The organism is Kitasatospora sp. SC0581 (assembly GCF_048159585.1).
In the GTDB taxonomy this organism is placed as follows: domain Bacteria; phylum Actinomycetota; class Actinomycetes; order Streptomycetales; family Streptomycetaceae; genus Kitasatospora.
The window spans coordinates 1-96,420 of the sequence record NZ_JBLRWA010000030.1 but is presented as its reverse complement, the minus strand read 5'-3'; the positions used below and the strand labels follow the sequence as shown (position 1 = coordinate 96,420).

General features: G+C 73.9%; 97 protein-coding genes, 1 tRNA gene, 1 pseudogene and 1 riboswitch. Of the genes and pseudogenes, 67 read left to right on the top strand and 32 right to left on the bottom strand.

Annotated elements, in window-relative coordinates:
• Window positions 1-442: 442 nt before the first annotated feature.
• The 34 genes from ACLWS4_RS31305 to ACLWS4_RS31140 all read left to right on the top strand — a co-directional run bounded on the left by ACLWS4_RS31305 (window position 443) and on the right by ACLWS4_RS31140 (window position 30,325).
• Entirely contained in the window at window positions 443-2,068 is a 1,626-nt protein-coding gene (locus tag ACLWS4_RS31305) for a protein kinase domain-containing protein (protein ID WP_416875911.1), read from the top strand.
• A gap of 351 nt (window positions 2,069-2,419) precedes the next feature.
• Window positions 2,420-3,013, top strand: a complete 594-nt coding sequence (locus ACLWS4_RS31300) for a hypothetical protein (RefSeq protein WP_416875910.1) — start codon at window positions 2,420-2,422, stop codon at window positions 3,011-3,013.
• A gap of 5 nt (window positions 3,014-3,018) precedes the next feature.
• Window positions 3,019-3,282 (top strand): hypothetical protein, encoded by a 264-nt coding sequence (locus ACLWS4_RS31295; RefSeq protein ID WP_375875641.1) that lies wholly within the window; start codon window positions 3,019-3,021, stop codon window positions 3,280-3,282.
• Complete coding sequence (locus ACLWS4_RS31290; protein WP_416875909.1) at window positions 3,275-7,069, top strand: hypothetical protein; 3,795 nt, start codon at window positions 3,275-3,277, stop codon at window positions 7,067-7,069. Before ACLWS4_RS31295 ends, ACLWS4_RS31290 begins: the two co-directional genes overlap by 8 nt.
• On the top strand, window positions 7,069-7,893 hold the full coding sequence (locus ACLWS4_RS31285; RefSeq protein WP_416875908.1) for a hypothetical protein: 825 nt from the start codon (window positions 7,069-7,071) through the stop codon (window positions 7,891-7,893). The genes ACLWS4_RS31290 and ACLWS4_RS31285 overlap by 1 nt, the downstream gene beginning before the upstream one ends.
• A 12-nt stretch (window positions 7,894-7,905) precedes the next feature.
• Entirely contained in the window at window positions 7,906-10,734 is a 2,829-nt protein-coding gene (locus ACLWS4_RS31280; RefSeq protein ID WP_416875907.1) for a hypothetical protein, read from the top strand.
• A gap of 17 nt (window positions 10,735-10,751) precedes the next feature.
• A complete protein-coding gene (locus ACLWS4_RS31275) occupies window positions 10,752-11,441 on the top strand; it encodes a hypothetical protein (RefSeq protein WP_416875906.1) in 690 nt (229 codons plus the stop codon).
• Window positions 11,438-11,614, top strand: a complete 177-nt coding sequence (locus ACLWS4_RS31270; RefSeq protein ID WP_416875905.1) for a hypothetical protein — start codon at window positions 11,438-11,440, stop codon at window positions 11,612-11,614. Before ACLWS4_RS31275 ends, ACLWS4_RS31270 begins: the two co-directional genes overlap by 4 nt.
• A gap of 17 nt (window positions 11,615-11,631) precedes the next feature.
• Window positions 11,632-11,853 (top strand): hypothetical protein, encoded by a 222-nt coding sequence (locus ACLWS4_RS31265; RefSeq protein WP_416875904.1) that lies wholly within the window; start codon window positions 11,632-11,634, stop codon window positions 11,851-11,853.
• 403 nt (window positions 11,854-12,256) lie between these two features.
• A complete protein-coding gene (locus tag ACLWS4_RS31260; RefSeq protein ID WP_416875903.1) occupies window positions 12,257-12,565 on the top strand; it encodes a hypothetical protein in 309 nt (102 codons plus the stop codon).
• A 304-nt stretch (window positions 12,566-12,869) separates the two neighbouring features.
• Window positions 12,870-14,093, top strand: a complete 1,224-nt coding sequence (locus ACLWS4_RS31255) for a recombinase RecT (protein ID WP_416875902.1) — start codon at window positions 12,870-12,872, stop codon at window positions 14,091-14,093.
• A gap of 79 nt (window positions 14,094-14,172) precedes the next feature.
• Complete coding sequence (locus ACLWS4_RS31250; protein WP_416875901.1) at window positions 14,173-15,447, top strand: hypothetical protein; 1,275 nt, start codon at window positions 14,173-14,175, stop codon at window positions 15,445-15,447.
• A gap of 145 nt (window positions 15,448-15,592) precedes the next feature.
• Window positions 15,593-15,814, top strand: a complete 222-nt coding sequence (locus tag ACLWS4_RS31245; protein ID WP_416875900.1) for a hypothetical protein — start codon at window positions 15,593-15,595, stop codon at window positions 15,812-15,814.
• A 69-nt stretch (window positions 15,815-15,883) separates the two neighbouring features.
• Complete coding sequence (locus ACLWS4_RS31240; protein WP_416875899.1) at window positions 15,884-16,729, top strand: hypothetical protein; 846 nt, start codon at window positions 15,884-15,886, stop codon at window positions 16,727-16,729.
• Complete coding sequence (locus ACLWS4_RS31235; protein WP_416875898.1) at window positions 16,726-17,625, top strand: hypothetical protein; 900 nt, start codon at window positions 16,726-16,728, stop codon at window positions 17,623-17,625. The genes ACLWS4_RS31240 and ACLWS4_RS31235 overlap by 4 nt, the downstream gene beginning before the upstream one ends.
• On the top strand, window positions 17,622-18,560 hold the full coding sequence (locus ACLWS4_RS31230) for a hypothetical protein (protein ID WP_416875897.1): 939 nt from the start codon (window positions 17,622-17,624) through the stop codon (window positions 18,558-18,560). The genes ACLWS4_RS31235 and ACLWS4_RS31230 overlap by 4 nt, the downstream gene beginning before the upstream one ends.
• A complete protein-coding gene (locus ACLWS4_RS31225) occupies window positions 18,557-18,916 on the top strand; it encodes a hypothetical protein (RefSeq protein WP_416875896.1) in 360 nt (119 codons plus the stop codon). Before ACLWS4_RS31230 ends, ACLWS4_RS31225 begins: the two co-directional genes overlap by 4 nt.
• Window positions 18,913-19,389 carry a 6-pyruvoyl trahydropterin synthase family protein gene (locus tag ACLWS4_RS31220; protein WP_416875895.1) on the top strand — a complete coding sequence of 159 codons (477 nt, stop codon included), beginning with the start codon at window positions 18,913-18,915 and terminating at the stop codon, window positions 19,387-19,389. Before ACLWS4_RS31225 ends, ACLWS4_RS31220 begins: the two co-directional genes overlap by 4 nt.
• Window positions 19,386-20,120 (top strand): 7-carboxy-7-deazaguanine synthase QueE, encoded by a 735-nt coding sequence (locus ACLWS4_RS31215; protein WP_416875894.1) that lies wholly within the window; start codon window positions 19,386-19,388, stop codon window positions 20,118-20,120. The genes ACLWS4_RS31220 and ACLWS4_RS31215 overlap by 4 nt, the downstream gene beginning before the upstream one ends.
• Entirely contained in the window at window positions 20,117-20,710 is a 594-nt protein-coding gene (folE, locus tag ACLWS4_RS31210) for a GTP cyclohydrolase I (protein ID WP_416875893.1), read from the top strand. The genes ACLWS4_RS31215 and folE overlap by 4 nt, the downstream gene beginning before the upstream one ends.
• Before the next feature lie 102 nt (window positions 20,711-20,812).
• Window positions 20,813-21,283 (top strand): hypothetical protein, encoded by a 471-nt coding sequence (locus tag ACLWS4_RS31205; RefSeq protein WP_416875892.1) that lies wholly within the window; start codon window positions 20,813-20,815, stop codon window positions 21,281-21,283.
• 963 nt (window positions 21,284-22,246) lie between these two features.
• Window positions 22,247-22,834, top strand: coding sequence for a hypothetical protein (locus tag ACLWS4_RS31200; protein WP_416875891.1), 588 nt, complete (start codon window positions 22,247-22,249; stop codon window positions 22,832-22,834).
• A 180-nt stretch (window positions 22,835-23,014) separates the two neighbouring features.
• On the top strand, window positions 23,015-24,103 hold the full coding sequence (locus tag ACLWS4_RS31195; protein WP_416875890.1) for a hypothetical protein: 1,089 nt from the start codon (window positions 23,015-23,017) through the stop codon (window positions 24,101-24,103).
• Between the two features lie 243 nt (window positions 24,104-24,346).
• Window positions 24,347-24,889: a hypothetical protein gene (locus tag ACLWS4_RS31190; protein WP_416875889.1), complete on the top strand. Its 543-nt coding sequence runs from the start codon at window positions 24,347-24,349 to the stop codon at window positions 24,887-24,889.
• A 115-nt stretch (window positions 24,890-25,004) separates the two neighbouring features.
• Window positions 25,005-25,982, top strand: a complete 978-nt coding sequence (locus tag ACLWS4_RS31185) for a LysM peptidoglycan-binding domain-containing protein (RefSeq protein ID WP_416875888.1) — start codon at window positions 25,005-25,007, stop codon at window positions 25,980-25,982.
• Between the two features lie 152 nt (window positions 25,983-26,134).
• Window positions 26,135-26,737 (top strand): hypothetical protein, encoded by a 603-nt coding sequence (locus ACLWS4_RS31180; protein ID WP_416875887.1) that lies wholly within the window; start codon window positions 26,135-26,137, stop codon window positions 26,735-26,737.
• Between the two features lie 61 nt (window positions 26,738-26,798).
• Complete coding sequence (locus tag ACLWS4_RS31175; RefSeq protein ID WP_117490279.1) at window positions 26,799-27,023, top strand: hypothetical protein; 225 nt, start codon at window positions 26,799-26,801, stop codon at window positions 27,021-27,023.
• A gap of 88 nt (window positions 27,024-27,111) precedes the next feature.
• Window positions 27,112-27,468 (top strand): HU family DNA-binding protein, encoded by a 357-nt coding sequence (locus ACLWS4_RS31170; protein ID WP_416875886.1) that lies wholly within the window; start codon window positions 27,112-27,114, stop codon window positions 27,466-27,468.
• Entirely contained in the window at window positions 27,465-27,908 is a 444-nt protein-coding gene (locus ACLWS4_RS31165) for a hypothetical protein (RefSeq protein ID WP_416875885.1), read from the top strand. The genes ACLWS4_RS31170 and ACLWS4_RS31165 overlap by 4 nt, the downstream gene beginning before the upstream one ends.
• A gap of 99 nt (window positions 27,909-28,007) precedes the next feature.
• On the top strand, window positions 28,008-28,292 hold the full coding sequence (locus ACLWS4_RS31160; RefSeq protein ID WP_416875884.1) for a hypothetical protein: 285 nt from the start codon (window positions 28,008-28,010) through the stop codon (window positions 28,290-28,292).
• 78 nt (window positions 28,293-28,370) lie between these two features.
• Window positions 28,371-28,943, top strand: coding sequence for a hypothetical protein (locus ACLWS4_RS31155; RefSeq protein WP_416875883.1), 573 nt, complete (start codon window positions 28,371-28,373; stop codon window positions 28,941-28,943).
• Window positions 28,944-28,952: 9 nt separating this feature from the next.
• Window positions 28,953-29,504, top strand: coding sequence for a hypothetical protein (locus tag ACLWS4_RS31150; protein WP_416875882.1), 552 nt, complete (start codon window positions 28,953-28,955; stop codon window positions 29,502-29,504).
• The gene (locus tag ACLWS4_RS31145; RefSeq protein WP_416875881.1) at window positions 29,501-29,833 is read left to right on the top strand and encodes a single-stranded DNA-binding protein; all 333 of its coding nucleotides are present in this window, start codon (window positions 29,501-29,503) and stop codon (window positions 29,831-29,833) included. Before ACLWS4_RS31150 ends, ACLWS4_RS31145 begins: the two co-directional genes overlap by 4 nt.
• Window positions 29,834-29,965: 132 nt before the next feature.
• Window positions 29,966-30,325, top strand: a complete 360-nt coding sequence (locus tag ACLWS4_RS31140) for a hypothetical protein (protein WP_416875880.1) — start codon at window positions 29,966-29,968, stop codon at window positions 30,323-30,325.
• Here the strand turns inward: ACLWS4_RS31140 and ACLWS4_RS31135 are convergent.
• The 7 genes from ACLWS4_RS31135 to ACLWS4_RS31105 form a co-directional block, all read right to left on the bottom strand.
• The gene (locus ACLWS4_RS31135) at window positions 30,322-31,026 is read right to left on the bottom strand and encodes a helicase associated domain-containing protein (protein WP_416875879.1); all 705 of its coding nucleotides are present in this window, start codon (window positions 31,024-31,026) and stop codon (window positions 30,322-30,324) included. The two genes, ACLWS4_RS31140 and ACLWS4_RS31135, sit on opposite strands and share 4 nt — an antisense overlap.
• 89 nt (window positions 31,027-31,115) lie before the next feature.
• Window positions 31,116-31,280 (bottom strand): hypothetical protein, encoded by a 165-nt coding sequence (locus ACLWS4_RS31130; RefSeq protein WP_416875878.1) that lies wholly within the window; start codon window positions 31,278-31,280, stop codon window positions 31,116-31,118.
• 20 nt (window positions 31,281-31,300) lie between these two features.
• Window positions 31,301-31,504, bottom strand: coding sequence for a CsbD family protein (locus ACLWS4_RS31125; RefSeq protein WP_416875877.1), 204 nt, complete (start codon window positions 31,502-31,504; stop codon window positions 31,301-31,303).
• A 116-nt stretch (window positions 31,505-31,620) separates the two neighbouring features.
• Window positions 31,621-32,022: a DUF2267 domain-containing protein gene (locus ACLWS4_RS31120; protein WP_416875876.1), complete on the bottom strand. Its 402-nt coding sequence runs from the start codon at window positions 32,020-32,022 to the stop codon at window positions 31,621-31,623.
• A 64-nt stretch (window positions 32,023-32,086) separates the two neighbouring features.
• On the bottom strand, window positions 32,087-32,491 hold the full coding sequence (locus ACLWS4_RS31115) for a DUF2267 domain-containing protein (RefSeq protein ID WP_416875875.1): 405 nt from the start codon (window positions 32,489-32,491) through the stop codon (window positions 32,087-32,089).
• A gap of 44 nt (window positions 32,492-32,535) precedes the next feature.
• Complete coding sequence (locus tag ACLWS4_RS31110; RefSeq protein WP_416875874.1) at window positions 32,536-32,832, bottom strand: STAS domain-containing protein; 297 nt, start codon at window positions 32,830-32,832, stop codon at window positions 32,536-32,538.
• Window positions 32,833-32,948: 116 nt separating this feature from the next.
• Entirely contained in the window at window positions 32,949-33,383 is a 435-nt protein-coding gene (locus ACLWS4_RS31105; RefSeq protein ID WP_416875873.1) for an Hsp20/alpha crystallin family protein, read from the bottom strand.
• A gap of 109 nt (window positions 33,384-33,492) precedes the next feature.
• Between ACLWS4_RS31105 and ACLWS4_RS31100 the strand changes: the two genes are divergently transcribed.
• The 19 genes from ACLWS4_RS31100 to ACLWS4_RS31010 all read left to right on the top strand — a co-directional run bounded on the left by ACLWS4_RS31100 (window position 33,493) and on the right by ACLWS4_RS31010 (window position 53,777).
• Window positions 33,493-34,179: a type III effector protein gene (locus ACLWS4_RS31100; RefSeq protein WP_416875872.1), complete on the top strand. Its 687-nt coding sequence runs from the start codon at window positions 33,493-33,495 to the stop codon at window positions 34,177-34,179.
• The gene (locus tag ACLWS4_RS31095; RefSeq protein ID WP_416875871.1) at window positions 34,154-34,402 is read left to right on the top strand and encodes a hypothetical protein; all 249 of its coding nucleotides are present in this window, start codon (window positions 34,154-34,156) and stop codon (window positions 34,400-34,402) included. The genes ACLWS4_RS31100 and ACLWS4_RS31095 overlap by 26 nt, the downstream gene beginning before the upstream one ends.
• 591 nt (window positions 34,403-34,993) lie before the next feature.
• Window positions 34,994-36,031, top strand: a complete 1,038-nt coding sequence (locus ACLWS4_RS31090) for a DUF932 domain-containing protein (RefSeq protein ID WP_416875870.1) — start codon at window positions 34,994-34,996, stop codon at window positions 36,029-36,031.
• 112 nt (window positions 36,032-36,143) lie between these two features.
• Window positions 36,144-37,136, top strand: a complete 993-nt coding sequence (locus ACLWS4_RS31085; protein WP_416875869.1) for a DUF4192 family protein — start codon at window positions 36,144-36,146, stop codon at window positions 37,134-37,136.
• A gap of 200 nt (window positions 37,137-37,336) precedes the next feature.
• Complete coding sequence (locus ACLWS4_RS31080) at window positions 37,337-38,383, top strand: DUF4192 domain-containing protein (protein ID WP_416875868.1); 1,047 nt, start codon at window positions 37,337-37,339, stop codon at window positions 38,381-38,383.
• A 76-nt stretch (window positions 38,384-38,459) separates the two neighbouring features.
• The gene (locus ACLWS4_RS31075; RefSeq protein WP_416875867.1) at window positions 38,460-39,560 is read left to right on the top strand and encodes a DUF4192 domain-containing protein; all 1,101 of its coding nucleotides are present in this window, start codon (window positions 38,460-38,462) and stop codon (window positions 39,558-39,560) included.
• Between the two features lie 64 nt (window positions 39,561-39,624).
• Window positions 39,625-39,981, top strand: a complete 357-nt coding sequence (locus tag ACLWS4_RS31070; protein WP_416875866.1) for a hypothetical protein — start codon at window positions 39,625-39,627, stop codon at window positions 39,979-39,981.
• Window positions 39,982-40,283: 302 nt separating this feature from the next.
• A complete protein-coding gene (locus tag ACLWS4_RS31065) occupies window positions 40,284-40,850 on the top strand; it encodes a hypothetical protein (RefSeq protein ID WP_416875865.1) in 567 nt (188 codons plus the stop codon).
• Window positions 40,851-40,901: 51 nt separating this feature from the next.
• Entirely contained in the window at window positions 40,902-41,684 is a 783-nt protein-coding gene (locus ACLWS4_RS31060) for a hypothetical protein (RefSeq protein WP_416875864.1), read from the top strand.
• A 69-nt stretch (window positions 41,685-41,753) separates the two neighbouring features.
• Entirely contained in the window at window positions 41,754-42,410 is a 657-nt protein-coding gene (locus tag ACLWS4_RS31055) for a tyrosine-type recombinase/integrase (protein WP_416875863.1), read from the top strand.
• Between the two features lie 58 nt (window positions 42,411-42,468).
• The gene (locus tag ACLWS4_RS31050; protein ID WP_416875862.1) at window positions 42,469-43,086 is read left to right on the top strand and encodes a hypothetical protein; all 618 of its coding nucleotides are present in this window, start codon (window positions 42,469-42,471) and stop codon (window positions 43,084-43,086) included.
• A gap of 1,150 nt (window positions 43,087-44,236) precedes the next feature.
• Window positions 44,237-45,955 (top strand): LCP family protein, encoded by a 1,719-nt coding sequence (locus tag ACLWS4_RS31045; RefSeq protein ID WP_416875861.1) that lies wholly within the window; start codon window positions 44,237-44,239, stop codon window positions 45,953-45,955.
• A 132-nt stretch (window positions 45,956-46,087) separates the two neighbouring features.
• Window positions 46,088-46,579, top strand: coding sequence for an SRPBCC family protein (locus ACLWS4_RS31040; RefSeq protein WP_380739972.1), 492 nt, complete (start codon window positions 46,088-46,090; stop codon window positions 46,577-46,579).
• A gap of 263 nt (window positions 46,580-46,842) precedes the next feature.
• A complete protein-coding gene (locus tag ACLWS4_RS31035; RefSeq protein WP_049651767.1) occupies window positions 46,843-47,643 on the top strand; it encodes a VOC family protein in 801 nt (266 codons plus the stop codon).
• A 132-nt stretch (window positions 47,644-47,775) separates the two neighbouring features.
• A complete protein-coding gene (locus ACLWS4_RS31030; protein WP_416875860.1) occupies window positions 47,776-48,525 on the top strand; it encodes an HAD family hydrolase in 750 nt (249 codons plus the stop codon).
• Entirely contained in the window at window positions 48,522-50,930 is a 2,409-nt protein-coding gene (locus tag ACLWS4_RS31025; protein WP_074002068.1) for a glycoside hydrolase family 65 protein, read from the top strand. The genes ACLWS4_RS31030 and ACLWS4_RS31025 overlap by 4 nt, the downstream gene beginning before the upstream one ends.
• A 156-nt stretch (window positions 50,931-51,086) precedes the next feature.
• Entirely contained in the window at window positions 51,087-52,799 is a 1,713-nt protein-coding gene (locus ACLWS4_RS31020) for a pyruvate dehydrogenase (RefSeq protein ID WP_049651777.1), read from the top strand.
• Window positions 52,800-52,899: 100 nt separating this feature from the next.
• The gene (locus tag ACLWS4_RS31015) at window positions 52,900-53,535 is read left to right on the top strand and encodes a helix-turn-helix domain-containing protein (RefSeq protein ID WP_049651770.1); all 636 of its coding nucleotides are present in this window, start codon (window positions 52,900-52,902) and stop codon (window positions 53,533-53,535) included.
• A gap of 32 nt (window positions 53,536-53,567) precedes the next feature.
• Window positions 53,568-53,777 carry a DUF6126 family protein gene (locus ACLWS4_RS31010; RefSeq protein WP_049651771.1) on the top strand — a complete coding sequence of 70 codons (210 nt, stop codon included), beginning with the start codon at window positions 53,568-53,570 and terminating at the stop codon, window positions 53,775-53,777.
• A gap of 98 nt (window positions 53,778-53,875) precedes the next feature.
• Here ACLWS4_RS31010 and ACLWS4_RS31005 read toward each other — a convergent pair whose 3' ends face one another.
• Window positions 53,876-55,318, bottom strand: coding sequence for a PLP-dependent aminotransferase family protein (locus ACLWS4_RS31005; protein ID WP_416875859.1), 1,443 nt, complete (start codon window positions 55,316-55,318; stop codon window positions 53,876-53,878).
• Between the two features lie 192 nt (window positions 55,319-55,510).
• On the opposite strand from ACLWS4_RS31005, the gene ACLWS4_RS31000 reads away from it, so the two are divergent.
• Both ACLWS4_RS31000 and ACLWS4_RS30995 read left to right on the top strand, forming a co-directional pair.
• Complete coding sequence (locus tag ACLWS4_RS31000; RefSeq protein WP_416875912.1) at window positions 55,511-56,389, top strand: sigma-70 family RNA polymerase sigma factor; 879 nt, start codon at window positions 55,511-55,513, stop codon at window positions 56,387-56,389.
• Between the two features lie 114 nt (window positions 56,390-56,503).
• Window positions 56,504-57,256 (top strand): alpha/beta fold hydrolase, encoded by a 753-nt coding sequence (locus ACLWS4_RS30995; RefSeq protein WP_380739966.1) that lies wholly within the window; start codon window positions 56,504-56,506, stop codon window positions 57,254-57,256.
• Here the strand turns inward: ACLWS4_RS30995 and ACLWS4_RS30990 are convergent.
• The 3 genes from ACLWS4_RS30990 to ACLWS4_RS30980 all read right to left on the bottom strand — a co-directional run bounded on the left by ACLWS4_RS30990 (window position 57,241) and on the right by ACLWS4_RS30980 (window position 59,367).
• Window positions 57,241-58,164 carry an undecaprenyl-diphosphate phosphatase gene (locus ACLWS4_RS30990; protein ID WP_117488963.1) on the bottom strand — a complete coding sequence of 308 codons (924 nt, stop codon included), beginning with the start codon at window positions 58,162-58,164 and terminating at the stop codon, window positions 57,241-57,243. The genes ACLWS4_RS30995 and ACLWS4_RS30990 overlap by 16 nt on opposite strands.
• Before the next feature lie 98 nt (window positions 58,165-58,262).
• A complete protein-coding gene (locus tag ACLWS4_RS30985) occupies window positions 58,263-58,478 on the bottom strand; it encodes a hypothetical protein (RefSeq protein WP_074002072.1) in 216 nt (71 codons plus the stop codon).
• Window positions 58,479-58,584: 106 nt separating this feature from the next.
• Entirely contained in the window at window positions 58,585-59,367 is a 783-nt protein-coding gene (locus ACLWS4_RS30980) for an NRDE family protein (protein ID WP_416875858.1), read from the bottom strand.
• Window positions 59,368-59,522: 155 nt separating this feature from the next.
• On the opposite strand from ACLWS4_RS30980, the gene ACLWS4_RS30975 reads away from it, so the two are divergent.
• Together ACLWS4_RS30975 and ACLWS4_RS30970 are read left to right on the top strand one after the other, a co-directional pair.
• Window positions 59,523-60,035 (top strand): carboxymuconolactone decarboxylase family protein, encoded by a 513-nt coding sequence (locus ACLWS4_RS30975; RefSeq protein WP_082346289.1) that lies wholly within the window; start codon window positions 59,523-59,525, stop codon window positions 60,033-60,035.
• A complete protein-coding gene (locus tag ACLWS4_RS30970; RefSeq protein WP_375876779.1) occupies window positions 60,032-60,856 on the top strand; it encodes an isocitrate lyase/PEP mutase family protein in 825 nt (274 codons plus the stop codon). The genes ACLWS4_RS30975 and ACLWS4_RS30970 overlap by 4 nt, the downstream gene beginning before the upstream one ends.
• 112 nt (window positions 60,857-60,968) lie before the next feature.
• On the opposite strand, the gene ACLWS4_RS30965 is transcribed toward ACLWS4_RS30970, so the two are convergent.
• From ACLWS4_RS30965 to ACLWS4_RS30915, 11 genes are all read right to left on the bottom strand, one after another.
• Window positions 60,969-61,229, bottom strand: a complete 261-nt coding sequence (locus tag ACLWS4_RS30965) for a hypothetical protein (RefSeq protein ID WP_049653159.1) — start codon at window positions 61,227-61,229, stop codon at window positions 60,969-60,971.
• Window positions 61,230-61,272: 43 nt separating this feature from the next.
• Window positions 61,273-62,358, bottom strand: coding sequence for a cytochrome P450 family protein (locus ACLWS4_RS30960; RefSeq protein ID WP_234348443.1), 1,086 nt, complete (start codon window positions 62,356-62,358; stop codon window positions 61,273-61,275).
• A complete protein-coding gene (locus ACLWS4_RS30955; RefSeq protein ID WP_241852825.1) occupies window positions 62,343-63,806 on the bottom strand; it encodes a cytochrome P450 in 1,464 nt (487 codons plus the stop codon). The genes ACLWS4_RS30960 and ACLWS4_RS30955 overlap by 16 nt, the downstream gene beginning before the upstream one ends.
• Window positions 63,803-64,372, bottom strand: coding sequence for a GTP-binding protein (locus tag ACLWS4_RS30950; protein WP_049653188.1), 570 nt, complete (start codon window positions 64,370-64,372; stop codon window positions 63,803-63,805). Before ACLWS4_RS30950 ends, ACLWS4_RS30955 begins: the two co-directional genes overlap by 4 nt.
• Window positions 64,373-64,442: 70 nt before the next feature.
• Window positions 64,443-64,808 (bottom strand): DUF742 domain-containing protein, encoded by a 366-nt coding sequence (locus ACLWS4_RS30945; protein WP_049653167.1) that lies wholly within the window; start codon window positions 64,806-64,808, stop codon window positions 64,443-64,445.
• A complete protein-coding gene (locus ACLWS4_RS30940; protein WP_049653168.1) occupies window positions 64,805-65,218 on the bottom strand; it encodes a roadblock/LC7 domain-containing protein in 414 nt (137 codons plus the stop codon). Before ACLWS4_RS30940 ends, ACLWS4_RS30945 begins: the two co-directional genes overlap by 4 nt.
• Window positions 65,202-66,461 (bottom strand): sensor histidine kinase, encoded by a 1,260-nt coding sequence (locus ACLWS4_RS30935; protein WP_074002076.1) that lies wholly within the window; start codon window positions 66,459-66,461, stop codon window positions 65,202-65,204. The genes ACLWS4_RS30940 and ACLWS4_RS30935 overlap by 17 nt, the downstream gene beginning before the upstream one ends.
• 232 nt (window positions 66,462-66,693) lie before the next feature.
• The gene (locus tag ACLWS4_RS30930; protein WP_074002077.1) at window positions 66,694-68,913 is read right to left on the bottom strand and encodes a SpoIIE family protein phosphatase; all 2,220 of its coding nucleotides are present in this window, start codon (window positions 68,911-68,913) and stop codon (window positions 66,694-66,696) included.
• Window positions 68,914-69,040: 127 nt separating this feature from the next.
• Window positions 69,041-69,607, bottom strand: coding sequence for a TetR/AcrR family transcriptional regulator (locus ACLWS4_RS30925; RefSeq protein ID WP_049653172.1), 567 nt, complete (start codon window positions 69,605-69,607; stop codon window positions 69,041-69,043).
• A gap of 59 nt (window positions 69,608-69,666) precedes the next feature.
• Complete coding sequence (locus tag ACLWS4_RS30920) at window positions 69,667-70,548, bottom strand: alpha/beta fold hydrolase (RefSeq protein WP_198959332.1); 882 nt, start codon at window positions 70,546-70,548, stop codon at window positions 69,667-69,669.
• A 92-nt stretch (window positions 70,549-70,640) separates the two neighbouring features.
• Window positions 70,641-70,931 (bottom strand): YiaA/YiaB family inner membrane protein, encoded by a 291-nt coding sequence (locus tag ACLWS4_RS30915; RefSeq protein WP_074002080.1) that lies wholly within the window; start codon window positions 70,929-70,931, stop codon window positions 70,641-70,643.
• A 195-nt stretch (window positions 70,932-71,126) separates the two neighbouring features.
• Window positions 71,127-71,285, top strand: a riboswitch (cyclic di-AMP (ydaO/yuaA leader).
• Between the two features lie 12 nt (window positions 71,286-71,297).
• On the opposite strand from ACLWS4_RS30915, the gene ACLWS4_RS30910 reads away from it, so the two are divergent.
• Window positions 71,298-72,146 carry a M23 family metallopeptidase gene (locus tag ACLWS4_RS30910; RefSeq protein WP_053112130.1) on the top strand — a complete coding sequence of 283 codons (849 nt, stop codon included), beginning with the start codon at window positions 71,298-71,300 and terminating at the stop codon, window positions 72,144-72,146.
• Between the two features lie 93 nt (window positions 72,147-72,239).
• On the opposite strand, the gene ACLWS4_RS30905 is transcribed toward ACLWS4_RS30910, so the two are convergent.
• Complete coding sequence (locus tag ACLWS4_RS30905) at window positions 72,240-73,115, bottom strand: hypothetical protein (RefSeq protein ID WP_049653179.1); 876 nt, start codon at window positions 73,113-73,115, stop codon at window positions 72,240-72,242.
• 42 nt (window positions 73,116-73,157) lie between these two features.
• On the opposite strand from ACLWS4_RS30905, the gene ACLWS4_RS30900 reads away from it, so the two are divergent.
• The 4 genes from ACLWS4_RS30900 (at window position 73,158) to ACLWS4_RS30885 (ending at window position 75,952) form a co-directional block, all read left to right on the top strand.
• The gene (locus ACLWS4_RS30900) at window positions 73,158-73,895 is read left to right on the top strand and encodes a GNAT family N-acetyltransferase (protein ID WP_416875857.1); all 738 of its coding nucleotides are present in this window, start codon (window positions 73,158-73,160) and stop codon (window positions 73,893-73,895) included.
• A complete protein-coding gene (locus ACLWS4_RS30895; RefSeq protein ID WP_053112132.1) occupies window positions 73,892-74,632 on the top strand; it encodes a sensor domain-containing protein in 741 nt (246 codons plus the stop codon). Before ACLWS4_RS30900 ends, ACLWS4_RS30895 begins: the two co-directional genes overlap by 4 nt.
• Window positions 74,633-74,722: 90 nt before the next feature.
• Window positions 74,723-75,466 carry a hypothetical protein gene (locus tag ACLWS4_RS30890; protein ID WP_416875856.1) on the top strand — a complete coding sequence of 248 codons (744 nt, stop codon included), beginning with the start codon at window positions 74,723-74,725 and terminating at the stop codon, window positions 75,464-75,466.
• Window positions 75,467-75,502: 36 nt separating this feature from the next.
• Window positions 75,503-75,952, top strand: a complete 450-nt coding sequence (locus tag ACLWS4_RS30885; RefSeq protein ID WP_375876786.1) for a GNAT family N-acetyltransferase — start codon at window positions 75,503-75,505, stop codon at window positions 75,950-75,952.
• Between the two features lie 9 nt (window positions 75,953-75,961).
• On the opposite strand, the gene ACLWS4_RS30880 is transcribed toward ACLWS4_RS30885, so the two are convergent.
• The 7 genes from ACLWS4_RS30880 to ACLWS4_RS30850 form a co-directional block, all read right to left on the bottom strand.
• A complete protein-coding gene (locus ACLWS4_RS30880; protein ID WP_416875855.1) occupies window positions 75,962-77,101 on the bottom strand; it encodes a hypothetical protein in 1,140 nt (379 codons plus the stop codon).
• A gap of 425 nt (window positions 77,102-77,526) precedes the next feature.
• A complete protein-coding gene (locus tag ACLWS4_RS30875) occupies window positions 77,527-78,300 on the bottom strand; it encodes a hypothetical protein (protein WP_375876788.1) in 774 nt (257 codons plus the stop codon).
• Between the two features lie 193 nt (window positions 78,301-78,493).
• A tRNA-Met gene (locus tag ACLWS4_RS30870) sits at window positions 78,494-78,567 on the bottom strand.
• A 98-nt stretch (window positions 78,568-78,665) separates the two neighbouring features.
• Window positions 78,666-80,015, bottom strand: a complete 1,350-nt coding sequence (locus ACLWS4_RS30865; protein ID WP_416875854.1) for a PrsW family intramembrane metalloprotease — start codon at window positions 80,013-80,015, stop codon at window positions 78,666-78,668.
• A 115-nt stretch (window positions 80,016-80,130) separates the two neighbouring features.
• Window positions 80,131-80,961 carry a tRNA (guanosine(46)-N7)-methyltransferase TrmB gene (gene trmB / locus ACLWS4_RS30860; protein WP_049658578.1) on the bottom strand — a complete coding sequence of 277 codons (831 nt, stop codon included), beginning with the start codon at window positions 80,959-80,961 and terminating at the stop codon, window positions 80,131-80,133.
• A gap of 123 nt (window positions 80,962-81,084) precedes the next feature.
• Complete coding sequence (locus ACLWS4_RS30855; protein WP_416875853.1) at window positions 81,085-82,662, bottom strand: TROVE domain-containing protein; 1,578 nt, start codon at window positions 82,660-82,662, stop codon at window positions 81,085-81,087.
• Window positions 82,663-83,150: 488 nt separating this feature from the next.
• Window positions 83,151-84,578 carry a hypothetical protein gene (locus ACLWS4_RS30850; protein WP_049658584.1) on the bottom strand — a complete coding sequence of 476 codons (1,428 nt, stop codon included), beginning with the start codon at window positions 84,576-84,578 and terminating at the stop codon, window positions 83,151-83,153.
• Window positions 84,579-85,399: 821 nt separating this feature from the next.
• On the opposite strand from ACLWS4_RS30850, the gene ACLWS4_RS30845 reads away from it, so the two are divergent.
• The 3 genes from ACLWS4_RS30845 (at window position 85,400) to ACLWS4_RS30835 (ending at window position 89,010) form a co-directional block, all read left to right on the top strand.
• Complete coding sequence (locus ACLWS4_RS30845; RefSeq protein WP_416875852.1) at window positions 85,400-87,559, top strand: asparagine synthase-related protein; 2,160 nt, start codon at window positions 85,400-85,402, stop codon at window positions 87,557-87,559.
• 115 nt (window positions 87,560-87,674) lie between these two features.
• Window positions 87,675-88,196 carry a universal stress protein gene (locus ACLWS4_RS30840; protein ID WP_074002090.1) on the top strand — a complete coding sequence of 174 codons (522 nt, stop codon included), beginning with the start codon at window positions 87,675-87,677 and terminating at the stop codon, window positions 88,194-88,196.
• 109 nt (window positions 88,197-88,305) lie between these two features.
• Window positions 88,306-89,010, top strand: a complete 705-nt coding sequence (locus tag ACLWS4_RS30835) for a DsbA family oxidoreductase (protein ID WP_049660456.1) — start codon at window positions 88,306-88,308, stop codon at window positions 89,008-89,010.
• Between the two features lie 122 nt (window positions 89,011-89,132).
• On the opposite strand, the gene ACLWS4_RS30830 is transcribed toward ACLWS4_RS30835, so the two are convergent.
• The gene (locus ACLWS4_RS30830; RefSeq protein WP_416875851.1) at window positions 89,133-91,385 is read right to left on the bottom strand and encodes a sigma-70 family RNA polymerase sigma factor; all 2,253 of its coding nucleotides are present in this window, start codon (window positions 91,383-91,385) and stop codon (window positions 89,133-89,135) included.
• Window positions 91,386-91,724: 339 nt separating this feature from the next.
• The gene (locus ACLWS4_RS30825) at window positions 91,725-92,612 is read right to left on the bottom strand and encodes a TetR/AcrR family transcriptional regulator (protein WP_241852827.1); all 888 of its coding nucleotides are present in this window, start codon (window positions 92,610-92,612) and stop codon (window positions 91,725-91,727) included.
• Window positions 92,613-93,088: 476 nt separating this feature from the next.
• Here ACLWS4_RS30825 and ACLWS4_RS30820 point away from each other — a divergent pair, with 476 nt between their 5' ends.
• The gene (locus ACLWS4_RS30820) at window positions 93,089-94,537 is read left to right on the top strand and encodes an NAD(P)/FAD-dependent oxidoreductase (protein ID WP_079272033.1); all 1,449 of its coding nucleotides are present in this window, start codon (window positions 93,089-93,091) and stop codon (window positions 94,535-94,537) included.
• 206 nt (window positions 94,538-94,743) lie between these two features.
• Window positions 94,744-96,030 (top strand): annotated as a pseudogene (locus tag ACLWS4_RS30815) (PP2C family protein-serine/threonine phosphatase); the annotation flags it as partial.
• Window positions 96,031-96,420: the final 390 nt, after the last annotated feature.

The following is a 96,420-nucleotide window of genomic DNA, read 5'->3' as shown; positions in this document are numbered from 1 at the left end:
GTCGGTGGCCCAGAAGTACCCGAACGACGCCGAGTCCACCCTGCCCCTCGAGCTGAAGGTGATCGGCGGGGAGGGAGCGGACCCGTGGTACGACCTGACCGACGACCCGGGATTCGCCCCGGCTGCGGCGTGAACTTCCCTGGTCAGTAGCCGCATTGGGGCTGTGCCCATTCGCAGCCCGTGCGCCTACTGTGGATCACGTCGGGCGGCCCTCTCCCCCCTGGGGTCGCCCGACCCCGCGATGCCCCGGCCCACCCCCCCGGCCGGGGCATCGCCGCATTCGCGCCGGAGGCGGCGGGGCCACTGGAGGCGAGTCGGCGGGCCCCCGGATGCAGCTGAGCGGTCAAGGCGCCGTGATTTATCAAGCCGCTGTCCGGAAAGGTGACTTGGTGGAATCATGACTCTTCCGACAGTGACATGCACAATGCCGACGGGACTGCCGATGAAACCGCTGTCCGCCACCGATCCGCAGAAGGTCGGACCTTACCGCCTGGTGGCCCGCCTGGGCAGCGGCGGGATGGGCCAGGTGTTCCTGGGCCGCTCGCCTGGCGGGCTGTCCGTCGCGGTGAAACTGGTCCGGCCGGAGCTCGCTGAGAACGCACAGTTCCGACAGCGCTTCGCCCATGAGATCGAGGCGGCCCGCCGCGTCGGCGGCTTCTACACCGCTCAGGTGGTGGATGCCGATCCCGAGGCCGATCAGCCGTGGTTGGTCACCGCTTACATCCCGGGTCCCTCGCTAAGAGAGGCGGTGGACCGGTACGGCCCGATGCCTGCCGAGACGGTGACCATGCTCGGAGCGGGCCTCGCTGAGGGCCTGGCTGCGATCCACGCTTGTTCGGTGGTGCACCGGGACTTAAAGCCCGGCAACGTCATCCTCGCCGCAGACGGCCCACGCGTGATCGACTTCGGTATTGCCCGTGCCCTGGACACCGCCTCTGGCCTTACCCGCACTGCTGTGATCGGCACCCCGTCCTTCATGTCCCCCGAGCAGTTCCGTGGAAGCCTGGCCACGCCAGAGAGCGACGTCTTCAGCCTGGCCGCCGTGCTCATGTACGCCGCCGCTGGCCGTGGCCCGTTCGGCGACGGCCCCACCCCCGAAGCTGTTGGCTATCGCGTCGTTCACCACGAGCCCGACCTCACCGGCCTCCCGCCCGTGCTCGCGCAGCTGATCGCGTCCTGTCTCGACAAGGACCCGAAGCAGCGTCCCAGCGTCGCCCAAGTCTTGGATCACTGCGCTGGGCAGACCCACCTTGCCACCGCGTGGCTGCCGCCGAACGTGACCGCGATGATCACCGAACAGGCCGCCGAGACATCCAAGTTGACCACCGTCGTTTCCTTCCACCCACCGACGGAGGCGGATCGCCAGGCACTCACCGAGGAACGCACCGCTCGCGCACCCGGCATCCCTCCCCTTGTGGCCAAGGCCCGGACTGGCCGGGCTGGATATTCCACGGTAACGCTGCCCTGGATCCCCGGAGTGAACGGCGGGGCGAAGCGTACGACCGTTGTCCGCTGGCTCAGGCAGGTCGGGGACACGATCAGCAAGGGCGATCCACTGCTCGAAGTCACCTCAGGCCGTGGAGACGTCCTGATCACCGCCCCGGAGAGCGGTATCCTCTACGCCATCCACCGACAGGCCGGGGCTTCCGCCCGCATCGGCACCGCGATCGCCGGCATCGGCACGCGGACGGCCCGCATTCCAGCCTCCCGTCGGGTGCGGTACACCTGGGGCGGGGTCGCGACGTTCCTCGTGCTGGCCCTGATCGCGGGCGCAGTCTGTGTGCTCAGTCCTCTGTTCGAAGAGGAAGACATCAGCAACGTTCAGGTCGGCGACTGTATAGCCTGGGAGTCGCCGTCTTCTGGGTGGTACACAATGCCGTGCGGGCTCATGGAGGTCCGCAACTCCTTCAAGGAGGCGGGCCCGTACGTTGGCTCGGGCTACTACAAGGTGTTCGCCCGACTCCCACCGTCGAGCGACAAGTGCCCGACGATCGTCGTCAACGGGTCCAACGTCCAGTACAACACGGATAAGTTCGATTCTATGGCCCTGTGCACGAAGAGGCTCTGACAGCCGGACACCCCGTTTGCTGCGACGTAGCGTCACAGAGTCATCCCCGGGCGTGATGTCATGTGTATCGTGCCGCGCTGCCAGGCCAGACCCTACTCGTCCTCGAGAGCCCTATTCGTGGCGGACTGCCGCACCTTCTGGTGCTTGCCCCCAACCCTGGCCTTCTCCCGGATCGGGCGGACCTGCAGCGCCTTGGCTGCGTCCAGGTAGGTTTCGCGCTCAGCGTCCACGTAGCCGCCTTCCGGGGCCGCGGTCATGCTCCTGGCCGCGCTTGGCGGCCCGGCGCGACGTTAACTGTCTTCCCCTCCTACGGTCTGCGGCGTTCCGTTGCCGACAGACCGAGGAGCCGACATGGTCGGGATCGACCTCGACGCCGCCCGTGAGCGCCGTCTGGCTGCCGCTGCCGAGAAGGCGCGCGCCGCCAAGGCCGAGTACACCGTCGGTGAGGAGCCGTTGATCTTCGGCGGCGCCACCGTGGCGATGCTGCCGGCCGAGCTGCCGCTGGAGGTGTGGCAGCCGCTGATCGGCATCCCGTACCTGCCCCTGCTGCTGCGCTCGCTGGTGGAGGCCGCCCAGGCCCAGGGGGAGCAGCAGACGCAGGCGGCCAGCCTGATCGTGGACGTGCTCGGCTCGGAGCCTAGCCTGCCGTCCGATCTTCTGGCCGCCGCTGCCGAGATGGGCCGCCGCCTGCTGGGCGAGGACGGCTACGAGCAGCTGATGGCCCAGCGTCCCAGCCACGCCGACCTCCTGGAGCTGGTGCGCTACGCCTGGACCAAGTACTTCTCGGGTGGTGGGGGCCTGGGGGAACTCATCGGGCCGTCCGCGACTGCTTCGAGCGGTGGGACGACCTCGAAGCCGACTTCCAGCGGTACTACCAGCTCGACGCCCGCGGCGTCTGGCGGCGGCCCGGTGACCCCGGATTCCTCGGCACTCGACGTCTCCTGACCTTGATGCGGGGGCTGCCTGCCGAGGCCCTGCTGCGCCGGGACGAGGCGGAGGTCGGCGCGGACCGCTGGGGCCTGACGCAGGAGCTGCTGGCGCAGTTGGTGGAGCTGGTGTCGGTGTTGGCGGCGGAGCACCGACTGCGCCGGCCGGTTGAGCTGCCGCGCCCGGCCTACCTGAGCACTGGTCGCGCGCGCGGGCGGGGCGGGCAGGGCATGGCCCGGGCGGTCGCCGTGCTGCGCCGTAGCGGGAAGGCGGCCGACCGTGGGTGAGGAGATCGACTCCGGCCGCCTCGTGGTGGAGGTCGTCGCCGACTCGACTGGGTTCGCGACGGATGCCCGGGCGCGCGTTGATGCGGCGGTGCGCAACCTGCGGGCCAAGATCCGGCTCGACCCGGACGCCTCCGGGCTGCGCGAGCGCGTCGAAGCCGCCGCGCAGGCCACCCGCGCCCGCATCAAGGTCACGGTCGACGTCGACGTTGCCGGGCTGCGCCAGCGTGTCCAGGCGGCCACGCAGTCCTCCCGCGCCCGCATCAAGGTCGCCGTCGACCCGGACACCTCCGGGCTGGCGGAGAAGGTACGGGCGGCGACCGCCCGCGCCGCGTACGTGCGCGTCGGTGTCGGCCTCGACACCGGGAACCTGCGCCAGCGCGTGCGGGCCGCCGCCGAGGCGGCCGCGGCCACCGTCAAGCTCGACCTGGACGTCGAGACGGCCGGTCTGCGTGCCCGCGTCAGGGAGGCGCTGGCCGGCCTGTCGGTGCGGGTGCGGGTCGACGTCGACACCGCCGCCGCGACCACCCGCCTCGCGGCGTTCCGCACGCTCGCGTCCCGGCCGGTCGACGTCCCCCTCAACGCCCGGGGCTCCGCCGGCGGCGGCGAATCCGGCGGGTTCCTTCAGGCCGCCGAGGGCTTCGGCTCCACCGTCGCCGGGCTGGCCCGCCTGCCCGCGATGGCCTCCGGGGCGCTCGCGCTCGGCCAGGCCCTCACCCAGGTCGCCGCCGGGCTCTTCGCGATGGGCGCGGCAGCCGCGCCCGCGGTCGGCCTGCTCGGTGCCCTTCCCGGAGCGGCGGGCGCCGCCGTCCAGGGCCTGGGCACCCTGCTGGCCGCGTTCTCCGGCATCGGCGCCGCCGTCAAGGCCCTCGGCCAGGCGGACAAGCAGTCCGCCGGAGCGGCGGGCGCCTCCGCGCAGGCCCGGCAGGCCGCCGCCGACCGGGTGGCGGACGCGCAGCGCCGACTCGGCACCGCCCAGCGCGACAGCGACGAGCAGGCCCTGCGCGGGGCCGAGCAGGTCGCGCAGTCCCGGCGCCGGCTGGCCGACGTCCAGGAACGGGCGGCGGCGCAGGTCGCCGCCGCCGACCGGCAGCTGGCGGCGGCGGAGCTCACGGTCACCCGGGCGCACCAGGCCGCCGCGCAGGCGCAGCAGGCGCTGAACGACGCCCGGCAGGCCGCGCAGCGCACCCTGGAGGACCTGAACCGGGACGCGGCCCGGGGGCCGCTGGAGGAGCAGAAGGCGCTGCTGTCCCTGGAGCAGGCCCGCTCCCGGCTCAACCAGGTCAACGTCTCCCCGTTCTCGTCGGAGACGGACCGGCGCGAAGCCCAGATCTCCTACCAGGAGGCGGTCAACCAGCTCGAGGACGTCCGCACCCGCAACAAGCGGCTCGCCGAGGACGTCAGGAAGGCCAACCAGCAGGGCGTCGAGGGCAGTGACCAGGTCACCTCCGCGAAGGAGCAGCTGGCCCGCGCCCAGGAGGCCGAGCAGGACGCGGTCCGGGGCGTCCAGGAGGCCGAGCAGCAGGCCGCCCGCGCCCGCGTCGAGGCGGTGCGCGAGGTCCAGGACGCGCACAACGACCTCGACAAGTCCGTCCGCGAAGCGGAGCGCCAGCAGAAACGTTCCGCCGAGCAAGTAGCGGACGCCCAGCGGGACGTCGCCCGCGCGCTGCGGGACCAGTCCCAGGCGCTCAACAGCACCAGCAGCGCCGCCAACGCCGCCGAGGAGGTACTCAAAGCGCTCTCCCCGGCCGGGCAGCGCTTCGCCCGGTTCATCTCCGGCACGGTGCAGCCCGCCCTGCGCGGGCTGCGGGACACCGCGCAGGAGGCGCTGCTGCCTCCGTTGGAGAGGGGGATCGGCCGGGCTCTGAGCCTGCTGCCGATCTTCAACCGTGCGATCGGCGACACCGGGCAGGTACTCGGCCAGGCCGCCGAGCGCGGCGCGGAGATGGCCACGTCCGGGCCGTGGCGGGCGGACCTGGCGCAGGTCGCCTCGACCAACACCAGGGTGATCGGCTCGCTGGCGAACGCCGGCCTGAGCGCGGCCGACGGCCTGCGCAACATCACGGTCGCCGCCGCGCCGCTGCTGGAGCGCCTGGCCAGTGCCACGGAGCGCGGCTTCGCCCTGGCCGCCGCGTTCATCCAGGCCCGCCGCGACGGCGGCCAGCTCGAAGGGTTCTTCCAGCGCGCCGGTGACACCGGCGCACAGCTGTGGGGCATCCTGCGGGACATCGGCGCCGGTGTCCTCAACATCGGGCGCGCCGCCGCCCCGGCCGGACAGCAACTCCTCAACTCGCTCGCTCTGGCAGCGAGTTCCTTCCGCACGCTCACCGGCGAAGGCGAGACGCAGGCCAAGCTCGCCGGATACTTCGCCAACACCGTCCCCGTCCTCCAGGAAGTCGGGCGGCTGGTCGGCGCCCTGGGCGTCGCCTGGTTCAACTTCACCAACAACCCGGCACTCGCGCCGCTGATCGCCCGGCTGCGCACCGAAGTGCTGCCCACGGTCATGCAGTTGGCCGGATCGCTCGGCAACGGCCAGCTGTGGGACCAGCTCCTCGGACTGCTCTCCTCGATCGTCGGTATCGCCGCCCAGCTCGGCGGCCTCGGCAACACCTTGTCCGGGTTCCTGTTCGTCATCCAGGCCGTCGCCACAGCCGTGCAGGTGCTGCTGTCGATCCCAGGCATGGGCGCCTTCGTCTCGGCGCTGCTGACGATGGCCGGCGTCGCGGGCGGGATCATGTTCGTCGCCAACGCGATCGGCGCCGTGCGCGGCGCCCTGACCCTGCTGTCCGCCAACCCGATCATGCTGATCGTCGCCGCTGCCGCCGCCCTGGTGCTCGGGTTCGTCACGGCCTACCAGAAGGTCGACTGGTTCCGTAACGCCGTCAACGGGGCGATCAGCGGGCTTGCCGACGGTGTGCGTTCCGCGCTCGACGGCATGGTGTCCTTCGCGGCCTGGTCGTGGGGCAAGTTGTCGGGGATCTTCGCCCCGCCGATCCGCTTCCTGGTCAACACCGTGTACGACGGCGGGATCCGCAAGGCCTGGAACTGGATCGCCGACGCCTTCGGCCTCGGCAAACTGCCCAGCTTCACCGTCGGGTTCGCCCGAGGCGGCGTCGTGCCCGGCTACGCTCCCGGCCGCGACACCGTGCCCGCCATGCTCTCCCCCGGCGAAGGCGTACTCGTGCCGCAGGCCGTGCGCCAGCTCGGCGGAGAAGGCGGCATCACCGCCCTCAACGACGCCGCCCGCGCCGGACGGCTCGCCGAGGCCGGCGCGCCCGTGCAGGGCTTCTTCCTCGGCGGCCTCGTCGACGGCGCGATCGACAAGATGCGCGGCTGGGCCACCGGCGCCCTGGCCAAGGCCCTCAACCCGGTGAGGGGCTGGTTCAACTGGATGCCCGACACCGCGTGGGGCGGCATGCTGCGCGGCATGGTCAACCGGGCCGTGGACGGCGTGCTGGCCTTCGTACGCGGCTACGCCACCGGGGGAGTGGTGCCCGGCTACGCGCCCGGCCAGGACAGCGCCCTGGCCCGCCTCAGCCCCGGCGAAGGCGTCCTCACGCCGCAGGCCGTACGGGGCCTCGGAGGTGGCGGCGCCGTCAGCGCCATCAACGCCGCCCGCGGGCAGCTCGCCGACGGCGGCGGCCAAGGCGAGCGCATCGGCACCGTCATCTCGCCCGGCGCGATCGTGCAGTACATCACCAACCCGCTGCCCGAGACGCCCGGCGAGACCGTCAACAACCGGCTGCGGGCCCTCGCCAGCTTCGGCCTGTTCGACAAGGAGAGCGCCTGATGGCCCGCGAACGCTGGCTGGTGGACGGCTACGACCTCACCGACGGCCTGGTGCGCGACGTCGAGTACCGGGCTGGCCTGACCGGCACCCCGGCCGTCATCGGCGCGAACGCCGCCGTGCCCAACAAGATCGGGGAGTTGTGGCGCCCCAAGCACCACGGCCCCGGCAAGTTCACCCTCGCCCTGTGGCTGGCCCCCACCACCGGCGGCTGGCAGGACGTCGAAGCGGCGTGGGAGGACCTGCTGCGCGTCGTCGCCCGCCCGCACCGGCTGCTCACCTTCGAGCGGCACACCGCCGCCGGCCAGATCCGCCGCTGCGAAGGCGAGGTCCTGTCCGCGCTCACCCCGACCCCGCTGGGCCACAGCGGCATGCGCATCAGCCTGGAGGTCAACGTGCCCGCCGGGTACTGGGTGTCCGCCGACACCAGCACCCAGGCGACCGCTCCCGGCCAAACCGTCCCGCAGGACCTGGCGTTGACCGAGTTCGCCGATGCCACCGCGCCCATGGAGCAACTCGCCTACCTGCTCTCCGGCCCGATCACCGCCCCGACCGTCACCGACACCACCGACGGAACCGGCGACTCCTTCACCTACACCGGGCAGATCGGTGCCGGGCAGACCCTCACCGTGGACGCCGCCACCTGGCAGCTGACCGGCACCGGCGGCCTCGTCCCCGACCCGGGCCGCCTGACCCTCACCGGGCCCGCCTTCCTGCGCCTGGCCCCCGGCAGGCCCGGCAAGCCGCCGAGCGTGCGCCTGACCGGCACCAACACCGGGCCCACCACCCGGCTCGCCGTCACCGGCCGCCGCGCCTACCTGACCTGACCGGAGAACACCGTGGCCGTGCACCTGCGTATCTCCAGCCCGAGCGGCAGCCTGCTCGGGCTGCTGCCCTACCCCGCCGACCTCAAGACGCAGGCCGAACACAACGGCGCCGGCGCGCTGACCTTCACCTACCCGCGCAACGCCCCGGGCGCCGGCCTGCTGTCCGGAGACGACCCGCGGCTCTCCCTCGTCATCGACGGCGTCGAGCAGCCCGAGCGGTACCTGCTGGAGGACGACGGCGACGACCCGGCCGACGACGCGGGCGAGGCCCGGCCGGTCCAGGTCGGCTGCCGGGGCGCTCTCGCCCTGCTGGAGCGCGCCGTGATCTACCCGGTCGGCCACACCCCCGGGCAGGCCGTGCAGGGCCTCGACGCGCACTTCCCGTTCGTCAACGCCACTCCCGGAGCGATCCTCGCCACCCTGCTTCAACGCGCCCAGGCCCGCGGTGCCCTGCCCGAGGTCAGCTGGGACTTCACCTCCGCCGCCGACAGCGCCGGACGCCCCTGGCCCACCACGTACACGGTTCAGTACGACGCCGGCGGCGACTTGCTCAAGACCGTCGCGGCGATCACCGGCGCGGGATGGGCGGATGTGCGGATGGAGAGCTACCGGCTGCGCGCCTACGTGCCCGACACCGCGTGCGCCACCGACCACCCCGGCATCGTGCTGTACCTGGGCCGGGACGTCCTCAAGGGCCCCCGGCAGCGCTCCCGCCGTTCGGTGCGCTCCCACCTGCTGGCGGCCGGCGACTCCGGCAACCTCGCCGAAGTCGTCAACCCGACGGCGGCCGCCCGCTACGGACGCCGCGAGGCCTTCGACGGCCGGGGCGGCATCACCGACGGCGCCACCCTCGCCGAACTCGCCCGCGTCACCCTCGGCGGTATGGGCGCCGCCTCCGAGGGCTTCACGATCGAGCTGGACCCGGCCGCCACCCGGCACTGGCCCGGCACCGACTACCGGCCCGGGGACTACATCCGCTACGACCAGCGGCGCACCGACCCGGCCACCCTGGAGCCGCTGAGGGTACGCACCATCGCCACCACGTACGACGAGGCCGGCCAGCCCACCAGCAGCCTGGAACTGAACGACCTGTTCGTGGAGCAGCGCATCCGGGTCCAGCGACAGCTGGACGCCCTCACCAACGGCTCCGCGACCGCCTCCCGTACCCCGCTGCCGCCGCTCGGCGACCGCAACGACACCGTCGCCCCCACGGCCCCGGACGCGGTGCTGCTCGGCTCCTGGGCCTACCTGGACCGCAACGGGCAGCAGCACGCCGCGCTCGCGGTGTCCTGGCCGGCGGTGACGCGGAACGCCGACGGCACCGTGTACGACGACGCCGGCAACTACTACGTCTCCTACCTGCTGCCTGGCCTGCGGATCGCGGGGCGGGACCCGCAGTGGTCCCCCGAGCAGGCCGTCAACGGAACCATCGCGCACTACGATCAGCTGCCCGCCGGGCAGCGTGTCCAGGCCCGGGTGCGCACCGTGGACGCCTCCGGGAACTCCTCCACCTGGCGGCTGTCGGAGGAGACCATCCTCGCCAGCGACACCACCCCGCCCCCGGTGCCGTCGAAGCCCGTGGTGTCCTCGCTGATCGGCGCGGTGCGGGCCGTGTGGGACGGACTCGGCGCGCAGGGCGAGGAAATGCCAGCGGACTTCGCCGAGTTGGAGGTGCACGCCTCCACGGCGGCCGGGTTCGCTCCCAGCGCGGCGACGATCGTCGACCGGCTCGCCGGAGCGGCGGCCGCCCCGATCACCGGCCTGTCCTACGGCACCACCTACTACGTCAAGTTCGTCGCCCGGGACCGGGCGGGAAACGCCTCGCAGCCGTCCGCCGAGGCCTCCGCCGTCCCGACCGTCGTCATCAGGTCCGACCTCGCCGACCAGATCATCGGGACGGCCCAGCTCGCGGACGCCACGATCATCGGCGCGAAGATCGCGTTGGCGACCATCCAGGACGCCAACATCGGCACGGTGTCCGCCAGCAAGCTCACGGTCGGCAAGCTCAACGCGGACATCACGGTCTCCGCGCGCATCAAGACCTCCGACACCGGTGCGAGGGTCGAGCTGAACTCCGGCGGCATCGAGGCGTGGAACGCCAACGGGGTGAAGACCATCGCCGTCTCCGCGACCACCGGCGACGTGCGGATCGTCGGCGGCCTGTCCAGCGGAACCACCGGACAGCGCATCGAGATCAACCCCGGCGGGGGACTCCCGGAGATCCGCTTCTTCCCCACCAACGGCAACAACTACGCCTTCATCAACGCGGTCGGAGGGGGCAACGGCGCGGCGTACATCGGGCTGAACAGCGGCACCTTCCCGCACAACGGGCAGTCGACGGCCTACCGGCTCTACCTGACCGAGTACGTCTCCGCCCTGGAGACCATCCGCACCGATACCCAGAAGCCCTGGGGCGGCACCGTCCGGATGAACGCCAGTGAGGGCGCCGCCCTCACCTACATGGTCGAGGACAAGGTCCACGGCTACGTGATCGCATCGCAGGGAGGCGCCCAGTTCGGCCGGCGCAACGACGACGGCAGCGACAGCGAACTGTGGCTCGACAACTCGGCGCTGCAGTACAAGGGCACCTTCCCGAACTACTGGTACACCGAGCCGGACCGCGGGCTGTTCACCGGCACCGCCGGGATGACCAACTGGACGGCCATGTCGCTCTCCTACGGGCCGACGATGAAGTCCCCGATGGTGCCGATCGTCACCCTGCGGGACTGGCAGGCGGTCCGGGCCTGGCAGGTCACCGCGTCCAGCCTCACCGGCTTCACCACCACCCTCGCCTCCGCCAGCACCGACGGCTCTGTCGGCTTCTGGTGCTACCGCATCTGACAGGAACGGGGATCACCATGCCCGAGCAGTACCGGGTGCTCGACACCACCCGGATCAACGTCGGATCCACGCCGTGCTGGGCCGTGCGCCAGCAACGGCCCGACGGAGAGCACCACATCACCATCTTCCCGACCTCCTCACTGGAGTGGCGGGCCGCCGAGTACGACATCGACCACACCACTCCGGCCGGCATCGACATGATCCTCGACATGCTGCTCCACGAGCCGTTCGTCCCGGACCCGCTGGAGAACGGCCACACCGACCCGGCCGCCGCGAAGGGACTCGCCGCCCCCGCCGTCCAGGCGGTGAACGGCCTCGCCGCTGGGGACACCGAGCCTGTCACCCTGCACAACGCGCCCGACCGCGCCACCGCCCGCCAGGCCCACCTCGACCGGATCGCCCACGCCAAGCGGACCCGTGCCGCCGTCACGGCCGGCCCCGCCGCAGGCGCGCTCCGAGCGGCGGCAGCACGGCCCGCGCAGGACCCCCTCGACGTGATCCGCCGCAACCACGGCATCACCCCCGAGGGCGTGGCGGCCAAGGCTGAACTCGTGGAGCAGGCCCGGCAACAACTCGCCCGACCCCAGCCGTCCCCCGACGGCACTACCGCCCGCTCCGACCCGAAGGCCTTCACCACACCGGTGTGGGACGCCGCCCTGCCCCGACGCGACGAAGCCCACCAGGGCAACGGAGACGAGACGGCATGACCAACCACCCGACCCCGGAACAGCTCGACCACCTGCTCGGCACCGCCGACCGCCGCCGGCTCACTCCCGCCGAAGCCGCCCTGCTGAGGGCAGGCGTCCAGCATCTGCGGAAGTCGGCCGCCTGCGCATGCACCCGGCCGACCACCGGCGACACCCCCAGCCCGGCCAAGTGAACGGAGCCCCCACCACCATGGCGCACACCGCAGAACCCATCACCGTGGACGCCGAGCCGTACATCGCCCGGCTGCGCACCCAGATGGCCGAAGCCTGGAGCCAGGCACAGGCAGAACTCGCTCTCGCCCGCGAGGAGAACGCCGTACGCGTCGCGCGGGAAGCCGACCTGGCCCGCCGGATCGCCGAACTCGAAGCCACCGTCGCCGAACTGCGATCCGCCGCCTCGACGCGACCGTAGGCACCGCCGCGCCATACCGTCCCCCGCTGTGAACCGGGACCCGGACGACCAGCAGCCTCCCGCTGGCCGACGACACCGACGGAGGGCCAGATGGAGCGAGATCACCGGCTGGAAGACGGTCCGGGACCTGGTCCTGTTCCTGATCGGAGCGGTCGTGATCGTGAGGGAGGCGTGGACGCCGCCGGTCGACCCGAGCGTGATCATCACGGGCCTGACCCTTGCGGGGCTGCCGGCCGCGCTGTCAAGGGACGAGCGGCCGCCACGGGAGTAGCCCCGCGCACCGGCCCTCTGCTGACCCGCTACCGGTTCACCGCCGGCTACCTGGCCGCCGCCGGCACCGCGATCGCCGCGACCTGGCCGCTGTGAACCACCCGCCCCGCCCCACAGACCACCGGAGACCACCGTGAACATCCTCACCGACACCGAGGCATGGGGCCTGCTGCTCGGCGCCCTCACCCCCTGGGCGACCTCGCTCATCCAGCAACCCGACTGGAGCAAGGGGGTACGGACCCTCATCGGCACCGTGACGTCCGCGACCGTCGGCATCGTCACCGTCCTCGCCCGCGGGGACATAGCCCACGCGCAGACCGCCCTGACCACCGTCGCCCTCGCCGTCGTGGCGTCCAAGACGTTCTACGACGGCCTGTGGCAGTACGCCGGTGCCGGAGCGCTGGAACGCGCGACAGCCCCGGACCGCCGGTCCGGATGGTGACCGGCCCTGTGTCGGCGGCCGGCGCTACCCTAGAGTGATGATGTGGCCGCCGGGCCGACCGACCGCGTGCTCTGGCAACAAGCCCCTCGGGGCTGTCTCCTATCAAGGGGAGCACGCGGACCCGGGCGGATTCGCAACCCGCGGGCCCGGCGGCCACACTTCCTAATCTCCCTTCTCCGCAGCCGATTTGGCCACGTGGTGGGTGTTCCCACGTGCACGCCGGTAGCGGGAGGGTGGAGGCAGGCAGCCACACCGGGACCTGCGAACCCCGGTGCCGCCACGGAGACAAGGAAGGCACCATTCGGTGACAACACCCACAGAGCAGACCCAGCCCGTGTCCGAGCAGGTCACTCCGCTGACGGACAACCGCGCGGAGATGACCATCGAGACAGCCGACCAGGTCCTTGAGATCACCAGCGAACAGCGGTTCTGGACGAAGGCCCAGCGCGCGGCGATGGCCACCATCGGCCTCAAGGACGCCCCGATGGCTGAGCAGGTCGCGTTCTTCCACATCTGCAAGAGCACCGGTCTGGACCCCTTCCGCCGCGAGATCTACTACATCCCGCGCAAGCGCAAGGTGTTCGACCAGGAGGAGATCTACTACACCACGCAGACCGGGATCGACGGCTTCCGGCACATCGGGCAACGGAGCGGCCGCTTCATCCGCCGCATCGGCCCGTTCTGGACCGGTCCCGAGACCGACCCCGCATGGTGGATCCAGGGCGAAGACGGGATCACCCGCCGCCGATGGGTCGAGGTGTGGCTCGCTCCCGGACCGCCCGCCGCCGCGATGTGCCGCATCGAGCACTACAGCATCGCCGGTGACCCGACAGTCAGTCAGGCCGTCGCCCTGTTCAGCGAGTTCGCGGTGACCAAGGACGAGTGGGTGCGCGGTGAACGGACCGGGCAGAAGGTACTCTCGGGGCTGTGGCCGACCATGGGCGTCCACATGATCGGCAAGGTGGCCGAGGCCCAAGCTTGGCGGGTGGCCTTCCCCCGCGAGTTCGTCAACATCTACGAGCACGCCGAGATGGCGCAGGCCGACGCCGCCCAGACCAACCAGGTTCGCGAGGACTCGGCACAGCGTCGCAAGGCGGCCCGCGCCCAAGCGCAGCCGGGCACGGTGATCCCCGGCACTGTCGTCACCGCCTCCACCCGCACCGCCCCCGAGGAGAGCACGGGGCAGGACACGCCGGTGACTGGCGCGGAGGCAGACGAGCCAACCGCCGGACCGGAAGACGAGCCGCCCACCGCAGACGAGCTGCTCCGCGAGCTGCACGCCTACGCCTCCGTGATGGGCAGCACCGTCGACAAGATCACCCACCGGTGGCGGGAGGCGACGGGGGCCAGCCTCGACGAGGTAACTGGCGGGCAGCTTGCCGTCCTGCTCGCCGAGCTGCGCCCCTACGTTCTGGCCGCGCTGGGGTCCCACCCCGAGGCGGCCGAGCACGTCGAGGCCGGCGGCCTGCTGATCCGGCTCGACCCCGACACCACCGTGTGGGGCAGAGAGGACGCCCACCAGGGCTAGCCCGATTCTCCCCGGTCACCCCGCCCGCAGGGCCGTGCCCCGACCGCGCGGTCCTGCGGGCCTGCCACACGGACACCTCATGACGCTCCCCATCGAGCGAGCCCGTACGCTCGCCGACGCCCGCCTCATCGGGCCCAGCCCCCTTCCGTGCCGGTGCGGCGCGCCCCGGCACGAGCACCGGGGACAGAAGCGCTCCGGCGGCCACCCCGCCACCAGCTGTGGCCGCTACCGCCGCGACCCCGCCGACGTGCTCCTGGAGCGCGCCCAGGTGGCGGCCCACAACCGGCTCGGCGACGACCTCGCGGCATCCGAGCGCACCGGCCGCCGCCGACGCTCCCGCCGTCCCAAGAAGCCCGGCCAGTGGTCGATCGGCGCGTCTGACACCAGTTCCTGCCGCCGCGCGATCTGGTACCGGGAGAATCCGCCGCCCGGCTACACCCCGGCCCCCGTGGACCGGCGCGCGGCCCGGGCCGGAACCCTGATCCACGACTCGGTGTCCCGCCGCCGGCGCGCCCTCTACCCCTGGCGGCTGTTCGAGCAGTCCGTCACCTTGCCGGGTCTGGACCGGCCGAGCCGCTACGACGAGTACGACCCGGTCACCGGCGTCCTCTACGACTACAAGACCGCCGGGGACTGGAAGTGGGCGCTGGTCGGCGACGACGGCCCGCCCGAGACCGAATGGGACCAGACGCAGCTGTACGCCCTCGCCCTGCACCTTGCTGGCGAGCGGGTGACCGAGGTGAGGATCATCTACTTCGAGCGCAAGAGCGGCGTGGACGAGGAGTTCGTCCGGCCCTTCGACGAGCAGGCCGCCCGTCGCGCACTCGGGCGGTTGACCGCGATCGCCACGGCCCTCGACCTGGGCACCGCACTGCCCCGGGACAGGTCCGGGCCGAGCACCGACGTGATCTGCAAACGGTTCTGCCCGGCCCGCACCGACTGCTGGAACATGGCAGAGGCCCAGGCCGCTGGCCGTTCCCCGGAGTCGTACACCCTCGTCACCGACAGGTCCGACATCGAATGGGCCCTCGGCGAGTACGACCGGCTCCGCGCCGCGAAGTCCGCCGCCGAGAAGGCGCAGAACGTCGCCAAGGCACTGCTCGACGGGGTGCCGGCCGACACCTACGGCGAGTACGAGTACGTGCGCACCTCTGGACGGCTCAAGGACCCCGAACCGGACCATCAAGGACGCGTCCGGCAGCTCGAAGCGTTCTGGGACAACCCGCCCAACGAGCGCCCCGCACTGCACGAACTCGACTACCCCACCAAGCGCACCCGCACGAGCGGCAGCACCCACGTCCGCCGGGTCCGCGCGGCCAAGCGCGGCGACCCGCCGGAACGTGGACGCCGGTAAGGCCGCCAAACCCTGCGCGCATCAGTCTCCCTGGCCAGGCGCTCCACGCCCGCGCCTGGCCAGGCCCACCCCGGACGCTGAAGCGACCCACTGTCCGTCGCCTGATCTAACGTCCGCCCATCACAGGCCAGTTGAGAGGACCGCCGTGACCAGCCCGCACGATTCCGCACCCCGCTCGCCCTGGTTCGCCCGGCGGCCACCCGCCCTTCAGCCCGCCGCGTACCTCGTGCCGGTGCGGCCCTCCGGAGACCCCGGCGCACCGATCTACGAGCAGATGGTCGCCGAGTTCGGTGATCCGTTCAGCCCGCTCGGCCCGATCCGAGCCCGGTACCTGCACCGGCCCCTCGGCCGTCCGGCCGGAGGCTGAACCCCGACCCCAGTACCGGAAGTTGCTCGACGCGACCTAACCCCGGGCGGCCGCCTAGGTTCACCGCTCATGGCAGCCCCCCGCTACATCGACTACGTGCCGCTGGACGAGATCCGGCCCGCCGCCCGCAACCCGAAAGGGCACGACGACGACGGGCTGGATCGCTCCGTGGAGCAGTTCGACTTCACCGAGCCCGGCCTGCTGGACGAACGCACGGACCGGCTGGTGGCCGGACACGGCCGCTACGAGACCCTCGCGCGCCGCCGCGACGCGGGGAAGCCGGCCCCGGACGGGGTGGTCGTCACCGCCGACGGCACGTGGACCGTCCCCGTGGTGCGCGGCTGGGCATCCCGCGACGACGCCCACGCCGAGGCCTACCTGATCGCCTCCAACCAGCTGACCACCGTCGGCGGCTGGGACGGCGAGGGCCTCGCGGCGATGCTCTCCGACCTGGAGCAGGTCGACCCGGCGCTGTTCGCCGCCACCGGATTCGACCACGCCCAGATCGACGCCATGCTCGAAGACGTCGCCGCGGGCGGCCAAGCCGACGACACGAGCGATGCGGACGACGACGGCGCCGCCGAGCCCGAGCAGATCAACCGCGGCGACCTCCTGGCCCTGGCCGGCGTCACCGTTGGCGAGCCCGAGCACCAGGTCGAGACCGGCCAGGTGTGGGAACTCGGCGACCACCGCCTCGTCGTCGCGGAGGTCTTCGATGGCTGGCCGCAGTGGGCCCCGCTGCTCATCGAGGGCAGCCTCTTCCTGCCCTACCCCACCCCGCTCGCCCCGTTCGCGGACCGGGCCGTCGGCCGGCGCCTGGTGATGGTGCAGCCCGAGCGCTACCTGGCCGGCCACCTCCTGGACAAGTGGGAGCGGATCAGCGGGCAGTCGCCCACGCTCCGGGACGAGTCGTGACGACCGCCCTGCCGACCGCCGGTGGCACCTTCGACCGGTCGGAGCGGCCCATCTACTTCACCGCAGGCGGTGGCGAGTTCAACGCGGGCCCGCACGTGCTGACGGCCGTCAACGAGGTGATGGGCGACGCCGAGGAACGGCGGCTGCGCGACCTGCTGGACGCCGGATGCAAGGTGCTGCTCGACTCCGGGATCTTCTGGCTCACCAACCGGCACAGCCGCGCCCACGGCGTCTCAATGGACGAGGCCCTGGCGCTCCCCCCGGAGCAGATCGACGGGTTCGCGGAACTGCGCGAGCGGTACGTCTACCTGGCCCGTACGTACGGCGACTGGCTATGGGGCTACATCGAGCTGGACCAAGGCGGCCTGCTGCACAAGCGGGCGCAGCGCCAGGTCCTGCACGACCTCGGCCTGTCGCCGATCCCGGTCTACCACCCTCTGGTGGACGGCTGGGACTACTTCGATGAGCTGGCCGAGCAGTACGACCGGATCTGCGTCGGCAACATCGTGCAAGCCCCTGCCCCGGTGCGGCTGCGCCTGCTCCACACGATCTGGGAGCGCCGCCAGAAGCACCCGCACCTGTGGATCCACGCGCTCGGCCTGACCGCCAACGAGTGGTGCCTGCCGCTGGCCCCGGACTCCTGCGACTCCTCGTCCTGGCTGGCCCCGCTGCGCTGGAACCACCAGCGGATCGAGACCGCCCTGCTGCGGCGCGTCGGCAACCTGCCCGCCGGCTTCCGCTACGCCCCCGGCGACAGCGACTCCTACCAGGCCGCCGCCCGGCTGTGCGCGGACGCCGCAACGGCGCTGGGCACCTGCTGGAGGCACGCCGCCCACCGCGTCCAGGAGTTGACCGGCGCCCCTGGCGGCACCGCACTGGAAGGGGCGCAGCAGTGAGCCCGAGCCACCAGCCCGCCGCGGTGAAGCGCACCGGCGGCGGCGCGTTCGACCCGGCCGACCGGCACCTGTACTTCGCCGCAGGAGACTCGGAGCACTACCCGCACCACGTGCTGCTGGCCACCAACGACCTGCTCACCGCCGGCCACGAACGACGGCTGGTCGAGCTGCTGGACGCCGGGCACCGCGTGCTGCTCGACTCGGGGATCTTCTGGCTGACCAACCAGTACAAGCGGGCCCACCCCGGCGTCTCCATGGACGAGGCCCTGCGCCTCGCCCCGGAGGAGATCGACGGGTTCGATGACCTGTACTCCCGGTACGTCGAGCTGGTGCAGCGCCACGGCGACCGGCTGTGGGGCTACATCGAGCTGGACCAAGGTGGCCGGGACAACAAGATCCGCACCCGCGCCCGCCTCGAAGGCGAAGGCCTCACGCCGATCCCCGTCTACCACCCGCTCGTGGACGGCTGGGACTACTTCGACGAGCTCGCCCAGCAGTACGACCGGATCTGCTTCGGCAATGTCGTCCAGGCGCCGGCGCCGGTGCGGCTGCGCCTGCTGCACACCCTGTGGGAGCGCCACCGCCAGTACCCCGACCTGTGGGTCCACGTCCTCGGCCTGACGGTCAACGAATGGTGCCTTGCCGTCCCGCCGGACTCCTGCGACTCCTCCACCTGGCTCGGCCCGCTGCGCTGGCCCGACGTCCGCGTCGACTCCGCGCTGCTGCGCAAGGTCGGCGTGATCAACCGCGGCTTCGCGTACGACCTCGACCAGCCGGCACACCCCACCCGCGGCCGCACCGCCTGCTGCCTGATGTGCGCGCAGACCGTCTCGGCGACCACCGCTGTGTGGCGACTCGCCCGCACCACCCGCGACGAGCTGCTGGGGCAGTCGTCCTACCCGCCCGTCACTGAACCGGAGGCACGATCCTCGTGAAGTCAACTACGACCGTCTGGGCCAAAGTCGAGCTGCCCGGATTCCACTACTGGCCTGCCGCGCCGGACCACCGTTCCTACCTGCGGGCCCGGCACCGGCACCTGTTCCACATCACGGTCGGCGTCGCCGTCGCCCACGACGAGCGCGACACCGAGTTCCACGACCTCGGCGACCTGATCCGCGGCTGGTGGGGCCCGGGCGCCCGCGAGTGTGGGCCCGCCTCGTGCGAGACCCTGGCGCGCACCCTCGCCGACCATGTCAGGAGCGCCGGCCTGAGGGTGACGATGGTCGCCGTGTCCGAGGACGGAGAGGCCGGCGCGGTTCTCCACCTCGGGATCGAGGAGAAGCAGCTGTGAGCCACGCCGTCACCGTCCGCCACAACTTCGAGACCGCGCACCGGTTGCCGCACCTCGCCGGGAAGTGCGAGAACCTGCACGGGCACTCCTGGGTGGTCGAGATCACCGTGACCGCCCCGGCGCTCGCCGCCGGCACCGTCGTGGAGTTCGGCGCGCTCAAAAGGGCCCTGCGCACGTGGATCGACACCTTCCTCGACCACGGCACCATGCTCGGGGCCGGCGACCCGCTCGCCCCCGTCCTCGCCGCACAAGGCAGCAAGCTGTACCGCTTCGGTGCCGAGGACCCGACCGAGCAGGAGCAGCACGCCGCCGGCCTCGGCTGGCCGAGCGTGGAGGCCGTCGCCGAACTGCTCGGCCGCGTCGCCACGGAGGCCCTGCACACCCTGCCCCGGGCCGCAGGGGCGTACGTCTCCCACGTCGGCGTGTCCGAGACCGCCGTCAACGCCGCCTCCTGGACGGCGGTGGCCCCGTGAGCGCCCTCGTCCTGCCGGACGCAGGCCTGCCCGTCGCCGAGACCTTCGGGCCCACCATCCAGGGAGAAGGGCCGACCGCCGGCCAGCGGGCCCTGTTCCTGCGCCTGGGCGGCTGCAACCTGGCCTGCGGCTGGTGCGACACCCCGTACACGTGGGACGGCAAGCGGTACGACCTGCGCAAGGAGATCGGCCGCGTCCCGGTGGTCGAGCTCGCCGAGTGGGCAGCCGGGCACCCGCACGCGATCATCGTCATCACCGGCGGCGAGCCGTTGCTCCACCAGCGCACCGACGCCTGGCGCTCGTTCATGGCCGTGCTGCGCTACACCACCCGCCGCGTCGAGATCGAGACCAACGGCACCATCCCGCCCCGGCCCGTCAGCCTCGGTGTGCCGCGGCTGACCTTCAACGTCAGCCCCAAGCTGGCGAACTCCGGCATGCCGGAAGAACGGCGGATCAAGCCGGACGCCCTAGAGGTCTTCGCCGACCTCGCCCACCGCGGCCGTGCCCGCTTCAAGTTCGTCGCCGCCGGCCCGGACGACCTGGAGGAGATCGCCGACCTGGTGGACCGTTTCCGCCTTCCCCCGCACGCGACTTGGGTGATGCCCGAAGGGACCACCGCCGAGCGCACCATCGAGGTCGCCCGGGCCCTGGCCGACGACGTGATCGCGCGTGACTGGAACCTGACGATGCGGCAGCACGTGCTGCTGTGGCCTGGAGAACGCAACCGATGACCACCCCTGCCAACACCGCCGACCTGGCGCGCGCGGCCGAGCACGCCGCCGGCCTGCTTGCCGCTCTCGGCATCCCGTGCGACACCGAGTCCACCGCGGCCACCCCGCGCCGCATGGCGAAGGCCCTTGCCGAGCTGACCGCCGGCGTGCGTCTGGACCCGGCCCGGTACCTCGCCGTCACCTTCCCCCCGGAAGGCGAGCGGGCAGGGCTGATCGCTGCCGTCGACGTGCCGTTCACCGCCCTCTGCGAGCACCACGTGCTGCCGTTCACGGGCCGGGCCACCGTCGCCTACCTGCCGACCCCGGGAGCCCGCATCGTCGGCCTGTCCAAGCTCGCCCGACTCGTGCAGGAGTTCGCGGCCCGCCCGCAGGTGCAGGAGCGACTGGGCCAGCAGGTCGTGGACGCCCTCGGCGCGCACCTCGACATCCAGGGCGCGGCCTGCCTGATCCGTTCCCAGCACGCCTGCATGACCCTGCGCGGCGCCCGCGCGCACGGGGCCGCGATGGTCACCACCCACTTGACCGGGGCGCTCCACGCCGACCTGGCCCGTCGCGCCGAAGTGCTCGCCCTCGTGCCGCCACCAGCCTGACACCGCAGGGGAGTTGTGCCCAAGCGGGCTATCCCACGGGAGGATGGCAGGGCCAGGCCGGGACCGCGAATCCCGGCCACCCACACCAAGGAGACGACAACGATGCTGCTTAGAGTTCCTGTTGAACTGCCTGCCACCGCGCTGAGGGTCGGCGACCTCCGCGGGTTCCTGGGGGTGCTGCCCGGTGACCTGCTGGTCGTCGCCGACTGCCCCGGGCAGGGCGGCCCGGTCCGTGTCCCGCTGGGTTGGCCGGTGAAGGCTGCGGTGCGCGACGAGACCGGTCAGCGCGTGCCCGTGATCGGTCTCCCGCAGGTCGGCGCGGACGACGAGTACGCCATGACGGCCTCGCACCTGTACGGGCTCCTCGCGGACCTGCCCGTGGACGCGCTCGTGGTGGCGGTCTGGGAGGCCGAGGACAGCCCCCGCCAGACAACGGTCGGCACTCCCGAGTTCGGCGACCTCATCAACGAGGACTCCGGACTCACCGTCCGCGCGGTCGTCCTGCCTGCCGTGCTCAGCGGCGCGACCGGCACGGCCTACGACGAGATCGCCTACAACCTCGGCTGGGAGTAGTCCAGCAGCCCAACAAGCGAGGCCGCACCGTGGAACCGTTCCACGGTGCCTTACAGGCAAGCCGGCAGGCTAGGAACGTCCCTAGGTGCCCGCCTGTGAACTGGCGCCCTGAGCGCCGCGCGTGTCACGTGACACGCGCGGCGCACCCGGCAGCTCGTGGGCGTTGACGCCCCTCTAGCACGTACTTCCGTGAGTAGGTGCAGCCTACTTGTCTAGTAGGCTGCACCGCCCACTGGCCGTGTCAGCCCGCGTATGCCTTGGGGCGGTCACCGATGGCGGAGCAGCGATACAAGGTACCCACCCTGCCGCTTGTCGGCATTGTGATTTCTCCTTACACACGGCCGCGGCCGTGTGTCAACGAAATCCAGAAAGACCTGTCAAGCGCAGCCTCTGTCCACGGCACTGGGTCTACAAGCTCTGGCGCGCTGCTACGTTTGGCCCTGCTCGATGTAGCGTCCGCTACCGGCTTGGTAGCGGACGCTACATCCGGCGAAGGTCGCTGTGCCTGGAAGCAAGAGGCGACCTCCGCAAGGTGGTCCCGGCCCTCAGCGGTCTAGGTGGTCCCAGATCCGGGTCGCTATATCGGCGATCCGGAAGAGGAGCCTCCACCACTGGGGGTCGGGGCCGGAGCGGCGTGGCTTGCTGTGCTTCGCCATCGACTGCTGCTCCCTTCTCCTCGACGCGGCACAACCGCTGTGCCTGCGGCGAAGGGTGGGAAGCAGCGGACTGGCCGCTGAGGCGATCCTACGGACAGTGATCTCGGCGTGCCGACGGTGAGTGAACTTGCCCGGGGATATTGCTCGTTCGCGGGTATTGATCTTCACCTCGTGATAGGAAGGCCTGTTTGAGCAGGTGGAGGGGCTTCCTCGGCGGGCCCTAACACCCCCTGCGCCCGTACGGTGCCTCGCTGTGGATGTTCCTCGTTCTGGCCGCCGTGGTCGCCGTCCCGCCCTCGATCCGGAGGTGGAGAAGCGGCTCTTGGACGCCGTGCGCGCGGGCGTTCCGGTCAGCGACGCGGCGCCGATGGCCGGCGTCCACCCGAGCACCGTGTACCGGTGGCTGGAGCGCGGGGAGCAGGAGCAGCAGCGGCGGGAGGCCGGCCTGCGTGCCCGGTCCGGGGAGCAGGCGTTCTGCGAGTTCCGCGACAGGTTCACGCGCGCGCGCAGCGAGGGCAAGGCGCAGCTGGTGCTGCTCGTGCGGAAGGCGGCGAGCGGGGGCCACGTGGTTCGGGAGCGTACCCGGACGGTGCGCGACCCGGAGACCGGCGAGCGGGTCGTGCAGGTCGAACGGGACTTCGCCCAGCCGGACTGGCGCGCGGCGCAGTTCCTCCTCGCGTGCCTGGCGCCGGAGACGTTCGGCCGGGCGGCGCAGGCCCGGATCGAGGTCGCGCCGGCGGGTGGAGGCGAGCTGTCGGCGGCCGCGGTGGACCAGGGGTCCGGTGTCGAGCGGCTGGCGGTCAGGCTGGCCAAGATCCGGCAGGACTTCGCGGCGGAGCTGGAGGAGGACGCCGCGGTGGTCGACGCGGAGCTGGTGGACGGCCCGGAGGGCTGAGGCGAGGGCCTGTCGGTCCCAGGGGAGCGGGCCGACTCTGGGTGTGATCGGCTCGGATGTCCGGATGGGTCATTCAGTCCAACTCCGTTGCCATTTAAGGCTGTTGTTCCCATTGCCCTCCCTTGGCGAGTGTGGGCGGAGTCGGGTCAAAGAGACCCAAAGGGGGACAGGGGAGCCCGCATGGTGAGCAAGGACGTCGAACTCGGCCGGGCCACGGCCGTGGTAGCCGAGCGGGTCGTCGGTGAGCTGACGGCGGCCGATCGTGTGTTGCACAAGGCCGGCCTCGGGCATCTGCCGGACTACGCGATCAACGGGGGCGTCGTGCTCAGCGGCATCCCGCAGGACGTGCTGAATCTGTACGAGGTGCGGCAGTCGGCCACCCTGGCCGCGCTGTGGCGGCTGTGGGCGAGGGGGAAGAACGTCGCCGCGATGCACCCGGACATGGCTGCTGAGCTGACGACGTACCGGCTCGGCACACTGCCGGGCGAGCTGTTCCGCAACCTCGGGCGAATCCCGAACGTCATGGTCGCCTTCGCCGAGCCGCCCGCGATGGAGGTCAGCGTCGGCGGGACCGGTCCGGGGCGGCTGTTGGCGATCCTCTTCTGCGGGCGAACCGACCCGGACAAGCTGCTGTGCCTGACCAGCGACCATCGCATGGACGAGGTCGCCGTGACCGTGATCTGCGAGCCGCTGGCCGAGGACGGCGCTCCGCTGCCGCCGCCTCCTGGCGGGACGACACCGGTTCTGGAGTACTGCCACCTGTCGATCCCGGCCAGGACGGGCGACAGGTTCACCGCCGAGGACCTGGCGATGAGGCTCGCGCGCAAGGCCGGTCGGACGGAACCGACTGCGGCAGAGCAGGCGCTGGCGACGCGGGCGCTTCAGGTCGCCGTCTACCTGTGCTCCTCGAAGGCGGACATCGTTCAGCCGGTGCCGCGAGGCAAGGCCGCCAAACCCGGCAAGCAGCGGCGATGGAACAAGCCGGACACCTTCCTGCGTCTCGGCTGGCGGCTCGGCCCGCGTCTGAAGGCCGCCCGGGTACGAGTCCAGGAGATGCGGCGCAGCGCTGCCCAGAGCACCGGAGGGGGCGGCGCAGCAGGAGGGTGGCGGCAGTACACGCACCTTCGGAGCGGGCACCTGAAGACCGTCTGGTACGGGCCGGGGAAGACGCTCTCCGACTCGCGGTTGATCGAGCCGTACTGGGTGTCGGAGGACCTGCTCGATGAGGACGGGCATGCCCCCGAAGGCATCATCCGGCCTCTGCGGTAAGGGTGTTGTCCGCTTCCGGAGGGGGTGGGGAGGGTGGTGGGGTCCGCCAGCACCGGGCCCCGCTCCTCGTCCCCGCCGGGGAAGGCCGGGAGCGGGCCGGTGCCTGTTGCAGCAGGCCGCCCTCCTTTCCCCTTCGGGGAGGGCACGGTGCCGGAGTTGCGTCGCTCCGGCACCGCCGGCCCCGGCGCTGGCGGACTTCCTGTTGCCGAGCCCCGCCGCGAACGGGGCGTCCCGGAGGATGAGATGACCAACAAGGACCTGCCCGACCTGCCCCCCGCTCTGGCGGCCCGGCCGCGTGACGAGAAGCGAGGACTGCCGATCCCCGTCGTCAACATGCACGACGGTGGCGTTGTCGACTTCGTGACCCTCAACGGCACGGCCGCCCTGCGGCTGGCCCTCGCGAAGCAGTGTTCGCTGTGCGACGAGCCGCTGGCGGGACCGGTCGCGTTCCTCGGCGGCCCGAAGTCGGCGCAGGCGGGCCACTACTCGGACCCGCCGATGCACGAGGCCTGCGCGCAGGCCGCGCTCACACTGTGCCCGCACATCGCCCGGCCGCACGCCCGCCGCGCCAGCGGGCGGCGCGTCGCGGAAGACGCCTCCATGCCGGTCGGGTTCACCGAGGAGAAGCCCGAGGAATGGGTGATGGTCATCGCGTCCGGCTACCTCGCGGGCGCCGCGCCTGCCGAGGGCGGAGGCCTGGTCCCGCTGTTCCTGGTGCGCGACCGGGTGCGGGAGCGCCGATTCGGCTACCAGGACGGCGTGTTGACCGAGACGCCCGCCGCCTGACGGCGCGACCTTAACGACCGGCCCGGCCTAGCGTCCCGGCACACCAACCAACCCGACCAGGGGAGGAAACCGTGCCGACCACCAACCAGGCCGACCGAGGGCGGGAGGCGAGCCGATGAAGCTCGTCTCCCGCTCCGAGTGGGGCGCCGCCGCGCCCACCGGCTCCTACACCCGCATCGGCTCCACACGAGGCGTCAAGATCCACTACGAGGGCTCGGCGGTCCCCGGCGGCCTGCTGGGCGACCACGGCCGGTGCGCCGGCCACATGCGCGACATCCAGCGCTCCCACATCAACGATCCGAAGGAAGACTGGATCGACATCGCGTACTCGTTCATGGTGTGCCCGCACGGGTACGTGTTCGAGGGGCGCGGCCTCGGTCGCAGGAACGGGGCGAACGGCAACCCGGCGCTGAACGGGGCGCACTACGCGGTGTGCGCGATGGTCGGCACCTCGGGGATCACCTCGCCGACCGACGCGATGCTCGACGGCCTGGTGGACGCCATCGAGTACTGCCGGGCGCAGGGCGGCGCCGGCGGCGAGGTGCGCGGCCACAGGGACGGCTATCCGACGTCGTGCCCCGGCGACGAGCTGTACGCCTGGGTGCAGCGCGGCACGCCCCGGCCCGGCGGCGGGGGCGGCGGCGGGGGCGGCGGCGGGACGCCCGACCCCCAGCCGTCGGGCGACGGCGCCGGGGGCTACACCGTGCAGTCCGGCGACACCCTCAGCGGGATCGCCGGGCGGTTCGAGACCGGCGTGGCGCAGCTGGTCGCGCTCAACGGCATCGCCGACCCGGACCGGATCCAGGTGGGCCAGCAGCTCCAGATCCCGGCCCCGCCGTTCCCGGGGCGCGAGCACTTCGTGCTGGGCGCGCACAGCCCCTACGCGAAGCAGTTGCAGGCCTGGCTCCAGGCGGGCGGCTGGGGCCCGCCCTACCGGGTCGGGCCGAGCGAGGACATGGAGCAGCTGGACCTGCGCAAGGTGCAGGCGCTCCAGGAGTACTACGTGGGCGACCTCGGGCCGGCGGACGGGCTGACAGGGCCGCTGACGTGGCTGTACGCCTTCCAGGCGGCTCACGGCCTGCGGGGCCGGTAGGGGTCAACTCGGTTGCGGGGCGGGCGCGTTGAGTGTCCGCCCCGAACCTAAAGTTACTGTGGTCATCTTATTTGACTCAGGTCTGTTTTGTGCGAGGCTGGTCCTGCCAGCCGGGGACCGCGAACCCCCGGCCCAACCAAGGAGATAGCCCGATGACGAACGAGACCACCCCCGCTGAGGCCCCCGCCGAGGACGGAGCCCGCCGCCCCCGCCGGGCGGTGACCCTGCGCCTGGACCTGCGGACCCTGGCGGCCATCGGCCTGGCCGGGGCCGGGTTCATCACCGGCACGCTGGTGATGAGCCGCCCGGCGGCCACCCCGGTCCCCGGCGCCCAGTCGGCCCAGACCCCGGTCGTGCCGAGCCTGACGGCAGCCCCGGCGCAGCTGGGCACCGAGGCCCCGACCACCCCCGCGCTCCCGACCCCGGCCCCCGTGCTCCCGACCCTGACCCCGGCCCTGGAGGCCGCCCCGGCCGCGCTGGCCGCCCCGGTGGCCTCCGAGCTGAGCCCGGCCCCGGCCCTGCCGTCGCAGCCCGGCGAACAGGGCGCCCCGGCCCCCGTCCCGACCGTGACCGTCACGGTCACCCACGTGCAGACCGCCCCGTCGGTCGGGGCCCCGTCCCCGACCGGCGGCCCGAGCGCCTGCGTCCCCAGCCCGTCCCCGTCCCCGACCGGTGAGGTCAGCCCGGCCCCCGGACCGAACCCGACCCCGACCAGCGCGCCGGTCACCCCCGGACGCCCGACCCCCAGTCACTGACCCCTGACCGGCCCCGCCCCCGGCGGGGCCGGTCAGCCTCCCGCCCGAAAGGACACCGCCCATGCGCGGCACCGCCCTGCTCGTCGGCTCCCTCCTCGCCGGACTGGTGCTCGGAAGCATCAGCGGCGCCGCCGTGGCCCGCAACGCCGACGGCCCCGCCCCGGCCCCGGCCGTCACCATCTCCCAGCCCGCCGACCCGCCCTGCCCTGCCCCGGCCAAGCCCGCCACGGGCTCGCCGCAGCCCTCCCCGGGCCCGACCCCGGTGCCCGCGCCCCGATCCGCGTAGGCGCACCCCGTAGACCCCCCGGGCCGGGCGACGTGACCACGCACCGTCCCCGGCCCGGGGCCCAACACCGAATCCAGGAGCCAGGCCCATGACCGTCAACAAGCGCGTCCTCATCGACCGCATCGCCCCCACGCTCGGAGGCCGGCGACCCGCCGCCCTCGCCGTCGAAGCGGTCCTCGACGTCATCGTGCGCGCCGTCGTCGACGGCGAGCCGGTGTCCGTCACCGGCTTCGGCACCTTCGAGGCCGTCGAGCTCGCGAGCCGGACCGCCCGCAACCCCAAGACCGGCGACACGATGGTCGTGCCGGCCCGTCGAGTCCCCCGCTTCCGCCCCCACTCGCGGTTCCGCGACTTCGCCGACGGCCGCCGGGGCATGCCGCAGGACGGTAGCGCGATCCGCAAGGACCCCAAGGGCACCCACACCTCGACCGGAGGTGCGGCATGAGCGGCCTCGCGGCGCGGCTGGCGGCACTGCTCGCCCAGTTCCAGCCCGAGCCGCCGACCCCGTACATCCTGCAGCGCGACATCGACGTCTCCGGCGTTTCCGGCACGGGGGTGGTTGCGGAGGGGTGCATCTTCTCGTCCGCCGCCGGGTCCACGGGCGTCACCCGCTGGCGCGGGGAGCGCGGCTCCACCGTCGCCTGGGATCACGCCGTCGACGTCGAGCCGATCCACGGCGACGACGGGGCGACCCGCGTCATCCTCTTGCCCGTGTCGGCCATGTTCGCCGCGCTCGTCTCCATCGCCGAACTCGGGCAGCAGCGAGGGGGCGATGAGCGGGCGCAGGGCTGGAACGAGGCGGTGTGCGCGGTCCAAGGCCTGGTCGAACGGGCCCTGGCGCCGCACCTGGCCGCCGTCGAGGAACGCGCGGCCCCAACCGAATGAACTGAAGTCTTCTTTATTGACTCAAGTCTGTTTGTGCGGGAGGCTGGTCTTGCCAGCCGGGGCCCGCGAATCCCCGGCCCAACCAAGGAGAGACCGACGATGGCCTTCAGCAACGGAACCCACCCGCCCCTGGCGGACGGCACGACCGTGTCGTACCTCGGGCGGGTGGAGTCCCTGCACCGCCGGATGCTCACCGCCCGGCGCGGTACGAGCACCTGCGACACGTACACCGACGAGACCGGCGCGCAGCAGCACCTGTACGACCTGCTCGACGGTGACGAACTGGTGCTGAGCCACGTGCACCCGGACGACCTCATGGACTGGACCTCGCCGACGGACGAGAACGGGCATCTGCTCGACCCCTTCGCCCCGGAGCACGGCTAGCCCGAGGGGCCCGGCGGCAGGAGCCACCTCGCCGCCGGGCCCGCGCCGCCCGCCCGTCACCAGACCAGGGAGCACACCGTGGAACCGACCAGGGCCATCTACCACGGCAGCAAGACCGGACTGCACGGCCGCATCTTCACCGTCACCACCGACGAGCGCTGCGCCGGCCACATCAAGGAGCCCTTCGGCGATGTCGAGGAATGCATCGTCCTCCTCGCCCCCGACGGCAGCCGCCTGCGGCACGTCCACCCGCGCAGCTTCACCGTCCTCGCCCCCGACGGCGACCCACTCCACCGCGACGCCCAGGACGGCGACTGGACCTGGATACCCGGCCGCGGCGACGTCCGCTTCGCCTACGCCGAACCCGGCACCAGCCCCTGGACCGTGTGGGTCCACTACTACGCCTTCACCGGCCGCTGGACCATCCTGTCCGCGCGTGTACGCCGAGACGAACGCACCGCCAAGCGCTCCCGCTACAGCTCCCCGCGCGACGTCCTCACCTGGCGCATCCGCGCGGCCCTGGAGGACCTCGCCGCCGACCGCAACCACGCCGTCACCGACGCCTACGAGCGCTGCGCCGACGGCCTGGAACGGCACATGCAGCAACTCGAACTCGCCTCGCCCGCCGGCGACCCTGCCGCAAGTCACTGAGAGGACCCCATGCGCGTCTTCACCGCCACCACCTACCAGGACGACGGCCAGGCCGTCACCCCGGTGAGCATCGCCCTCCTGCGCGAGGACGGCGCTTCCTACTACGCCATCGACGCCTCGATCGGGCGCGCCGGCCTCGACCCCACCCAGACGGTCGGACCCGGCCTCGCCCACCTGCCGTGGTGCGACGGCCGCCTCGACCGCCGCGACCCGGCCGTTCGCAACCGCGACCGGCTCGCCTGCGAGCTCGGGTGGTTCCTCAAGGACACCGCCAGCCCCGAACTGTGGTCGTGGCGCGGGGACTCCGACCACCTCGTCCTCGGACGCATGTGTCACCGCCTCGGCGCGCTGCCCCTCGGAGTGCCGGACTGGGTGGGCAGCCTCCGACAGGAGGCACACCGCCTTGCCCTGCCCCTCTCGGACCTGCCCCGATGGCCAAATCCCAAGGACCATCCGATGGAGACCGCCCGCCACTTCCAGCGCATCGCCCGCTGCCTGGACGCCGCAGCCGCCGCCGACCCGCGCGACCTGGACACCGCACACCGGGGAGGCCGCTGGTGAACGTCCCCAACGTCACCCTGATCGGCAGCCTGCTGCGCGACCCGGAGCTCTACGAGGCGCCCGGCGCGTTCGCCCGGGCCAAGTTCACCCTGCTGCAGCGCCCGCGGCTCGCCGACCCCGGCCAGCCGCGCGACCCGCAGGCCAAGCAGCTGACCGTGCGCTGCGTCGTCTGGCGGGACCTCGCGTACAAGACGGCGCAGACCCTGCGGGCCAACGACCGCGTCATCGTGGTCGGGCACCTGACCCAGCGCGTGCACCAGCCGCCCGGCGAGAGCGCCGCCCGCATGCTGATCGAGCTGACCGTCGAGGCGATTGGCACCCTGCTGTAGAGGCCCGTGCCCGTGCCCGTGTCCTGCCCCGCAGGGCGCGGGCACGCCGCGCTGTTCGCCAGCCCCCACAGCCCCTGGTAGACATAGACGACCCCCGGCCCCGGCTGGACCACAGCACGAAGGAGAGCACCGATGAGCGGCAAGGAGCCGGCCGCGACGCCGAAGCGCAGCAAGACGCGCCGCACCGCCACGAGCCCCGGCGAACAACTCGCCGCCGCCGTCCAGGACCTCCAAGCCGCGCTGGAGGTCGTCAAGGACGCAGGCCTGGAGCCGATGGCGCTCCTGGAGCAGCTGCGAGACCCGCTCACGGTGATCGACGACACCGCCACCGCCATGCGCGAGATGCGCCTCGAGGGGGTCCTCGCCGCCTACCCCGACCGGACCGTACCGGTCTACCGCATCTCCGACGCCTCCGGGCTGTCCCCCGCCCTCGTCACCCGGTACGCCAAGCAGGCCGGGTTGGAGTTGCGCAACCGCCGCGCGGGCAGCTAGTGCCGTGACCGAGAAGGTTCACCGGGTTGGCGGCAGGAGCGCCTGAACCGATTGGATGTGAGCGGACATCCGATCTGGTGGGGGAGGCAGGGGGCCGGGTCGAGCAGGTGCTGGCCGTGGAGGTGGCGCTGGCGGGTGAGCCAGGAGACCAGCTCGGCGTGCCTGGTCTTGTCGGTGGGGTCGGGGTGGCCGTGCTCGATGTGGAACCGGGCGGCGACGGCGTGCATGCGCTGCCACTCGACCGCGCGCGGGTTGGACGCCCGCAGCTTCACGGTCTGGAGGATCCGGGACGCGTGCTGCATCGGCGACTCGACCAGCGCCGCCGGCTGCTCGCCTTCCCCTGCCCCGGCGGCCCCGCCCTCGGCCGACTCGGTCGTGGTGGTGTGCGCGGCGCCCTGGGAGCGGGAGGCGCGCAGCTCGGTGATCCGGCCGACCACCCGGGCGTCGTGCGCGGCCAGGGCGCGCAGGACCCGCCAGATCGTGCGGAACGAGCTGGCCTCGATCTCGGCGTCGGCCTCCGCCTTCACGGCCTCGTCGGCGTCGTGGACCTCGGACGGGTCGGCGGTGGCGGTGTTCCGTCGACGCGGCTGCGCGTGGTGTGGTCCGCATGGGTCGGCTCCGGGTCTGCAGGCGGCTGTCGCCGAGCCCGCTGCGGGGACGGACGGGACGAGGTTCTTGTCCGGGAGCCGTCGGGCGGGCATGCGACTGGCCGTGGCCCGGCCCTCCAGGTCAACGCGGAGGGCCGGGCCACGGCCGGCGGTGAACCCGCGGGGGTTGCTGTGGGGCTGTGCTATCGGCGGGAACCGCGTGCTCGTCCCAGGCGTACGCCGCCGAGGACGAGGGCGGCGACGAAGAGCACGGCGCCGATGACGAGCAACCACAACAGGCCCTTCACCAGGGCGCCGACGAAGCCGAACACCACGGCGATGAGCAGGATGAACAGAAACAGGGCCATGCCAGTGCTCCCTTCGCTGGTCAGTCGTGGCGCTTCAGTGCGCCCTTGACCCGGTCGGCCGCGGCCTGTGCCGCGTCCTTGACGTCGTCCGCGACCTGCTTGACCTTCGACTCCGCCTGGTCGGCCTGGCCCTCGCCCTTGAGCTTCTCGTCACCGGTCAGGTCGCCGGCCTTCTCCTTCGCCTTGCCGGCCAGTTCCTGGGCCTTGTTCGACAGGTCACCCATTGGTTCCTCCAGTCGTCCGGTGGGCGGTCCAGCGGAACCGCCCGTTTTCTTCCCTTTAACCGATATTCGGATATTTATGCATGTGGTGTGGCTCGTGTCCCGTCCCGGCCGGTGGGTCACACGGTGGCGGCGGTGAGGTCGGCGCGGCCGAACAGCAGCGCGTAGCCGCGGGGTAGGTGGGTGAGGAGGCGGTCGGTGAGGTTGTCGTCGGTGAGGGTGGTGAGGGCGGCCAGGATGGAGGAGGCGTCCCAGCGGGCGGCGGTGAGGCTGGTGCCGAGGGTGTGGGCGAGGCTTTCGACGAAGGCGGGGGCGGTGACGGGCGAGGGGAGGGGGATCTGGGCGGCGAGGACGGCGCGGGCCCGTTCGGGCAGGGCTGCGGCGAGGTCGCAGCGTTCGTCGCCGGTGAGCTGGGTGCCGAGGAGGGTCAGGACGGCGTCGAGGGCGCGTTCGGCTTCCTCGTCGGTGGGGTAGCGGCCGAGGTTGCGGACCTGCTGGAGGAGGTGGCGGTAGCGGGTCATGACGGTGGGGCCTTCCAGGGGCTGGCCGCCGGGCGGGCCGGCGGCGTGTGAGGGGTGGTCGGGGTCAGGGTCGTGTCCTTGCGGTCGGGCGGCCGAACAGCAGGTCGTAGCCGGGCGGCAGCTGGAGCAGGACCTGGTCCATGAGGTCGTCGCCGGCGGCGTCGGCCACCGTGGACAGGACGGCGCCGATGTCCCACGGGGCCGTGGCCTCGGTGGCGCCCTCGATCCAGGCCGCGGTCGCGCGGACGAACCGCTCGGTGTTGAGCGGCTCGGCGGCCTGCAGCGGGTTGAGCAGGATCAGGGCCATGGTCTCGGGCAGTCGGGCGGCCAGTTCGGCGCGCACGTCGCCGACCAGGTGGGCGCCGAGCAGGGCAAGGACCACCCGGGCGGCCCGCTCGGCCTCCTGCGGGCTGTCGTACTCACCGCGCTCCCGGACCTCCTCCAGGAACGCCTCCCATCGAAGCGTCATCGCGGTTCTCCCTCCGTCCCGAGGCCCGGCACGCCCGGGTGGCCTCAGGGCTCGACGGCCAAACGCCGGTGCAGACCGGTCAGCTTGAGCAGCCGCACGACGCGGCGGCCGGCCCCGCGAAGGACCAGGCGGGCACCGCACCGGTCGGCCTGGGCGCGGGCCCGGACCAGGGCGCCCAGGCCCGCGCAGTCCATGAACGTCACCTCCGACAGATCCAGCACCATCTCCCGGTGCGACTCGAGCGCGGTGGTCAGAGCACGGTGCAGCGAGGGTGCGGCGTCGAGGTCGATCTCGCCGTGGGCTCGCACGATGAAGGGCTGGTTGCTGCTCTGGCCGTTCATGGCGTTTCCGCGTCGCTGCGGGTAGGCCGGCCTGACGGTCGGGGGGTGTTCCGGCCGCCCCTCTCGATCGAGGGGGAGAGATCGGGGGGCGGCCGGAACGGGCATCGGGGATCGGGTCAGGCCTGGATCTGCTTGCGGCTTCCGCTGTGGCTGATCTCGATCTTGCGGGGCTTGGCCTTCTCGGCGACCGGGATCTTCAGGGTCAGCACGCCGGCGTCGTAGTCGGCGGTGATCCCGGCGGGGTCGAGGGTGTCGGAGAGCATGACCTGGCGGGAGAACACGCCGAGCGGGCGCTCGGACAGCTCCCACTTGATGCCCTCGCCGTCCTGGCGCGGGCGGCGCTCGGCCTTGACGGTCACCATGTTCCGTTCGACGTCGATGTCGATCGCCTCCGGGTCGACCCCCGGCAGGTCGAAGCAGATCACGTACTCGTCGCCCACCCGGTAGGCGTCCAACGGCATCGGCGTGGGACGCGACCAGGTGCCGGTCGTGTTGAGGAACTGCTGGGTCAGCCGGTCCAGCTCGCGGAACGGGTCAGTGCGCAGCAGCATTGCGAAACACCTCCATGGGTCGAATGGGTGCCAGTGCGCTTCACCTGACTCCTTTCTAGCGCGTCATCCATCCGATGACAAGTTGCCGCGTCGCCTATAGAGTGACGGCATGAGCGAGAAGTCCCGCAGCGCCGTCCCCGATGCCTCCCCGCCGGTCGAGCCCGTCTCGTTCCTGGCGGCCGCGGCGGCGCTGGCCGCCATCGACGACGCGGTCCGCGCCGCCCAGAATCCCGCGTCCCGGCCCCCGACCACCCCTGACGAGCACGGTGGCCCCGAGCAGGCCCTGGCCGCACTCGTCCTGCTGCGCGAGCTGCGCGGCCAGCTCGCCGGCTGGGAGGCGGGCCTGGTGGAGAGTGCCCGGGAGGCCGGCGCCACCTGGGCCGACCTCGCCCACCCGATGGGCGTGGCCAGCCGCCAGGCCGCCGAGAACCGCTACCTACGCCTTAAGCCCGCCACCGACGCTTCGCGGTCCGGTACCGGCGCGGAACGGGTCAAGGCCGTCCGCGACCGGCGGGCCGCCGACCGATCGGTCACCGTCTGGGCCCGCGACCACGCCGCCGAGCTGCGGGTCCTCGCCGCCCAGATCACCACGGCCGCACTCGCTCCCGGCGCCCGTCCCGCCCAGGCCGCCCTCACCGCCGCCCTCGGCGCCGCCGACCCCGCCGACCTCATAGAGCCCCTCGCCGCCATCCGCCCCCACCTCGGCGCCGGCCACCGCGACCTCGCCACCCGCCTCGACACCCTCACCCACCACACCACCCAGCTCCGCGATGACAGCGACCGACGCCGCTCCTGACCCTGTCGCCGCCGCCGAAAGGCGCTGGCAGGACCTCCTGGACCGGATCCACGACCTCGAAGCACGAGTGGCCGCCACCACGAGCACCGTCAACGCCGCCCTCGACCACCACCTCGCCCGCCTCGACGCCCTGCGCCACCACCTCGCCCACCCCAACTGGCCACTGCCCGCCCCCGATCCGGACGGTCACCCAACCGCGCCGACGGACCACCGGCCGGCCTGACGAGGCCGGGAACCACCGCAACCACCCCGGCCGTCAGAACCGGCTCCCGTGTTCCACCGGCACGCCCAGGGGGCCCGTCAGCGCTGGGGGTCTCCGGCGACTGGTCGGCACGACGGCCGCCGGGGTGCGCGGCGCGGTGGCAGACCTGCGGCTGGCCGCAGAGGAGAACCCGGTCGTCGCCGAGCTGCTCGCCGCGATGCCGACCATGCCGGGCCCGCCGCAGGCGGGCCTTCGGGTCGAGGGTCATTCTCCAAGATTCGGGGGAGTTGGCGGTCCGCGGGCGCGGGCGCGGGCGCCGCGAGAGTCTTCCGCGCGGGGCCCGGGGTCAGCCCGCGCGGTGCGCGTCCCGGCGACCGGCGCCCCAGGGCGAGTCCGCGGTGGGCCCGGCTCACATCGGGGGGTCGGTTCCGGGCCCGGGTGGGGGCTCGTCTCGCGGCCGGCAGGCCGGGGCGAATCCGGCTCGTCGGGCTGCGAATTGGGTGTGCCCAAGGGCGCCTGCCTCGCAATAGACTGAGGTCAAGAAAGCAGACGGAAGTCAGCTTGGTTGCCAGTCCGGACCGCGAATCCGGGCAGACCTCACAGGAGAACCCCATGCGCGACAGCGACGTCATCACCGGCCGGGCCGACCTCGGCGCCATCGACAACACCACCGGCGAGGCCGCCTTCTACTCCCACCGTCAGCCCGCCTGGCACGGCCTCGGCACCGTCACCGAGGACGCCAAGACCAGCGACGAGGTGCTGCACCTTGCCAAGCTGGACTGGGAGGTCGAGAAGCTGCCGATCCTGCCGATGAACAAGGGCAAGCTCGGCAAGAAGATCCCCAACCGCTTCGCCACCGTCCGTACCGACACCGGCGACTGGGTCGGCGGCCTCGTCGGCAGCACCTGGACCCCCATCCAGAACCGCGACGCCTTCACCTTCCTGGATGAGCTGGTCGGCGGCGGTCACGTCACCTACGAGACCGCCGGTGCGCTCGACGGCGGCCGGGTCGTCTTCATGTCCGTCAAGTCCCCGAGCATCACCCTCGACCCCGAGGGCGCGGCCGACCGCATCGACCTCTACACGCTCTTCGCCAACAGCCACGACGGCCGCTCCGCCGCCGTCGCCGTCGAGACCCCAGTGCGGGCGGTGTGCACCAACACCCTCGACATGGCCGTCAACGAGGCCCATCGCGTCTGGAAGGTCCGCCACACCATCGACGCCCTTGACCGGCTGGAGGAGGCCCGGCGCACCCTCGGCTTCACCGAGCACTACGCCGCAGCCCTGGAGACCGAGGCCACCGCCCTGTACCAGCAGGCGATGACCAACCAGGAGTTCGACAAGCTGATCACCCGGCTCTGGGGGGCCCCGAGCAAGGACGCGCGCAAGCACATCGTCGCCGCCTACGAGGAGCGCCGGGACCGGCTGCACCACCTGTTCGCCGAGGCCCACACCCAGGACAACATCCGGGGCACCCGCTGGGCCGCCCTCCAGGCCGTCGTGGAGTTCGAGGACTACTTCCGCACCGTCAAGACCCCCGAGTCCCTGACCGAGCGGGAGCACCGCGCCAACCTGGCGATGACCACCCTGCTGCACGACCAGAAGAGCCCGCTCAAGGACGCGGCGAAGGCCCTGCTCCTCGCGGCCTAACCCCCGGCGGCCGGGGGCCTGCGGGCCCCGGCCGACCGCCAGCCGCTGCACGTCACCTCGGCCGCGCCGCCCGCCGGCGCGGCCCCACTCTCCCCTGGAACGAGGAACCGTCATGTCCGACAGCAGCAACGCGCCCGTCGCCATCGAGGCGGCCGACCTGGCCGACTTCGTTGCCGGTGCGCTCGGGCGCGAACCGGCCGGTCAGATCGCCGTCGTCGAGTTCGGCGACCCCCTGAGGGTGTACTTCGCGGACATCCCGGAGGGCCGGTACGGGTCGGTCCGCTCGTCGGCCTTCGCCCGCGCGTTCATCGGCGACATCGCCGGGATGCCCGCCACTGGCCGCGGGCAGCGCGACGTCGCGCTGCTCATCTACGCCCGCGACGGCCACGGCCTCAAGGACGTCCGCCCCTACAACGCTTTGTGGCTCAACCTCCTGGTCGCGTGCGAGGAACGCGGACTGAACGTCGTCGCGAGCCAGTTCATCATTCCCACCCAGTGGTGGGGTCTTCCGTCCATCGGCGAAACCGGTCCGGGAACGCCCCGCGCTGCCGCGCGGAAGACGGCCGACGGCGGCCCCGCGGCCGGGGCGGAGGGTGCCGCAGACGTGGTGGCCGACGCCGTGCGCGCCTTCGCGCGCGAGCTGGAAGCCGGCCACGAGGCCGTCAAGCGGAGCCTCAAGCCGCTGCTCGCCGCCGTGCTGACCGGTCGTCGCACCGTCGAGGACCTGACCGATCAGGAGGCGGTGCGCCTGCTCCTCGCGGTCCAGAACGGGGACATCCTGCACACGGCCTCGACGTACTGCGAACCCGAGGAGGTGAAGAGGGCGGCGCCGCTGTGGTCGCGCGTCGCCCGCCTGTGCGTCGACCCCTACCGCCGCATGGCTGCCGCGCCGCTCACCCTGCTGGGCATCGCGCTGCTGCTCGACGGCGAGGTGCCGGCGGCCGCAGACGCGGCATTCCTCGCGCTGGAGGTTAAGCCGGGGGACGAGGAGGCGCAGGTGCTGCTGGGGCTGGTCTCCCGGGCCGAGCTTGAGCAGATCGTCCGCGCGCCGGTCAGCGTGGCGGAGGCGCTGAGGGTCGCCCTTCGCGAGGACCGCGAGGAGTAGTCGGGGCTGTGCGTGGAGCCGGGTGCCCGTCCCTGCGGGGGCGGGCACCCGGGCCGGGCTCCGACTGCGCCCCAAGCCGGGGTAGTTGGGGTGTGCCCAACGGGCGCGCCCTCAAATAGACTTAAGTCAAGAAAGAAGGCGGAAGTCTTCTTCTGTTGCCGCTCCGGACCGCGAATCCGGACCAACCCTGATAGGGACCCATGACCCACCAGCCGCACCAGCCCTACAGCACCGAAGACCGCCTGGTCCACCTGCTGCCGCACCTCTTCGGCTTCCACCCCGAGGCCAGCGTGGTCATCGCCGGCATCACCCCGGACGGTGAACCGCTCGGAATCCTCCGCACAGACCTGCCCGCCGACCCCGCACGCTGGCGGCCCGTCGCGCGCGGACTCGTGGACCACTACCAGGACAGGTCCTCGGCCGCCGTACCGACCCACAAGCTCGTCGCCTACATCTGCCCCGACCCGGCCGACGCGGACTACGGGCCCCAGTCCCGCCTCGTCCACCAGCCCATCGCCGAGTACCTCCGGGACGCGTGCCACGACCAGGGCCTCGACCTCGGCGACACGCTGTACGTCACCCGCACCCACTACTGGCCGATGCTGACGACCGGACCCAGCGAAGGACGCCCAATCCCCCAACCGCCCACAGAACTCGACGCCACCGGCCTTCCCCGCAGCGCCGACGTCCTGACGTCCCTGAAGCCCGCCACCGGCGCCCGGGCCGCCACCACCACGGCCGCCCTCAACGCCGCCGTACGCGCCATGCACGCCGAGATCCGCTCCGACGGTCACCAAAGCGTCGTGGACAGCGGGATCGCCCTGCTGGTCGACACCATCGCCGACCTCATCCCGGACACCGAGAAGGCCAAGGCCATCCCCGACGCCCTCGCCGCCCGGCTGCTCCTCGTCCTCCAGTACACCGACGTCGTCAACGCCGGACTCCTGCACTGCGAGGACAACGAGCTGACGGCCGCGCGAAGCCTGTGGCTGACCCTCGCCCGCCGCTGCCCCGCCTCCTACACCGACCATGCCGCCGCGCCGCTCGGGCTCTACGCCTTCACGACATGGGCACTCGACAACGACGCCCCGGCCCGCCTCGCGTTGCAGGCCGCCGAACGCTGCCTGCCCGAGGCCGACCTGACGACGTTCCTGCTGCACATCCTGAACACCGGCTTCACCTTCGACCACATGCGGGAACACCTCCGCGAACTCCGCGCCACCCGGTCCGGCCCCGTCACGGGCTGAGCCGCCCCCAGCAGGGGCCGCGCCGAACGGCCCCTGCCCCACCCCCCAGACCAACCGCGAGCGGAGAGAACCCCCCTTGACCATCAACACGGTGCCCGTCTTCGACGTCCGCAGCCCCGCCCAGGCCGTCGAGGCGCTGCCCTACCTCCTGAGCTACCGGCCCGACGGCCCCGACGGCATGGTGTTCGTCCTCGCCCACGACACCCTGCACGATCGCCCGCTGTTCAGCCAGAAGTTCGATCTGCCCAGCGGCGAGGACGACCCGAACAAGGCCGCGCACCGCATGATGCACAGCACGCTGCACCGCCTGGAGGAGTTCGCCACTGGTCCGGCCGCCATCCTCGTGTACCTGTGCGCGCGCCAGCAGGACGCGGGCGACGGCCACGCCGCGATGACCCGGCACCGGACGGTGGCGAACGCGCTCCTGCTGTCCGCCGAGACCCACGGCATCGACACCCTCGCCGCCATGTTCGTCACCCCCACCCACTGGTGGGTGTACCACCACGACAACCCCAACTACCGGCACGAGGGAATGCCCGTGGACGGCCCCGACAACCCGGGCGTGGTCACCATGAACGCCCGCGCCGTCGGCATCCCCACACCGCCCAGCCAAGCCGCGATCGCCGCCGCCCTCGAACCCGTCACCGGAAAGGAAGCGGCAGCCCAGCGCGCCGCGATCCTGCACGCCGTCGGCGAGCGCGCCGCCCGCGTACAGGCCACCAGCTTCGACGCCGAGACCGAACGGCTCACCGCGATCCTCGACCGGCTGCTGCTCGGCGGAGGAGACTGCACCCCCCTGGAGGACCTCACCCCGAACCAGACGGCAGAACTGATCGTCGCGCTGAGCCACCGGCCCCTGCGGGACGTCGCGCTCGAATACATCGAACCGGACGAGCTCGCTCGCGCCCGGGACCTGTGGGCACTGCTCGCCCGCCGCTGCGCCAGCGCCACCACGACCCTCGTCGCCGCACCCCTGACCCTCGCGGCGTTCACCGCCGCCGTCGCCGGAGAAGTCCCGGCCGCTCTCATCGCCCTCGAACGGGCAAGGACCGCCGACCCGCGCTACCTTCTGGCCGGGCTCCTGATGGAAGAACTCGTGATGACGGGATCCGTGGACAAGATCGCCGACGAGTTCCGGGAGGAGCGCGAAGCCCGCCTTCGCGGCCGAGACAACTGACCGCCCGGTCCGGGGCGGGCACCGCACGCCCGCCCCGGAGCTCCGCGACGACCAGGAGGACACCGTGAACGACGGCGAAGCGCAGCCCGAGCCCGACGACGACCCGGCGCCGGCCGTCGCCGACCCCGCCACCAGGGAGGTGCGGGTCCTCGCCCGCCTGTGCGACACCTGCATCTACCGCCCGGGCAACCTGATGAACCTCGCCCCCGGCCGCGTGCGGCAACTCGCCGCCGAGGCCCTCGCCACCGACGGGCACATCGTCTGCCACTCGACCCTGCCCGCCCTCGCCCCACCCGGCACGAAGGGCGCCATCTGCCGTGGCTTCGCCAACGCCCACGGCAACGCGATCTACGCGCTGCGCATCGGCGCCGCCTTCGGCCGCATCGTAGAGGTGCCGCCGCCGGCCAAGGCGAGCGGCTGACCGGCATTCGCCAAACGAGCGCCACGCACCTCTCCGCGTCACCGAGGCCACGGAAGGCTGAGCGGCGTGACGGGCTCGGGGCAGGCCCCTCACCGGGATAGGAGCCTCGCCCCCGGAGGCCGTGGCGCGCGGATGGGAACCGCGACCACCCAGGTCCGGGCTGAGATGATCAAATCACCTTCCACGCACACGAGTTGGTGTGCCCAAGACGGCCGACGGCCGGGAGGCTGGGGGTGTTGAGCCGATCATCGGCCCGCCACCCCCAGCCCGTCGCAGGAATGCCTGCCCGACCGAAGGCCGTCATGCCGACACCACCGCCGAAACCCACCACCGCCGAGACCGTCGAGGCCGCCCGCGACCGGCACCGCCGAGCCGCCGCCGACACCAACCTCGGCCCCACCGCGCGCCGCTACCACCAGCACGCCGCCTGCGGCTACGACTGGGCACTCCAAGCCCACGGCACCCCGAAGGCCGCCCGCCACCTCGGCTACGCCCACGCCTACGCCGAGCAGGCCGCCAACCACGCCCCCGCTACCAGCCGGTGGACGCTCACCCTGCCCGGCCCGTTCTGCGACTGGCTGACCGAAAACGGGCAGCTGCCCGACGACTTCACCGGGGACGAATCCACCGACCGGGTGCTGCTCGCCTACCGCGCCGGCGTCCCGCACCGCATCGACGCCTCCAGCTGGAGCCTGACGATCCCGGCCCACGACCCCGTGGCGATGATCGAACTCACCGAGATCGCAAGGCGCTTCGCCCAGCACTGCTCGCGCGAAAACCCCCACACGCCCGCTCAGGCCCGTGCCGCGGTCGCGCTCACCGACCGCATCGCAGACCTCTCCAAGCGCATGCTGCACGCGACCAACTGACGCCAGGCCGGGCCGCGAACCGGACCGGACCCGACCCCTCCCAGGACCGCCATGCCGAACTCCCGACCGATCCTCGCGCCGACCGGGCCCACCCCCTACCGGCGCACCGACCCCAGCCGAAGCTTCCAAGACGCGCTGCTCCGCGAGGCCGAAGCCCAGCAAGGCGTCGCCGCCACCGCCTACGAACTCCTCGCCGCCCACGCCCGGACCCACGCCCCCGAGGCCGCCGCCATCGAGTTCGAGGAAACCCCCGCCTCCCTCCGCATCCACGCCCTGTGGGCCAACCCCCGCGATCACCGGTACCCGACCCCGCTGCTGCTGTGGCGTCGAGCCCCCGCGCTGTCCTGCGAACCGCCCTGGCTGAGGAAAGCGGACCGCCTGCTGCCCGCAGTGCTGCTCGGGGTGGACCTGCCGGTCATCGAACTCGCAGGCCACCGCCCGGGCCGCCATCTCCTCAACCTTCCGGCCCCGGACGTGGCCGCCGCCCTCGCCTCCCGCATCCGCCGGACCTTCCCGCAGGCGACCGCACTCCTGCTCAGCCTTGACGTACGTCCGCGCGCCATCACCGTCCAGGTGGCGAACATCGTCGGCCCCGACGGCACCTCCCTGCATGCGATCCCCAACGAACACGACTGGGCGGCGCCACCCGCCCAGACGTGGTGGCGGCTCAACAAGGGCCACGTCGTCCGAGCGGTCCGTCACCTGTGGGCGCACCCCGAGCACCGGGCCCGCGTCTTCCAGGCCCAGGGCCACCACTCCCTGCTGTGGAACCAGGGCCTTCAGGCGCTCGTTCTACCCCCCATCCCGGCCCTGACCGCATCCACGATCTCCTGACGCGCCGACGGGCCCGTAGAGGGCTTCTACGGGCCCGCGCGCCGGCACCCAACCGCAAGGGGAAGAAGCGTGCTTGAACTCGTCACCCTGACCGACAACGAGGCAGCGGCTATCCTCTCCGCCGCGCGCACCCTCGGACCCGCCGACGACGCCCTCGCCCAGCTCGCCATCACCGCCGGCCTGCGGCTCCACGAAATCGCCGACCTCGACACCAACGACATCACGTCGCAGCACGAAACCGGCCGCCTCGACGGCCAGGACGTCGACCCGGACCGCGGCCCCACCGACCTGCATGACGAGACCGGCCCGAACTACTTCGTCCGAATCGGCTTCGGCAAAGGCCCGCGCACGATCCCCGTCGCCCAACCCGCCAGCCGCGCCCTCCACGCGTGGCAAGCCGGCCGTCCCAGCAACACCCCGCTGTTCCCCGACGCATCGACCAAGGAACAGGTCACCGCCCGCTGGAAGCACCTGCTCCGAGAAGCTGGAGTACACCGTGCCGCGGGCGAAGCAGGCGCCCTCGAAGGCGGCCGTAACCGCCTCCTCAGGTACCTGCTCGCCTTGGAGGCGCAGGGCGTGCTGCCCTACGGCCACGCAGCGGCCTACCTCGGTCTGCCCGGCACCGATCCTCGTGAGCTGCCACCGCGGTGGCACGACGGTGTGGTGCAGGCCATCGCGGATCGGCCCGTCGGGCAGGACGTGGGCGCACCGACCGAGGAGGAGTAGACAAGGGCCGGGAGAACGGGACCTCTGCCAGCCGAACCAGGACGGGAGCGCCACCGGGATGGGGCCCTACATCGAGGTAGCTTCTGCGGAGGGCGCCTGGACGCAGCCGCTACACCTGCCAACCACCCTGTCTCTTCAGCTGGTTCGGCACCTGCTCACCGACCTGGCTCGTACGTGGCCGGTCGCGGCCTTCCTGCCGGGGACCGCTGACGAGCCAGTGGACGAAGTGCTGCTGTACCGGGACCCGAGCCGTACGTACGGCACACCCGACACCTCGGCGTGCGACGCCGCCGTGCACCGGCTTGTCGCGTCCACCGGATGGACCCGAGGTGCTGCACTGGAGCACGGAGGTGCGATCGTCGGACTCGGCCTGCGCGAGGGGTACAACGCGGGCGCACGAGAGCACTCGCCCGGAGAGGTCACCGGCCACCTCCTCGCCACCAGCGCCACAGGGTGGAAGTGCCATGCGGCTCGGCTCGTCTCCGCACGCCTTGTTGATCACGCTGTCCGCTGGTACGAGGAGGACGGCGTCGTCATCCACGCGGAGAGCCGACTGCTGCCCACCGTAGGTGCCGCCGCCCGCACCTGTGCCCAGCACCGGTACGTCGTGACCGACCTGGCCGAGCAGCGGACGTACGCGCTACAGCAGAGGCTGGGCGGTAGTTCGCCAAGTTGACCCGGTCCTTTGCTGCCTTCACCCGGGCCGGACGGCAGGGGCTACTGGGGCCCTTCGACCGCCAGCGGCTGTGGCTCGCACCGCTGCCGGCTGTCGTGGAGCCGGGGTGTGAGAGGGCGGGGCGGTCAACGCCGTCCAGGGGGAGGGCAAGCCGGGTGGCGCGCACCAAGCAGCCGGGCCAGTGTGGGCCAGGATCAGGTAGCTTGGTTCCCGGTTCGCGAAGGGGGTGGAATCCTCGCCCCTCGTGTTGGAAGATCCGAAGCCGTCAAGTTTCCGGTCCGACATAGTCCCTGGTCACCGCCAGTGGTAGCGGCTCCTCCGCCCAGCGGGTGGCCAGCGCGGGGACGGTGCGGGGATGGAGCGGGGATGAAGCGGGGACGGAACCGCCTGATCCGGGGGCGGACCGGAGTAGACTGGTCTGGACGGCAGGTTGGCCGTAACAGCGTGTGACCTGCGGAAACGTGGACGGACGTGGACGCAGATGTAACTAGGCCCGCTAGCTCAATTGGCAGAGCTGCGGACTTTTAATCCGTAGGTTCAGGGTTCGAGCCCCTGGCGCCCCACCGCACCGAGGCCGGATCGGGATGTTCTCCGATCCGGCCTCCGTCGTTCCCGGGCGCGGGCGTTCCGCCGCCCGGGTCCGCGCGCCGTCGCGGGCCGCGGCCGGTCCTGGCGGAAGCCGCCCGGGTGTGCCCCGCGTGCCCAACTCCGGTGCGTGCGAGGGTGTTGGGGTGCCTGGTCCGGGGGTGGGCCGATCCGCTGCCGTCCGTGGCCGGTGCGCGCCCCGCGGCCGGTGCCGATCGCGTGGCGCCCCCACCTGCCGTGCCGGTGGCTGGAATTCGGTGTGGACGGGGACCGGTGGAGTGGCATGGGTCACGTCGGAATCGGGCGTTTTCGACTGTTCTGCGGTGGTGTTGCCCGTCGGTCGGCGGGGTTGTCCGAGGGCCGAGGGTCGGTGATCGTGTCGGGCCTAAATATGATCGGAAGCCACGATCGTCGGTTAGTGGTGACGGTCGTATGTGCAACCTGGGAACGGTTCGGGCCGTCTCTCTGTGTGCGGTGCGCCGGATCGTCAGGGGCGTCGCTTCCGTCGGTGAAAGGTACGCGCATGTCAGGTCGGAGGGGCGAGAGCCCGGCTCGGGGCGAGGACATGCCCACGACGGAAGGTGCGGAGAGTTCAGTGCCCGGTCCGCGCAGCGGTGGCCGGGCGGAGGCCCGCCGTGCCGCGCAGGGCAAGGGTGGCGGTTCGGCCACCGCGGGTGCCGCGGCCGCCGCGGGTGGCGGCCGGGCCGCGGCGCGCAAGAGCGCCAAGCCCAAGAAGAACGTGAAGAAGATCGTCGCCTGGTCGACGGCGGGCGTGCTGGTGGTCATCGCCGGTGTCGGCGGCGCGATCTACCTCAAGCTGAACGCCAACATCAAGTCCTTCGACGCCGACGCCATAGCCCGCAACCGCCCCCCGGAGGCGAAGGCCGACGCGGACGGCAACAGGCCGGTCAACGTGCTGCTGATCGGCTCGGACAGCCGCGGCAAGAACAACTCCGACCTCGGCGGCGGCGAGGACGGCGGCGCCCGCTCGGACACCACGATCCTGCTGCACGTCTACGCCGACCACAAGCACGCCGTCGGCATCTCGATACCGCGCAACGCCAAGGTCGAGCTGCCGTCCTGCAAGCTGCCCAACGGCAAGTGGACCAAGGGCGGCAACACCGACCTGTTCAACGCCGCGTTCTCGATGGGCGGCAGCGACGACGGCAACCCGGCCTGCACCCAGAACACGGTGGAGAAGCTCACCGGAATCCGCGTCGACCACACCCTCGTCGTCGACTTCAACGGCTTCGCCGCGATGACCAAGGCCGTGAACGGCGTGGACATCTGCCTGCCGAAGCCGATCTACGAGGGGGACATCAACCCCAACCTGAAGAGGAAGGGCGACCTCGTCCTCCCGCAGGGCAAGCAGACCGTCGAGGGCCAGCAGGCGCTCGACTACGTCCGGCTGCGGCACGGCATCGGCGACGGCTCGGACATCGGCCGGATGAAGCGCCAGCAGGCCTTCCTCGGCTCGCTCGCCACCAAGATCAAGAAGGAGGGGATGAACCCCACCACCCTCCTGCCGCTGGCCGACGCCGCGACCAAGTCCCTGGTCGTCGACCCGGGCCTGGACTCGGCCGACAAGCTGGCCTCCTTCGGCCTGTCGCTGAAGAACATCGACATGCACGACCTGAAGTTCGTGACGGCACCCTGGCGCTTCCGCACCCAGGACAAGGACCTCGACCTGGTCCAGCCGGACGCCAACAAGCTCTGGGAGACCCTCAAGGCCGACCAGACCATCGACGGCCAGAACGCCACCGGCCAGCAGCCGGACGCCCCGGCGGACGGCACCGGCCCGGCTCCGCAGCAGCCCGCCGCGCCCACCACCCCGGCCGCCCCGGCCGCGGACACGTCCAACTCGGCGATCAGGGTGGCGGTCTACAACGGGACGATGACCAACGGCCTGGCCGGCAAGGCGACCGAACTGCTGAAGGGCGCCAAGTTCACCGCCAGCACGGCGGGCCAGGCGGCGAGCACCAAGTACAAGACCACCACGATCGAGTACGGCTCCGGGCAGAAGGCGAACGCCGAGAAGGTCGCCGCGCTGTTCCCCGGCGCCAGCCTGGAGTCCAGCACCGCCCGGGGCATCTCGGTGATCACCGGCCAGGACTTCGCGGCCGCGATGGGGATGTCGACCGGTGCCCCCGCCGGCGGCGGCGCGACGGCCGCCACCCCGGGCGTCCCGGCGCCCCCGCAGCCGCTGCCGACCACCATCACCAACGACGCCCGCTCGGCGGACGACGACATCTGCGCGAACACCAGTTACGGCAGCGGCGGCTGACCGCACCGGAACGACCGCACCCACCGGAACGACGGGGACGACCCCCGGGCCGGCGCCCTCCGGGGCGCGCGGGCCCGGGGGTCGTGCCATGGTGGGCGTAAGGGAATCCGGCGGCCACCGAAAGGCGGACCCATGCCCGAGATCGCCCTCCAGCTCGACATCGCCGCGCCCCGGGACGTGGTGCTCGCCGCACTCACCACGCACGACGGGCTGACCGCCTGGTGGACCACCGGCGTGGACCGGGACGGCGACGTCCTGCTGTTCGACTTCCCCGACGTCCCCGAGCCGTTCCGGCTGCGGGTGGAGCGGGCCGACCGGGACCGGGTGGTGTGGACCAACGCCGGGTCCTTCCCGCCGCACTGGGCCGGCACCTGGATCAGCTGGGAGCTGTCCGACCAGCCCGGCGCCCCCGACGAGCCCACCGCCTCCGAGCCCGACCGGCCCGCCGCGCCCGGGCGCACCCGGCTGCTGTTCCGGCACGGCGGCTGGCAGCCGGGCAGCGAGGACGGCGTCCCGGCGGTGGCCGGCACCTGGGCCGAACTGCTGGTCCGGCTCAAGGACTACGCGCAGAGCGGCAAGGTGCAGCCGTACTTCGTCACCGGGCACCACCACGACGCCCCGTGAGCAGCCCGGGGAAGAGTTCGGTGAACAGCCCCGGTGAACAGCCCGTGAGCACCCCGCCCGAGCCCCGTGACGGTCCGGCCGCCGGTCGCCCGCCAGGGCGCCGTCCGGTGGCGGGATCGCGGCGGCGGGCCGAAGGTGGCGGTGTACCGCCGTCGTCCCGGCCGGGCCGTACCCCCAACCGGGCCCGGCCGGGACGAGGGCCCGACCGCTCCGACCGTCCCGACCACCACAGCCGGCCACCACCGCCTCCGGGAGGCCCAGCAATGCCCGTAGTCACCGATCCGTACAAGCCCGGCACCCCGTGCTGGGTCGACCTGATGGCGAGCGACCAGCAGGCCGCGCTCGACTTCTACCGCGACCTGTTCGGCTGGCAGGGCGAGGTCGGCCCGGCCGAGTTCGGCGGCTACGCCGTGTGCATGCTCAACGGCCGGCCGGTCGCCGGGATCATGGCGCAGGCGGCGCCCGAGGGGCAGCCGACGCCGCCCGTCGCCTGGACCACCTACCTCGCCTCGGACGACGCCGACGCGGCCCGGGCGTCCATCACCGAGGCCGGCGGCACGGTCCTGTACGACCCGATGGACGTCGGCACGATCGGCCGGATGCTGGTCGCCGCCGACCCGACCGGTGCGGTGTTCGGGGTCTGGCAGGCGATGGACTTCATCGGCGCGGGCGTGGTCAACGAGCCCGGCGCACTGGTCTGGAACGAGCTCAACACCGCCGACACCGGCGCGGCCGGCCGCTTCTACCAGCCGGCCCTCGGGCTGCGCCCGGCCACCATCCAGGGCATGGACGGCTACTTCTCGCTCAACGTCGCCGACCGCACGGTGGGCGGCATGCAGGCGATCCCCGGCTACCTGGCGGCCGGCACGCCCTCGCACTGGATGACTTACTTCTCGGTGGACGGCGCCGACTCCACGGTGGACGCCCTGGTCAAGGCGGGCGGCTCGGTGATCCAGCCGGCCTTCGACATGCAGTCCGGCCGGATGGCGGTGGTCCAGGACCCGCAGGGCGCGGTCTTCGCGGTCATCGAGGCGCCCGAGGCGCAGATGCCCGACTCGCCGTAACGCCGCCCCGGCGCCGTGACGCCGCCCGGTCCGGCCCCGGCCGGCCCCGCCCGGCAACCGGAAGCCGCCCTTCCCGCGACGCGCCGCCGGGAAATGGGCGGCTTCCCCCCGTTCCCGGGTAAGACTGCACCCATGCTGGGGCTACCGGACGACATCCGTGCTTTCCTCTTCGACCTCGACGGGGTGCTCACCCAGACCGCGAAGGTGCACGCCGCGGCCTGGAAGGACACCTTCGACGCCTTCCTGCGCGCCGAAGCCGCCCGCACCGGCGGCCAGTTCGTCCCCTTCGACGCCGTCACCGAATACGACACCTACGTGGACGGCCGCCCGCGCCTGGACGGCACCCGCGCGTTCCTGCGCAGCCGGGGCGTCGACCTGCCCGAGGGCACCCCGGACGATCCGCCCAACTCCCCCACGGTGCAAGGGATCAGCCGGGCCAAGAACGACACCGTGCTGAGGCTGATCCGGGAGCAGGGCGTCCAGGCGTACCAGGGCTCGGTCGACTACGTGCACCGGCTGCGCGCGGCCGGGCTGCCCAGCGCCGTGGTCTCCTCCAGCGCCAACTGCCGGGACGTGCTGCGGGCGGCCGGCATCGAGGAACTGTTCGAGGTGATCGTGGACGGCAACACCGCCAAGGCCGAGGGACTGCCCGGCAAGCCCGCCCCCGACACCTACCTGTACGCCGCCCGCGCCCTCGGCGTCGAACCCGCCCACGCCGCGGTCTTCGAGGACGCGCTCGCCGGGGTCGCCTCCGGCCGGGCCGGCGGCTTCGGCGCGGTGGTCGGGGTGGACCGCACCGGCCAGGCCGCCGAACTGCGCCGGGACGGCGCCACCGTGGTCGTCCAGGACCTCTCCGAGCTCCTGGGGGAGGGGAAGGCATGACTCCCGGGGACAAGAACTTCGCGATCGACCCCTGGCAGATCACCGAACAGGGCCTGGACCTGGCCTCGATGGCCCGCGCCGAGTCGGTCTTCGCGCTCTCCAACGGCCACATCGGCCTGCGCGCCAACCTGGACGAGGGCGAGCCGCACGGCCTGCCCGGCACCTACCTCAACGGCGTCTTCGAACTGCGCCCGCTGCCGTATGGCGAGGGCGGCTACGGCTACCCGGAGTCCAGCCAGAGCGTCATCAACGTGACCAACGGCAAGATCATCCGACTGCTGGTGGACGACGAGCCCTTCGACCTGCGCTACGGCGAACTCGTCAGCCACAAGCGCTGGTTGGACGTCCGCGAGGGCCTGCTGCACCGCGAGGCGGAGTGGACCTCCCCGGCCGGGCGGACGATCAGGGTGCGCTCCTCCCGACTGGTCTCGCTCACCCAGCGCGCCGTCGCCGCCGTCGAGTACAGCGTCGAGGCGGTGGACGGCCCGGTGCGGATCGTGCTCCAGTCCGAGCTGGTCGCCAACGAGCAGCTGCCCGGCGGCCCCGAGGGCGACCCGCGGGCCGCCGCCGTGCTGGAGGCGCCGCTGCAGCCCGAGGCGCACCACGCCAGCGGGACCAAGGCCATCCTGGTGCACCGCACCCGGTACAGCGGCATCCGGGTCGCGGCCGGGATGGACCACATCATCGAGGGGCCGGAGAAGTCCGACACCGTCGCCGAGGCCGACGCCGACCAGTGCCGGATCAGCGTCACCACCGTGCTCAAGGCCGGACAGCGGCTGCGGCTGACCAAGTTCATGGCCTACGGCTGGTCCGGCACCCGCTCGCTGCCCGCCGTCCGGGACCAGGTGGAGGCCGCGCTGACCGCCGCCCGGTACACCGGCTGGGACGGGCTGATCGCCGAACAGGCCGAATTCCTCCAGGAGTTCTGGGAGACCAGCGACATCGAGATCGAGGGCGACGTCGAACTCCAGCAGGCCGTCCGGTTCGCCGTCTTCCACGTCCTGCAGGCCGGCGCCCGCAGCGAGGAGCGGGCCATCCCCGCCAAGGGGCTGACCGGGCCCGGCTACGACGGGCACAGCTTCTGGGACACCGAGACCTTCGTCCTGCCGGTGCTCACCTACTGCCTGCCCGCCGCCGTCAACCAGGCCCTGCGCTGGCGGCACACCACCCTGCCGCTGGCCCGCGAGCGGGCGGTCCAACTCGGCCTGTCCGGCGCGGTGTTCCCGTGGCGGACGATCCGCGGCGAGGAGTGCTCCGGGTACTGGCCGGCCGGCACCGCGGCCTTCCACATCGGCGCCGACATCGCCGCCGCCGTCGCCCGCTACGTCCGGGCCACCGGCGACGCGGAGTTCGAGCGCGAGTACGGGCTCGAACTGCTCGTCGAGACCGCCCGGATGTGGCGCTCGCTCGGCCACCACGACGTGGCCGGGAGGTTCCGCATCGAGGGCGTCACCGGCCCCGACGAGTACAGCGCCGTCGCGGACAACAACGTCTTCACCAACCTGATGGCGCAGACCAACCTGCGCGCCGCCGCCGAGGCCGCCGTCCGCAACCCGCACGAGGCCGCGCTGCTCGGCGTGGATACCGAGGAGACCGCCGCCTGGCGCGACGCGGCCGCCGCGATGTACATCCCGTACGACGAGGACCTCGGCGTGCACCCGCAGGCCGACGGCTTCACCCACCACCAGGTCTGGGACTTCGAGCACACCCCGCCGGAGAACTACCCGCTGCTGCTGCACTACCCGTACTTCGACCTGTACCGGAAGCAGGTGGTCAAGCAGGCCGACCTGGTGCTCGCCATGCAGGTCCGCGGCGACGCCTTCACCGACGAGCAGAAGGCCCGCAACTTCGCCTACTACGAGCGGCTGACCGTCCGGGACTCCTCGCTCTCCGCCTGCACCCAGGCGGTGATCGCCGCCGAGGTCGGCCAGCTCGACCTCGCCTACGACTACACGGCCGAGGCCGCGCTGATGGACCTGCACGACCTCGGCGGCAACACCCGCGACGGCCTGCACATGGCCTCGCTCGCCGGGGCCTGCATCGCCCTGGTGGCCGGCTTCGGCGGGCTGCGCGACCACGGCGAGGCGCTCTCGTTCCGGCCCCGGCTGCCGTCCGGGCTGATGCGGCTGAGCTTCTCGCTGCTGGTGCGCGGGCACCTGCTCGGCGTCGAGATCACCCACGAGCGGACGACGTACACGCTGCGCCGCGGCGAGGTCCTCCACGTGCGGCACGACGGCGAGGCGGTGCAGGTCAAGTCCGGTGCCCCGGTCACCCTGCCGACCACCGCCCCGCCCGCCCAGGAACGGGTCGCCCAGCCCCCGGGCCGCGAACCCGGCCGCCGCAAGCCCCAGGCCGGCCTCGCGGCGGGCAAGCTCGGCCAGCAGGACCACCTGGCGGCCGAGTAGCCCGGACCCCGCTCCCGCTCCCGCGCTCCCGGGTCCGCCGCCTCACCCGTTCGCCCCGCCCCGGCTGCGCCGCCCCCGGCCGCCCCGGAGAGTGCTGGTGTCCCGTGGAGCCGCCCCAGCGAAGGAGTCGCCGCCGTGCCGAGCGTGGCCGAACAGATGGTGGAGGTGCTCCGGCAGGCCGGGGTGGAGCGGGTCTACGGCGTGGTCGGGGACAGCCTCAACCCCGTCGTGGACGCCATCCGGCGGGCCGACGGCATCAGCTGGGTGCACGTGCGCAACGAGGAGGCCGGCGCCTTCGCGGCCGCCGCCGAGGCCGAACTCTCCGGCCGGCTCGCGGTCTGCGCCGGCTCCTGCGGCCCCGGCAACACCCACCTCGTCCAGGGGCTGTACGACGCCCAGCGCAGCGGCCTGCCCGTGCTCGCGCTCGCCTCGCACATCCCGTCCGGGCAGATCGGCACCGGCTTCTTCCAGGAGACCCACCCCGAGCGGGTGTTCACCGACTGCAGCACCTGGTGCGAGATGCTCTCGACCCCCGCCCAGCTGCCCCGCCTGCTGCGGGTCGCCGTCCAGCACGCGCTCGGCTCGCACGGCGTCTCGGTGCTCGCCTTCCCCGGGGACGTCGCCGCGCTCTCCGCCGCCGCCCCCACCGGCACCAGCCACTTCCTCACCGAGCAGGCCGTCGCCGCCCCGCCCTGGTCCCAGGTGCAGGAACTGGCCCGGCTGCTCAACGCCGCCCGCAAGGTGGTGCTGTTCTGCGGCGCCGGGGTGCGTGGGGCGCACGCCGAGGTGATGGCCGCCGCGCAGGCCCTGAACGCGCCGATCGGCCACTCCCTGCGCGGCAAGGAGTGGATCCAGTTCGACAACCCGTACGACGTGGGCATGAGCGGCCTGCTCGGCTACGGGGCCTGCCACGAGGCGCTGCACTCCGCCGACCTGGTGGTGCTGCTCGGCACCGACTTCCCGTACGACTCCTTCCTGCCGCAGGCGCACACCGTCCAGGTCGACCACGACGCCACCCGGCTCGGCCGCCGCACCGCCCTCGAACTCGCCGTCCACGGCGACGTGGCCGCCACCCTGCGGGCCGTGCTGCCGCTGCTCGACGCCAAGCGCGACCGCGCCTTCCTGGACGGGATGCTGCGCAAGCACTGCCGGTCGCTGGAGGACGTGATCGGCGCGTACACCCGGGACATCGAGAAGCACCTGCCGATCCACCCCGAGTACGTCGCCTCGGTGCTCGACGAGGTGGCCGCCGAGGACGCCGTGTTCACCGTGGACACCGGCATGAACAACGTCTGGGCCGCCCGCTACCTCCAGCCCAACGGCCGCCGCCGGGTGATCGGCTCCTTCCTGCACGGCTCGATGGCCAACGCCCTCCCGCACGCGATCGGCGCCCAACTCGCCTGCCCCGGGCGGCAGGTTGTCGCGATGGCGGGCGACGGCGGGATCGGCATGCTGCTCGGCGAGCTGCTCACGGTGGCCAAGCACCGGCTGCCGGTGAAGACGGTGGTCTTCAACAACGGCGCGCTCGGCATGATCAAGCTGGAGATGCTGGTCTCCGGCTACCCGGAGTTCGAGATCGACAACGGGGACGTGGACTACGCCGGGATCGCCCGGGCGATGGGCATCCAGGCCAAGCGGGTGACCGAGCCGGCCCGGGTCCGGGAGGTGCTGGTCGAGGCGCTGGAGCGGCCGGGCCCGGCCCTCGTGGACGTGGTCACCGACCCCAACGCGCTCTCCATCCCGCCGCACATCACCGCCGCCCAGCTGAAGGGCTTCGCGCTGGCGGCGGGCCGGACGGTGCTCTCGGGCGGCGTCGGACGCATGGTCGACCTGGCCCGGAGCAACCTGCGGAACATCCCGCGGCCGTGAGCGGGGGCCGGTCGGGGCGCCTGTCAGGAGGCCTGCCGAAGGGTCTTGCCTCTGAGGCAAAATTCTTGCCCGTGCGGCACGGCGGGTGTCCACTGGACACATGACCAGCAGCTCCACCGGCGCCGCCGCAGCAGGCGAACAGCTCGACGACCAGGAGGTCGCCGGCCTCGCCGCCCGTCTCCGTGAGCACCGGCTCAGCAGCCGTCTCACGCTGGAGGTGGCCGCCGGGCGGGTCGGGCTCTCCCCAGCCTATCTGTCCCGACTGGAAACCGGCCGCCGGCAGCCCTCGCTGCCCGTCCTGCTCGGCCTCGCCCGCGCGTACGGGACCTCGGTCTCCGGCCTGCTCGGCGAGACCCTCGCCGAGCCGGACCCGATCGTCCGCGGCGGCGCCATCGAACCCGGCCGGGCCGGTGGCTGGGGCTACCGCCGGGCCGGCGCCCCCGGCCGCGCGATGCAGGCCCTGCGGGTGCACGTCCCGCCGGGCGTGCAGGACACGGTGGTCCGGGTCCACCCGGGCGAGGAGTGGCTGTACGTCCTCAAGGGCGCGCTCCGCGTCACCCTCGGCGACCGCGTCCACCACCTCGCGGTGGGCGACTCCGCCCACTACGACTCGCTCACCCCGCACTGCATCGCCGCAGAGTCGGACAGCGGCGTCGAACTGCTCTTCGTCCACACCCTGCTGCAGAGCCCCGGCGGCGAACTCTGCCTCGGCGGCGGCCCCGCCGCCGTTCACTGACCTGCCGTCAGAACACCCCGGAGGAGATCACCATGGCCGATCCCACCACCACCGTCACCCCGGCCGCCGACGCCGAGAACCCGGCCGCCGGTGCCGACACTCCGGCCGGCCCGAAGACCATGGACGCCGGCAAGTGGGCCAACAAGCGGGTCTACCACCGCCTGGTGCTCTACACCGTCGGCTGCCACCTCTTCGCCGGGTTCATCATCCTCCTGTTCCAACTCGGCAGCCGGAACAAGTAGTTCACACCCCGAACCGTCCGCCCGCCCCCACCCCCGAGGGGGCGGGCGGACCGCCGTTCCCGCACCGGCCCGGCCCACCTGCCTTCTCCCCTTCCCGCTCAGGCCCCGCGCAGCAGTTCGCAGAGGGCCTGGACCGCCGCCGGGAAGGCGTGGTCCGGTGAGGTGGCGTAGCCGATGACCAGGGCGGTCGGGGCGTCGGCGGGGGACGGGGCGGTGCGGTGCCAGGCGAGGCCGTGGAGGGCGAGGCCGGCCTGCTGGGCGCGGGCGAGGAGTTCGGGTTCGGGGGTGGAGCCGGGCGGCAGCCGGATGACGACGTGCAGGCCGGCCGCGATGCCGGTGACCCGGACCTGCGGGGCGTGTTCGGCGAGCGCCGCGACCAGGTGGTCGCGCCGGCGCCGGTAGTGCAGCCGGCAGCGCCGTACGTGGCGGTCGTACGTGCCGGAGGTGATCAGTTCGGCGAGCGTCAGCTGGTCCAGCACCGGGGACATCGTGTCGGCCAGCGCCTTCAGTCGGGCGACCGGCTCGACCAGCGCGTCCGGCAGGGCCAGCCAGGCCAGCCGCAGGCCCGGCGCGAGGCTCTTGGCGGCCGTCCCGGCGTACACCACCCGTTCCGGGTCCAGCGCCTGCATCGCGCCGAGCGGCTGCCGGTCGTAGCGGAACTCGCCGTCGTAGTCGTCCTCGATGACGTACCGGGCCTGCTCCCGCGCCCACCGCACCGCCTCGGCCCGCCGGTCGGCGGAGAGTGCCGCGCCGGTGGGGAACTGGTGGGCGGGGGTGAGGAGGACGGCGCCGGCCCGGGGGTCGAGCCGGTCGACCAGGGCGCCGTCCGCGTCCAGCGGCACCGGGGCGGTGGCGAGTCCGGCGGCCCGGGCGACCGCGTGCTGCGGCGGCAGCCCGTACTCCTCGACGGCCAGCGTGCGGGCGCCGCGTTCCCGCAGGGCGGCGCAGAGCAGGCCGAGGCCCTGGGTGACGCCGGTGCAGACGAGCAGGTGGTCGGGGTCGGTGCGCACCCCGCGGACCCGGGCCAGGTAGTGGGTGAGCGCCTGCCGCAGTTCGATCCGGCCGAGCGGGCTGCCGTAGTCGAGGGCCTCGTGCGGCGCGGTGGCGAGGGCGCGGCGGGCGGCGGCCAGCCAGGCGGTGCGGGGGAAGAGCGAGAGGTCGGGCCGTCCGGACATCAGGTCGTACCGGGCGGTCTGCCGCGCCCGTACCGCCCGGGGGGCCGGCCGCCGGCCCTGGACCGGTTCCGGGACCGTCCGCCGGGCGACGGTGGTGCCGGAGCCCTGCCGGGAGCTGAGCCAGCCCTCGGCGGTGAGCTGGCCGTACGCCTCGACCACGGTGTTGCGGGCGATCCCGAGGTCCTCGCCGAGCGCCCGGGAGGACGGCAGCCGGGTGCCGGGGGTGAGCCGCCCGTCCTGGACGGCCTCGCGCAGCGCGTCCTCCAGGGCGGCCCGCAGTCCGGCGCCGGCGGCCCGGCGCTCGGTGAGGTCCAGGTGCAGGTCGCCGCCGAAGGTGGTCCAGGAGGTGGTCCGGGAGGTGCTCACGGCCTCCATTCTCGCCTGTCGCCAGGGGGCGCGGGCGGGGTCGCCGGGTGGCGCCGGCGGGCTCCTCCCCATCGTGTCCTCCCGGTCGGTTAGCGTCCGTCACTGGACCGACGGATCCCGACCCGAGGATGTGACAGGGTGAGCGAGGAGAACCTCCCGGCCGAACCGGCTGAAGCAGTCGAACCGGCTGAACTGGCCGAACTGGCCCGGCGTTTCGAGGCGGAGCGCCCCCGGCTGCGGGCGGTGGCCTACCGGATGCTCGGGTCGCTCGCCGAGGCCGAGGACGCCGTGCAGGAGGCCTGGCTGAAGCTGGGCCGCAGCGATGTGGGCGGGGTGCGCAACCTCGGGGCGTGGCTCACCACCGTGGTCGGCCGGGTCTGCCTGGACCAGTTGCGTTCCCGCGCCTCCCGCCGGGAGGATCCGCTGCCCGAGCAGGAGGGCCGGGTGCGGCTGCCGGACCCGGTGGTCGGCGGGCTGTCGGCGCTGGACCCGGTGCACGAGGTGCTGGTCGCGGACTCGGTCGGGATCGCGCTGATGGTGGTCCTCGAGACGCTCTCCCCGGCGGAGCGGGTGGCCTTCGTGCTGCACGACATGTTCGAGGTGCCCTTCGACGGGATCGCCGAGGTGCTCGGCCGGACCTCCGCCTCCACCCGGCAGTTGGCCAGCCGCGCCCGCCGCCGGGTCCAGGGCGCGACCCCGGCGGCGGACTCCGACGACGCCCGCAAGCGCGAGGTGGTGGAGGCCTTCCTGCGGGCCGCCCGGGGCGGGGACTTCGACGCTCTGCTGACGGTGCTCGACCCGGACGTGGTGGCCCGGTCGGACGGCGGCACGCTGGTGCCGAGCGTGCTGCGCCGCGGTGCGGCGGACGTCGCCTCGCAGGCGATCGCCTTCGCCCGCTTCGCCGCCGACGGGCGGCTGGTGCCGGTCAACGGCTCGCCCGGGGTGGTGTCCTTCGCCGGGGGCCGTCCGCTGTCGGTCATGTCGTTCACCGTCCACGAGGGCCGGATCACCGGGCTGGACATCCTCACCGACCCGACCCGGCTGGCCGCCCTGGGCCTCACCACCGGCTGACCCGGAACCGCCGGGGGCGCCCGGGCGCGGGCGGGGCGCCCCCACCGTTCCTCCACGTGGTGTTTCCCGTCGCTTTCCGGGCCGCCGTCACACTCGCGCGCTACGGTGCCGCCCATGGCGAACTTTGTGCTGGTGGCGGGCGCCTGGCTCGGCGCCTGGGCGTGGGACGAGGTCGTGGCGGAGCTGCGCGCGGCCGGGCACGGGGCGTACCCGCTGACGCTCTCCGGGCTCGCGGAGAAGCGCGGCGCGCCCGCCGGGCAGCAGGCGCACGTGGCGGACGTCGTCGCGGAGGTGGAGCGGCTGGACCTGCGCGAGGTGGTGCTGGTCGGGCACAGCTACTCGGGCATCCCGGTGGGCCAGGCCGCCGAGCGGATCGGCGGGCGGCTGGCCGGGCTGGTCCTGGTGGACGCCAACGTGCCGGTGGCGGGGGAGTCCTTCGCCGACCAGCTGCCGGAGCCGGCCGCGCTGCGGGCCGACCTGGCCGCGCACGGGGGCTGGTGGCCGCCGCTGCCGCCGGCCGAGTTCGCCGAGCAGGGGCTGACGGTCGGGCAGATCGCCCGGATCGCCGCGGGGGCGACCCCGCACCCGGGCCCCTCGCTGACCGAACCGGCCTTCCTGGAGGGCCCGTTGAGCGGGCTCCCGGCGGTGTACGTGAAGTGCCTGATGGACTGGCCGGAGCCGCCGCCGGTGGTCGCCGGGCTGGTCGCGGACGGCCACTGGCGGCTGGTGGAGCTGGACACCGGGCACTGGCCGATGTTCTCCCGGCCGGCCGACCTCGCCGGGATCCTGGGCGAGGCGGCCCGTACGGCGAAGAGCGGCGGCCGGACGGCCCGGAGCGGCGGCCGGACGGCTCAGAGCGACAGGTAGACCGCGCTGCCGACGCCGGCCAGGAAGCAGTACAGCGCGAACGGCGTCAGGCTGCGGGTCTCGAAGTACCGGGTGAGGAACCGCACCGAGACGTAGCCGGCCACGAAGGCGGCGAGGCTGCCCGCGAGGACGGGGCCGAGCACGCCGGAGTTCTCCGGCCTGAACAGCTCGGGCACCTTGAGCACCGAGGCGGCCAGGATGACCGGGGTGGCGAGCAGGAAGGAGAACCGGGCGGCGTCCTCGTGGTGCAGTCCGCGCAGGATGCCGGCGCTCATGGTGACGCCGGAGCGGCTGATGCCCGGGAACAGCGCGAGGATCTGCGCGGCGCCGATCCAGGCGCCCTGCCCGTAGCCGAGCCTGGTCAGCCGGTGGTCGGAGGCGATCGCCGGGTCCAGGCCCGGCTCGTCGGCGGCGTGTCCGGCGGAGTGTCCGGCCCGGCGGCGGCCGGTGCCGCCGCGCTTGAGCCGCTCGGCGCCGAGCAGCACGAGCCCGTTGAGGGCGAGGAAGACCGCGGCCGGGACGGGCTTGCCGAGCGCGTTGCGCAGGGCCTTCTCCAGCGCGAGGCCGGCCACGCCGACCGGGATGGTGGACAGGACGAGCAGCCAGGCGAGCCTCTCGTTGCGGGTCTCCACCCGGCGGTGCCGGATCGAGCCGAACAGCCCCTCGACCACCCGGACCCAGTCCTTGCGGAAGTAGACCACCAGGGCGAGCGCGGTGGCCAGGTGCAGGGCGACCAGGGCGGCGAGGTACGAGGAGCCCTCGGCGGTCATGTCGAGGTCGTGCTGGATCCGCCCGCCGACCAGGGCGGGCAGCAGGATGCTGTGGCCGAGGCTGGAGACCGGGAAGAGTTCCGTCACGCCCTGGAGCAGGCCGACGCCTATCGCTTCCGGGTAGGTCAGGGTCGACATCGCGCACCTTCGCTCGGGGGTCGGTGGCCGGCCGGGTCGGGGGCCCTCGCGAAGCTACTACGCGCATGTAGACGTTCGGCAGCCCCGCCGACGGAAGTTCACCGACCGTACGGCTGCGGGACACCGGGGGCGAGGTGCCCGATCAGCGCCGCCGCCACGGAGGCCAGGACGGTGGCGGACGGGACGGCCCGGTGCGCCGCGTCGCCGAGCAGGACGACGGCGGTCACCGCGGCCGGCATGCCGGCCAGCGGCAGGGCGACGGTCAGGACGGCGAGCAGGCGGCGGGGGCGGCGCGGGGGGTCCGGGCGGGTCACGGCGGTCTCCTTCGGGCTCGACCCGGGCCACGATGCCGCCTCCCGCAGCGTCAGGTGCAAGCCCTTTTCCCGGCGCCAGCCGCCGCCGCCCGCCGCGAGCCGCGGGTCAGCCCGTCGCCACCTGCCGCCACCCCGGCCCGTCCTCGGCCACCGGCGCGGCCGCGAAGTCGTAGCGCAGCAGGTCCGGCCCGAGCGCGAGCAGCGAGATCGACGAGGAGCCCCAGATCCGCCCGTCGCCGAAGTCGCGCCGCTGGATCAGCGCGGCGTCCGCGTCCGGCGCCAGCCCGTCCCCGGCGACGATCGGCAGCCATCCGCCCCAGGCCGCGGCGGCCGGCCCGTCGGCGGTCGGTTCGGGCCGGGGTTCGGCGGTGAGGCGGGACCGGAAGTGGGCGGCCCGCGCGGCCATCAGGTCGCGGATCCGCTCGGAGGTGGTCCGGTCGGCCGCCCGGCCCTCCAGCCCGTCGTTGAGCACCACGCTCAGGCCGGACGGCAGTTCGCGCTCCTCCAGCCGTCCGCCGCTCCAGCTGGACACCCGGGCACCGTCGGCCCGGACCAGGACGAGGTGGAACGGGTCGTACGGGGTGAGGTCGAGGTGGCCGATGCCGCCCTCCCGGACGGCGGTGAGCGGCAGCCGGCCGCGGGTGCGCCGGGCGTCGGCGGGGGCGAGCGGGCCGAAGCCGTTCAGCAGGCAGGCGGCGGTGCGCCGGGCCGGGTCGACGGCCAGCCAGGTGCCGCCGGCCGCGAGGTCCAGTCCGCCGAGCAGGTCGGGCCGGTCCGGCCAGTGGTGGTCCGGCGGCAGCCAGGCGCGGCCCAGGTACTCGTCCCGGACGGACAGCAGCAGCACCGGCACGGCCGCTTCCGGCTCGATGCTGACGAACGCCGTGCACACGACCGGGCCCCCTGACCTCGTCCTGTCGGAGACCCCCTGGCGGTGATCTCCTGCCGGCGATCCTCGCACGGTCGTTCGCACGCCGGAAGTGGCCCAAGGAACGCGTGGCCGAACGCACCAGGACGGCAGGCCACCCCGCTCCTAGGCTGGCGACCATGACGACGAACGAGACCACGCGCGCGACCGCGGACGGGACGGCCGGTACGGACGGCGCCCCGGTGCCCGCCCCCGAGCAGCGCCTGCTGATGCACAAGCTCGCCCCCGCCTACTACCAGGCGATGGTCGCCGTGGACCGGGCCTCCCGGGAGGGCGTCGACCCGGTCATCGCCGAGCTGGTCAAGGTGCACGCCTCGATGATCAACGGCTGCGCCTTCTGCATCGACATGCACTCCACCGACGCCCGCAAGCACGGCGAGCAGGACCACCGCTTGGTCTCCCTCCCGGCCTGGCGCGAGACCCCGTGGTTCACCGCCCGTGAGCGCGCCGCCCTGGCCCTCACCGAGTCCGTCACCCTGCTGACCCAGGGGCACGTGCCGGACGCCGTGTACGCGGAGGCCGCCGCGCGGTTCGACGAGACCGAGCTGGCCCAGCTGATCGCGCTGATCGCCACCATCAACGCCTGGAACCGGATCGGCGTGTCCACCCGCATGAGCCCGGCCGCCCGGTGAGCGCCGCGGACCCCGCCGTCCGGCGGGAGCGGGCCCGGCTGCTGCGGGAGCTGCACCGCCCGGGCGAGCCGCTGGTGCTGGCGAACGCCTGGGACGTGCCGAGTGCCCGGCTGGTGGCCGCCGCCGGGGCGCGGGCGGTGGCGACGGCCAGCGCGAGCGTGTCCTGGTCGCTCGGCAGCGCGGACGGCGGCGGCGCCGACCCCGGGCAGGTGCTGGCCCGGACCGCCCAGGTGGTCCGCGCGGTCGACCTGCCGGTCACCGCGGACCTGGAGGGCGGCTACGCGGACACCGCCGCCGGGGTCGGGGAGACGGTCGCCGCGCTGCTCGCCACCGGTGCCGTCGGGGTGAACCTGGAGGACGAGGGGCGCCCCCCGGCGGAGGCCGCCGAGCGGATCGCGGCCGCCCGGGCCGCGGCGGACGCGGCCGGCGTGCCGCTCTTCGTCAACGCCCGGACCGACGTGTTCCTGCGCGGGATCGGCGCCCCGGAGGGCCGGCTGGACGACGCGGTGCACCGGCTGCGGGCGTACGTCGAGGCGGGCGCGGACGGGGTGTTCGTCCCCGGGGTGTCCGACCCGGAGACCATCGCCGCCCTGGTCGAGGCCGTCCCGGCGCCGCTGAACGTGCTGGCCGGCCCCGGTTCCCCGGCGGTCGCCGAGCTGGCGAAGCTCGGCGTGGCCCGGATCAGCCTGGGCCCGGGCCTGGCCGAGGTGGCGTACGCGGCGGTCCGCCGGGCCGCCGAGGAGGTGTACGGGAGCGGCACGTTCACCGCGCTCGCGCAGGGGCTGGGCTACCCGGAGCTCAACCGGCTGTCCGCGCTCTGAACCCGGCGGCCTGAGCGCCGCGGGTCGAGCGGTCGTCGTGCGTCGGGTGGCGTGGGCGGCCGGCCGTTCGGGGGTCGGCCGGCCGCCCACGCTCCGGTGGCGGAGCGCCGGGTCAGTTCAGGATCTGCCCGCTGAGCCCCGGGTGGGCCATCTGGTTGGTCCCGATCGCCTCGATCTCGTTGGCGGGCTTGCCGAGCAGCGGGAGCTTGCCCACGGTCCGCAGGGCGAGGTCGCCGGGGGAGACTTCGAGCCCGTCGGTGAGCCCGCCGGTGGCGTCCGGCGAGGAGGCGGTCTGGGAGGTGGCGGAGGCCGCCGGGACGGCGAGGGCGAGGCCCGCCATGGTGAGGGCGGCCAGGGTGGCGAGTTTCTTCATGCCCTGCCGAACGACCCGGACCGCCCTCAGGTAACCGGTCGGCTCAGACCGTCACCCACAGGGTGCGCACGCTGTTGCTGACGAACGAGGCGATCGGCTCGTCGGTCCGGCCCTCCGCGAGGGCCAGCCCCGGGAAGCGGGTGAACAGGTGCCGCAGCGCCGTCTCGGCCTCCATCCGGGCGAGCCCGGAGCCGAGGCAGAAGTGCGGGCCGTGGCCGAGCGACAGGTGCTTGGCGGGCTGCCGGGTGAGGTCGAAGCGGTCCGCGTCCGGGTGGTGCCCGGAGTCCCGCCCGGCCGCCGCGTAGGAGGCCAGCAGCGCCTCGCCGCGCCGGATCACCACGTCGCCGACCGCGATGTCCTCGCTCGCGTAGCGCAGCGGGAACTGCCCGACCGGGGAGTCGTAGCGCAGGGTCTCCTCGACCACCGCCGACCACGGCTGCTCCCCGTCCAGGACGAGCCGCAGCTGGTCCGGGTGGGCGAGCAGGGCGCGGACGGCGTTGGTGATCAGGTTGAGCGTGGTCTCGTGCCCGGCGACCAGCATCAGCAGCAGGGTGCCGACCAGCTCGGCCTCGCTGAGCCGGTCGCCCGCCTCGTGGACGGCGATCAGGTCGGTGGTCAGGTCGTCGCCGGGCTCGGCCCGCTTGGCCGCCACCACCGAGGCCAGCAGCGCGTTCAGACCCCGCTGCGCGGCCAGCGCCGCCGCCGGGGTGGCCGAGCTGGAGACCATGGTGTCGGACAGCTCGTGCAGCTCGTCCTGCTCCGCCAGCCCGAGGCCGAGCAGTTCGCCGATCACCTGCATCGGCAGCGGGTAGGCGAAGTGCCGCCGCAGGTCGAACTCGCCCTCCAGCTTCGCGACCCCGTCCAGCAGCGCGACCGTCCGGGCCTCGACGGCGGGGGCCAGGTCGGCTATCCGGCGCGGGGTGAAGGCCTGCGAGACCAGTCCGCGCAGCCGCCGGTGGTCCTCGCCGTCGGCGGTGACCATGCCGGGGACGACGATGAAGTTGAGCAGCGGCCAGCCCTCCGGCAGCCGCCCCTCCCGGAAGGTGGTCCAGAGCCGGGCGTCCTTGCCGACCCGGGGGTCGGACAGCAGCGACTGGAGGGTGTCGTGGTGGGTTACCGCCCAGACCACCACCCTGCCAGGGAGCTCCACCAGGACCGCGGGGCCGGCTTCGCGGAGTCGGGCGTTCTCGCCGTGCTGGTCGCGGCCGAAGGGGTCGAGTCTGACGGGCTCGGCGCGGGTTCCGGATTCGGTGGTGGTGTCCATGCGGGCCTCTCGGGGGCGGGCGGGCGGGGCGGGGTGAAGGCGCTGTAGAGCACCGGGAGGGCGGTCAGGGCCCGGGACCACGGGGACGGGCGCCAGGCCAACTCGCCGGGCGGTACGGCCAGTTGGAGGTCCGGCAGGCGGTGCAGCAGGGTCTCGACGGCGGTCTCGACGATGATCCGGGCCGGGTGCTGGGCCGGGCAGACGTGCCGGCCCGCGCCCCAGGCGAGGTGGGCCCGGTTGCCGCCGAGCGAGCCCTGCGCGGCGGCCGAGACGCCCTGCGCGGCCGGGTCGGCGTTGGCCGCGGCCAGGCCGAGGACGAGCATGTCGCCGGCGCTGATGTACTGGCCGCCGAGCACGGTGTCGCCGGTGGCCCAGCGGCCGGGGAAGTTCTGGGTGGGCGGGTCGCGCCAGAGCACCTCCTCCAGCGCGTCGGAGACGGTCAGCCGCCCGCCGGTGAGGGTGGCCCGGAAGCGCCGGTCGGTGAGCAGCAGCCGCAGCGTGTTGCCGGTCCAGTTGATGGAGGTCTCGTTGCCCGCGACCATCAGCACCACCAGGTGGTGCACCGCCTCCTCGTCGGTCAGCCCGGCCGGGTGGGCGAGCAGCCAGGAGGTGAGGTCGGCGCTGGGGGCGGCCCGGCGGCGGCGCACCAGGTCGACGAGCAGTGCCTGGAACTCCAGGCCGGCGCGCTGCGACTGCGCGCTGCTGTCCACGAAGTGGCTGATCAGCTCGACCACCCGGGGCCCGCTCTCCACCGGCAGTCCGACCAGCTGGGTGAAGACCAGCAGCGGCAGCCGGCGCGCGTACTGGGCGACCAGGTCGGCGGTGCCGTCCGGGCCCCAGCCGTCGATCAGCCCGTTGGCGGCGGCCTCGGTGGTGCCGCGCAGCTGGCGGTGGTCGATCTGGGCGAGGGTGTCGGAGACGGCGGCGCGCAGCCGCTGGTGCTCGGCGCCGTCCAGGTTGAGCAGGGTGGGCCGCCAGGAGGTCATCGGCAGCAGCCGGGAGTCGGCCGCCAGCCGGCCCTCGGCGGGCACCCGCCAGCGGCGCGAGTCCTTGGAGAACAGCGCCTCGTTGCGGGTGAGTTCGAGCAGTTCGGCGTAGCCGAGGACGAGCCAGGCCTCGACCCCGGGCTCCAGCTCGATCGGGGCGACCGGCCCGTAGCGCTCGCGCAGCCGGGCGTAGAGGCCGTGCGGGTCCTCGGCGACGGCCGGGCCGTACAGCGGCGTCAGCGGTACGCCCACGGGCAGCCCGCCGGGCCGTCCGCCGCCGTGGGCGACGGGGCACCCGGGGGCTCCCGGGTGTTCGGGGGAGGTCATCCCTGGAGCTCCAGGATCGAGTTGCGGTGCAGGTGGTCGACGAAGTCGATCAGCAGGTCGTAGGACTGCCGGCGGTCGCGCGCGTCGCAGTGCAGGATCGGCACCTCCGGCAGCAGGTCCAGCGCCGAGCGCAGCTCCTCCTCCGGGTAACTCGGCGTGTCCGGGAAGGTGTTGACCGCGACCGCGAACGGGATGCGCTGCTCCTCCAGCCGGCCGAGCACGTCGAAGCTCTCGTCCGGGCGGCGCAGGTCGACCATGGCGATGGCGCCGAGCGCGCCGCGCGACAGGTCGTCCCAGAGCGGCCAGAACCGCTGCTGCCCGGGCGTGCCGAACAGGTACAGCGCGAGCCGCGAGTTGAGCGTGATCCGGCCGAAGTCCAGCGCCACCGTGGTGGTGGTCTTGCCGGCGCGACCGGTGAGGTCGTCGATGCCGGCGCTGGCGGCGGTCATGGTCTCCTCGGTGCGCAGCGGGGTGATCTCGCTCAACGAGCCGACCAGGGTGGTCTTGCCGACCCCGAACGGACCGGTGACCAGGATCTTGACCGCGCCCTGCACCGAGGAGGGCAGGTACTGCGGCCCGGCGGCGGACCCGGCGGCGTCGGTGGCGCCCGGTGCGTCCGGGGCATCGGGGACGGCTTCAGCGGAGTTGGCGGAGGCCAACGAGCACCTCCTCCAGGAGGGTTGCGGGCAGGCGTTCGGCCTGGGGGACGGGCGGGAGCACCTGCACGGCGCCGAGGTCCCAGAGGTCACCGACCAGCACCTTGACGACGCCGAGCGGCAGCCCCAGGTGGGCCGCCACCTCGGCGACGGACAGCAGGCTGTGGCAGAGCGCGAGGATGCGCCGGTGCTCACGGTTGATCAGCTCGTGCTCGGGCAGGTCCGGCGGCTCGGGCAGTCCTAATGGTCCGGGCACGGCGCTGACCAGGCTCTCCACGGCCAGATCGGACCGGGTGGGGCGGCTGCGCCCACCGGTGATGACGTACGGCCGGACCGGGCCGCTCACCGGTGGCCCCCCGCCGCGTGGTCGACGCGCGGCGGGCTGGTGAGGTGGGTGCCGATCCGCTCGACCAGGACCTGCATCTGGTAGGCGACCAGGCCGGCGTCGACCGCCTCGCCGGCCACCACGGCCAGGTGCGCGCCGGCCCCGGCGGCGACGACGAAGAGGTAGCCGCCGCCGTACTCGATGATGATCTGGCGGGTGGCGCTGCCCGGTCCGCCGAAGCCCGTCGCGACGCCGCGGGCCAGCGACTGCAGTCCGGAGCAGGCGGCGGCGAGCCGTTCGGCGTCGTCGCGCGGGATGCCCGCGCTGCGGCCGATCTCCAGGCCGTCGTTGGAGACGACGACGGCGTGCTGGACCTGCGGGACGGCGATGATGTCGGCGAGCAGCCAGCCGAGATCAGGGGTGGTGGTCATGGAACTCTCCGGAGCGCTGGGGAAGTCGGGGGGAAGCGGGAAGGGAAGGGGTGGACTGGGCCCGGGCGGCGGAACGGCCGCTGGCCGTCCCGGCCTGGAACATCGCCATGAACGCCTGCGCGTCCCGGGCCGAGCGGTACGGCGGCGCGGGCGGCGGTGGGGGAGCGGCGTGCTGGGCGGGGCGGCCCGTGCGGCCGCGCCGGTGGCTCCGGCGGGGCAGCGGGGGAGGGGTGTCACCGGTCGCGGCGTGCCGGCCGGGCGGCGGGGTCTCCACCAGGGGGTGGCCGGCGGGAGAGGCCGGCCGGGGGCCGGGGTTGAACGCCCGGTCGTCCGGCCCGAGGCCGGGGACGGTGGGCGGCAGCGGCTCGGTGAGCAGCGCGTTCGGCAGCAGCAGGACCACCCGCACGCCGCCGTACGGCGAGGGCGCCGAGCTGAGCGTGACCCGGAAGCCGTACTGCTCGGCGAGCCGGCCGACCGCGGCGAGGCCCAGCTGCGGCACCTCGCCGAGCCGGGAGACCTCCAGGGTGCTGCCGCCGGCCAGCGCGGCGGCGGCCTTGGCGACGGCCTGTTCCGGCATGCCGACGCCGCCGTCGTCGATCTCGATGACGGCGCCGTTGTGGACCGGCATCAGGGTGACGAACACCTGGGTGCTGGGCGGGGAGTAGCGGGTGGCGTTGTCCAGCAGTTCGGCGATCGCGTGGATCAGCGCCTCGGCGGCGGCGCCGACCACCGCGGTCTCGGTCCGGCTGCGCACCACCACGCGCTGGAACGGCAGGATGCGCGACTGGGCGCCGCGGACGACGTCCTCCAGGGAGACCGGTTCCGGCCAGTGCCGGCCGGCCCGCGCGCCGCACAGCACGGCCAGGGTCTGGGCCAGCCGGGCCTGTTGGGCGGCCGCGTGGTCGGCCTTGAGCAGGCCCTCCAGCAGCGTCGGGTCGTCGTGGGTGCGCTCCATCTCGTCCAGCAGCGCCTGCTGGTCGTGGGCCATCACCAGGATCCGGCGGGCGACGCTGAGGAAGGCCCGCTGGGTGGAGGCGGTGTGCTCCTGCTCCTGCTGGACGGCGGCGAGTTCGGCGCCGCGGCGGGAGAGCTCGGTGGCCAGCTGTTCCTGGACGGCGAGGAGTTCGCCGCGCAGCCGGTCGGCGCGGCCGCGCTGGGTGACGGACACGGCGCGGTACCGCGCGGCGGCCACGAGGGCGAGGACGGCGAGTACGCCGGTTGCCGTTACGGACCACTGAGTCATCGTCACGCCGCGAATTCTAGGGTGATGATCCTACGAAGGTGTGAACGGATCTCGCCAAGTGACCGGATCTCGTCAATATCGAGTCAATTCGGCGTCAATCGGCAATCGTTCGACCCCGATCCCACCGCCTGACGAGGTATCGGAGCGGCCCGACCGGCGCCGCCGGGAACGTCGGGATCGAGCCGCCCGGCCGGATCGCGTCCGGTGATGTGTGGGGCCTGTGCGCACGGTGTTACGGAAGGGGCGCCGTCCGGTGCAGGAGCAGCAGCGCCACGTCGTCCGGCCGGGACCGCCGCTCGGTCACGTTCAGGGTGAGCAGATCGGCCAGCCGCTCCAGCGCCGGCGCCGGGCCGATCCGGCCCGGACCGGTCTGCCGCGCCCACAGTTCGAGCCCGCCGAGCATCCGCTGCACCGACTCGTCGTAGTCCTCCTCGCGGTCCTCGACCAGCCCGTCGGTGTACGCCAGCAGCGTCTCGCCGACCGCCAGCCGCTCCACCGCCAGCGGGTACGGCCGCTCCGGGGCCACCCCCAGCGGCGGCCCGCCCGGCAGCTCCAGCTCGACGGCCGCGGCGTCGGCGGTGATCCGCACCGGCGCCGGGTGCCCGGCCCGGGCCGCGGTCAGCACGCCGTCGGCCGGGTCCAGGGTCAGGTAGAGGCAGGTCGCGAACAGCTCGGTGTCCAGCTCGGCCAGCAGCCGGCTGGTGCGGGTCAGGGTGGCGGCCGGGTCGTGCCCGTCCGTCGCGTACGCCCGCAGCCCGCTGCGCAGTTGGCCCATCACCGCGGTGGCCTCCGCGTTGTGGCCCTGGACGTCGCCGATCACCAGCCCGATCCGGCCGTCCGGCAGCCGCAGCAGGTCGTACCAGTCGCCGCCGATCTGCATCCCCTCGGTGCTCGGCAGGTAGCGGGCGGCGCTGGCGATCCCGGCCAGCCGCGGCAGGGTGCGCGGGAGCATCGCCCGCTGCAGCTCGGAGGCCCGGTGGTGGTGGGTGTCGTACAGCCGGGCCCGCTCCAGGGACTGCGCCAGGATGCCGGCGAAGGCCGAGTACAGGGTGCGGTCCTCGCGGCTGAACACCCGCTCGGCGGCGAAGGTGATCAGGCACGAGCCGACCTGCTGCCCGGAGGCGACCAGCGGCAGCACCGCCCAGGCGGCCGGGGTGAGCGGGTCGCGCCGGGTGCGGGCCGCGGCGGGCTCGCTGAACAGCGGGGCGGAGCGGGCCAGCGAACGCTGCATCACGGACTCGGACAGGTCCGCCAGACGGGTGAGCTCGGTGCGGCGCGGGCCCCCGTACACGGTGTGCGAGACGGGCAGCAGCCGGCCCTCGTCCACCAGGTCCAGGACGATGCCGGCGGCGCCGAGCGCCGGGCGGGCGACGTCGGTGACGGCGGTGGTGACGTCCCGGACGGTCACCGCCCGGGACAGCGCCCGGGTGAGCGTCAGCAGCAGCGCCGTCCGGGCGGCGGCCGGGGAGTTCCGCCCCTCGGCCGGCGGCGGCTCCCGGTGCCCGGCCTCGGCCAGCAGCCCGGCGATCCGCACCGGCCGCCCGTGCACGTCCAGCATCACCTCGCCGGACTCCTCGACCCGGGCGACCTTGCCGCCGGGCCGCAGCACCCGGTAGCCGATCCGGTAGCGGCCGCCGGCGGCCAGCGCCTCGGCGAGCGCCGCCTGCACGTCCGGCAGGTCCTCCGGGTGGACCAGCCGGTCCAGCTCGGGGGCGGCGCCGTCCGGGGCGGGCGGGCGGCCCGCCAGCCGGAACGCCTCGGCGTCCCAGTAGCTCTCCCCGGTGACCAGGTCCCGCTCGAAGGCCCCGTGCCCGGCGGCCCGCACGGCCAGCGACAGCAGCGGGTGGGCCAGCCCGGCGGGGCGGCCGTCCGCCGCCCGCGGGTCCTCGGGTAACCGGACGCCGTACGGTGCCCGGGTGCCGTACGGGAGGTGGGCGTCGGCGTGGTCCAGCAGATGGGCCAGCCGGTGGGCGCAGGCCTCGGCGAGGGTCTCCAGGACGTCCAGGTCGCGGCGCGGCACGGTGCCCCGGTGGGCCAGCGCCAGGGCCAGCACACCGATCGGCCGCTCGTCCACGACCATCGGCAGGGTGATCACGGCGACCATCCCGGTGCCCATGCCGGTGTTCCGGTTCGGGTAGTCGACGCTGGTGTGCTCGGGGCTGAGCAGGTACGGGCGGCGCAGCCGCAGGGCCATCGCGGCGGGCAGCTCACCGGCCGGATCGACCACGCTGTAGCGCTCGTGCGCCCAGTCCGGCAGCCCGTGCGAGGCGGTCAGCCGGAGCATCCCGGCGGAGTCCAGCAGGTACAGCGCGGACCCCTCGCCGGTGATCCAGCTCGGGCCCTCGGCCAGGACGGTGCCGAGCAGCTCGGCCGCGCTGGTGCAGCCCAGCAGCAGCCGCACGCAGCGCATCGCACTGCGCGCGGTCGGACTGCCGGCGGGCTCCAGGGGCACTGGTCCTTGATACCCCATTTCCCCCACCGGCGAAGGCCGACCGAAGCGCCGCACCAGCACCACCGCCACCGCGGGAAGTCGGCCGGGCCGACTTCCCGCGCAGGGCCGCACTCGCCGCTCCGGCCGCTTACGCGGGCCAGGCGCGGAGGCCGGTGGTGAGGGTGGCGATGAGGCGGTCCTGGGTGGTGGCGAGGTCCTCGGTGAGCTGGAAGGCGCCGGCCGTGGTGAGGGAGGCGAAACCGTGGGCGACGGAGCGCACGGTGCGGGCGGCGTGGACCGCCTCGGAGCCGTCGAGCCCGTACTCCCGCAGCACGGCGATGATCACGCCGACGAGCCGGGCGGCCGCCCGGGCCAGGTCGTCGTCGGGCTGCGGGGCCTGGGGGAGGGCGTTGTAGCGGTGCGGGTGCTCGGTGGCGTACGCGTGGTAGGCGCGCAGCACGGCGGCGACGGCGTCGTCCCCGCTGCGTCCGACGGCCGCCCCGGCCAGCCGGTCGGCGAGGTCCCCGGTGACCCGGACGGCGATCAGCCGCCGCAGTTCGGCGAGGCCGCCGCTGACGTGCTTGTACAGCGAGGGGGTGGCGACCCCGGCCCGGGCGGCGACGGAGGCCAGGGTGAGGGCCTCGGCACCCTGCTCGTCGATGAGGGCGAGGGCGTGGTCGACGACCTGGTCGGGGGTCAGTCCTACGCGGGGCATGGGTTCGGGCTCTCCGTACGGATCAGGTCGGGCAGGGGCGGGCAGCGGACGGGCGGGGCTCAGCCGAGCTCGGCGAGGAACGGCAGCAGGGCGTCCGCGGTGGCCGCCGGGTTGTCGGCCATCGGGTAGTGCCCGGACCCCTCGATCATCGCCTTCCGCGCGCCGAGCGCGGCGGCCTGCCGGTCGGCGACCAGCTCCGGCTTCGGGAAGTCGGGGTCCTTGCTGCCCATGACGACCAGGGCCGGGCACCGCACCGCGGCCGTCCAGCCGACCGGCGCCGAGTCGCCGTGGACGTACCCGCGGGTGGCGGTCTTCCGGCCCGGGGTGCGCAGCGCGGCGACCAGCCCGTCCACGTACGCGTCGAAGTCGGCGGGCCTGGCGCCGGGGAAGGCCATCCGGCGCAGGTAGAAGCCCCAGGCGGCCGGCCAGTGGACGAGGGCGGCGCCCATCAGGCCCATGGCGCCGCGCATCAGGGCGCCCTGCGGCGGGTTCTCGACGAAGGCGTTGAGCAGGACGATCCCGGCGACCCGCTCGGGGGCGTCCCCGGCGGCCTTGACGACGGTGGCCCCGGTGTACGAGTTCCCGGCGAGGACGGCGCGCTCGATGCCGAGGTGGTCGAGCAGGGCGAGGACGTCGCCGGCGAGGGCGGCGGGGCCGTAGTCGTCCCAGGTGATCGAGGATTCGCCGAAGCCCCGCAGGTCCATGGTGACGACCCGGTGGCCGGCGGCGACGAGCAGCGGGCGCAGGTGCCGGTACGCGGCCCGGCTGTCGAGCATGCCGGGGAGCAGGACGACCGGGGTGCCGTCGCCCTGCCGGGTGTCGTCGTAGGCGATCCGGCCGCCGGGGACGGTGAGGTACTGGGTGCTCGGGGTGATGGTGCCGTTCATGGGGTCCTCCTCGGGCCGCCGGTGCGGGGCATCGGCGTTGCTGCCGATAGCCATAAAGCTAAGGCTAATAGCCTTAGCCGTCAAGCGGTCGGGCGTCGGAGGCGTCGGAGGCGTCGGAGGCGTCGGAGAAGAGGGGGAGGAAGCGGTCAGACCCCTTCGACCTTGAACGGGTCGTGCTCGCTGAGCAGCTTCTCCAGCCGGGCCTGGTCCACCCGGGTGACCATGTCGTTGGACTCCTGCCGGTCCCGGATCACCTTCGCCAGCGTGAACGCGGAGCTGACCGTGAAGAGGAGGCCGAGCCCGAGGAAGGCCCGGGTCCACCCGCCGACCGGCAGGTAGATGATCCCCACGGCGAGGGCGGTGCCCGACAGGGCGAAGGACAGGACGGCCTGGAGGTAGTAGGCGGCCGTGGTGCGGGTCTGCATCGGTGCGCTCATGGCGTCAGGATGCTGCGGTCCGGCCGGGCCGCACATGAGTAGGCGTACTCAGATGGGGCCGTGCATGAGGGACCGTTCGTTGACGTCCGATCACCTGCCGCGGGGCTGCTCCGAACGGATGGCTTGGAATCAGAGCCTCCTAGGATTAACGTTTGATAACGCAGCGCGGTTGTCAACGCCGTACCCAGACGGCACCGTGCGCCGTCGCCTAATCCCACCGACCGGCCTCCGGGCAGGTCAGGGAGCCGGGGAACCACGTTCCTTGGGGTGAATCGGCGGGGCTCCGGCCCGGCCGTAGGAGACCTTCCTGCTCCGAACCCGTCAGCTAACCCGGTAGGCGCGAAGGAAGGAAAGGAGCGCGCCTCCGTGGCGTCGACGCACACCCCGGCACACCCGGCCGGCTTCGCAGCCGGTACCCAGCTCCTCGACCACCCCGGTCCGGACGGCCCCGAGGCCTTCGGCCCGGAGGACTTCGCCGCGGAGGCCGAGACCAACCGCCACCGGATGCCGCGTCAGACCCGCGGAACCTCCCCGCTGCTCGGCGTCACCGCCGTCGCCGCCACCCTGGGTGCCACCGGCTTCACCTCGGCGACCCCGGCCGCCGCCCCCGCCATCGAGGCCCCGGACGAGACGGCGGTCGCCCTCTCCGCCGACCCCGGCCTCGCGCTCGCCGCCCGCATCCAGAACCAGGCCGACAGCCAGCGCACCGCCGCCGAGGAGACCGCCCGGCTCCAGGCCGCCCAGGAGGCGGAGGCCAAGGCCGCCGCCAAGGAGGCCGAGGCCAAGCGCGCCGCCGAGGAGGCCGAGCGGGCCAAGGCCGCCGCCCTCACCCTCCCGGTGACGGACTACCGGCTCTCCGCCCACTACGGCCAGAGCGCCCGCTACTGGGCCAACCTGCACACCGGCCTGGACTTCGCCGCCGACACCGGCACCCCGGTCCACGCGCTCGGCCAGGGCACCATCACCTCGGCCGGCTGGGCCGGCTCGTACGGCTACCGGATCGTCGAGACCCTGCCCGACGGCACCGAGATCTGGTACTGCCACCTCTCCGCGATCACCAAGGGCTCCGGCAAGGTCGCCGCCGGTCAGCAGATCGGCAAGGTCGGCGCGACCGGCAACGTCACCGGCCCGCACCTGCACATGGAGGTCCGCCCCGGCGGCGGCGCCCCGGTCGACCCGGAGCCCTGGCTCCAGCAGCGCGGCCTCAACCCCTGACGCACCCGCCCTGAGGCACCCGCCCGGGCGGACCCAGCGCGAAGCCCCCGGCCCGGAGCACCAGCACCGGACCGGGGGCTTCCGCGCGGCGTCTCACTCCTCGGCGGGCAGCTGCGCCAGGTACGCCTCGATCTCCTCCTGGCCGGGCTCCGGCGCCAGCTCCGGGAACTCCGTCACCAGCAGCCGCGGCAGCCCCGGCACCGTCCACCCGCCGAACAGGTCGAGCGCCGCCTCGACCGCCGCCTCCTCGAACCGCCCGAAGTCCCCGGCCAGTTCCTCCGGCATCGGCCGCCCCAGCGCGGTCAGCTCCGCCAGGTTGCGGTAGCTGCGCCGCATCAGGCCCTGTTCCAGCAGCCGCCGAGCGCCGTCCGTGGCCATACCGACCGACAGCACCCGGCCCGGGCCCCAGCCCTGCTCGTCCGGCTCGTCCAGCCAGCCGGCCGGTGCCAGCGCCTCGTACGCGGCCAGCCGCTCCTCCTCCGGGAGCTCCCCGAAGCCGGCCAGCCAGTCCCGCACCGCCGCCGGGTCCGTGACGTCCACCCCGTACGCGTGCAGCAGCAGCGCGTACAGCCGGGGCCAGGTCACCAGGTCGGCGCGGCGCAGCAGCCCGGCCGCGACCTCGCCCTGCCACTCGGCCTCCGCGTGCAGCCGCTCCTGGCGCTTGGCGTTCAGCCGCCGGGACGCCCGCTGGTGGTCGACCAGCAGCCGGACGGCGTCGCCGTAGGCGAACGGGTCCTCCTCGGGCGCGGGTTGGACGTACAGGTGGAGCCGCTCGTACAGCAGGTGCTCCACCGCGTCGGAGGTCAGTTCGGGCCAGCCGTCGTGCATCCTGCCCTCGCCCAGCTCCAGCAGCGCCAGCACCGCGCGCAGCGGCCCCTCGGCCACCGGCGCGCGGCCCTGCTCGGCCGCCCAGGCGAGCAGGTCGGCGGCCTTGGTGCGCGGGGCGAGCCGCAGGTCTTCGTCGTTCATAGTCCGAACGGTAGCCGCCGGGCGGGGATAGGGTCGGCAGCCATGGTCCCCGTACGACTCACCGGCCCGCGCCTGGGCGTCCGCGAGTACCACCACACCGAGGAGGAGGTGGACGCGCTGCACGCGCTGTTCGGCGACCTTGAGGTCACCCGCCACCTGCCCTTCGGGCCGAGCGGCCGGGAGGACTGCGCCGACCAGATCGAGCTCTACCTGGAGGAGGCGATGGCCGAGGAGCGGGACACCTACCGGCTCGCCGTCACCAGGCTCGCCGACGCCGAGGAGCCCGGGGACGCGACGCCGATCGGGCAGGCCGCGCTCACCCTCGACGGGCACGGCGCCGCCGACCTCGGGTGCGTGCTGGCCCGCGGGTCCTGGGGCCGGGGCTACGCGGGCGAGACCGTCGGCCTGCTCCGCGACTTCGCCTTCGGCACCCTGGGCCTGCACCGGCTGACCGCCCGGACCGCCGCGGCCAACCCGGCCCCGGCCGGGTGCTCACCCGGCTGGGCTTCCGGCCGGAGGGGCGGCCTCGGTCCGACGGGTCCGAGGGCGGGGTCCGGTCCGCCGGGTCCGCGGGCGGCGACCGGTCCGACGCGTACCTCTTCACGCTGCTCGCCGAGGAGTGGCCGGGCCCGGCCGCCCGGGTGGAGGGGGGTTAACCCCACCCCGGATCCGCCAGGCCTCCGGATCACGGCCGGGCGGCGCGTCCACCAGACTGGACGCAGTCAGCGGGACGAACGAGCGACAGACGACAGCACGAGGGGCCGGGGGCCGGGAACATGAGCAGCAGCCGCAGCGTGGAGGACCGGGAGTGGGACGTTCTGGGCGGTCGCGGTGACGACCCGCGCCCCGTCCGGGCCCGGCGGACCGAGCGGCGTCCGGCCCTGTGGCGGGCCCCGTTCTCGGCGTACTACTACCGCGAGGTCGGCTACGCGCTCACTGGTCTGCCGGTGGCGATCCTCGGCTTCGCCGTCGCGGTCACGATGTTCTGCTTCGGCCTCGCCACCTTCGTCACCGCGCTCGGCCTGCCCGTGCTGGGCGCCCTGACCGCCACGGCCCGCGGCTTCGGCCGGCTGGAGCGGGCCCGGGTGCGCGGCATGCTGGCCCTGGACGTCCCCGGCCCGGAGCCGGTGCGCCGGGTCCGCCAGGGCAGCTGGGGCGCGGTCACCGCGCGGCTGGCGGACGGGGCCGGCTGGAAGGCCGTGCTGTACCAGGTGCTGATGCTCCCCTGGGCGGTGTTCAGCTTCGCGGTGACGCTGGTGTTCCTGCTGCTCGGCTGGGCGGCGGCGCTCTACCCGCTGTACCACTGGGTCTTCCCGACCTACACCTCCTGGCACGGGTACCGGGTGTTCGACTTCTACGACAGCCACGACATCCGGCACGTGTACGACATCGAGGCGCCCTGGCAGATCGCCGGGCTCTCGCTCCTCGGGGTGCTGCTGGTCCTCCTCACCACCCAGCTGGTCCGCGGCCTGACCAACGTCAACCGGGCCGCCGCCCAGGGCCTGCTCGGCCGCTGACCGCCCGGCTCCACCCAGGCCCGACGGCCCCGCCCGCGTCCCGGACCCCTCCCGGATGCGGGCGGGGCCGCTCCGTGTTCGGATGGCCGGGTGGCCGCCGGCCCTCACCCCGCCCTCCCGGACGTGCTGGTCACCTCCCGTCCGCTGGACGAGTACTGCGCCCTGTTCGGCCTCACCCGGGCCCGGCTCGCCGCCCTGCCCGGGCCGCTGCTGGACTGCCCCGGGGGCGCGGCCGGCCTGGCCGCCGAGGCGCGCGAACTGGGCTGCCGGGTGGTCGCCGTCGACCCGGCGTACGCGCTGCCGCCGCCGGTGGTCGCCGACCTCGCCCTGGCCGCCAGGGCGGCGATGGCCGCCTCGATGACCGCCCGCCCGTGGCTCCACCCCTCGCCCCGCCCGTACCGGCCCGAGCGGTACCTGCGCAGCTGGGACCGGGCCCGCCGGCTGTTCGCCGCCGACTCGGCCGCCCACCCGCAGCGGTACGTGGCCGCCGCGCTGCCCCGGCTGCCCTTCGCGGACGGCGCCTTCGCCCTCACCCTGAGCGGCTACCTGATCTTCGCCTACCCCGAAGTCTTCGGCCCGGAGCGCCAGTTGGCGGCGCTGACCGAGCTGGTCCGGGTCACCTCCCCGGACGGCGAGGTCCGGGTCCAGCCGCTGAACGACGGGCACGGCCGCCGCTGCGGCCACCTCGACCCGCTGCGGTACGCGCTCGGCGAGCGCCGGATAGCCAGCGAGATCCTCCGCTGTCCGGGGCCGGTGGACGGCCGCACCATGCGGGTCCTGGTGCTGCGGGCCGCCGACCGACGACGCCGGGCGGCCGGGCAGCCGGTCATGTAATAGTCACTACTCTGGTTTGACCCTATACTCGCCGCCATGATCGAGACGACTATCCGGCGCGCAGAGGCGACCGACGCCGACCGGCTCACCGACCTGATCCAGGCCTCCTCCGCCTACCACGGCGAGTACGCGCCGATGATCGACGGCTACCGGGTGACGCCCGACTACATCGCCGGCCACGAGGTGTTCCTCGCCCTCGACCCGGCCACCGACCAACTGCTCGGCTTCTACGGGCTGATCCGCGAACCGGCCGAACTGGACCTGATGTTCGTCGCCGACGAGGCCCAGGGGCGCGGCACCGGCCGCGAGCTGATCGCGCACATGCTGGAGCAGGCCCGCGCGGCCGGCATCGCCAGCGTGCTGGTGGTCTCCCACCCGGACGCCGAGCGCTTCTACCTGCGGGTGGGCGCCGAACGCGTCGGCACCTTCCCCGCGCACGGCAGGATCACCTGGGACCGCCCCGAACTGCGCTTCACCGTCCGGTAGTTCCTCCGGTCAGGAGGTCCCCGCGGCCGACGGCCCGCCCGGCCCGCCCGGCTGGGCCGGTACGGCCTGCGGGGCGGGCCGGGCCGGCTGCTCCGGCACGAGGGCCGTCCCCTGGAGCCGGGACAGGATCTTCTCCGCCAGCCAGCTGCGGTCCGACCCGTACGGGATGCCCCGCGGGTCCACCAGCTGCGTCGCCACCGCGTCCCGCAGCCGCTGCGCCCCGGCGGCGGGCAGCCAGGAGAGCAGCCCCCGGGCGGCCAGCAGGGCGTGGTACTGCTCGAAGTCCGAGCGCGGGTGCTCGATCGCGTCGAGCACGCTCGGCAGGTCCGCCAGCGCCGGGTCGCCCTGCATCAGCGCGAGCGCCTGGATCCGCCGGCCCTCGGAGCCGTCCGCGAAGAGGGCCCGCACCTGGTCGGCGGTCAGCGCCGAGCGCCGCGCGGTCGAGCGGACCTCCGCCACCACGCCCTCCGGCCCGGCCGGCGCACCGGAGGCGGGCGGCAGCTGCCCGGCCAGGGAGGCCTGGCGCTCCGCGCTGCCGCCCAGCAGCCCGAGCTGCTGCATCGCGCGGACCCGCAGGTCGTCCGCGCCGACCTTGTCGCCGTGCCGGTCGCGGTCCTGCCCGGCGAGGAAGAGGTCCAGCGCCTGGTCGGTCTCGGTCAGCACCTGCGGCAGCGCCAGCCTGGTCACCAGCCAGCCGGCCAGGAAGCCGAAGACCAGGAAGTACAGCACGAGCGCCGCCGCGAACGGCACCGCCTCCGGGCCGCCGCCGAGGGCGGGCGCCAGCGCCGTACCGAGGTCGTGCAGCCGCTCGCCGAGCGAGCCGAGCTGGGTCAGCCCGACGCCCAGCAGCACCTTGGTCAGCCAGTCCGAGACCTGCTCCAGATTGGTGTTCGGCGCGTACGAGCCCTGCGGCTCACCGGTGCCGCCACCGCGGACCCGGGGCACCCCGAACAGGAAGCCCAGCCCGCCGCCCAGCACCACCGAGGCCCCGACCACGACCAGTCCGCCGCCGAGCGCCTGCCAGGCGTGCTCCCGGCCGAGCGCGAACAGCAGCAGTCCGAGCAGCCCCGTCCCGGCCAGCAGCCCGGTGGCGCCCCACCGCGCCGTCCGCAGGGCCGCCCCGCCGTCCCGCCGTCGCGCCTTCGCCATCGCCTACCCCCTGTGCCCGCGCCGCTCCGCTCCGGAACCCGCGCAGACTCTAGCGCCGCGGCCCCGCCCCGGACACGCGACGGCCCTCCCCGGACACGCCACGGGGAGCCTCCGGCGCAGTGCCGGAAGCTCCCCGGGAACGCAGACGACCCGCGGGCTGCTCCTCTACGCCGGCCCGTGCACTGGCCAGGCGCCGAGGCACCGGGGATGTACCGGTGAGCCCGCGGGCCGGGTGACTGCTGTGGATTTCGCCTGCCGGAGGCCTGGGGCCTCACCCTGCGCAGGCAGGGGCGGCTCTAGCGAGCAGCCACCTCACGCATCCTGACGGTACTCAACTCAGGATCACCTCCCTTCAGTGTGCTGCCAGCCTAGGCAGCGCTCCGGCCGGAGGCAACGGATTATTTCGCGGTCCCCGCGTCCGCCGCTCAGGCGGTCTTGAGCTGGTCCTTGAACTTGGTGAAGTCGATCGTGCTGTCGGCCGACGGGACCTGGACGGTCAGCGGCTTGTCGAACTCGCTGAAGTCGATCTTGCCGTTGCCGTCCTTGGCGCCGGCGTGCTCGATCCGCACCGGGTAGGGCTTGCCCTCGGTCGCGATCTGGAGGGTCGTGACCTCGCCCTTGGAGTCGGTGCTCTTCAGACTGAAGGTCTTCACGCCGTTGACGTCGCCGGCGGAGCCCTTCTCGACCTTGTCGCCGCTGCTCTTGCTGTCGGTGATCTTCTTGCTGAAGTCGGCCAGGTTGCAGACCTTGGTGAGGGAGCCCATCGACGGGTCGCTCTCGAAGCCGGTCAGGTAGCGGCCCTTGAACAGCTCGGCGGCCTTGGCGCCGTTCGGGCCGCCCACGGCGGTCCAGAAGGCGGTGTCCGGCTTGACGTACGAGGTCTTGCCGTCGCTGATGATCTCGAACTTGCCCATGCCCGGCATCGCCATGGTGCCGGTGCACTGGCTCTTGCTGTCCATCGTCAGGTTCAGCTCCATCGCACCGTCGCCGGTGTCGACGGTGCCCGCCATCTTGAGGGAGGTCGCGGAGGCCAGGGCCTCCTTGGCCTGCTTCTCGATGTCCTGGGCGCTGAGCTTGCCGGTGTCGAGCTTCTGCGCGGAGCCCGCCTTCCCGTCGCTCGTGGCACTGCCGCACGCGGCGGTGCCGGCGGCCAGGACGAGGCATATCGCGGCGGTGCTGACCAGGCGCTTCGACAGCATGTGGTGATTCCTGTCCGGGGTGGCCCGTGCGGCCCCCCAATTGGATGAATTTTTCCTCAGTATGGTTCAGGTCCCTGACAGGTGATCGTCGGACGGGCCGCTGTTACAGCTTCGTGGCAGGACCGTGCCGCGCCCGTACCCGGACATGCGAAAGGCCCGGAGGAAGAATCCTCCGGGCCTTTCCGCTACTGAGTAGCGGGGACAGGATTTGAACCTGCGACCTCTGGGTTATGAGCCCAGCGAGCTACCGAGCTGCTCCACCCCGCGTCGGTAAACACAACAATACGTGGAAGTCGCCGAGATGGGAAATCGGTTCCCCGAGCACCTCTTGAAGGCACCGCTCGAGCTCCTCCGCAGGCACCTGTTCAGGGCACCCGGGCGGCCCGCCGCCGGGCGGGCGCCGCGTGCCGGCCCGTGCGGCACCTGGCCCAGGCCGCGAAGCAGACCAGCGCGGCGAAGCAGGGCACCATCAGCGCCCCGTACACCACCAGGAAGCCGTCCGTGCCGAGGTCGGCGGCGGCGTTCCAGGTGCCGTGCAGCGCCATCGCCAGCAGCAGCCCGGCCGGGACCGCCAGCCGGGCCAGCCAGCGCCGCGCGGTGGTGAGGGCGAGGGCCAGGCCGATCCCGGTGAGCGCGGTGAACAGCGGGTGGGCGAAGGGGGAGAGCAGGGCGCGCAGCACGAAGGTCTGCACGGTGCTGTCGAAGTCGCGCAGGCTGGGCGGGTCGCCGAGGCCGATGCTGTCCAGCCGCTGGCGCTGGTCGCTGGTGAAGGCCCGGCCCAGGTAGAGGGCGTTCTCGGTGAACGCGAAGCCGCAGGCGGTCATCCCGCCGAGCACCGCCCCGGCGGCCAGGGTGCGCGGCCGGGAGCGGCGGTGCGGCGCACCGGAGGGCGGGGCCGGGCGCAGGTAGGGCAGCGGCCGCAGGTACGGGCGCAGCCGCGGCCGGCCGCGGGCGTGCGGCCCGACCGGGTGGCGCGGGTACGGGCGGGGGCTCCGGGGCGCGGGCGACCGGCGCAGCAGCGGCGCGCAGGGGCGCCCGGTGCGGCGGCCGTGGCAGCGCAGCCGCTGGCCGAGCGGGAGCAGGAGCACCAGCAGGGCGGTGGCCTTGGCGGTCTCCTCGATCACCGGGGTGGCGATCCCGGCGCCGAGCAGCTCCCCGAACGGGCCCCGGTACCGGGCCAGGTAGTTCGCCGTCCAGTTGTTGGCCAGGATGGCGACGGTGGTGGCCGCGCAGGCGCCCCAGCCGAGGCAGAACACGGTGTGCCGCAGCGGCACCCGGGCGGTGAGGTTGAGCCAGGCCAGGCCGCCGAGCACGAACGGCAGCGGCACCATCGCCAGGCCCAGGCCGACCAGCAGCCCGACGGTGCCGGTCTGCCGCTGGACGAGGTGCAGGATCAGCACCCCGCAGCCGATCAGGGTCAGCACGGCGGTCGCGGTGACCGAGGAGAGCGCCACCGAGCGGCTGCGGCCCGGCGGGGCTCCGGGGGTGGCGGGGGCGGCGGGCGTCCGGGTCGCGGCGGGGGCGACGGCCGGGGGCCGGGCCGCTACCGGGACGGCGGCGGTGCCAGGAGCGGGCAGCGGGCGGTGGGCCCGGTGCCTCCGGGGCCCCGGGATGGTCCGGGTGTCGCCGGTGCGCGGGACCGTCTCCGGTGCGCCGGCGGCGGCGACCGTCGTCCGACCGTTCGCCCGGAACCCGCCGCCGGACGGGCTGCCCATGCGGCACAGGGTAGGCCACGGCGGCGGCCCGCCGGGAGGACTCGGGACGAACCGGCCGTCCCGGTCCCGCCCGTACGGCCGCCGCGCGGTGGCCCGTTCGAACCGGGCCGGTGGGTCAGCGGCGGCGGAACAGCAGGTCGTGGACGACGTGGCCCTTGGCGATCCCGGCCCGTTCGAACTTGGTGACCGGACGCCAGTCCGGCCGCGGGGCGTAGCCGGGGACGCTGCCGTCCGGGTGGTCCGCGGGCTCCAGCCAGCCGGTCCCGTCGCCCTCGGGGTGCAGGTTCTCCAGCTCCGGCGAGGCGGACAGCACGGCCAGCATCTGCTCCGCGTACGGCTCCCAGTCGGTGGCGCAGTGCACCAGGGCGCCGGGGGCGAGCCGGGGCAGCACCAGGTCGAGGAAGGAGGGCTGGACCAGCCGGCGCTTGTGGTGCTTCGGCTTGGGCCACGGGTCGGCGAAGTAGACCCGCAGACCGGCCAGCGAGGCGTCCTGGAGCATGTCGCGCAGCAGGATCACCGCGTCCCCGGCGGCCGTCCGGACGTTGCGGGAGCCGTCGCGCTCCAGCATGCCGAGCAGGTTGCCGTGGCCGGGGGTGTGCACGTCGGCGGCGAGGATGCCGGTGGCCGGGTCGGCGGCGGCCATCGCGGCGGTGGTCTCGCCCATGCCGAAGCCGATCTCCAGGGTCACCGGCAGGCCGCCGAACAGCTCCGGCAGGTCCAGCGGGGTGCCGTCGATGGGGATGCCGTACGTCTCCCAGCTCCGGTCCAGGGCGCTCGCCTGGGCGTTGGTCATCCGGCCCCGGCGCGGCTGGAAGCTGCGGATGCGACGCTCGCGGTGCTGGGCCTCGGTGGCCTTGTGCGGGTACATCGGCGCGGGGTAGGCGGCCGGCGCGGCGGACAGCCGGGCGGACGGCGAGGGCTGGGGGATCGGGGCGGTGGCAGTCACAATCAACCGAGTCTACGGGGCTGCCGGGGCGCCCCGGCCGGGCCTGTGACCGGGCTCATCCAAGCCCGTCCGCCCGCCCTCCGTCCGGTGCGCCGACCCGCCCCCGAAGCCTCCGCCGCCCCGCTACTCCTCCCAGGGCCAGCGGGCGTTCGCCCCGGCCTCCAGGAGGGGGACCAGCCGGAAGGCCGCGTCGCTCAGGCCGCCGAAGGTGTGCCGGTGGGCGCCGCCGCCGGGACCGTGGCCTGGGGCGTAGCCGGCCAGGTTCCAGGTGTAGACGGGCACGTGGGCCGGGACGGCGGAGAGCGGGTCACCGCCCCGGTGGCCCGGGCCGGTCTGCTCGTCGGTGACGATCACCACCCGGTCGTGGCCCCGGTAGCGGGCCCGGACCGCGTCGGCGGTGTTGGTGCCGCCGAGGCTGGAGAACCGTTCCAGCACCCGCAGCACCGCCTCGCCCCGGCCGACCTCGACGACCCGGCTGGTGGTGCCGAACTCGACCAGGTCCGCCTCGGCGGCCCGGAGCTTCAGCGTGGTGCCGAAGATCGCCGCGGAGTCCGCCCGGTTGAGCTCGGTCGGCCCGCCGGAACGGTCGAACATCGAACCGGAGCGGTCCACCAGGATCAGCGTCCGGCCGGGCAGTTCCGGCACGTTGGCCAGCGAGTGGCCGAGTGCGGTCTCCAGCGCGTGCCCCCAGCGCAGCGAGGGGACGTTGCGGTACGCGGCCAGGTAGCGGAACGGGAACTGGCGCGAGCGCCGCACCTCGTCCTGGTCGGAGATCCGTCGGGCGACCTCGGCCGCGACGGCGTCCGGGACCCCGGCCCGGTCGAAGTTGCGCAGGTTCCGCACCAGCGCCATCGGACCCATGGACGGGATGACCGCCTCCCAGACCGCCGCGTCCAGCGGGCCCTGCAGCCAGCCCGCCAGGGCCTCCCAGGTCAGCCCGGCGGCGGCCAGCCGTTCCGCGCCGCCCTCGGCGGTCACCGCCGCCCGGCGCTCCTCGACGGGCAGCGCGAGCAGTTCGCGGTTGGCGGTCAGCACCCGGTCGGCGGCCGGCGGGACGGCCTCCTCCGGCCGGTGCCGGCGGTCCAGCGCGTGGGCGAACAGCGCGCCCTGCCAGTGCTTCCGCGGGTCCGGCGAGGGGTGGGTCAGCTCGATCACGTCGCCGAAGCGGTAGCCCTTGCCGGCGGTGTCGTACTTGAGCAGTGAGCGGGCGTCGTAGAGGTGCCGGACGGCGTCCGCGACACCGCGCTTGAGCGGCTTGGGCAGCGCCCGGCCGTAGCGAGAGGTCCAGTAGGCGAGCAGCTCGCCGGGCTCGTCGGCGCGCCGCAGCACCGCCGCGACGGCCTGCCGGGAGTGGCCGTGGGCGCCCGCGTCCAGCCGGGCGCGGGTGAACTCGGCGGCGCCGACCAGGGCGGCGGTGCGCAGCTGGGCGGCGTGGCGCAGCCAGCGCAGCAGTCCGAGGGTCCACTCCGGCTCGGCGACGGCGAGTTCGCGCACCAGCGCGGTGTAGCGGTCGTCGCGCTCGCCGCCGCGCTCGTGGAAGGTGTCCTGGCCGACCATGTTGGCCACCGCGAGCAGGAAGAGCTCGGACTTGCGGTCCCGGACGAAGCTGGTGCCGCCGTTGTGGTTGACGGTGCGCGCGCCGGTGGTGGTCACCGGCGAACTCGGACCGGACTTGGCCCCGCGGACGTTGAACCTGGACATGCGGCAGCCCCCTCGGCGTGCTGGTGTCGGTGGGAGGGAGGCGTGCTGCGGCAGCGGTGCCCGGGGCCGTCACGGCTGACGGGACCCGGGCACCACGAGGAGCCGCCTCCCGAGATCAAAGGTGGCGGCGGTGTTTCGCGGGCTCGAACCGCAGCGCCCAGGGGGCGCCTCACCAAGAAGTAACCGCTGCCGTCGCACCGGGAGGTGCGGACGAACTGTTCACGTGTGGGTGTCCAGAGATCGAGGACGGCTGAGGTGACATAGCTGCTCTACCGACTGAGCTACACCGGCCCGAAGCCGGTGACGGGACTCGAACCCGCGACACGCCCATTAAGAGTGGAAGTAACCTCTGCCTGCGCACCTGGACGGGAGAAACCCTAGCCAGGCCCCTCCCGCCGGCGCACCTCAATTACCGCCGGGCCCTCTCGCCGTTCCGGTCGCTGTTCCGGTCGCCGTCCGATGACCAGCCTGAGTCGCCGCTCCGGCGCTCACGCCGGGGCGACGATCACCGCGCGCGCCCGCTCGGTCAACTCCCGTACCCGGCGTTCACCCTGGAAGGGCTCCAGCCGCCGGAGCATCTCCACCACGTACTCCCGGCTGCGCTGCGAGGAGATCCGGCCGGCCACCTCGACGGCGCGTTCGCCGGCGGCGACCGCGGCGTCCAGGTTGCCCGCCTCCGCCTCGGCCATCGCCGAGACCACCAGCCGCAGGCCGTGCGAGCGGACGAAGCCCTCGGTGGGCGTGGCCAGCGCCTCGCGGGTGAACTGCCGGACCTTGGAGGGCACTCCGAGGTCGCGGAAGCACTCGGCGGCGTCGGCGGCGAGCCGGTCGTAGGCGTAGAAGTCGATCCACGCCGGATCGGGATCCCCGGCGCGCGCCCGTTCGAGCGCGCTCTCCGCGGCGCCGAGCGCCGTCGCGCACGCCGCCGCGTTGCGGGCCTTGGCCTGGGCCCGGGCCTCCACCAGGTGGAAGAAGCTCATGGTGCGGGCGGTGGCCAGGCCCCGGTTGCGCTCCAGCGCGGCCTGGGCGAGGTCGACCGCCTCCTCGGCGAAGCCCCGGTAGCCGGCCTGGAGGCTCATCGAGGCCAGCACGTAGCCGCCGAGCGGCACGTCGGCGGCGGCCCGGGCCAGCCGCAGCGCCTGGATGTAGTAGCGCTGGGCGGCCTCGTGCTGCCCGGTGTCGAAGGCCATCCAGCCGGCCAGCCTGGTCAGTTCGGCCGTCGCGCCGAACAGCGCCCGGCCGACCGCGTCGCTGTACGAGGCGAGCAGCAGCGGTGCCGCCTCCACCCGCAGGCACTCCGGCACCATCGACGAACGCCAGTCCCCGCCACCGTACTTGGAGTCCCAGCGGCGGGCCTCCTGGGCGGCCTCGCGGAGCTTGGCGGCGTCCGAGTGGCCGACCCGGTAGGAGGAGGTGTCGGTGGGGGAGCGCGGCACCTCGCGGGCCACCGAGCCGTCCGCCGGGGTGATCAGCCAGCGGGAGACGGGGGTCGCGTAGGCGGCCACCGAGAAGGTGCCGGCCAGGCTGTCGCTCCAGCGGCCGCCGCCGGGGCCCCGGCGCAGGTCGAGGTCGACCCGCCACAGGTCGGTCGCGGAGCGGACCGCGTCGGCGACCTCGCGCGGGAAGGCCAGGCCGAGTTCGGGCGCCGGGTCGGTGTCGCCCAGGCCGATCTCCTCCAGCGGGACGGGCCGGCCGAGCTTGCCGCCGATGGCGGTGGCGATCAGGTGCGGGACGGGCCCCTGCGGCACCATGCCCTTGCTGACCCAGCGGGCCACCGAGGTCTTGTCGTACCGCAGGGTCAACCCGCGCTGGGCGCCGAGGTCGTTGACCCGGCGGGCCAGTCCGGCGTTGCTGATCTGGGCGAGGGTCAGGAGCGTGCCGAGCCGTTCGTTCGGTCCACGTGGGCTGACGGTCATGGTGGCGGCGGCACCTCCTGCGGCCTTGTGCGCGGGGCCCGGGCGGCACCGGGCCGTAGCTGCTGTACCTAGCGTAGTCGGACGCGTTCCGACGGTTAAGAGGTCGCATTCCGGATGGCGGGATCGCGCACTCGCCGGTGCCGCACCGGAGTTGGTCCGGACCACTCGGATCCGGCCGACCGCGCGGCGCTCCGGAGCGTCGTGCTCCGGTCCCGTGTACACGTGCGCCCGGCCGTGCCCCCTGGCCCGACCGGCAGGTCGGCGATTCGCTGGTGGTCGTGGGTCGGCCTGCCGTCGAGGACCCGGCGGGCCGGGGGACGCCGCCGCCTCAATCCCCGCGGGCGGCGGTGGAGTCCGGGAGGGCGTGCGGATGCCCTCCCGGGCCGGGCGACGCCTTTCGGCCATCTCGCGATGCCCATGCCAAAGGCGTTCGTCGGCGGTCCGGGCCGGGGAGGGGGAGGCCCGGCCCGTCCGCCCCCCGGGAGCACCCGGACGATCGAACTCCCCTCCGAGGCACGGAACTTGCCCACCCGGGGTGATCGGGCGCCGCCCGGGCCCCGGGCCCTTGAATGCATCCCCAGGCGCACCCGGGCCGGGCCGCCCCGCCGCCGCGGCGGTCGAACGGGCGGTCCGAACGGAAGCGGAACCCGAAACACCGACCACGGCGACCGCCCGCGGTGGCACGATGTCCACTGACGGCGCGTCGAGCTGCGGGGGCACGCCGGGACGCGCACGGGCCGCCACGGCACACCACCCGGCCGCCCGGCGGGCGGCGAACGAACGCACCGCACGGATGCAGGTCCTCGTCCGGTGGAGGCGCGATGCGGTGGCTGACGGGCTGGTGCACGGGCGCGTCGAGCGCGGGCACCCCGGCGTACGAGGCGCTGGCCAGGGTCGAGCCGATCGCCGCGCGCCCGCTCTGGGCCGGACCGGACCCGCTCTGGGCCGTGGGCGACTGGCGCCCCGGGGAGATCCGCCTGGTCACCCTCCGCCCCGGCGCCCCCGCCGTGGTCAGCACCGGCCCCACCGCCCCCGACCAGGTCGAGGACACCCCCGCCACCTCCCGGCTCGCCGTCCTCGGCCACTGCGGCGCCACCGACGCCGAACTCGCGGCCGGCCTCGCCGCCGCCCGCGGCGGCGCCGTCCGCCACCTGACCGCCTGGCCCGGCAGCTACACCGTCGTGCTGCGCTCCGGCACCCGGTCCACCCTGCTGCTCACCGACCTCGCCGGCGCCCAGCCCGTCTTCCACACCCCGTGGGCCGGCGGCACCGCGTACGCCACCGCCGCCCTGCCGCTCGCCGACCTGGTCGGCGCCCCGCTGGACACCGGCCACCTCGCCGCCCGGCTCGCCTGCCCCGAGTCCCCCGAGGCGCTCGGCACCGGCACCCCGTACGAAGGCGTCCAGGGGGTGCCGCCCGGGCACGTGCTCGGCATCCGCGGCGGCCGCCCGTACCTGTCCGGCTACGACGACCCGGCCGGCGCCGAGCAGCCGCGCGACGAGGCGCCCGCCGTCCGCGAACTCACCCGCGCCCTGCTGGAGTCCGTCCGCTCCCGGGTCCGCCCCACCTCGCCCGCCCCCGTCCCCGACCCGGCCGACCCGGCCGACCCGGTCGGGCGGGCCCGGCTGGGCGTCGACCTGTCGTACGGGACGGCCTCCGCGACCGTCGCCCTGCTCGCCGCCGCCGTCCCGCTGCCGTCGGCGACCGCGTCCACCGCGGTGGTCCGGGCGGCCGCGGCCGGGGCCAGGAGCGGTGCGGTCAAGGGCTCCTGGGCCCGCGCCGCCGCCCAGGAACCCGCCGCCCCCGAGCAGTTGGCCGCCGTCACGCTCGGCGAGACCGAGCCCCCGGCCGGCCTCGCGCTCGCCCCCGACACCCCGCGGCTGCGGCACACCGTGCTCGACCCCGGCCCGGACACCCTCCCGTACGCCGGGCCGGGCGCCGACCCGCGGTCCGGCCGGCTCACCGACGAGCCCGGGCCCGAACTCGTCGCCGCCGCCCGGGCCGAGGCCCGCTTCGACGCCGGCGGCACCGACCACCTCACCGGCTACGGCGCCCGGCAGGTGCTGGACGGGCACCCGGCCCGGCTCGCCGACCTCCTCCGGGCCGGCCGGCCGCGCGAACTGCTGTCCCCGGTGGTCGCGCTGGCCGGCGCCGACCGGGCGGCCGCGGGCGTCCTCACCGGCACGCTGCGCACCCCGCTCACCGTGGTCCGGGCCGCCCACCGGCTCTCCCGGGTCCGCTACGCCGAGGCGCTGGACGAGGCGGCCGCCAGGCTGACCGCCCGCCACGTCCCGGACGGCGCCGGTACGGCCGGGGCCCGCTCGGCCGCCGACCTCGCCTGGTGCGTGCCCGGTCCGGCCGCCCGCTGGCTGTCCGACGAGGCGCTCTCCGCGGTCGCGCTGCGGCTCCGCCTGGCGGCGCGCAGACCGGCGCCCGGGGAACACCCCGGCGCACACCGGGCCCGGCACGCCCTCTACCGGCAGGCGCGCGGGTTCCGCACGCTCGTGCACGCCGCCGAACAGCCCGGCCAACGGCTGCACGCGCCCTTCCTCGACAACCAGGTGGTGCGCGCCGCCCGGCTGCTGCCCGACGACGTCCGCCTCCAGCCCGGCGCCCGGCACGCCCTCCTGCACGCCGTCCTCACCGGCGCCGGCCGCACCGACCTGCCCCCCGACTGGGGCCGCGTCCCCCGCCCCGACCGCGCCGCCCCCGCCCGCACCGGCCTGCGCCTCGCCGCCGACGGCCTCGCCGAACTCTTCGACGCCCCGCTGCTCGCCGAAGCCGGCCTCATCGACCTCCCCGCCGTCCGGGCCGGCCTCGCCCAGTCCGCCGACCCCGCCACCCCCCTCTCCCCCTCCGCCCTCGCCGGCCTCGCCGACCTCGTCTCCACCGAACTCTGGCTCCGCCGCATCCGCGCCCGCCGCCACGGCGCCTGCTGGACCGGCCTCCCCACCCCCCGGCAACCCGCCCTCACCTCCTGAACCCCCGCCGGCGCCCGGGCCCGCCCCTCCCCGCCCTGCGGCGCGGTTGCCGGGTCCGGATCGGCGGGGCGGTGATGATGGCGGGGGTGTGGATCCGGGGTGAGGAGGACGTGCGGTGGCCGGTGGGAGCGCGGGGCGGGAGGTGCCGGTCGTGCTGTCGGTGCTCGGGCGGCCGCCGGCGGGGCGGCCGCCCGGGGTGCTGGCGGCGTGCGACGGGTCGGACGGGTCGCTGTGGGCGCTGGACCGGGCGATGACGGAGGCCGAGCTGTTCGGGCTGCCGCTGTACGTGCTCGCCGTGGTCAACCCGGCGCCGGCCGGTTACCCCCCGGGGATGGCGGAGCTGGTGCAGGAGAGCGTGGAGACGCTGGTCGAGAGCATGGCGGACGGGCTGCGCCGCTCGGTGGCCGCCGTGCAGCGCCGGCGTCCCGTGCCGTACGCGGGGGAGCTGTCGCTGCACGTGGTGCTGGGCAATGTGATCGAGGTGCTGCTGGAGGCGGCGACCCGGCAGCACACGCTGGTGATCGGCACCCGGGGCAACGGCGGCTTCGCCCGGTTGCTGATGGGTTCGGTGAGTTCGGCGGTCGTGCACCACGCGGCCTGCCCGGTGCTGGTGGTGCCGGCGCCGCCCGCGGCCTGACCTGGAGCGGGGCGGAAAGACGCCCAGGTGGTGCCGGGAATGTACCGAGATGGTTCATCGTTCATCCATCTTGTCCCCATCCCACAAGACGCCCCCTGGAGCCCCCCGCATGAAGGTCGAGATCTGGAGCGACATCGCCTGCCCCTGGTGCTACATCGGCAAGCGCCGTTTCGAGCAGGCCCTGGCGGACTTCCCGGGCAAGGAGCAGGTCGAGGTCGTCTACCGTCCGTACCAGCTGGTCCCGGACGCCCCCGCCACGGCGAGCCCGCACCGCGCCTGGCTGGCCGAGCGCTACGGCCCGCAGTCGGTGGCGATGGACGCGCGGGTGGCCGAGCTGGGCCTTGCCGAGGGCATCGCGTACGACTTCGACGCCGCGCTGCACGCCAACACCTTCCTGGGCCACCGCCTGCTGCACCTCGCGGAGTCCGAGTACGGCCCGGCCGTCCAGGGGCGGCTGAAGGAGGCGCTGCTGAAGGCGCACTTCACCGACGGCGTCGACGTCGGCGACCGTGCCGCGCTGACCGACGTCGCCGTGGCGTCCGGCCTGGACCGGGACCGGGTGACCGCCTACCTGGCGGGCGACGAGGGCACCGCCGAGGTCAACGCCCAGCTGGCCGAGGGCCGGGAGCTGGGCATCAGCGCCGTGCCGACCTTCGTCTTCGAGGGCAAGTGGGCCGTCCAGGGCGGCCAGGACGCCGCGACCTTCGGCAAGGTGCTGGAGCAGGTCGCCGCCGAGATCGGCGAGCGCCGCCCCGCCCCGGTGCAGGTCGCCCCGGCCGGGGAGGCCTGCGCGGACGGCTCCTGCGCCATCTGACGGCCGACCGGGCCCAGGCCGCCCACCCCGGCGGCCCACCCGGGCACGGCACCGCGGACCCGAGGCCCGCTCCAGCACCCCTGGAGCGGGCCTCCGTCATGCCCGCCCGGAGCGCGCCCGGGTCACGAGCAGCGGAAGCGGGCCTCGGCCCAGTCCGCGACGTTCAGCGCCGACCAGATCCCGCTCACCGGCGTGACCGACAGCTTGATCGCCTTCTGCCCGGCCAGCGGCACGTGCACCGGCACCGCGTCGTCGCCGACGGCCAGCGCGCGGGAGCGCCACAGGACGGTGCCGTCGGTGCCCTGGACGGTGAAGACGACCCCGCCCGGCGAGATCGTGGCGTCGTCCACCCCGGCCAGCGCGTCGAAGGACGTGCACGTGCGGTTGAGGTCGATCACGGTGGCCGCCGGGGCGTGCACGGTGATCACGTGCGGGTGGTAGTCGCCGCCGATCCAGCCGCCGTCCCGCTGCCAGAACTTGTCGCTGTCCTTCTGCCGGATGCTCGGCTCGGGCGGCGGCACCCGGTTGCTGCCGGGCTTGAGCACAGGCAGCGAGTTGCCCCAGAAGTCGCTGAGCACGGGCGGCGTCGGCGTGGGGACGGTCGGGGTCGGCACCGGCGGCAGGGTGGGCGTCGGGACGACCGGCACGTCGGGGGTGGGCAGCGGCGGCAGGCTCGGTACGGGCACCACCGGGGGAGTGAAGGTCGGCGTCGGCGTCTTCGGGCTGCCGGACGTGGGCGTGCCGGACTCCGGCGCCCGGGTGGTGGCGGGCGGCGGGGCGGGCGTGGACGCGGCGGCCGGCTTGGTGTCGGCGCTCGACGCGGGCGCCTCCGGGGCCGGTGCGGCGGCGCCGGGCGCCGGGGCCGCGGCGGGTGCCGCTGGTGCGGCGGACGCGGCCGCGGGCGGCGCCGGGGAGGCGGCGGCCGGGGCGCTGGGGGCCGGGGGAGCGGCCGCCGGGGGCTGCGGCTCGGGTGCGCCGGTGAGCGCGTACGCGGCGACGGCGGCCGCGGCGACCGCGATGGCGGCGGCGATCCCGGCCTTGGCGGCGGTGCCCAGGCCCTCGCCGGCCGCGGCGGCGCCGGCCCCGCCCCCGCCGGAGGCCGCACCGGCCGAGCCCGCAGCGCCCGCAGCGCCCGCGGCTCCCGCGGACCCGGAGGTCGCGGCGGCCGTCCCGGCCGCTGCCGCACCGCCGACGGCGGCGGCACCGCCCACGGCGGCCGCGGCGGCGCCGAACCCGCCGACGCCGATCCAGACCAGCACCCCGCCGGGCAGCAGGGCGCGCAGCCCGGTGTTGATCTCGGTCAGTTCCAGGCAGGCGGCCGTGCAGCGGTCGCACTCAGTGAGGTGCCGGCCGACCTCCGCCGAGGCCCGCTTGCGCAGCGAGCCGCGCGCGTACGCGCCGAGCCGGTTGGCGTACGCCTCGCAGGCGCTGTCCTGGCTGCCCGAGACGTGCGCCTGGAGGAACGCGGCGGCGAGCCGGTCGCGGGCCCGGTGGGCCTGGACGGCGGTGGCGTTGGCGGTCTTGCCGAGCATCACCGCGACGGTCTTCGGGGACTCCCGCTCGACCTCGGTGTGCCAGAGCACCATCCGGTCGTCCTCGGGCAGTTCGGCGTAGGCCTGCATGACCATCCGCTGGTCGGCCATCGCCATCGCCCAGGCGTCGGCGCCCGGGTCGGCGAGGTCGAAGTCGACCACGGCGGCCGAGGTCTGCGCGAACACGGCGAAGTCGTCGACGAGTTGCTCGCGCCGCTCGCTGCGGTGCCAGGCGGCAGCGACGTTGCGCACGGCGGTCAGCAGGTACGCGCGGACGGCGAACTCGGGGCCCTTGCCCGCCCGCAGCGCCTGCAGGGTGCGGGCGAAGACCTCGCCCGCGAGGTCCTCGGCGGTGAAGCTGTCCCGGCAGCAGGTACGGGCGTAGCGGCGCACCGAGTCGGCGTGCCGGCGGTAGATCTCCTCGTACGCGGTGTCGTCGCCGGCCCGCACCCGGGCGGTCAACTCGGAGTCGGAGGCCGGGCGCTCGCCGTCCACCGGGTCGGCGGGGGCGGGCACGGTCGGCCGGGCGGTGCGGCCGTCGCCGGTGAACGGTTCGCCGACGAACGCCTCGGGGGCGACGCCGCCCCGGCCCGCCGGGGCCTGCCCTGGCACCCGGCCCGGGGGCAGTGCGGCGGCGGAGGCGGAGAGCGTCTCGCGGCTGGGCATCCCGGCCTGGTCGGGGACGTGGCCGGCGGCCGAACCCGCTGCGGCGCCCGGCACTTGGGCCGTACCGCCGGCGCTGCCGAGACTGCAGGGGCCCGCGGCGGACCCCTCGGCGGTCTCACCGGAGCGGCCCCCGAAGTCGAGGCCGTACCCGTAGTCGTTCTGTTCCTCGGCGCTCACAACGGACCCCAGATTCCACGACAGCCCCCGTAGTGTGGCAGGGCGCGCGGGAGTGCGTAGGCGCACGGTTCCCCGGCGTACGGCGCCGACGGCGCGCGAACGGCGCGCATCGGGACATTGGCTCCAACCACGGGCAAAGGATGGCATAGCGCAGGGATCGGCGGTAGCCGGACCGGTCGCCTTCCACTCCTCCGAGGGGCCGTCGCGGGGGCGTTCGCCCAGCGTGCGGTGGTGGGGTGTGCGACTCCCGCACCCCGGCGCGCGCACTCGGGTCGCGCGCCGGTCCTCCTCCCAACTCCCGTGCCCGTCCGGCGTGGCGGCCCGGCCGGCCGACGGGCGTCAGCGCTCCCGCAGGCCGTCCAACAGGATCTGCAGCAGCCGGTCCGAGGGCCCGGCGACCGGCTGGCCCTCCGTCTGCGGAGAAATCGGCGAGAAACCGACGGCCGTCGGCGCGGAGACCGACGGACGGGCCGCGTGCACCGGCACCGAGGCCGTCAGCACCAGCACCACGTCCGACACCGTGACGCCCGGCCGCAGTTCGCCCGCCGCACCGGCCCGCGCCACCAGCGCGGCCAGCAGCTGGAGCAGCAGCCGGGGATCGGCGTCGGCCGCCGACGGCTCGACCGCCCCGCCGGAACGGGCCTCCTCGCCGCGCAGGTCGAAGCGGACCGCGGCCGGCGGCTCCGCCGCCCGCTGCTCGGGCACCCGGCCCAGCTCCTCCGCGTACCGGAACGCCTCCGGCGGCAGCAGCCGCCCGGCGCCGCTGCTCACCGCGCGGGCCAGGTAGCCGGCCAGCGCCTCCCAGGCGCCGTCACCGCCGTACAGCGACTCCCGCGCCTGCGCGGTCAGCCACGCCACCTCCTCGGCGGCGATCCGCTGGACCAGCACCTCCTTGCTCGGGAAGCGCCGGTAGACGGTGCCGACCCCGACCCCGGCCCGGCGCGCCACCTCCTCCATCGGCGCGCCGTAGCCGAACTCGCCGAACACCTCGCGTGCCGCCCGCAGCACGCTCTCCAGGTTCCGCCGGGCGTCCACCCGCAACCGGGCCCCCGGCACCGGCACGGCGGCCGGCGCGGGCTCGACCCGGTACGGGACGGCCGCCCGGGCCAGACCGGCCGGTGCCGTTCCGCCCTGCGGCAGGTCCACCGGGCCGCGTTGCTCGGGGACCATGCCCGGTCCGACCTGCGACGCACCCGCCCGCCCCAATACCTGCTCCTGATCCATCATCCCAACTCTCCCCCGCAGGCGTCCGAAACCGGACCCTGTCGTCGCCCGCCCCTGCACCCCCCGGTGCAGCTCGGCCCGTCAGAAGTGACCCGATGACCCATGCTCGTGCCGCCCGTCCCGATCCGGTGACCACGGTTCGTGCCGCCGTGCCGGGTCCACGTCCGGCTCGGCGCGTCGGCACCGACCGGGGCCCTGTCCGGGAACTACCCTTCCCCGGATGACCGTCCCCCAGTCGGGTTCTCACGCCAACGCTGGAACTGGCCGTAGTGGCCGCTCCACGGTGCGTCGCCGCCGATTGTCATGGCGACGGCCGCCCCGGTACACAATCCGACCATAGTTCACCACTCTCCGAGGCCGAAAGTGCGTCAGAAAGTCGCCCAGTAGGCACAACTGGCCACGACGGTCACTCGCGTCGCAACCAGCCCCGTACGGACTGTGGACAAGACGACCCCCGCCGGTCCTTCATAGGGGGCGTGATGGGGGACACCCCCGGCCGCGGGGTGGCCGGGACGAAACGTCGCATCGGCAGGAGGCGCACCATCAGGATCCTGATCGCCGGCGGCGGCTGCGCCGGAACGGCCGCCGCACTCCACCTCCAGCGCGCCCTGCGGGAACGGCTGCGGCGCGGCGAGGCGGAGATCACCGTCGTCGAGCCCCAGGCGTACTTCACCTACCACCCGCTGCTGGCCGAGGTGGCGGCCGGCTCGATCGACCCGAGACACGTGGTCGTCCCGCTGCGCCGGGTCCTGCCGGACTGCCGGGTGCTCACCGCCCGGATCACCCGGATCGAACACGCCGCCCGGCGTGCCCTGGCCGACGCAGCGGGCCCCGGCGAACCCCCCGCCCCGGTCGAACTCCCTTACGACGTCCTCGTGGTGGCCCCCGGATCGGTCTCCCGCACGGCGCCGGTGCCCGGCCTCGCCGAGCACGGCCTCGGCTTCTCCACCGTCGGCGAGGCGGTGGGCCTGCGCAACCACGTCCTGGAGCAGCTCGACCTCGCCTCCGCCACCCGCGACCCGGCGCTGCGCCAGGCCGCGCTCACCTTCGTCTTCGTCGGCGCCGGCTACGCGGGCGTCGGCGCGCTCGCCGAGCTGGAGGACATGGCCCGCACCGCCGTGCGCGGCTACCACAACGTCCGCGCCGAGGACCTGCGCTGGGTGCTGGTGGAGGCGACCGGCCGGATCCTCGCCGAGGAGTCGCCCGAACTCGCCCGGCACACCCTGGGGGAGCTGCGCGAACGCGGCGTCGACATCCGGCTGAGCACCACCCTGGAGTCCGCCGCCGACCGGGTCGTGGCGCTCTCCGACGGCAGCCGCTTCGGTGCCCGCACGCTGGTCTGGACGGCGGGCGTCCGGCCGTCCCCGCTGCTGCGCGCGACCGACCTGCCGCTGGACACCCTCGGCCGGGTGCGGTGCCTGGCGACCCTGCAGGCCGTCGGACCGGACGGGCGCGCCCTGCCCGGCGTCTGGGCGGCCGGCGACTGCGCCGCCGTACCGGACCCGAACGCGGACGGCGCCCCCTGCGCCCCCAACGCCCAGCACGCCTTCGCCCAGGCCGAGCTGCTCGCCCGCAACGTCGTGGTGGCCCTGGACGGCGGCCCGCACGCCCCGGGCCTGGCCGACTACCGGCCGGGCCCCGCCGCCTGCTCGACCTCGCTCGGCCCGCACCGGGCCGTCGCCCACACCCGGCGCGGCGGCAGGCTCACCGGCCGCCGGGCCTGGTGGCTGCACCGGGCCCGGCACCTGCGGCGGCTGCCGAGCACCGAGCGCCGGGTGCGGGTGCTGATGGACTGGGTGCTGGGCGGGGTGTTCTCCCGCGAGCCGGTCTCGCTGGGTGCGATGGAGCACCCGCGTTCGGCCTTCGAGGAGGGGTTCGGCCCCGAGCCCGGACGGCCGTCCGACGCCGGCCCCGATGCTCCCCGGTGACCGCGGCCGCCGACCCGGGCCGGCGGCCGACCGGACGGCGAACCGGGGAGTGGGTCGGACGGCGGATCGGGCGGCCACGCCGGGCGCGCGACTTCCGGAACCGGGCCTCCGCCTGACAGGATCAGCCCGACCTGGTCATTACCCCGTGTGCTGCTGCGCACACAAAAAGTGATGATATGCCTGGAAAACGAGGAAGCGGCCGTCGTTTGAACCTCATGCGCTGGAGCGCCCGGCTCGCCGGAGTCCCCTGGCGTGCCCTCCCGCCCCCCGGGACCGGCACCGAGGACGGTGCGCCCTGCCCCGAGGGCGTCGTCGTGCCCGGCCCCCGCGACCCGGCCGGCCCCGCCGCCACCGCGGAGCTCCCCGACCCGCACAAGCCGCAGAACCTGCGCGAGGTCCTCAACCGCATCCCCGCCCCGGTCGCCGTCACCTACGGCCCGCTCCACCAGCTCGGCTACGCCAACCGCGCCTACCGCGAACTCTTCGGCGAACGCCCCACCGGACTGCCGGCCGCCGAGGCGCTCCCCGAACTCGCCACCATGGGCGTCCTGCCCCTGATGGACCAGGTCATCCGCGGCGGCCGCCCGCGCAGCGTCAAGGCCCGCTGCATCCTCGGCCTCACCGGCAACCGCTACTACAACGTCTCCTGCGTCCCGCTCGGCACGGGGGAGGGCGGCGACGCCCCCGCCGAGGGACCGCCCGCCGGCGTGCTGATCTTCGCCGCCGAGGTCACCGACCAGGTCCTCGCCGCGGCCCGCCTGCGCGAAGCGGAACGCCGCCAGCGCGAGGCCGCCGTCACCCTCCAGCGCAGCCTGCTCCCGCAGAAGCTCGACCAGCCGGCCGGCCTGCGGGTCGCCGCCACCTACCAGCCGGGCGGCGCCGAGGCCGCGGTCGGCGGCGACTGGTACGACGTCATCGCCATCGACGGCGGGCGCACGGCACTCGTCATCGGCGACGTCATGGGCCGCGGCCTGCGCGCCGCCGCCGTCATGGGCCAGCTGCGGACGGCGGTCCGCGCCTACGCCCGCCTCGACCTCCCGCCGCACGAGGTGATGCGCCTGCTCGACGGCCTCGCCATGGAGATCGACGCCAACCAGATCGCCACCTGCACCTACGCCGTCTGGGACCCGCGGCGCCGCACCCTCTCCTACGCCTCCGCCGGACACCTCCCCGTCCTGCTGCGCTGCCCGGACGGCACCATCCTGCGCAGCGAGGAGCAGAACGGCCCGCCGCTCGGCACCGGCGGCGGCCTGCACGTCTCCCACACCCTGCGCCTGCTCCCCGGTACGACCGGTGTCCTCTATACCGACGGACTGGTCGAGCGCCGGGACGAGGACATCGACCAGGGCCTCGACCTCCTGGCCCGCACCCTGACCGGCGCGATCGGCGCCCCCGAGGTGATCTGCGCCCGGCTGCTGCGGGCGATGGGCGTGACCTCCGAGCACGACGACGACGTCGCCGTCCTGGCCTTCCAGCTGCCGGCGGAGGAGGGCACCGAGAATTCGGTTGCGCCACTTGACCCGGCGACTCCAGAGGTCTAGTGTTCTTCGAGCTGCCTGGCAGGGAGCACCGGACACGCATCTGCGCGGACGGTCCCGCGGTGGCCAATCCTCTGAAACACCACTTCCGGTTCGTGCCGGTCGTTTGCGCTTTTCGGCGCTGTGACCTGGTGCTTATTCGGCGTGCTCGTTTTATCGGGTTGCGGTCGGATTCGCTTTTCGGAGCGGGGATCGGCTAGAGTTTGAAACGTCGGACAGGGCGTCAAACCCCGGAAGACACCGGCGAGTTGGATGAACGAAGCCCCGGAAACGGAGCGGAAAACATCTGATAAGCTGGAAACACGAAAGAACGAAGCCCGGAGGGTCCGCTGGAAGGCGGTCCGA

Excerpts from the sequence above, each read along its gene's own strand:
- ACLWS4_RS31305 (WP_416875911.1), top strand. The coding sequence starts at position 443 with ATGAAACCGCTGTCCGCCACCGATCCGCAGAAGGTCGGACCTTACCGC.
- ACLWS4_RS31300 (WP_416875910.1), top strand. The coding sequence starts at position 2,420 with ATGGTCGGGATCGACCTCGACGCCGCCCGTGAGCGCCGTCTGGCTGCC.
- ACLWS4_RS31295 (WP_375875641.1), top strand. The coding sequence starts at position 3,019 with ATGCGGGGGCTGCCTGCCGAGGCCCTGCTGCGCCGGGACGAGGCGGAG.
- ACLWS4_RS31285 (WP_416875908.1), top strand. The coding sequence starts at position 7,069 with ATGGCCCGCGAACGCTGGCTGGTGGACGGCTACGACCTCACCGACGGC.
- ACLWS4_RS31275 (WP_416875906.1), top strand. The coding sequence starts at position 10,752 with ATGCCCGAGCAGTACCGGGTGCTCGACACCACCCGGATCAACGTCGGA.
- ACLWS4_RS31270 (WP_416875905.1), top strand. The coding sequence starts at position 11,438 with ATGACCAACCACCCGACCCCGGAACAGCTCGACCACCTGCTCGGCACC.
- ACLWS4_RS31265 (WP_416875904.1), top strand. The coding sequence starts at position 11,632 with ATGGCGCACACCGCAGAACCCATCACCGTGGACGCCGAGCCGTACATC.
- ACLWS4_RS31250 (WP_416875901.1), top strand. The coding sequence starts at position 14,173 with ATGACGCTCCCCATCGAGCGAGCCCGTACGCTCGCCGACGCCCGCCTC.
- ACLWS4_RS31240 (WP_416875899.1), top strand. The coding sequence starts at position 15,884 with ATGGCAGCCCCCCGCTACATCGACTACGTGCCGCTGGACGAGATCCGG.
- folE (WP_416875893.1), top strand. The coding sequence starts at position 20,117 with ATGACCACCCCTGCCAACACCGCCGACCTGGCGCGCGCGGCCGAGCAC.
- ACLWS4_RS31205 (WP_416875892.1), top strand. The coding sequence starts at position 20,813 with ATGCTGCTTAGAGTTCCTGTTGAACTGCCTGCCACCGCGCTGAGGGTC.
- ACLWS4_RS31195 (WP_416875890.1), top strand. The coding sequence starts at position 23,015 with ATGGTGAGCAAGGACGTCGAACTCGGCCGGGCCACGGCCGTGGTAGCC.
- ACLWS4_RS31190 (WP_416875889.1), top strand. The coding sequence starts at position 24,347 with ATGACCAACAAGGACCTGCCCGACCTGCCCCCCGCTCTGGCGGCCCGG.
- ACLWS4_RS31185 (WP_416875888.1), top strand. The coding sequence starts at position 25,005 with ATGAAGCTCGTCTCCCGCTCCGAGTGGGGCGCCGCCGCGCCCACCGGC.
- ACLWS4_RS31180 (WP_416875887.1), top strand. The coding sequence starts at position 26,135 with ATGACGAACGAGACCACCCCCGCTGAGGCCCCCGCCGAGGACGGAGCC.
- ACLWS4_RS31175 (WP_117490279.1), top strand. The coding sequence starts at position 26,799 with ATGCGCGGCACCGCCCTGCTCGTCGGCTCCCTCCTCGCCGGACTGGTG.
- ACLWS4_RS31170 (WP_416875886.1), top strand. The coding sequence starts at position 27,112 with ATGACCGTCAACAAGCGCGTCCTCATCGACCGCATCGCCCCCACGCTC.
- ACLWS4_RS31165 (WP_416875885.1), top strand. The coding sequence starts at position 27,465 with ATGAGCGGCCTCGCGGCGCGGCTGGCGGCACTGCTCGCCCAGTTCCAG.
- ACLWS4_RS31160 (WP_416875884.1), top strand. The coding sequence starts at position 28,008 with ATGGCCTTCAGCAACGGAACCCACCCGCCCCTGGCGGACGGCACGACC.
- ACLWS4_RS31150 (WP_416875882.1), top strand. The coding sequence starts at position 28,953 with ATGCGCGTCTTCACCGCCACCACCTACCAGGACGACGGCCAGGCCGTC.
- ACLWS4_RS31140 (WP_416875880.1), top strand. The coding sequence starts at position 29,966 with ATGAGCGGCAAGGAGCCGGCCGCGACGCCGAAGCGCAGCAAGACGCGC.
- ACLWS4_RS31135 (WP_416875879.1), bottom strand. The coding sequence starts at position 31,026 with ATGCCCGCCCGACGGCTCCCGGACAAGAACCTCGTCCCGTCCGTCCCC.
- ACLWS4_RS31130 (WP_416875878.1), bottom strand. The coding sequence starts at position 31,280 with ATGGCCCTGTTTCTGTTCATCCTGCTCATCGCCGTGGTGTTCGGCTTC.
- ACLWS4_RS31125 (WP_416875877.1), bottom strand. The coding sequence starts at position 31,504 with ATGGGTGACCTGTCGAACAAGGCCCAGGAACTGGCCGGCAAGGCGAAG.
- ACLWS4_RS31120 (WP_416875876.1), bottom strand. The coding sequence starts at position 32,022 with ATGACCCGCTACCGCCACCTCCTCCAGCAGGTCCGCAACCTCGGCCGC.
- ACLWS4_RS31115 (WP_416875875.1), bottom strand. The coding sequence starts at position 32,491 with ATGACGCTTCGATGGGAGGCGTTCCTGGAGGAGGTCCGGGAGCGCGGT.
- ACLWS4_RS31110 (WP_416875874.1), bottom strand. The coding sequence starts at position 32,832 with ATGAACGGCCAGAGCAGCAACCAGCCCTTCATCGTGCGAGCCCACGGC.
- ACLWS4_RS31105 (WP_416875873.1), bottom strand. The coding sequence starts at position 33,383 with ATGCTGCTGCGCACTGACCCGTTCCGCGAGCTGGACCGGCTGACCCAG.
- ACLWS4_RS31100 (WP_416875872.1), top strand. The coding sequence starts at position 33,493 with ATGAGCGAGAAGTCCCGCAGCGCCGTCCCCGATGCCTCCCCGCCGGTC.
- ACLWS4_RS31095 (WP_416875871.1), top strand. The coding sequence starts at position 34,154 with ATGACAGCGACCGACGCCGCTCCTGACCCTGTCGCCGCCGCCGAAAGG.
- ACLWS4_RS31090 (WP_416875870.1), top strand. The coding sequence starts at position 34,994 with ATGCGCGACAGCGACGTCATCACCGGCCGGGCCGACCTCGGCGCCATC.
- ACLWS4_RS31085 (WP_416875869.1), top strand. The coding sequence starts at position 36,144 with ATGTCCGACAGCAGCAACGCGCCCGTCGCCATCGAGGCGGCCGACCTG.
- ACLWS4_RS31080 (WP_416875868.1), top strand. The coding sequence starts at position 37,337 with ATGACCCACCAGCCGCACCAGCCCTACAGCACCGAAGACCGCCTGGTC.
- ACLWS4_RS31065 (WP_416875865.1), top strand. The coding sequence starts at position 40,284 with ATGCCGACACCACCGCCGAAACCCACCACCGCCGAGACCGTCGAGGCC.
- ACLWS4_RS31060 (WP_416875864.1), top strand. The coding sequence starts at position 40,902 with ATGCCGAACTCCCGACCGATCCTCGCGCCGACCGGGCCCACCCCCTAC.
- ACLWS4_RS31050 (WP_416875862.1), top strand. The coding sequence starts at position 42,469 with ATGGGGCCCTACATCGAGGTAGCTTCTGCGGAGGGCGCCTGGACGCAG.
- ACLWS4_RS31045 (WP_416875861.1), top strand. The coding sequence starts at position 44,237 with ATGCCCACGACGGAAGGTGCGGAGAGTTCAGTGCCCGGTCCGCGCAGC.
- ACLWS4_RS31040 (WP_380739972.1), top strand. The coding sequence starts at position 46,088 with ATGCCCGAGATCGCCCTCCAGCTCGACATCGCCGCGCCCCGGGACGTG.
- ACLWS4_RS31035 (WP_049651767.1), top strand. The coding sequence starts at position 46,843 with ATGCCCGTAGTCACCGATCCGTACAAGCCCGGCACCCCGTGCTGGGTC.
- ACLWS4_RS31030 (WP_416875860.1), top strand. The coding sequence starts at position 47,776 with ATGCTGGGGCTACCGGACGACATCCGTGCTTTCCTCTTCGACCTCGAC.
- ACLWS4_RS31025 (WP_074002068.1), top strand. The coding sequence starts at position 48,522 with ATGACTCCCGGGGACAAGAACTTCGCGATCGACCCCTGGCAGATCACC.
- ACLWS4_RS31020 (WP_049651777.1), top strand. The coding sequence starts at position 51,087 with ATGGTGGAGGTGCTCCGGCAGGCCGGGGTGGAGCGGGTCTACGGCGTG.
- ACLWS4_RS31015 (WP_049651770.1), top strand. The coding sequence starts at position 52,900 with ATGACCAGCAGCTCCACCGGCGCCGCCGCAGCAGGCGAACAGCTCGAC.
- ACLWS4_RS31010 (WP_049651771.1), top strand. The coding sequence starts at position 53,568 with ATGGCCGATCCCACCACCACCGTCACCCCGGCCGCCGACGCCGAGAAC.
- ACLWS4_RS30995 (WP_380739966.1), top strand. The coding sequence starts at position 56,504 with ATGGCGAACTTTGTGCTGGTGGCGGGCGCCTGGCTCGGCGCCTGGGCG.
- ACLWS4_RS30990 (WP_117488963.1), bottom strand. The coding sequence starts at position 58,164 with ATGTCGACCCTGACCTACCCGGAAGCGATAGGCGTCGGCCTGCTCCAG.
- ACLWS4_RS30975 (WP_082346289.1), top strand. The coding sequence starts at position 59,523 with ATGACGACGAACGAGACCACGCGCGCGACCGCGGACGGGACGGCCGGT.
- ACLWS4_RS30965 (WP_049653159.1), bottom strand. The coding sequence starts at position 61,229 with ATGAAGAAACTCGCCACCCTGGCCGCCCTCACCATGGCGGGCCTCGCC.
- ACLWS4_RS30955 (WP_241852825.1), bottom strand. The coding sequence starts at position 63,806 with ATGACCTCCCCCGAACACCCGGGAGCCCCCGGGTGCCCCGTCGCCCAC.
- ACLWS4_RS30940 (WP_049653168.1), bottom strand. The coding sequence starts at position 65,218 with ATGACCACCACCCCTGATCTCGGCTGGCTGCTCGCCGACATCATCGCC.
- ACLWS4_RS30935 (WP_074002076.1), bottom strand. The coding sequence starts at position 66,461 with ATGACTCAGTGGTCCGTAACGGCAACCGGCGTACTCGCCGTCCTCGCC.
- ACLWS4_RS30925 (WP_049653172.1), bottom strand. The coding sequence starts at position 69,607 with ATGCCCCGCGTAGGACTGACCCCCGACCAGGTCGTCGACCACGCCCTC.
- ACLWS4_RS30920 (WP_198959332.1), bottom strand. The coding sequence starts at position 70,548 with ATGGCTATCGGCAGCAACGCCGATGCCCCGCACCGGCGGCCCGAGGAG.
- ACLWS4_RS30915 (WP_074002080.1), bottom strand. The coding sequence starts at position 70,931 with ATGAGCGCACCGATGCAGACCCGCACCACGGCCGCCTACTACCTCCAG.
- ACLWS4_RS30905 (WP_049653179.1), bottom strand. The coding sequence starts at position 73,115 with ATGAACGACGAAGACCTGCGGCTCGCCCCGCGCACCAAGGCCGCCGAC.
- ACLWS4_RS30900 (WP_416875857.1), top strand. The coding sequence starts at position 73,158 with ATGGTCCCCGTACGACTCACCGGCCCGCGCCTGGGCGTCCGCGAGTAC.
- ACLWS4_RS30895 (WP_053112132.1), top strand. The coding sequence starts at position 73,892 with ATGAGCAGCAGCCGCAGCGTGGAGGACCGGGAGTGGGACGTTCTGGGC.
- ACLWS4_RS30885 (WP_375876786.1), top strand. The coding sequence starts at position 75,503 with ATGATCGAGACGACTATCCGGCGCGCAGAGGCGACCGACGCCGACCGG.
- ACLWS4_RS30880 (WP_416875855.1), bottom strand. The coding sequence starts at position 77,101 with ATGGCGAAGGCGCGACGGCGGGACGGCGGGGCGGCCCTGCGGACGGCG.
- ACLWS4_RS30875 (WP_375876788.1), bottom strand. The coding sequence starts at position 78,300 with ATGCTGTCGAAGCGCCTGGTCAGCACCGCCGCGATATGCCTCGTCCTG.
- ACLWS4_RS30865 (WP_416875854.1), bottom strand. The coding sequence starts at position 80,015 with ATGGGCAGCCCGTCCGGCGGCGGGTTCCGGGCGAACGGTCGGACGACG.
- ACLWS4_RS30855 (WP_416875853.1), bottom strand. The coding sequence starts at position 82,662 with ATGTCCAGGTTCAACGTCCGCGGGGCCAAGTCCGGTCCGAGTTCGCCG.
- ACLWS4_RS30850 (WP_049658584.1), bottom strand. The coding sequence starts at position 84,578 with ATGACCGTCAGCCCACGTGGACCGAACGAACGGCTCGGCACGCTCCTG.
- ACLWS4_RS30845 (WP_416875852.1), top strand. The coding sequence starts at position 85,400 with ATGCGGTGGCTGACGGGCTGGTGCACGGGCGCGTCGAGCGCGGGCACC.
- ACLWS4_RS30835 (WP_049660456.1), top strand. The coding sequence starts at position 88,306 with ATGAAGGTCGAGATCTGGAGCGACATCGCCTGCCCCTGGTGCTACATC.
- ACLWS4_RS30825 (WP_241852827.1), bottom strand. The coding sequence starts at position 92,612 with ATGATGGATCAGGAGCAGGTATTGGGGCGGGCGGGTGCGTCGCAGGTC.
- ACLWS4_RS30820 (WP_079272033.1), top strand. The coding sequence starts at position 93,089 with ATGGGGGACACCCCCGGCCGCGGGGTGGCCGGGACGAAACGTCGCATC.